The following is a 115,343-nucleotide window of genomic DNA, read 5'->3' as shown; positions in this document are numbered from 1 at the left end:
GCTGGCCCGGCTGCGGCTGGTGCTCCCGGCCGACGAGACCCGGGAGCGGCTGCGCGCCCTGGCCTCGCGGGTGGGGGACGCGCCCCGGCCCGGCGAGGCCGTCCGCAGCCGCTGCGCGGCTCACGCGGAGCTGGTGTCCGCCGCGCTGGACCGCTGTGCGGCGGCCCGCGTCCCCGTACCCCGTGCCGAACTGCTGCTGCACCACGTCCATATGACCTACAACCGGCTGGGCTTCCCGCCCGCCGAGGAGGCGGCACTGGTGCTGGCCGCCCGCGTGCTGACGGCCGGGCGCTGACAGCGGCGCCGATGCTGACAGCGGTGCCGGTGCTCACAGCAGCGCCGGTGCGCACAGGGGGCGCCGGCGCCGGGAGCGCGCGCCGGGGCGAGCGCGCTGCGGCGCCCGCCCCGGATCTGATCCGACCCGCCGTCAGATGCGACGCTGTCCGCCCCCTTGCGGGCCTGCGGCGCCTCCGCTCCGGGTCCGGCGGCCCGCGGTCAGGCGGCGCGCGGTGCGGGAGCGGGCTGCGCGGGGGCGGGGCGGGTGAGTTCGGCACGGCCGAAGAGCAGCGCGTACCCGGCGGGGAGCTGGTCCAGGATCCGGGCGACCAGGTCCTCACCGGCGAGCTTGGCCACCAGTTCGAGCACCGTGCCGGTGTCCCAGCGCGCTGTGGCAGGGGTGCCGCCGGTGCGGGAGGCGAGGTCGGCGACGAACTCCCAGCCGGTGAACTGCTCCGGCTCGCGGGCCGAGGAGGTCAGGAAGCGCGCGGCCTCCTCCGGGAGCACGGCGGCGAGCGCGGTGCGCTCCTCCTCGGGCAGGCGCCGTCCGAGGGAGGTGAGGACGGCGTGGATCACGGCGTCGGCGCGTTCGCGGGTGGGGTAGGCGCCGTCGTAGCGCACCCGCTCCACCAGTCGGTGGTACGTCAGGGCCTCCGCGGCGGCAGCGGCCTGGGGCTTGATCTGCGTCAGTGACACGTCTCGGTCTCCGATTGTGGTTGAGGCAGCGCGCATCCCCCGGCCCGGTCCCGGTCCCGTTTCCGGGAGCGGCTCGACGGACCTCTCGTGCGCCGGACGGGCGGACCGGCCCGCGGACCGGGAACGGGCGCTTCCCGGTCCGCGGCCGGCTGCCGCGCTCGGCGCCGCGCTGCTGCGAGGACTCAGTGGACTCGGTTGCTGATCGGCGTGCGTCCGGCTCCGTCGCCGGCGGTGCTGTGAACGGCCCCGGCACGTGCGAGCGGCCGGAGGCCCGGTGCGTCCGCTGCCTGCGCGGCGCGGTCGCGTCGGGTGGCGGTCGGCCCGAAGCGGAGGAAGAACGCGTCCGGTGGCCGCCCGCTGCGCTGCGCGCACAGGGTGGCGGCCGCGGGGCGGGGCTCCGCAGGGCTGACGGGTGTGCTGCGTCCGGCTTCGACGGCGGACGCGTCCGGGGCGTTCCCAGGAGAGTGGAGCGCGGGAAGGTGGCCGACGCCGTTCCGGCGGGCGTCCGACGGGCTCGCGGACGGCCGGGGCCGGGTGCCGCCCGCACCCGGGGACTGCTGCGTGCGGCGGTCGGGCTCGCGGAAGGGATCGGTGCGCATCACTGTTACGAACACCTCCGATGAGCCTGGGCAGTTGCTCCGTGTCTTCTCCGCGTTCCGCCTATGTGCTGCACCTCGTCTTCCTTGTATCATGTCGTCAGAATGATGACAAGCGCGGTTGTCGTCCTGTGGACGACGGGGGATTGCGTCGTCCTGGGGACGACGGAGGACTGCGTCGTCCTGGGGACGACTGGGGATTGCGTCGTCCTGGGGACGACGGGGGATTGCGTCGTCCTGGGGACGACGGGGGACCGCGTCGTCCTGTGGACGACGGACGGCCGCGTCGCCTTTCGGGCGAGGTGCGGGCACGTCGCCCGCTCGACGACGTGCGGCGGCGCCGCCGCACGGCCGACACGTGAGGGTCGCCCTGTGGGCGATGTGCGAGGGGGAGGATCCCCGTGCCCACACCTGAAGAGCAGCCGGTGCCGACTGCCGAGAGCGGTCCCGCCCCCGCCCCCGTCTCCTTCCTCGCCGCCGCGGCAGCGCTGACCCGGATCCAGGACGCGGTGCGCACCGCGCAGACGGCCGCCTCCGGCCACCGGGCGCCGCCCGATCCGGGCACCGGCTTCCCGCAGGCCGACTGCGAGCAGGCGCTGGCCGCGCTGCTCACGCTCCGGCGGGTGCGCGACCAGCTCGCCGGATGGGAGACCGCGCTGATCGAGACCGCCCGTACGGCAGGGGCGAGTTGGGCGGCGCTGGCCGCGCCGCTCGGCGTCGCCAGCAGGCAGGCGGCCGAGCGCCGCTATCTGCGGGGCCGTCCCGGAGTCCCGGGCGCCACCGGCGAGCAGCGGGTGCGTGCCACCCGCGAACGCCGCGCGGCCGACCGCACGGTGGCCTCCTGGGCCCGGGACCGTGCCTTCGACCTGCGCCAGCTCGCCGGCCGGATCACCGCGCTGCCCGACCTCCCCGCCGCGTCCCGTGCCCTGCTCGCCGGGGCGCTCGCCGACAGTGACGCGGCGCGGCTGGTCGGCCCGCTGCTGGACACCCGGCCGCACCTGGCCGGACGGCACCCCGAACTCGCGGAGAGCGTCGAGACGCTCGCCCGCAACGCCGGGCGGCTCCGCCGGGACGCCGACGCGCGGCGGGCGGACGACCCCGCGGACGACCCCGCGGACGACCCCGCGGCCGGGCCCGGGGGCGGCGGGGCCGACGCGCAGGCGCCCGGCCGGGGTGGTGCGCGCCCGGACCGGTTCCTGGAGGAGGCGTCCGACCACCCGGCCTGACGACACGTCGGCCGGTCGGCCGGTCGGCCCCTCGGCCCCTCGGCCCGGCGGCCACTCCGGACGCCCGGACGGTCCGGGGCGCAGAGATCCCTTCCGGCACCACAGTCCACTGCTTCACCACCTGCAAGCCAGTTTCACCGTATTGGCCCTGTCGGGTCAGTCCAATCGGCGCCACAATCCTCTGTGCAGCGACTGTTGGACGTGCTGCGACGGCGAAGAGAACGGACGGGACGACACGCAGGAGGGGTGAGTGATGAGTGGCGGATACGGCGCCGCCGGGCGGAGGGGAGCGACGGCCGGGACGAGCGGCGGCGGCGCGGTGGGACCGGGCCGGCTGGTCGTCGGTGTGAGCGGCTCGCTCGCGAGTCTGGCCGCGCTGCGCGCCGCCGCGCGGGAGGCGGCCGGAACCGGCCGCCCGCTGCTGGCGGTGCTGGCCTGGGAGCCTCCGGAGGGTGAGGCCGGGTACATGCTGCGGCCGGCCCGGATCTGGGCCGAGAACTGGCGCCGGGAGGCCCGTGCCCGACTGGACCGCGCCTTCGACGAGGCGTTCGGCGGCGACCCTCCGGGGGTGGCCGATGTCGAGCGGCGGCTGGTGCGCGACCGGTCCTGGCGTGCTCTGTGCGCGACGGCCGACCGTCCCGACGACCGCCTGGTCATCGGGGTGCGCGGCGCCCGCTGGGGGCTGTTCGGCCGCGGGGGTACGGCCCGCCGCGTCCTCACCCGCGCACGCTGCCCCGTGCTCACGGTTCCGGCGCCGCGCTTTCCGGTCCTCCTCCGCACCCGGCTGCGGCACGCCAGAGCAGTCCACTTCCTGCCCGGGGGATCCGGTCGGGCGGCGGTCTGACGCCGCGCTCGCGAGTCCCGGGGGCGGTGGGTCCGCGCGCCCGGATGGTCTCCCGCTGCCCGGACGGTGGCCGGCCCGTGCGGACGGTCAGGCGAACTGGGGAGTTCTGGCCCTGGCCACCTGTGCGACGAGGGCGGCGCAGAAGGCCGGCAGGTCGTCGGGGCCGCGGGTGGTGACGAGGTTCCCGTCGATCACGACCTCCTCCTCGACCACCTCGGCACCCGCATTGCGCAGATCCGTGCGGATACTGGGCCAGGAGGTCAGCCGCCGGCCGCGCACCACCTCCGCCTCCACCAGCGTCAGCGGGCCGTGGCAGATGGCCGCGACGGGCTTGCCGGCGCGCATGAACTCCCGGGCGAAGCCGACCGCGTCGGGATCGGTGCGGAGCTGGTCGGGGTTCATCGCGCCGCCGGGCAGCAGCAGCGCGTCGTAGTCGTCGGCGGACGCGTCGGCAACCGTCCGGTCCACCGTGAAGGTGCCCGCCGGGTCGATGTCCATCTGGCGGGCGTTGATCTCCCCGGTGTGCAGCGCGATCACCTCGGTCCGCGCCCCGGCCCCGTGCAGTGCGCCGCGCGGCTGCTCCAGTTCGATCCGCTCCACGCCGTCGGTGGCGAGCAGGGCCACCCGTGTGCCGTGCAGTTCGGCAGTCATGATGCGGCTCCCTTCGAAGTCCCGGGCACTCCCGCTGCCGGTGTGCGGCGAACCGGCCGCGTCGGCCCCGACACGCCTTCCGTTGCAAGCCTCTCACGCTCACAAAAGCTCTCAAAACGGTCAGATGTCTGTGGTCGCCCGGCGCCCGCCGTACCGGGCGCCGAGCCAGGTGTCCGACGCCGGACCTCAGTGTCCCGCCGGGGTGCCGACCAGGGCCCGGACCGCGGCCCCCAGATGCGCCGCCGTGCGGGGCGGCGCCCCGGACCGGCCGAGGCGCCCGGACCGGACGAGTACCCCGGTGGCACCGGCCCGATGCGCGGCACCCAGATCGGCGGTACGCCCTCCGACCACCGCGGTCTCCGACGGGCGCACGCCCAGCACCCGGCACGCGGCGAACACCAGACCGGGTTCCGGTTTCCGGCACGCGCAGTCGTCCTGCGGCCGGTGCGGGCACACGGCGGTCACCGCGACCGGCCCCAGCAGCGCCTCCATCCGCGCGTGCAGTGCGTCGAGCTGCTCCAGCCGCAGGGCCCCGCAGCCGATGCCCGGCTGATTGCTCACCACCCCCGCGTGCACCCCCGCGGTGCGCAGTGCCTCCAGTGCCTCGCGCGCCGAGGGCAGCGGGCGGATCCGGCCGGGATCGGTGTTGTGCGGCACCTCCTCGACGAGGGTGCCGTCCCGGCCGAAGAGCACGGCCCGGGGCTGCCCGCACCCCGGAACGGCCCGGCAGCGGGCCGAACCCGTGTGGGGGAGCCGCACCAGCGGCCCCTCGGGTCCGTCCTGGTACCAGGACGCGGTCACCGTGCGCAGGACGACCGCCGCCGGACGGGCGCCGCCGCCCCCCGCGGGTGCCGCCCTCCGCGCGGATGCCGGGCCGCTCATGCGGGGCCGCACCGGCCCGGGGTCCCGCACGCGCGCGGTGCCGGGCGCCTCCGCGGGCTCGGGCGGCCCGGCGCGTCCGGGAGGGCGGGATGCCGCAAGCGGGGTGCCGCCGCAGGGGGCGCGTTCATGGACACTCCTACGGTCACGGATGCTGCGCTGTCGCGCGGGCATCGCGGGCGGTGGAATGCGGAGAAGGAGTCAGGGGCGATCAGGCTGATGGAAGGAAGAAGGGAAGAAGGGAAGAAAGGAAGAGGGGGAGAAGGGAGAACGAGGGGCGCCGCTGTCCTCAGCCTGCGGGTGCCCGCCGGGTGCCGCAACCGCCGACGGCCCCGCCACCCCGTCACCGTCTCTTCAGGCGGAGCCCCGGGCGACCCGGAAGCCCACGTCGTCCACCCGGAAGGTCGGATGGCTGCGGCGCCGCACCGAGGCCCGACAGCTCCAGTGCTCGTCGAACCAGCCGCCGCCCCGCAGCACCCGGTAGTCGCCGTACACCTCGGGGTCGTACAGGTCCCAGCACCAGTCCCAGACGTTGCCGAGCATGTCGTACAGGCCCCACGCGTTGGGAAGCCTGCCTCCCACCTCGTGGAGGCGCTCCTGCGAGGTGCCGCGGTACCAGGCGATCTCGTCCAGCGGCCCGTAGCGCGGTCCGGATGTCCCGGCACGGCAGGCGTGCTCCCATTCGGCCTCGGTCGGCAGCCGGTACCCGTCGGCGTCGCGGTCCCACACGACGCCTGAGCCGCCGTCGCCCGCGCAGTCCCCGGCGGTGCCGTCCGGGGCGCCCCGCAGCCGGTAGGCGGGCGTGCGGCCCTCGTGCCGCGAGAGGGCGTTGCAGAACCGTACGGCGTCCCACCAGGAGACGCCCTCGACGGGCAACCGGTCCCCGCGGGCCGTGCTGGGCTGTTCGCCGGTGATCCGTGCGTACAGCTCCTGGGTGACCGGGTGCGCGGCCAGTCGGTACGGCGCGAGGTCGACCGACCAGCTCCGCCGCGTCCGCCGGTCGGACACGGCGATTCTCCCCGGAGGTATCGCGACCAGCTCCACCTGCGCCTCCGCCTCCATGATCAGGTGAGCCTACCGGTCGGCCGGGTCTGGCGCCGCCTGGATGGAACGTCTAAATTTAGAAGGACTGTCCAGCAGTGGACGTCCCGTCCCCTCTCGGAACCTCCGGCAAGGGAGTGACCTCTCGTGTCCACCTCCTCCCAGGACGCCCCCCAGCCAGCCCCGGCAGACCCGGCGCGTCGGCTGTGCGATCCGCGCTCCGGCCGCCACTATCCGCTGGACCCGCTGCGCTGGCGGGGCGACGACGGCACGCCGCTGCTGGTCTCACCGGCGCACGCGCCGGAACCGGCCGACATCGTGACCGCCGACCGGTCGCTGTGGCGCTACCGTGCCGCGCTGCCCCCGCTGCCTCCCGTCAGCCTCGGCGAAGGGTGCACTCCGCTGCTGGCCCGCACCTGGAGCGGGGTCGAGGTCGGCTTCAAGCTGGAGTGGTTCAACCCGAGCGGCAGCTTCAAGGACCGCGGCAGCAGCGTGATGATCTCGGCGCTGGCCGCCCAGGGAGTCGACGAGGTTCTGGAGGACAGCTCCGGCAACGGCGGCTCGTCCGTCGCCGCGTACTGCGCCGCCGCCGGTGTCGGCGCCACCGTCCTCGTCCCCGCGCACACCTCGCCCGCCAAGACGCTGCAGACCACCGCCTACGGGGCACGGGTGACCCCGGTGGACGGCGACCGGGACGCGACGGCCGCGGCGGCACTGCGCCGTGCCGAGCGGACCGTCTACGCGAGCCACAACTGGCATCCGTACTTCCTGGAGGGCACCAAGACGCTGGCCTACGAGATCTGGGAGGACCTCGGCTTCCGCGCCCCGGACGCGGTGGTCACCGTCGCCGGCGCGGGCAGCATCGTGCTGGGCTGCGATCTGGGCTTCACCGAACTCCTCGCCGCCGGCCGGATCGCCGCCCTGCCCCGGCTGCTGGTGGCCCAGCCCGCCAACTGCGCACCGGTGCACGCAGCGTTCCACGCCGGGTCCGGCTCGGGGTCCGGCTCCGGGTCCGGCTTCGGCTCCCGGTCCGCTTCCGGGGCCCCCGCCGAGCAGGGTGCCCCCGCCGCTCGCGCGTCCGGGCCGTGGCGGCCGACGCTGGCCGAAGGGACGGCCATCAAGGAGCCCGTACGGCTCCCCGAGGTGCTGGCCGCCATCCGCCGCTCGGGCGGGACCACGGTCGCCGTCCCGGAGGAGGACATCGCCTCGGCGCTGCGCCGCCTCGCGGCCACCGGGCTCTACGCGGAGCCCACCAGCGCCACCGCCGCGGCCGCCGTCGACCACTTCGCGGCGCGCGGCGAACTGCCGCCGGGCGGCACCACGGTCGTCGTCCTGACCGGTTCGGCCCTCAAGGCGCCGACGGCGACGGCGCAGATCATCGAGGGGACACCGTGAGCGCCGCAGAGGACGAACTGCTGCTGCGCGAGGCGGAGAAGATCGTCACCGCCGTCGGGCGGATGTTCCCGGGCCTGTGCGAAGCCGTGCTGCACGACCTGCGCGACCCCGAGCACGCGGTGCGCGCCGTGGAGAACAACCTGTCCGGCCGGCGGATCGGCGACCCGGCCACCGAACTGGGCCTGGCCCGCATCGCGGACCCCGACCACCCCGAGGTCCTGCAGAACTACCCCAACCGGTTCCCCGACGGCCGCCCCGCCAAGAGCACCTCGGTCGGCATCCGGAACAGCGAGGGTGTCTACGTGGCCGCCGTCTGCCTCAACCTGGACGTCTCGCTGCTCTCCACCCTCACCCGGGGCCTGGAGCAGTTGCTGCGCACGGAGGAGCACCAGCCGCCTGTCGCCGAGACGCTGCGTGCGCGCACCCTGGACGAACTGCGCGGTGCCGCGGAGTCCTTCGCCGCCGCCCGCGGCACCACCCCGCGTGCCCTGGCCACGTCCGACCGCGTCGCCCTCGTGAAGGCCGTGCAGGAGCAGGGCTACCTCGAACTCAAGGGCGCGGTGGCGGCCCTGACGGGCCTCCTCGGGGTCTCCAGGGCCACGGTCTACAACGACCTGCGCCGCTGACGCCGCGCCGCACGCAGCGACCGCACCGCACCGGTCGTCGTCCTCGGATCGGATGAGGCGACCCGCTCCACCCCGCACTGCCCGCCGAACACACCGGCGGCTCCGGCGGCTCCGGCGGCCCCGTCGGTGGCGTCCTCGCCACCCGCGTGCGGGGGCGGTGCCCGGCCGCCAGGTGCGGGGCGCTGCCCGGCGGCGCGGCCGGCCGTGCGCAGTTCTCGCCCTCCGCCTCTTTGCGTATGCGTGCGGCTCGCCCCGATCCCGTGCGCTCTCGGCCGCGTCCGCAGTGCTCCGACCTCTTCGGCCCCGCGCCTCCGGCTGCCGGTGACCAGAGTTCCCGCCACCGCATCCGGGGGGGTCAACACCGCTCCCTCACAGGGCAGTTACTCACATGATCACGAATCTGCAACAGAAGAGTCCAGGGGATGCGGTGCTTGATCGGGAGTGCCACCATCAACGCTCAACGCGGCCGGGGCGATCATTGGCGAACGCACATCTTCTCGCAGCAGCCCGGCCCGGCGCGCTTCAGTGCACTCCCTCCCCGTCTGTTGGGACAACTCCATGCTGGACAAGCTGCAACGCAGGCTGGGTCTGCGGACCGACGCGGTCATCTTCTTCACCTCGGCTGCCCTGACGGTCCTGTTCGTCGCCACCACCATCACGCTGACCGACCAGGTCGACAGCGTCTTCACCGCGGCCTCGGACTGGATCCTCACGAACCTGGGATGGTTCTACATCCTCGGCGTCACCACGTTCGTGCTCTTCCTGATCTGGATCGCGCTCAGCCGCTACGGGCACGTGCGACTGGGCGGGCAGCACACGCGCCCCGAGTACAGCAACGGCGCCTGGTTCGCGATGCTCTTCGCGGCAGGAATCGGCACCATCCTGATGTTCTGGGGGGTCGCCGAACCGATCAGCCACTACGCCGACCCGCCCGAACAGGGCGTCAAGCCGGAGACGGACCGGGCGGCCGAACGGGCCATGGCGTTCGCCCTCTACCACTTCGGCCTGCACACCTGGGCCATCTTCTGCCTCCCGGCGCTGGCCTTCGCCTACTTCGTCTACCAGCGCGGCCTGCCCTTCCGGGTGAGCTCGATCCTGCACCCGCTGCTCGGCGACCGGATCAGCGGCCCGATCGGCAAGACCGTCGACGTCACGGCCGTCGTGGGCACCCTCTTCGGGGTCTCGGTCTCCATCGGCCTGGGCACCCTGCAGATCAACAGCGGTCTGAACGAACTCTTCGGCGTCCCGGAGAACAAGCTGGTCCAGGTCCTGCTGATCGCGGGCGTGACGGCGATCGCGACGGCCTCCGTGGTCAGCGGCCTGGACAAGGGCATCAAGATGCTGTCCAACGTCAACATCCTGATGGCCGTCGGCCTGCTGGTCTTCGTCCTGGTCGCGGGGCCGACGCTCTTCATGGCCAAGGGCGTCGTCGAGTCGACCGGCACCTACCTCAGCTCGGTGGTGCCGCTGTCGTTCTGGAACGACACCTTCGCCGACACCGGCTGGCAGGGGAGCTGGACGGTCTTCTACTGGGCCTGGACCATCACCTGGTCGCCGTTCGTCGGCATCTTCGTCGCCCGCATCTCCAAGGGGCGCACGATCCGGGAGTTCGTCCTGGGCGTGCTGGGGCTGCCCACCGCCTTCACGGTGATCTGGTTCAGCATCTTCGGCATGGGCGCGTTCGACATCGAGAGGAACGGCCCGGGCGGGCTGGTCAAGGCGGTCGTGGACGACGGGGACGTGCCCGGCGCGCTCTTCACGTTCCTGGAAAACTACCCGGCGGCCACCCTCGTCTCGGCGCTGTCGGTGCTGATCGTGGTCATCTTCTTCACCACCTCCGCCGACTCGGCCTCCATGGTGGTCGACATGCTGTGCGAGCGGGCCGACGAGAAGAAGCGCACCCCCACCCGGCAGCGCGTCTTCTGGGCCGTCATGCAGGGCGTGGTCGGCGGCACCCTGCTGGCGGCCACCGGCAAGAGCGGGCTGGACGCCCTCCAGCAGGTCATCACCGTCATCGGGCTGCCGTTCTTCGTGATCGCCTTCCTGGTCATGTTCTGCCTGCTCCGGGCGCTGAAGGCGGACTTCCCCGAACTGGACCGCAGCCCCTACGCCGGGAAGCCGAGGGCCGCGGACCCGGACCCGGAGCCCGCGGGGGCACCGGCGGCCGCCGCGGCCGCGGAGCAGTCCGCGGGACCTGCCAAGGACCCGGTCGGCTGAACTCCCGCGCGGCGCCGCCGCGCAGCGCACCTGAAGGACCGGGGGCGGGGCCGCGGCCGGTGCCGACGGGAGCGCCACCGGCCGACGGCGGCCGGCGGGAGCGGCGCTGCGGTGTCAGCCCACGCCGACCGGATTGACGAAGGTGCCGGGACGGGTGGCGCCGGACTGGTCGAGCAGGGCGCCGCCGTAGGGCCACTTGAGCGTGACGTGGGTGGTCTCGTCGGGCGGGGTCAGCAGGACCTTGCTCACCCGGAAGGGCTTGGGGCCCTTCATGTCGTGCGGGAGCGGCAGCACGTTCATGGAGACCATGGCGGTGTCGTCCCCCGGGTGCAGGGTGAGGGTGCTCGGCTTGTCCGAGGAGCGGCGCAGGTCCCAGGCGTCGCCGGAGTCGCTGATCAGACGGACACCCGGGAAGCCGTACACGGTGCAGGTGCGTCCGCCGCTGTTGGTGAGCCGGATCGAGGCGATCTGCTGGGAGTCCGCCTCCATGTCCGGGGCGCCGCCGTGCGGACCGCCCCAGGAGTAGCGCAGTTCGCCGGTGTGGCAGCGCTTGCTCTCCCGGGTCCGGGCGGAGGCGGGGTTCACCGCGTCGGTCCGCGAGCCCTTGACGGCCGTCTTCTTCACCCCGTCCCCGGCGTCCTGCGAGTCCTTCTGCGAGTCCTTCTGCGAGCCGCCGTCCTGCGTGCCGGAGGAGGAGTCCGCGGCCGAACCCGAGTGCGAAGCGGCCTTGTCCGACGATCCGGACGACGCGTCGCACGCGGTCGCTCCGGCGCCGACCGCGAGGGCGGCCAGCACGGCAGCGGTGCAGCGGACGGCGCGGTTGAGCTTGGCGGTCATGGTTCCTCATTTCCGGCGCCGGGCTTTCCCGGCGCACCCGTGGCGAGTGCGGCGTACGGGAGGTGTGATGGCCGCCGCGCGGCGCGAGTTCACGGGACTGTGTCCGGAACGTGTAACAGCCCCTCGCGGTCCCGCGCTCCTGCTGCCGGAGACTCCGCAGCTCCTGATCCGGTGACCGTCGCCTGGGTCCGCCGTCGTCCGCGCCCTTGATCTTCCCGCGCCCGTGTTCGTCCCGCGCCTGTGCCGCCCACCCGCGCGAAGTCCGCACGCCGTCCACATCGCCGCCCGGCCGGGAGGCGCGAAGACCCGCGCACCGGACGGGAACCCGAGCGGCACCCGGTCCGACTGTTGGACCGGGTGGCGAGGGTTCACCCGCGGACGAGTGGATCCAGGAGAGAGTGATGCGTTCTCACGTATGGGGCGGCACCGCGGCAGCGGTACTGGGCGCCCTGCTCGTGGCGGGCTGCGGCGGCGGTGACGGCGGCGGCGACGGCGACGGCGACGGCACCGCGAACCGGGCCGCAGGAGGAGCGGACGCGACCGGCCACCCGGTCACGGTGACCGACTGCCAGGGCGCCGGGACCACGTTCCGCAAGCCGCCGGAGAAGATCGTCACCAGCAACGCCGCCGCCCTGGAACTGCTGCTGCGCCTCGGCGTGGGGGACAAGGTGATCGGCACCGGCTTCCCGCCCGGCAAGGGCACCCTCCCGGACGGCCTCGACGCGCAGGCCCGGCAGGTGAAGGTGCTCAGCAGGACGGTCATCCCCAAGGAGAAGCTGCTCGGCTCCGGCGCCGACCTCTACATCGACACCTTCGCCGCCATGAAGATGGGCGGCGGCATGGGCGACGCGCCGACGGAGAAGGAATTCCAGGCCGCCGGTATCGCGCACATGCACCTCAAGTCGACCGCGTGCGCGGCCCGGCGCTCCTCCCCGATGACCGACCTGTCCGCCGTCGAGGACGACATCACCGCACTCGGCAAGGTCACCGGAACCGCTCCCGAGGCGGAGAAGCTCGTCCGCGGGATGCGGAAGAAGGTGGACGCCGTACAGAAAGCGGTCGGCTCCACCCCCGAGCGCAAGCGGCCGACGTACTTCTTCTTCGACTACGACGCGGGCACCAAGCAGCCCACCGCCGTCTGCAACAGGCAGGTCGCCCACGCGGTGATCACCCGGGCCGGAGCCCGCAACATCTTCGCCGACTGCGACGGCGCCTTCAAGAAGGTCGGCTGGGAGGACGTCATCTCCCGGAACCCGGACTGGATCCAGCTCGCCGTACGCAACCGGGGCAGCGCGGCGGCCGACGAGAAGGCGTTCGACGCGGCCCGGAAGTGGCTGGAGACGAACTCCGCGACCAAGGGCCTGACCGCCGTCAAGAAGGGCCGCTTCCTGCGGATCCACTCCGAGCGGACCACCATCGCCGGGGTCACCGACGCCGACACCGTCGAGGAGATCGCCGAGACCCTCTACCCGGGGAAGGTCGGCTGACGTTGCTCGACACACCGGCACACACCCCGCGCACGGACGCCGCGCCCGCCCGGTCCCGGCGTACCGTGCCCGCCTGGCCACTGGCGCTGCTCCTCACGGGGGCGCTGTCGGCCGCCCTCACGGCCGCGGTCGCCTGGGGCTCCACGTCGATCCCGCCAGGAGAGGTGTGGAGCGTGGTGTGGCGCCGGGCCACCGGCGAGCCCCCGGGCCCCGGCACCGACGACCTGATCGTCTGGCAACTGCGGCTGCCCCGCGCCCTGCTGGCGGCCCTGGTCGGGGCCGGGCTCGGCCTGGTCGGCACGGCGATGCAGGCCCTGGTGCGCAACCCGCTGGCCGACCCCTACTTCCTGGGGGTCTCCAACGGCGCCTCGCTCGGCGCGGTCGCCGCCCTCGTCCTCGGCCTCGGCGGCGGCGGGGCACTCGGGCTCGGGCTCTCGGGCGCGGCCTTCGCAGGTGCGCTGGCGACCTTCGCGCTCGTGTGGGCCGTGGCGCGGCGCGGCGGCGGATTCGCCCCGCTGCGCCTGGTGCTGGCGGGCGTGGCGATCGGTCAGTTCCTGTCCGGCTTCACCAGCTACCTGGTGCTGCAGGCGGGGGACGAACAGCAGACGCACAGCGTGCTGTTCTGGCTGATGGGCAGCCTCAGCGGCGCGAGCTGGCCGCTGCTCGCCGTCCCCGCCCTCGCCGTCCCGGCGGGCATGCTGCTGCTCCAGGCCCGCGCCCGGGGGCTGAACGCGCTGCTGATGGGCGACGAGACAGCCGCCGGGCTCGGTGTCGACGTGGTGCGGCTGCGCCGGGAGATGTTCGCGCTCACGAGTCTGCTCACCGGCGTCCTGGTGGCGGTCTCCGGGGCCATCGCATTCGTCGCGCTGATGGTGCCGCACGCCTGCCGGCTGGTCGTCGGCGGCGACCACCGCCGGCTGCTGCCGGTCTCGGCGCTCTTCGGCGCACTGCTCCTGGTCGTGGTCGACATCGTGTGCCGCACCGCGATGGACACCCAGGAACTGCCGGTCGGGGTCGTCACCTCGCTGATCGGCGCCCCGACGCTGCTGTATCTGCTGGACCGGCGGCTGGGGAGCGGAAGGTGAGCGCCGTGCCCGGAGCACAGGGGAGCGGAAGTCGCGCACAGGGCGCGGGCGAACCGGGGAGCGCCCGTTGAAGGGACGGGCGGAGCGACCGACGAAGGACCGGGGGAGCGACCGATGAAGATCGACATCGAGGACCTGAGCGTCGCCTACCAGGGGCACACGGTCGTCGCCGGGGCCTGCCTGCTGGCCGCGTCCGGCGAGATCACCGGCCTGGTCGGCCCGAACGGCAGTGGCAAGTCCACCCTGCTGCGCACCGTCTACCGGCATCTGAAGCCCGTCGCCGGGCGGGTGCTGCTCGACGGCACCGACGTGCGCGCGCTGAGCCCAGCCCGCGCCGCGCGGCACGTCGCGGCCCTGCCGCAGGAGCGGAGCGGCGACTTCGAACTGACCGTGCGCGAGGTCGTCGCCATGGGCCGCACGCCCTACAAACGCGCCTTCGCCGGGGAGGACGCCGCCGACCGGGAACTGGTCTCCCGCGCCCTCGCGGACGTGGAGATGGCCGACCACGCCGAGCGGCGGTTCACCGAACTGTCCGGCGGCGAGCGGCAACGGGTCCTGCTGGCCCGCGCCTTCGCCCAGCAGCCGGACGTCCTGGTGCTGGACGAGCCGACGAACCACCTCGACGTCCGGCACCAGGTCGAACTCCTCGGCCTGCTGCGTGCGCGGCGCCGCAGCACGCTGATCTCCCTGCACGATCTCAACGCCGCCGCTGCCGTCTGCGACCGGCTGCACGTCCTGCACGACGGCCACGTGGTGGCCTCCGGCCCGCCCCGCACGGTCCTCACCCCGGCACTGCTGGCGGAGGTGTTCGGGGTGCGTGCGGCGGTCGCGGAGCACCCGCTGACCGGGGACCCGCTGATCGCCTTCGACCACCGCCGCCCCCTCGCGGCGGCGCCGCAGGCCGGCTCGGAACGGTCGGAGCAGCAGGCTCCGCCGGGCCGGCCGCACCGGCCCGACGGCGCCCGGGACGGGGCGGCGGCCGTGCGCGCCGCCCCGGGCACGGCCCCGAGACAGACGCCGTGACGCGGGCCTCCCGCCCGCGGAGGCGGGCTCCGACCCCTGCGGGCCGCCGCGGAACTCATCCGCCCCGTCCGCCGACTTCTGGAACGACGCCGCCCGACCGGGCGGCCGCGAACGGGGAGGGTTCAGGTGACGTTCCGTGCAGCGCGCTGGGGGCGGACCGGTGGCAGTGCCGCGCACCAGCCGGCGGGCCGGTCCGCGCACCAGCCGGCGGACCGGTTCGCGGGCCGGTCCGCCGACCGGGACCACTGGCTGCTGGTGGCGGTGGCGGGCGTGCTGTCGTTCGTGGCGATGCTCGACATGAACATCGTGAACGTGGCCCTCGCGGACATCTCCGCGGGACTGGAGGTGTCCGACCGCACAGCGCAGTGGGCGGTCCTCGGCTACCAGCTTCCGGTCGTCGCGCTCCTGCTCCCGGCCGGCCGCTGGCTCGACCAAGTGGGCATCCGTGCGGCGCTGCCCGCCGCGACCGCCGGATTCGCCCTGTGCAGCGCGCTGGCCGCCGCCGCACCCTCGGCGGGCTGGCTGATCGCCGCCCGGTTCGCCCAGGGCGGCTGCGCCGCGGTGCTGTTCGTGCTGATGCCGGTGCTGGCGCTGCGGTCGGTGCGGCCCGCGCTGCGCGGCCGGGCGATGAGCGTGCCCGCTACCTTGGGCCCCCTCGGCGCCGTGACCGGTCCGGCGGTCGGCGGGCTGCTGCTCGACCAGGTGGGCTGGCGGTGGATCTTCCTGGTCAAGATTCCGTTCTGCCTGCTCGCGCTGCTGGTGGTGCGGGGGCTGCCGCTGCTGCGCGGACGTCCGCCCGCCTGGGAGAGCGTGCTGCCCCGGGAGGGCCGGCTGCGGGCCCCGGACCGGTACGCACTCGGCGACGCGGCGCTCGTCGCGGCCGGAGTGACGATCCTGCTGCTCGCCCTGACGCTCGCCTCGGCCAGCTCCGCATGGCTCGCGCTCACCCTCGCCGCCGCACCCCCGCTGTGGTGGTGGCTGCGCGGACCCGGCGGCCGCCCCGTGCGCGAGGTACTGCGGACGGTGCCGATGGCGCACACGCTCGGAGCGGTCCTGACGCTGGCGCTCGGCTTCGCCGCCGCGCGCTATGTGCTGGCCCTGCACCTGCAACGGGACGCGGGGGCGAGTGCCACCACGACCGGGCTGACGGTGCTCGCCTTCCCGCTCGGCATGGCACTGGCCGGGCCGCTCGGCGGGCGCCTCGCCGACCGGTTCCGCACCCGGGCCGTCGCCGTCGCCGGAGCCGCCCTCACCGCCTGCGGCCTGCTGCTGCTCGTCCCGCTGGACGACGGCTGGTCGCCGGCCGGCATCGCGTGGCGGCTCGGAGTGGCGGGTGCCGGGATGGGCCTGAACGGTGGGCCCACCCAGGCCCTGGCCATGGGAGCCGCACCGCCGGACCGCGCGGCCACGGTCGGATCGACCGTCCAGCTCTCGCGGATGCTCGGCTTCACCCTCGGCCCCGCCCTGGCCACCGCCGCCGGGGGGCTCGGCGGAGCGGGCTCCGGCGTCCGGGCCGGGATCGTGCTCGCCGGCTGCGCCGCCTGCCTCGCCGTGCCGCTGCTCGGCCGCGGCGCCCGCGCGCCCACCGACCAGGTGCCCTCCCCGGCCGGCGCGGCGGATCCGGCCCCCGCCGCGCGCCGCTGAACCGTCTCCCTTCCCCGTCTCCCTTCCCCGTCTCCCTTCCCCGCCGGCCTTCCCCGCCGGCCGGGGAACCCGCGCGCGGAACCACATCCCGGGCCCCGGGCGCCTGCTGCGCACTCTGTGCCTCCGAGGCGCAGCGACCGGCTTGTCCCCGAGGTGCAGCCACCGGCTGCGAAACCCCGCTCCGGTGGGTCACCGAATCCGGCCGGAGCGCAGGCCCGATTCCCCGCTCGATTGCACCAGTCCGACCTCGTCCCCCGAGGAGCAGTGTCCATGTCCTTCCCCGACCCGCCGACCCCCGCGGACGACGACTCCCGCGAGCCGCTGCCCGACCCCGTCCCGCTGCTGGGCTGCCCCTACAAGGCCGACCCCTACCCCCTCTACACCCGGATGCGCGAGGCGGGTCCGGTGCACCGCGTCCTCTTCCCCAGCGGCGTGCGGGCCTGGCTCGTCACCGGCTACGAGGCCGCGCACTCCGCGCTCCATGACGACCGCCTCGGCAAGAACCACGCCCGCGGCAACGACCGCTGGCGGGCCAGGGCCTCGATCATGCCCGAGCCGCAGCACTCCCAGCTCCAAGTGCATCTGCTGCACCAGGACCCGCCCGAGCACACCCGGATGCGGCGCGTCGTCACGGACGCCTTCTCGCCGCGGCGCCTCGCACAGTTCCGGCCGCACATCCAGGAGCTGGCCGACGCGCTCGTCGACCGCCTCCCGGCAACCGGACCGGCCGACCTCGTGACCGGATTCGCGGCCCACTTCCCCTTCCAGGTGCTCGCCGAGGTCATCGGGCTCCCGGCGGAACTGGCCGCGGCCTTCGACCGGGACTGGGGCAAGGTCGTCCAGCCCGTCGGACCGGCAGACCCCGGACGCCCGCTGTACGAGGCCCGGCTGCACGGCCTGCAGCGCTACATCGCCGAGGTCGTGGCCCACAAGCGTGCGCACAGGGAGGACGACCTGCTCAGCCGCCTCGTCGCGGCCCGCGACCGACAGGAGCTGTCGCAGGAGGAACTGGACTCGATGCTCTTCCAGCTCCTGGTGGCCGGTCAGGAACCGGTCACCAACCAGATCACCACCGCACTGATCAGCCTCTTCCGGCACCCGGACGCGCTGGCGCGGCTGCGCGACGACCCCGCGCTGCTGCCCCGGGCCGTGGAGGAACTGCTGCGCTACGACAGCGCCTTCGAGCTGACCACCTGGCGCTTCTTCGACCAGGACAGCGATCTGTACGGCACCGAGGTCCCGGCCGGGGACTCGGTGATCGTCTCGCTCTGCGCCGCCAACCGCGACCCGCGCCGCTTCCCCGACCCCGACACCCTCGACCTCGAACGCACCCCCAACCCCCACCTCGCCTTCGGACACGGCATCCACTTCTGCCCCGGCGCGGCACTCGCCCGCACCGAGCTCCGGATCGCCCTGGGCACCCTGCTGGCACGGCTGCCCGGTCTGCGCCTGGCCGTCGACGACACGGAACTCGACTGGACCCCGGCCGTCCTCGGCCGCGGCACCCTCCGCCTGCCCGTCACCTACGACCACCGCCGGGACCGACCCGGCCCCGTACCGCCCGCGGCCTCCGGTCACACGTCGCAGACCGCCCGCGGCCTCCGGCCGCCACGCCGGAGCGCCTCGGCGCACCGCGACCCGGACTGATCGCCCGTCACCCGTTCCGACACCGCCGGTGCCCGACGCCCGGCGCCCGGCACGCCCCAGCGCCGAGGCGCCATGCGGCCGTGCCCGCACTCCCGCCCCCTCCGACCGCAGGAGAACCCGCACCCATGCCTTCGACGACCCGAATCGGCGCCCCCGCTCCCGTCACCCGCACCCGCGGCGTCAGCGCGCCCGGCACCACCGGCACCACCGGCACCACCGGCCCCGCCGCAACCGGTGCCGAAGGAATCGGCGCGACCGGCACCAGCGCGGAGATCCTCGGACTGCTGCTGCCGTACTGCCGCACGACCGACAGCGCGCCCGCCCGTGCCGCGGCGTTCCCGTACCAGCTCCGGCGGATCGACAGCTTCGTCCGCGCCGGGGAACCCGTCGTCTTCACCCTGCCGGGCTTCCCCTGCAAGTCGCCCAACCCCGCCAAGGTCCTCGGCCCGCTCCCGGACCAGGGCGAGCGCCTCTCCCTCGGCTTCCTCGACGCGCTGTGTGCGGACATCGCCCGGATCCACCCACCCGGTGCCCGCGTGGTCATCTGCTCCGACGGCCATGTCTTCGGAGACCTGATCCGCGTGCCGGACGCGCACATAGACGCCTACGCGGACGAACTCCGCCGCCTGATCGGCGCCCTGTCCCTCGGGCACCTCTCCGTCTTCGACCTGCGCGACGTCCTCGGCGCCATGCCGCACGAGGCCAAGCGGGCCCATGTGCACCGGCGCTACGCCCCGTCGCTGGACGCGCTGCGCACCCAGGTGCGCTCCGCGGACCACACCCTCCCGCTCTACCGGGGCATCACCCGGTTCCTCGTCGAGGACACCGCCGACTTCACCGGCACCCGCTCGGCCCTCCAGCGCGAGTGCCGCCGACGGGCCTACGGCGTCATCCAGCGCAGCCGTGCCTGGGGCGAGCTGATCGCCGCATGCCACCCCCGTGCCGTACGCCTGTCCATCCACCCCCAGCCGTACGGCACGCCCAAGTTCGGCATCCGGCTCCTCGACACGCCCGACGCCTGGACCACCCCCTGGCACTCGGCCGCCCTGCGCCGCACCGACGGCACCTGGACTCTCCTGCCCCGCGCCTGCGCCGAACGCCTCGGCCGACTCGTACACCACGAGGGCAGACCGAGCCACTTCGAGGAGGTCCCCCGGGCCGGAGGGCGGGCTGCGGGAACCCCGCAAGCCGCCTGATCACAGCAGCACGGACGCTGCGGCAGCCGGAACAGCCACTGGGCGCGGGCTGTTTCCGTGCGCCGAGTCCCCGAGGGCGCGCCCTGCCGGTTCACACACAGGCACCGGCACCGGCACCGGCACAGGCACAGGCACAGGCACAGGCACCGGTACAGGGAAGAGTGACCGGCACAGGGACAGGGAAGCGGGACCGGGGCAGGGGGCAGGGACGGGGACGGAGCGGGGGCCGGTCAGCCGGCCGGGCGGTTCTCGGGCGTCGTCACCCGCAACTGCCGCAGCAGACCCCCGTAGTCCTCGTCGTCGTCACTGATGAAGATCGGGAACGAGCCGTCCACCAGCGCCACTCCCTCCACCTTGAGCCCCGAGCTGCGCGCGAGCAGTTGCGGCCGCATCGGGACCAGCTCCGCGCCGAGGGGACCGCCGGGACGGATCCTGGCCGCACGGTAGACGGCGCTGTCGAAGGGGCCGAGGTCACCGGGGTCGTAGGCGGCGGAGATGTACAGGTTGCCCTCGTCGTCGATGTCCATACCGGAGGCGGGGCGCGCCCCGGGCGGCTGGGCCGCGGTGAAGGGGACCGACACCCATTCGGTGCCGAAGGTGATCCGGCCGCTGCGGCTGATCCTGAGCCGGGTCATGTTGACGAGGGTGGTGTCGCTGCCTTCGGCGCGCTCGGCGTACACGAAGTAGTCGTGCCCGCCGATGGTGGCGACGGCGGTCGCCTCGACGTTGACCAGCGGCTGGGGCGTGCTGGGCCAGGGCGCCGAACCGGCGATGCGGATGTTCAGCTTCCGGTCCCATCGGGCCAGATAGATGGTGGGGTCGGGGTCGTCGCCGTCGGCGTTGCTCTCCACCAGCAGTGCCTCGTCGCGGCCGGGCACCCGGGCGATGCTCTCCAGGTCGTTCGGGACGCTGGGGAAGTCGACATCGAGTTCCTGCACGTCGATCCCCCGGGGGTCGACGGGGGTCCGCACGAGTGACAGGCGCGGCAGGTCCCGCTCCGCGTCGTTGTCCCGGGTGTCGTGGCACACGAGGAAGACCTCGCGCGGCTCCTCGTCCCCGCCCGGCACAGTGGCCCTCTTCCGGGTCGCGAGCCAGGCGATGCCGCTGAACTCGCGCGGCGCCCTGATCTCGCCGCGGCCCGACGCGGACACCTGTCCGTGCGCCCCGGCCGCGGAGGCACCCGTGCCGCCGTCGAGCGCGCTGACCGGCAGCGCGAGCAGGGTGAGTCCGGTGGCGGCAGGAAGCAGACGGCGGGTCAGGAACCGACGTGGCATGACTTCTTCGTCCTCCCGTGCGCAGGCAGAACCGTCCTGGCGGGGCCCTGTCCGGTCGGGACGAAACGTACGACATGGCGCGGCGGGTCGTCCGGACGTGCTGTCGGCGTTTCGGAGTACAGGCCGCGAATGCCACGGGCTCAGCGGCGGTGGGCACTGTCCAGGCACTGTCCCCTGCCGCCCGTCCCGGGCCTGCCGGTGCGGCCACGCTGCACGCCGGGGCGACGCAGTACGTCCGGGGAACGTCCGTCCGGAGAGCGGGGAGGCCGGGCTCGGCGCACGCCACGCTGCGCGACGGCCGTGAGCACACACGAGTCCGACACCTTCACCCTCGGCCTCCAGGTGCGTGCGGACGACGGCCACGAGACCTGCCTCGCCATCCGGAGCACCGGTTCCGTACCGCCGAACCTGACTGTGCTGATCCTGCGCAACGTCCGCGGCTGCGAGGCTGAGGGGCGTCGTCCGGAGTACGCCCTGCCTGAGCGGGACCTGCTCCCGGCCGAACAGGCATGGTCCAGCCTCATGGACCCCCGTGCGGCTGCTCAAGTGCTGGGCGAGGAGCGGTGGCCAGGTATCTGTCAGCTCGAACCGCAACCCGATATCGGGGGATGTATCCACGATCGCGCACAGTCAAGGCGCTTGGCCTATGAGTGATGTGCTTCCGGACGTGAAAGAGCCCCTCACGCGTTATCGCAGGTGAGAGGCTATTCGTGCCCCCGGTAGGACTCGAACCTACGGCCAAGCGCTTAGAAGGCGCCTGCTCTATCCACTGAGCTACGGGGGCCGTCCTCCGTCGCGGTGGGCGGGCTCGCCGCCCCCCGTGACCGGCGGTGTCAAGGATAGGGGGCCTGGCGGCTCGTCCTGTTCGCTTCACGGCCGCGACGCGATGTGGAGGTTCCGTGAAGCGGTCCCGATAATCGCAGGCGGGTGCGATTCACGCAGCGGTTTTGGCCGTGTGGGTTGCGGGTGTTGCGCAGTCGTTATGGGGGCGGCGGGGTGGCAGGTGGGTCATGCGGGGGTGAACGGGTTCAAAGGTGTTGTTCAGTGAGGAAACTGCGCATTTTCCTCGCTCGCAACCGTGGATAAGCTTCAAAACTGCCGCAAAATTGGGCATTCTGCCCCATGTGGCGATCTTGGACGTACGGCTTGAACTGCTCGACGCGCTCACCGCACTGCGTGAGCGCGTCGCAGCCGCGCGCTTTCCTCTCCCGCTGCCGGGTGCCGAGCGCGCCCGGCAGTCCCGGGACGAGCTGCTGGCCCAACTCGACGACTACCTCGTCCCGCGTGTGCGTACTCCCGAGGCACCGCTCCTCGCGGTGATCGGCGGGTCGACGGGCGCGGGCAAGTCGACGCTGGTCAACTCCCTGGTGGGGCGCAAGGTCAGCGAGTCGGGAGTGCTGCGGCCCACGACCCGCACACCTGTGCTGATCTGCCACCCGGACGACCGGGGCTGGTTCGTCGGACAGCGGGTGCTGCCCCGCCTCGAGCGGGCCTGGACGCCCCGGCAGGACCCGCCCGGGACGCCCGCCGCACCCGGTATGGGCGCCGCGCCCGGCACCTTCGGCGGGCCGGGCGTCCCGGACCCGCACGACACGCCCGGCCGCCACGGCGATCCGGCCGGTGCCGCGGACGGCGGCGACCGGTTCGCCGACGGGCCGATGGACCGCGCCGCCGACTGGGACAGCGCCTGGGCCACCGACTGGGACCCCCGCCGCAGCCGGGGCAGGGACGCCGCAGCCGAAGCGGAGTGGGAGCACGAGTGGGACGCCGACCCGGAGGAGCCCCGACGCGTCCTCCGGGTCGAGACCGACAGCGGACTGCCCCCCGGCCTCGCCCTGCTCGACGCGCCCGACATCGACTCCCTCGTCGCCCACAACCGGGACCTGGCCGCCGAACTGGTCTGCGCCGCCGACATCTGGGTGCTCGTCACCACCGCCGCACGCTACGGGGACGCCATCCCCTGGCACCTGCTGCGCACCGCCAGGGAGTACGACGTCACCCTCGCCACCGTCCTCGACCGGGTCCCGCACCAGATGGCCGCCGAGGTCACCGCGCAGTACGGGCTGCTGCTCGACCGGGCGGGGCTGGGGAAGATCCCCTGCTTCACCATCCCGGAACTGCCCGAGTCGGCGGGCGGATCCGGACTGCTGCCCGTCTCCGCCGTCAGTGGACTGCGGGACTGGCTGGAGGAGTGCGCACAGGACGCCGACGCCCGGTACGCAGCCGCCAGCCGCACCGCCGACGGGACGCTCGCCTCGCTGCGCCCGCGCATCACGGCCCTGGCCGGCTCGGTCGCCGCGCAGCACGCGGCGGCCGAGCGGCTCACCCGGTACATCGAGAACGCCTACGGGACCGCCGGGCAGCGGCTGCGCACCCGCATCGCCGACGGCGAACTGCTGGCGGGCGACGTCGCCGAGCACTGGCGCAGCTTCCCCACCGACAGCGACGGCGAAGAACTGTTCGACGCCTTCGCCGAGGGCCTGACCGCACTGCTGTCCGGCGCGGTCGCCGCCGCCGACGAACGGATCGCCGAACTGCGCCGGGGCGTCCCCGGCCTGGAGGGCTGCGGCCGGCTCCTCCCCGGCGGCCAGAGCGAACGCGACGAGGCCGTCGGCCGGATCGGCGTGATGGTGCGCAGATGGCGCCGCTGCGTCGAGGAACTGGCCGAGGAGGAGACCCGCGCGGCGGGCCGCGCCTCGTGCGGCGAGGAGGACGCCGAGCACGTATCCGGCCTGCTGGCCGCCTCCCTGCTCGGCGGTGTGCGGGTCGCGGGCGCCGAGGACGCACTCGAGGACCTGCTCGGTGAGGAAGGCGCACACGAACTGCGCGGGCAGTGCGCGGAGCTGCTGGAGCACTGCGTGGGGCGGGTCCTGGACGGGGAGCGCGACCTGCGCCTCGTCCCCCTGGCGGAACTCGACGCCGGTCCCGGACCGCAGATGGAACTGATCGCCGCGTTCTCGGTGCTGAACAGACTCACCAGAACGCACGGGCTCCACGAGCCGCACCAGTTGCGGGAACTCCACCGGCCGCAGCAGCCGGAGGACGCGCCGGGCGGCCCCAAGGAGCAGAGCAGGACGGACGTGACCGCCCGCGAATTCCCGCCGACGCGCACACCGCTCGGTACGGAGAACGGCGCGCGCGGTCTGCAGAGCGCGCACATGGAGAGGTGACAGCAGTGACATCCACCGATGCCACCAACCCCGGAGCGGGCGAGCCGCCCGAGCGCTGGTCCGGCAGTTGGCCCGACGGCTGGAGCAGCCCGCACAGCGAGCCCGTCGAAGGGCAACTGGAGCTGAGCCTGGACGAGCAGCCGCTGCCTCAGGAGCCCGCCGCGCGCAGCGGCCCGGACGGACCCGAGAGCCACGGTCACGTCGCGGCGGCGGATCTGCCGCGTCAGCAGTCGGAGGCTTCGGTCGACGGCCTGCCCGAAGGCGGACGCGTACCGGGCCGGGCGGAAGGACCGGCCGGGCAGGGCCGACCGGGCGGGCCGGATGCGCCGGGCCGGACGGACGGCCGGACGGACGAAGCGGATGGGGCCGGTGGGTCCTCCGCGTCCTCCGCGTCCTCCGCGTCCTTTGCGTCCTTTGCGACCGGCGGGCCTGGGGGGCCGGTGGAACGGGGAGACCAAGCGGCTCCTGATCCCCGGGAAGCGGTGGCTGTCCCGGTGGCGCAGGCGCAACCGGTCCCGGTCCCGGAGGCAGCGGCCGCGGAGCACCGTCCGGGCGGCCGCGGCTGCCGCGACCTGCCCGGCGACAGCAGCGTCCACCGCGAGCACGAGCCGCAGGACGCGCACGCCTGTGCCGCCGGACCGGAGTACGGATGGGACGACGGCGTCATCGCGCGCAGGGCACGCGCGGAACGCGCCGCCCCACCAGCCGCGCAGACCGAGGCCCCGACTCCCGCCCCGTCCGCCCTACCCGCCCCGCCGGCCGCACCCGCGCCCCCGGCCCAGCAGCCCCAGCAGATTCAGCAGGCCCAGCAGGTTCAGCCGGCTGAGCCGAGCCGCCCTGCCGGAGGCACCGAGCCCACCGGGGTGGCCGAGCCCACCGGGGCAACCGAGTCGGGCGGGCATGCGGCGTCGGCCGTGCGCGCGGCGTCGGCCCCGACCGCCGAACCGGTCCGGACCGCCGAACCGGCCCGGGCCGCCGGGCCGGCCGACACCACCGAGCGACCGGCGCCGTCCGCGCCGTCCGCGCCGTCCGCGCCGTCCGCGCCGCCCGCGCCGCCCGCGCAGTCCTCGCCCTCCGCGCCGTCCGGTCGTCCCGACCGCACCGAGCGTGCCGTCGAACCGGAGAGCGGTCCGCGGGCTCCCAGTCCCCGCAGCCACGCCTCCGCGACAGAGGCTCCGGCGCGCGGAGCGGAGCACCCCCGGCCGGGAATCGCCGCGACCCCGCCCTGGCACAGCACGTCCTGGCCGGAGCCGACGAGCGCCACCGTCCCGGACCACGCTGTCCCCGAAACCCACCCCGCAGACCCCGAGCGGGCTCCCGCAGCGGCTGCACCGGAGCCTGCTCCGGCAGTGCGGGAGACGCCCTCCTCCCCGGCTGCGCCTCGCACGCAGGCGCCCCGCGGGACCGCGGAGGACGTCTCCGCACCCCCGCACGTGCGGCCGGAACCCCCCGGCCCGGCACCCGAGGAGCACCCGCACCGGCACTCGCTCCGGCCGCACCCGGAGCCGGACGGTGTCGCGGCGGCTGCCGCACCCCGAGGCGGCCCCGGGGACTCCACCCGGCGTGGCGAAGGGAGCTGTGCCCAGGGCCGCGCGGGAAGCGCTCTCCACGACGTCGGAGTCGCAGGAGGTGCTGCGCGACGGGACACGGACACGGCTCCCCTCGCGCCCACCCGGAACGGGCAGCGCGACCGGAGCGACCGCAAGGACGTCGGCCGGGACCTCCGCAGAGACATCCGCCGGGATCCGCGGTGCGACGCGGGGGAGAGCGTCCTGCGCCAGCGGCTCGGCGCCCTGCGCGAGCTCGTCGGGCTGTCGCGCACCCGGCTGGACGCCGACGTGCTCGCCGAGGCGGGCACCGTGCTGGACGAGGCGGCGACCCGCAGGTCGCTGCCCCGCTCCTACACAACCGTCGCCCTGGCGGGCGCGACAGGCAGCGGAAAGTCCTCCCTGTTCAACGCACTCACCGGTGGGCGGCTCTCCGAAGTGGGGATGCGCCGCCCCACCACTGCCGCTCCGGTGGCCTGCACCTGGGAAGCGGGACGCTACAGCGACGGCAGTCCCGACGGGCTCCTCGACAGGCTCGGCATCCCGCAGCACGCGCGTCACCGCACCCACGACGGCACGCTGAGCGGCCTCGTCCTCGTCGACCTGCCTGACCACGACTCCGCCGCACCGGGGCACCGCGAGCAGGTGGACCGGATGCTGGAGCTGGTCGACGCGGTGGTGTGGGTGGTGGACCCGGAGAAGTACGCGGACGCGCTGCTGCACGAGGACTATCTGCGCCGCCTCGCCGGGCACGCCGAGGTCACGTTCGTCGTCCTCAACCAGACCGACCGGCTGACCCGCGACTCGGTGGACGCCGTGCTGGACGATCTGCGGCGGCTGCTGGACGAGGACGGCATGGCACTGGGCGAACACGGCGAACCCGGTGCGGTCGTCCTGTCCGCCTCGGCACTGACGCACGAGGGCATCGACGTGCTGCGGGAGGAACTGGGCGAGTTCGTCGCGCAGCAGCGCGCGGCGGTCCTGCGGTTGACCGCCGATCTGGACGGTGCCATGGACCGGCTGCGGCCCGTCTACACCGAGTCGGGACCGGGCGCCGAGGGCGGGCCCGTCGGGTTGAGCGAGCGCGCCCGCGAGGACTTCGAGGACCGGCTCGCCGTCGCCGTGGGCGCGGCGGCAGCGGGCCAGGCCGCGGAGCGGGCGTGGCTGCGGCAGGCCGAGCACTCCTCGGGCATCCCCTGGCTGCGCGCGCTGCGCTGGTACGCCTCCAGGCCGACTTCGGAGCGGGACGAGTGGTCCCGTGCGGCAGCCGTGGAGGAGCCGGATGCTCCGGACGCCGGTGTCCGGGCCCGCCGCGACACCCTCCAGCAGTCGCTGGCCGCCCGGCCGGTGGTCGCCCAGGCCGTGCGGGAGCTGGCGGACGCGGCGGCGAGCGGTCTGCCCGACGCCTGGGGACACACCGTCCGCGAGTCGGCCCGTCGCGGGGCCGCCGGGCTGCCCGAGGCGCTGGACGAGGTCATGGAAGTCTGCTCCGCCGGGCCGGACGCGGAGCGGACAGCCGCCGTCACGGCATCGCTGACGGACTTCGCCTTCGGGGCGGAGGCTCCTCAGGCGGCGAAGCCGGCCTCCGCCACCGCAGCGGCCGTGCCCGGTCAGCAGTCCGTCTCCGGTGCTCCCGCCCCCCGCGGCGCGAGCGACCCCGGCCGCTTCCGCGGCCCGGAGCGCCGCGGCGACGCCGCGGCGGACGGGCCGGACGGCGACTCCGGGCTGCCGGGAGCACCGGGCTCCCCGGTGCTCGACGGGGCACCCGAGAGGACGGCCGCGGCGTCCGACAGCCCCGCGCGGGGCACGGGCGGATCCGCGCGGGACACAGCCGGGCCGTCACGGGACACGGCCACGGCCGGGCCGTCACCGGATGCGGGCGCGCCGTCGCCGGACGCGGACCGGGCCGCGGGATCCGGGGCACGGGTACCGCGTCCGACTTGGCACACCGCCGCCTTCGCCGGACAGTGGCTGCTGTTCGCCCTGCAGGTGACCGGGGCCGCGTGGCTGGCTGTCGCCGCCGTCGTGACCCGCGGGCTCGACCACACCGCACTGCTGCCCGGCGCTCTCCTCGCGGCGGCCACGCTCGCGGGCCCGGGGCTCGCCTGGGCGTGTCGCCGCGCCGCGCGGGGACCGGCCCGGACCTACGGACTGGAGGAGGAGCGGCGCCTGCGCCAGTTGGCGGCGTGCTGCGGGGGGACGCGGGTGCTGGAGCCCGTGGCCGCCGAGCTGCTCCGGTACCGCCAGGTGCGGGAGCAGTACGCCATCGCCGCCGGCGTGGTCGACTCGGCCGCGGAGGAGCGGTCGGTGGACGCCCGGATCGGGCCGCAGGGCACTGCGGTCGTCGGAGCCCAGGGCGGTGCCGCCGTCGGCGGTCCGGGCGGCGGTCCGGGCGGCGGCGTGGCCGGCGGCGTGGTCGGAGGCGCGGACGGCCGCGGCGCGGGAGCGCTCGCGGGAGGCCCGCGAGGCTCGTTCGAAACCGGCGGTCCGGGCGGTCCGGGCGGTCCGGGCAGTTCCGGTGACCCGGCTGCGTCCGATGCCGCGGGGCGGAACACCGGAGCCGGTGCCGACACTGCCGGGTCACCCACCGGTGTGACCGAGTTGTGCACAACCACCGAGTAATCCACAGCTGAGAGCCTCTTTCCCCGCACCCGCCGTTCTCCCCCCACTCTGGAACCCGCACGACGGCACCGAGGACGACCAACCTGCGGCGGCCCCGACGGGACCGCGGTACGCCGGTCGCGTCGGGGCCGCCGCGCTCGGGCACCCGCCGGTGCTCCGCCGGGCCGCCGCCGTCCTCGTACGGCGGCCCCGGCGGTGTTCACCGGCAATCGGCAGCGACCAGGGGGAGACGCACATGAACGAGACCTATGTGACGGTGACCGGCAACGTGGCGACGAAGGTCGACCACTGGACCTCGCCGTCCGGACTTCCGGTCGCCAGGTTCCGGCTGGCCAGTACGGCCCGGCGGTTCGACAAGCAGAACCAGCGCTGGGCGGATGCCTCCACCAGCTTCTACACGGTCTGGGCCTGGCGAGGGCTGGCCGGTCATCTCGCCTCGTCCGTCGCCCGGGGTGAACCGGTCATCGTCCGCGGCCAATTGCGCGTCGTGGAGGACGAGCGGGACGGACGGCGGTATCTGTCGGCCGAGTTGCTCGCGACGACGGTGGGGCACGATCTGACGCGCGGTACCTCGGCGTTCGTGCGGACGCCCCGCGCGAACCCGGAGTCCACCCGTAACCCCGCACCGGCCTGGCCCCCGGTGGCCCCGGCAGGACCACCGCCCTTCGGGGCGCCGGGCGACGGGGCGTCCGGCGAACGGGCGTCGGGAGACGGGGCGGAGACGCCGGGCTCCGAGCCCGCGCCAGAAGAGGTCGTGCCGGATGGTCAACTCCTGCCCGGAGCGCTGACGGAGGGAAGCGTTCCAGGTTCGCGCGGCGCGTCGTGATCGTCCCGGTCCGCCGGATTCGACGATAACGATTGCGAGTCGGAATGTGTGGCCACCGTGAATCGTGGGGATCGCGTGGCGTTTTGCTCCTTACCATCCCACGCGTACTGACCAGGGGGTTCAGAGCTTTGCGGTGGACCGGCGGCTCGCGGACGACGCGGCCGGGGGAGAGTCCGCCAAGAGGGGAAGACCATGACTTCTGTCCGGGCGCGGACGGCCCGTCGGCTCACCGTCGGCGCGGCGGTCACCGTGCTGTGCGCGATCGGCACGGCGGGTGCCGCCGGACCGGCGGCCGCCGCTCCGGCGAGAGCCGGGGGCACCGCCGGAGCCGGCGCGGGAGGGGCGTTCGCCGACGGGGGGCCCGAGCAGCGCAGTGGAGCGGTGGCCACGCTCGACGGCCTCCGCACGCACGGCCGAGCGGTGATCGCCACGGAAGGCGAGAAGCAGACCGTCGGCGCCGGGCTCTTCGAGATGTCCGTCGACGGGGGCGGCACGCTGCAGACGTACGGACTCGACGTGCTCAACCCGACGCAGGAGCAGTCGCGTTACGCCGAGGGGGAGTGGAAGACCTCGTCGCTGTCCGGCAACCGCAACGCGGGGAAGATCCGCTGGATAGTCGAGCACTCCTACCCGCGACGCAACGACCTCCAGGCGCTGGCGAAGTCCGCGGGCGCCAAGCGGCTCACCCCGCAGACCGCGGCGGCGGGCACCCAGGTCGCGATCTGGCGGCTCGCCGAAAACGGCGCGAGCGGGGCTTCCGGGGGCGGGGGGAGGGGGGAGGGGCCCCCGAAGCCGCCCGACATCACCGCCACCGACCCCGCCGCCCAGAAGCTCGCCGACCACCTCGTGAAGAAGGCCCGGTCGATGTCCGAGCCGGGCGCCTCCCTCACCTTCGACAAGGCGGAGGTCTCCGGCCGCACCGATGAGCGTCCCGGCCCGGTGACCGTGCGCACGAACGCCGCAGCCGTGAGCGTGGCGCCTGGACCGCACGCGGCCTCCCAGGGGATGCGGATCGTCGACCGGAAAGGGAAGCGGGTCCGTACCGCGCGCAATGGGACGAAGCTCTACTTCGAGCTGCCCGAGGGCGTGGAGGCCGGCAAGGGGTCGCTGACGGCGCAGGTCGCCACCAAGGTGCCGGTGGGCAGGGTCTTCACCGGCTCCGGTGAGCGCGGCCGGGGGCAGGCGCAGATCCTGGCCGGGTCGAGCCAGTCCACCGTCTCCGCCACCGCCACCGTCAACTGGGCCGAGAGCGGGCCTGCTCCCGCCACCACGGCGAGGGAGAACTGCGCCGACTCCGGTGTGGACATCACCGTCTCCAACGGCGGCGACTCCTCCTTCCCACTGCGGGTCGGCAAGCAGCGCGAGGACATCGCGGGAGGCGAGCACGGCACCGTGACGGTTCCGGTGGCGGAGGACCAGCCGTACCGGATCCCGGTGCGCGGGCCGCACGGGTACCGGAAGACGTTCAGCGGCGTTCTCGACTGCACGACCTCGGCCGCCGGTGGCGGTGTGACCCGGCAGAACGCGCCTGCGACGGTCGAGCGGCCCGCGACCGTGGGCGGTGGCAGCGTCCCGGCGGCGGACGGTGACCTGGCCGAGACCGGCGGCGGTGGCGGCACCAGGCTGTTCGCCGCCGTGGCCATCGCGCTGCTGGCCGTGGGAGTGACCACGCTCCGGATCGTGCGTCGCCGCGGCTGAGGCGGCCGACCGGCTGCCCGCCTGCCCGACCGCCTGCCGGTCGGTCGCCTGCCGGCCGGTCGGCTGTCCGGCCGCCTGGTTGCGGCCTCGGCGCGTCCCGGCCGCCTCGGGCTTCGCCGTCAGCCGCCTCCCCGGTGGCCCGGGAACGACCAGATGCCCCTTGGGGACCCGGGCGGGCCCCGGCCCCCGGAAGCGGCCGTGCGGGAGACGGCCCGGCCCCGGACGCGGCACCGCCCGGACGCGGCGTCGCCCCGGCACCAGGCACCATCCTGGCGTCGCCCCGCTCCCGCCACCCCGTGTCGGGGGTGTGCGGGTCCGGCCGGATCCGGTGTGCTGTGCGGTGCCGGGCGCAGGTGCGGTTTCCGGCCCGGGGCCCGGGTGCGGCAAGATGGGGAGCGTATGCCTTAGCTGGAGCGGCCGCACCTCAACCTGCGGCCCGCTGCCGCATGACGACCCGCGCGGCTCGGCCGCGTACGACTACCTACAGATTGCCGGACGGTTCCTCTTGGCTGAGTACATCTACACCATGCGCAAGGCGCGCAAGGCGCACGGCGACAAGGTGATCCTCGACGACGTCACCTTGAGTTTCCTGCCCGGCGCGAAGATCGGTGTCGTGGGCCCCAACGGTGCGGGCAAGTCCACCGTGCTCAAGATCATGGCGGGTCTGGAGCAGCCCTCCAACGGTGACGCGATGCTGTCGCCGGGCTACACCGTGGGCATCCTGTTGCAGGAGCCGCCGCTGGACGAGTCCAAGACGGTGCTGGAGAACGTCCAGGACGGCGTCGCGGAGACCAAGCAGCAACTCGACCGGTTCAACCAGATCGCCGAGCAGATGGCGACCGAGTACACCGACGAGCTGATGGAGGAGATGGGCAAGCTCCAGGAGAAGCTCGACCACGCGAACGCCTGGGATCTGGACGCCCAGCTCGAGCAGGCCATGGACGCGCTGGGCTGCCCGCCCGGCGACTGGCCGGTCACCAACCTCTCCGGTGGCGAGAAGCGCCGCGTCGCGCTCTGCAAGCTGCTGCTGGAGCAGCCCGACCTGCTGCTGCTGGACGAGCCGACCAACCACCTGGACGCCGAGTCGGTGCAGTGGCTGGAGCAGCACCTGGCCAAGTACCCGGGCACCGTCGTGGCCATCACCCACGACCGGTACTTCCTGGACAACGTGGCCGGCTGGATCATGGAGCTGGACCGCGGCCGTGCCATCGGCTACGAGGGCAACTACTCCACGTACCTGGAGAAGAAGCAGTCCCGCCTCAAGGTGGAGGGTCAGAAGGACGCCAAGCGGCAGAAGCGCCTCAAGGAGGAGCTGGAGTGGGTCCGCTCCAACGCCAAGGGGCGGCAGGCCAAGTCGCGGGCGCGGCTGACCCGGTACGAGGAGATGGCCGCCGAGGCGGAGAAGACCCGGAAGCTGGACTTCGAGGAGATCCAGATCCCGCCGGGGCCGCGCCTGGGCAACGTGGTCGTCGAGGTGGAGAACCTCAGCAAGGCGTTCGGTGAGAAGGTGCTCATCGACGACCTGTCCTTCACGCTGCCGCGGAACGGGATCGTGGGTGTGATCGGCCCGAACGGTGCGGGCAAGACCACGCTGTTCAAGATGATCCAGGGGCTGGAGGAGGCCGACTCCGGCTCGATCAAGGTCGGTGACACGGTCAAGATCTCCTACGTCGACCAGAGCCGCGCGAACATCGACGCGAAGAAGACGCTGTGGGCCGTGGTCTCCGACGAGCTGGACTACATCAACGTCGGCCAGGTCGAGATGCCGTCGCGCGCCTATGTGAGCGCGTTCGGGTTCAAGGGTCCGGACCAGCAGAAGCCCGCGGGTGTGCTCTCCGGTGGTGAGCGCAACCGGCTGAACCTGGCGCTCACCCTCAAGCAGGGCGGCAACCTGCTGCTGCTGGACGAGCCGACCAACGACCTGGACGTGGAGACGCTCTCGTCGCTGGAGAACGCGCTGCTGGACTTCCCGGGCTGTGCGGTGGTCGTCTCCCACGACCGCTGGTTCCTGGACCGGGTGGCCACCCACATCCTCGCCTACGAGGGCGAGAGCAAGTGGTTCTGGTTCGAGGGCAACTTCGAGTCCTACGAGAAGAACAAGATCGAGCGGCTGGGGCCGGACGCGGCGCGTCCGCACCGGGCGACCTACAAGAAGCTCACCCGGAGCTGAGCGCGTGCGGCACAGCTACCGGTGTCCGCTGCGCTGGTCGGACATGGACGCCTTCGGGCACGTCAACAACGCCGTGTACCTCCGCTATCTGGAGGAGGCCCGGATCGACTTCCTGACCCGGGCGGCGCGGGAGACGGACCCGGAGGCGTTCACGGGCGGCACCGTCGTGGCGCGGCACGAGGTCGACTATCTGCGGCAGTTGGTCCACCAGGCCGATCCGGTCACGGTGGAGACGTGGGTGGTGAAGCTGACCGCCGCGTCGGTGACGTTCGGCTACGAGATCAAGGACCCCGCGTCCGAGGGCGGCCCGTTCGTGCGGGCGCGGACGGTCGTGGTGCCGTACAACCTGAAGGAGGGCTATCCGCGGCGGCTGTCGGCCGCCGAGCGCTCCTTCCTGGAGGGTTACATCGATGACAGCCACAGCGGCTGACCGGCTGGTCTTCGCCGACCCCGGGGAGGCGGCGGGGCTCGCCGCCTTCCTGGAGCGGCTGGTGCGCTGGGAGAAGAACGCCGCGGTGCGCATCCAGGCGGGCAGCGGGGTGGCCGGAGTGTTCGCCAGGCCCGCCCGCTTCGAGGTGCTGGCCGTGCGTACCGGGCGGCTGCTGGAGCCGGTGGAGCTCGATGTCACCGTGGCCGCCGGTGAGCTGCTGGAACTCGTCGAGGAGGACCGGGAGGCCGTCACTGTCCCGAAGGCCGTGACCGGTCCGTCCTGGGCGGGGGTGCTGCCGCCGCGCGGTGGCTGGCAGGAGTTCGCCCGGGTGCCGGTGGACGCGGTGGGATCGGTGGCGGCCGCCGCGGTCGGTGAGTTCCGGGAGCGGGCGGAGAAGCTGCCGCCCGAGCGCCGGGGCAGGCAGACCCTGGACGCGCTGGCGGAGGAGATCTGGTCCCGGCCACTGGGGCGTACGCAGTTGCCGCTGCGCGCCGCGCACGCGGCGCACGCGCTCGGTTTTCTGCGCGGGTCGGATCCGGCGGCGCTGCTGGAGTCGGGAGCGTGGTTGCGGCTGCGGACGGTCTACGGGTCGGTGGCCGTGCGCCGCCGGGAGCGTCCGGGCGCGGGCGGCGGGCTGAGCGTCACGCCTGTCTGAGCTGTCGGGCCGGTACGGGGCGACCGTGGGCCCGGCTGCCGGGGGAAGTCCGCCGCGGAGGCGTGCCGGGCGTCCGGAAGATCCTGGCGGTTCGGGACGTTCCAGAGGTCCGGGATGTCCCGAATGGGGGAGGTGTCCCGTGTCGGGTCGGCCCCGCACACACGAACGCCTTCGGACGCGCACCGGGACGGGAGCGCCCCCGGACAGGGCGTTCATCGGGAGCATCGGGACAGGGCGTGCACCGCCGGACACCGGGAGTCCGCCGAGCGGGACGGCCGCGCCGACGCGCACCGCACACGTGCCGACCGGCCGGCGTGGGCCGCGGCTGGGCGGTGCCCTGCGGTGCCGTCCGGCCGGCCGGTCCCGGTCAGTCCGCGGCGGTGCCCTGCGGTGCCTGTGGCGCCTGTGGCGCCGTCCGGCCGGCCGGTCCCGGTCAGTCCGCGGCGTTGATCAGTGAGCCGGCGGCGTAGACGAGATAGTCCCAGAGCTTGGTCTCCAGCGGGGCCGGCAGCTCCAGACTGTCGACGGCGTCCCGCATGTGCCGCAGCCAGGCGTCGTGCGCGGCCCGGTTCACCGTGAAGGGCGCGTGCCGCATCCGCAGCCGGGGGTGGCCCCGGGCGTCGCTGTAGGTGCGGGGGCCGCCCCAGTACTGCATCAGGAAGAGCGCCAGCCGCTCCTCGGCCGGCCCCAGGTCCTCCTCCGGATACATGGGCCGCAGCAGGGGGTCCTCGGCGACTCCCTGGTAGAAGCGGTGCACCAGCCGTCGAAATGTCTCCTCGCCGCCGACCTGTTCGTAGAAGGTCTGCGTTTCCAGACTGCCGCGCGGAATCTCCATCACCCGTCCATGGTCGCAGACGCCCCGGAGGAGGGCCGCGGACCTAGGACCGGCCCTCCTGGCGCCCTCCCCCGGCTCCCGCCCCGCACGGCCCCGGAACCGGGCACCGGCCCCGGTACGGGGCGCCGGTCCCGGTACGGGGCGCCGGTCCCGGTGCCGGGCACCGGTCCCGGAACCGGACGTCCCAGCCGATCAGGCGGCGTCCCACCGGAAGACCCGGGCGGCGATCGCCGTCAGCACCGCGGCGAACAGCAGCAGTCCGCCCATGACGGGCAGCGCCGTGCCCCAGCTCTCCCCGCGGGTGAGGACGTCCTGCATGGCCGAGGCCAGGTGCTTGAGCGGCAGGAACTCGCTGACCGTGCGGATCCATCCCGGTGCGTTGTCCAGCGGGAAGAAGGTGCCGGAGAGGAACGCCATGGGCAGGATGACGAGCTGGGCCATCCCGTTGGCCGCCTCCTCGGTCTTGGCGAACGAGCCGACCAGCAGCCCGATGGACATGAAGGCCAGCGTGCCGCAGACCACCAGCGGCAGGCACAGCCACCAGTCGCCGGTGAGTGTCAGCCCGTAGTAGGGGAGCGAGGCGACCGCCAGGAAGATCGCCGTCTGTGCGAAGGCGGTGATCAGGTTGACGCCGATCCGGGCGCCGACCACGCTGCGCGCACTGATCGGGGCGAGCCACAGGCGGCGCAGGATGCGCTTCCGGCGCCAGCTCACCAGGTTGAAGGCGGAGCCGAAGACGCCGCCCATCGCCACCGCCCAGCCCAGCAGCCCCGGTGTGAGGTACTGGATCGGTTTGGTGGTCTCGTCCTCCACGGCGCCGGTCTGCAGCGCGAAGGCGGGCGGCTGCCCCGTCGCCCGCTGGTTGGCCTGCTGGACGATGCTGTTGAGCACCCCCCGGACGGTGCCCGAGCGCACCTGGTCGGCCGCCGAGTAGCGGAGTTCCACCTTGCCGTCCCGCTGGAAGACGGCGGCGTCGGCGTCGCCCTTGCGGACCTTCTCCAGGGCCTCGCGGCGGGCCGCGGCCGAACCGTCGGTCTTCTCGATCTCCAGGATGTCCCGCAGTCCGGCGCGCTCCTTGTCGGGCATGCCGTCGAGCACCTTGACGCTGCCGACCTGCACGATGTCGGACTTGCCGACCCCCTGGTCCTTGAAGAGCGCGCCGAAGAGCATCAGGAACATCAGCGGGAAGATCAGGGTGAAGAAGACCGCCGCACGGTCGCGGGCCAGCCCGCGTGCCATCGCCAGCGACAGATTGAGGAACGCTCTCACTCCCGGTACTCCCGCCCCGTCAACTGGAGGAAGACGTCCTCCAGGGTGTCGACTTCCAGTTCCTGCACGAGCGAGCGCGGCGGACCCACCCGCAGCACCTTCCCGTGGTCCATGACGGCGACCCGGTCGCACAGCGTCTCGGCCTCGTCCATGTAGTGCGTGGTGAGCACCACCGTGCGGCCGGAGGAGTTGATGGTGCGCAGCAGGTCCCACAGGTTGCGCCGGGCCTGCGGGTCCAGGCCGGTGGTGGGCTCGTCCAGGAAGACCAGCTCCGGGTCGTGCACCAGGGCGCAGGCGATGGACAGCCGCTGCGCCTGGCCGCCGGAGAGTTTGTCCTCCCGGGTGTCCGCCTTCTCGGCGAGTCCGACCGTCTCCAGCATCCCGTCGGCGTGCGACTCCTCGATGCCGTAGAGCGCGGCGAAGGTGCGTATCTGCTCCCGTGCGGTCAGCCGCTCGAAGAACGCGGACGCCTGGAGCTGCACGCCTATTCGGCGCAGCAGTGCCGGGTCGCGGGGCCAGGAGGGCGTACCCAGCAGGTGCGCGGTTCCCTCGTCGGGTTCGCGGAGCCCCTCCAGGAGCTCCATGGTGGTCGTCTTGCCGGCTCCGTTCGGCCCGAGGATGCCGTAGAACTCGCCGCGCTGCACCTCTAGGGAGACCCCGTCGACGGCCTGTGTCTCCCCGTAGCGTTTGCGCAGCCCGTCGGCTGTGATCGCGTTGGACATGCGCGGAGGCTAATGGCTGAATCCGGTATTCCGGTCTCGCGTGGCCATCTGTTCCGTCTCACCTGTCCATCGGTCGGATCGCGTTGCGGAATCGTCTCGGGGACGGCCCGGGCGACCCGCGCCCCGCACGTCCCGGTAGGTCCCCGGACGCCTCCGTCCCCGGAAGCCGGGAACCGGGCGGCCCGCGGGGCGCGTGAGAGAGGGCAGCGGCGGGCTGTGGCGGCAGCGCTCGGCCGGCGGAGGCGCCGCGCCGGGGAACGCGCCCCGGGAGGCAGCCGGGGACGTGCCTGGTTCGGGCATTCGGTCGCGATCCGAACAAGATCCCGGCCAACTCCCTGCCACCGCTGCCCGTGGCGGCCATACTGCTGGCCTGGGCACCACGACCCGGGCGTCCCGACGCTCGCGGTCCCGGGCAGGGGAGCCGGGGGCTGCGCGGAACGGAGCGGAGGGCACGCGCGGGGCAGGGTGTCGGCCAGCGATCGAGGGGGAGGGCTCCAGCCGTGACTCAGCAGCCGACCGTGCCACCGGCCCCGCCGCCGCAGTCCGCGGCGCCGCCGGACAGGCCCGGCGCGGCACCGGACCGGGCCGCCGCCGCGGGCAGCGGGCCGCAGTCCGCAGCGCCGCCGGCTCCGCGCCGTACGGCCTGGTCGGAGGGAGTGCGGCGGCTGCGCACGGCTGCGACCACCGAGCCGGGCAGGCTGCGGGCGATCGGTGCGGCCCTGGTCGCGCTCGTGCTGCTGTTCGGGGCCGTGTCGGCGTGGCAGGTCTCCGACCGGGTGGCGGCAGCGGACGCCGTCGTCGACCACAGCCAGCCGCTGAGCGCGGACGCCGCGCACATCTACCGCTCGCTCGCCGACGCCGACACCTCGGCCTCCAGCGGCTTCCTCGCGGGCGGCGACGAACCCCGCTCGGAGCGCCGGCGCTACGAGAAGGACATCCGTGAGGCGTCCGAACTGCTCGCCGAGGCGGCGGCCGCCTCCGAGGGGTCGCCGACCGCGGAGCGGCAGATCGCCGTGCTCAACCGCGGACTGCCCGTCTACACGGGGCTGGTGGAGTCCGCGCGTGCCGACAACCGGCAGGGCCTGCCGCTGGGCGGCGCCTACCTCCGGTACGCCAACGAGAAGATGCGCGGCGAACTGCTGCCCGCCGCCCGCAAGCTGTACACGGCCGAGACCGGGCAGTTGGGCGGCGACTACGCGGACGCCGAGAGCTGGCCGCTGCTCGGTCTCGGCACCGGCGTGCTGGCGCTCGCCGCACTGGGCTGGGCGCAGCGCCGCAACTACCGCCGCACCAACCGGGTCTTCGACCGCGGTCTGCTCGGCGCGACCGCCGCCGTGCTCGCGCTGCTGGTGTGGCTCGGGGCGGGGCACATGCTGGCGCGCTCGGGTCTGAACGAGTCCGACACCAAGGGTGCGCGTTCGCTGCAGGCTCTCAACGAGGCGTGGATAGGCACCCTGCAGGCGCGGGGTGACGAGAACATGACGCTGGTCGCGCGCGGTGGCGGCGCGGCGTACGAGAAGAGCTACCGCAAGCAGATGGCCGCAGTCGCGGGCACGGGTGAACGGCGCACCGAGGGCGGGCTGCTGGGGGAGGCCCGCCGGGTCGCGGACGACCGCAGTGGCGGTGACGCGGTGCGGGACGCGCAACGGGCCGTGCAGACCTGGCAGCAGCGGCACCGGCAGGCGCGGGCCGAGGACGACGGCGGCAACTACGAGGACGCGGTCGCCCGGGTGATCGGTGCCGAGGACAGCACACGGGAGAGCTTCGACGCGGCGGATGCGAGCCTGGGCCGGGCCGCGGCGCACGAGCAGCGCCAGTTCGAGGAGGCCGCCGCTGCGGGCCGTGGCCGGTTCGGCGGGCTGCTGGTGGGAGCGCTGCTGCTGGCCGTGCTCGGAGCAGCGGGCACGGTGTTGGGCATCGGGCGGCGGCTCGCGGAGTACAGGTGAGGAGGGGGGACGCCATGTCGGCATCGGGAGCGGAGACACCGGACACATCGGGCGCACCGGGCGCACGAGGCGTACCGGGTGCACCGGGCGCACGAGGCGTACCGGGTGCACCGGGCGCACCAGGCGCACGGGGTGCGGCGGATGCGGCGGGCGCGGCGGGCGCGGCAGGCGCAGGCGCTGCGGACGCGACACGCACTGCGGACGCGACACGCACCGCGGACGCCACTGCTGGCGCACGCGCCACGGCCACCGGGGCTGTGACGGGCCGGGACTCCGGCGCCGCGACCGGCCGGGACTCCGGCACCACGACCGGCCGGGATCCCGGCGACAGGCCGGAGCCAGGCTGCGGGGCCGGGCCGGAGCCAGGCCGCCGGAGCCGGCGGGAACCCGCACGGGGGCGGCCGGGCGGCGCCTCCCGCAGGCCGTGGGCCGTGGCCGCGGGCGGTCTGGCGGTCGCGGCGGCGGTACTGGTCTCCGCGGTCGTGGGCACCGGAGCCCCGGGCGGCACCCCGGCGGACCGCGAAGCGGCGCGCTCGGGTCCGGGTGCCGCGGCGGGGCGGCCCGCTTCCGCCACCGAGCCCGGGGCCGAGCCGCGGCCGGAGAAGTGCGCGGACGGCAGCAATCCCGCGGAGAGCCTCAAGCCGTCCGGCGCCTCGGGGAAGGCGGTCGAGCGGATCAAGAAGAAGGACAAGTTGGTTGTCGGTGTCGACCAGAACAGCTATCTGTGGGGCTACCGGGACCCGTCCACCGGCACCATCGAGGGCTTCGACATCGACCTGGTCAAGGCCATCGCGCGCGATCTGCTGGGGAAGGGCGGAGCCGACCGGGTCGTCTACCGCACCATCCCCACCGATCAGCGTGTCCCTGCCATCCAGAGCGGTGATGTGGACATGGTCGTGCGGACGATGACCGTCAACTGCTCCCGGCGCGCGCAGGTCGCCTTCTCCACCGCGTACTTCCAGGCGGGCCAGCAGTTGGTCGTGCCCAAGAAGCACGCGCGCGTCAAGGGCTTCGACAGCAGCATGCGCGGCAAACACGTGTGCTACGCCTCGGGTTCCACGGCGGAGAAGATGATGAAGACGCCCGCGTACGCGGCACTGGGTGCCCGCCCGGTCGTCGTGCCCAACCAGCTCGACTGCCTGGTGCGCATGCAGCTCGGCGAGGCGGACGCGACGGTCACCGACAGCGCCCTGGGCGCGGGACAGGCCGCGCAGGACCCCTCGGTCGAACTCGTGGGGGAGCCGGAGACGCTGGAGCCGTACGGCGTCGCGATGAACCTGGAGGACGAGGATCTGGTCCGCAGGGTCAACAAGGTGCTGGAGGACTACCGCGAGCACAAGTGGAAGTCTTCCTACGACCGCTGGCTGGCCGACGACATGATGGGTACGGAAGGGAAGAAGCCCGCACCGCCCGAGCCGCTCTACCGCGACTGAACCGGACGCGGCGGTCGCACTGCCGACGTGGCCGCCGACGGGGCGGCCGAAGAGGCGGCCGCGTCCCGGTTCGTGGGGACGGGTCCGTGAGTACGAGTCGAACAGCGAGGTGATCGATGGGGTCCGCGGGAGCCGCCGGAGAGGTGATGAGCCGCGAGGAGACCGACCGGGTGCTGGAGCGGCTCGACGCTGAGCACGAGGCGGTGGAGTCCTCCCTGCTGGCACTCCAGGACCACGCCGGGCGCAGGCTCCTGGAGGGTGCCGAACTCGCAGGGACGACCGCGCACCGCTGGGCGCAGGCCGAGGCCGCCGTCACCGCGCTGTGGAACGGGTTCGAGTTCTACGCGCGCACCCTGCGCCAGGCCCGCGGGCTGCGGGAGCGCCGCCGCTGGCCCAGCCGCGACGACCTGGTCGAGCTGACCCGGCTGCTGCGCGGCCCCCTCACCGTCCCAGGGCTGCCCGGTGCCGCGGGCGCGAGCCTGTCCGGAGCGCCGAAGCTGGCCGAGGAGGTGACCCTCGGGCAGCTCGTCGAGCGGATGAACGGGTGGTACGCGCAGGCACTCGACGTGGTGGCGGCGGCCGACTCCGTGTGGTCCGCGCTACCGGCGCGGATCGACATGCTCGCCGCCGAACTGGGCCGCGTGCGCTCCCTGGCGCACTCGGTGGGCGTACGCCCCGGTGAGCACCCGTCCGCCGATGACCTGGAGCGCATCACGGCCGAACTCTCCGCGCTGCGCGAGGAGGTCGTCCGGGACCCGCTCGCCTTCTGGACACCCACCGGAGGCAGCGGTGCGCCGGGCGGCGGCAGACCGGACACCACGCGCTACGACAGTGCCGCCCGCGCGCTGGAGGAGGTACGGCGCGAGATCGACGCCGTGCTCGCCGTGCGGCAGGACGCCGAACAGCGGCTGATGAAGCTGCGCGACCTGCTCACCCGCGCCGACCGCACACTCGCCGAGGCCCGCGCGGCGCGCGGCGAGGTGCTGGCCAAGATCGCCGCCTCCGAGGTGCCCGCCGTCAGCGGCCCGCCCGCGGCGCTGCACGGCCGGCTCGCCGAAGCCGTCGAGCACCGCAGGTACGCGCAGTGGCACCGGCTCTCACCGCTGCTGGAGGAACTGGAGGTGAGTGCCGAGGACGAGCTGGAGCGGGCCCGCTCCCAACTCTCCGCCGTCACCGCGCCACTGGCCGTGCGGGCGGAACTGCGCGGCCGTCTGGATGCGTACAAGGCAAAGGTGGCCCAGCACGGTCTGGCCGAGGACAGCCTGCTCATCGAGCGCTACGACACGGCGCGCCGGATGCTGTGGAGCGCCCCCTGCGACCTGCGGGCCGCGGAGGACGCCGTACTGCGCTACCAGCGGGCCGCACAGGAGGCACTGCAGCACCGACGGCAGACCCGGGACGCCGCGGGCGGAGCGATGAACATGGGGGCAGAGTGAGCGAGCAGACCAGCGCACCGGAGCGGCCGTGCCAGCGGCCGCAGTGCGACGGCGTGTACGAGGACATGGGAGGGGGCGAGCTGTACTGCGGCACCTGCGGGCTCGCCCCTGTGGTGGCACCCGGCGGGGTGCTGGGCGCGGCGCCCACCGGGATGACCGGCCCGGCACGGCACAGCCGCTCCTCCGGCTCGGCGCGTTCGGGCTCCGCGCGGACCTCCTCCCGCGGCTCGGCGCGCTCGCGCTCCTCGCGCCGTTCGGTCTCCGGGCGGCTCTCCCGCTCGCTGTCCGGGCGCGGCACCGAGCGTTCGGTCTCCGTCCGCAGCTCCAGCACCTCGGCCAAGAGCTCCGGGCGGAGCAGGCTGGGCGCCGGACTGGTGCAGATCCCGCAGGTGCCGCGGCCGGATCCGGCCGGGGTCGTCCTGGCGGACCCGGAGGTGCCCGAGCGCAAGCGCTTCTGCAGCAACGGGGAGTGCGGCGCGGCGGTGGGGCGGGCGCGCGGCGACCGGCCGGGCCGCACGGAGGGGTTCTGCACCAAGTGCGGCCACCCCTACTCGTTCGTGCCCAAGCTGCGTCCCGGCGACATCGTGCACGGCCAGTACGAGGTCGCGGGCTGCCTGGCGCACGGCGGACTCGGCTGGGTCTACCTGGCCGTCGACCGTGCCGTCTCGGACCGCTGGGTGGTCCTCAAGGGACTGCTGGACACCGGTGACCAGGACGCGATGGCGGCGGCGATCGCCGAGCGCCGCTTCCTGGCGGAGATCGAGCACTCCAACATCGTCCGCATCTACAACTTCGTCGAACACCTCGACCAGCGCACCGGCAGCCTCGACGGCTACATCGTGATGGAGTACGTCGGCGGCAGCTCTCTCAAGCAGATCGCCAACGACCGGCGCACCCCGGCGGGGAAGCGCGACCCGCTGCCGGTGGAGCAGGCGTGCGCCTACGGCATCGAGGCGCTGGAGGCCCTGGGGCACCTGCACAGCCGCAACCTGCTCTACTGCGACTTCAAGGTCGACAACGCGATACAGCAGGGCGACCAGCTCAAACTGATCGACCTGGGCGCGGTGCGCCGCATGGACGACGACGAGAGCGCCATCTACGGCACCGTCGGGTACCAGGCGCCCGAGGTCGCCGAGGAGGGCCCCTCGGTCGCCTCCGACCTGTACACCGTGGCGCGCACTCTCGCCGTCCTGACCTTTGACTTCCAGGGCTACACCAACGTCTACGTCGACAGCCTGCCCAACCCGGAGAACATCGGGGTCTTCCAGCGGTACGAGTCCTTCTACCGGTTCCTGGTGCGGGCGACCGACCCCGACCCGCGCCGCAGGTTCGCCTCCGCGCAGGAGATGGCCGACCAGCTTCTGGGGGTGCTCCGGGAGGTCGTGGCGCTGCAGACCGGAAAGCCGTGCCCCGCCCTCTCCACGCTCTTCGGGCCGGAACCGCGGGTCGTGGACACCGAACTGTTCGCACCGCAGTCCGGCGACGCCTCTCTGCTGGGGGCGCGTGATCCGGCGGCGGGGAAGCGCCGCGCCCGGCGGGCCGCGCTCGCGGGCGCCGGCCGTTCCGCGGCGTCCGGGGGTGCGGCCGCCGCTCCGGAGGTGCCGCAGGCGGCGGGCGGCGTCGCCGCGCCGCCCGCCCCCGCCGGTGCGCCGGGAGTGCCGGCCGCCCGTACCGCGCCGCCCGCGCCGCTCGCCTCGTTCCCGCCGCCCGGAGGTGACGGGAGCCCGGCCGCCGCCCCCGCGCGCGTGATCGAGCTGGCCCCGTTCCGCACCCGGCTGACGGCGCTGGCGCTGCCCGTCCCGCGCGTCGACGCCGCCGACCCCAACGCGGGCTTCCTCGCCGGACTGTCGGCCTCCTCACCCGCCGAGCTGCTCACCGCGCTGGACGGCGCACCGGCCGACTCGCCCGAGCTGCGGCTGCGCACCCTGCGCGCCCTCCTGGAGAGCGACGCGGGGCAGGAGGGTGCCGGGGCCGCACACGACGCGCTGGACGCCCTGGAGGCCCGGCACGCCGATGACTGGCGGGTCGTGTGGTATCGCGGCCTGGCGGCGCTGGCGACCGGCGACCGGGAGACCGCGGCGCTCTCCTTCGACGCGGTCTACGACGCGTTCCCCGGCGAGCCCGCGCCCAAGCTGGCCCTGGGCTGCTGCGCGGAGGTGCTCGGCCAGTCGGACAACGCGGCGGAGTACTACCGGCTGGTCTGGACGACCGATCCGTCGTACGTGAGCGCCGCGTTCGGGCTGGCCCGGGTGCGGCTCGCGACCGGCGACCGGCCCGGCGCCGTCCAGGTGCTGGAGTCGGTGCCGGAGTCCTCCATCCACTACACCGCCGCGCGCATCGCGGCGGTCCGCGCCCGGCTGCGGCAGCGCTCGCCGCACGAGCCGCTGCTGGAGGAACTGCGCGCGGCCGCCCAGCAGGTGGCCGATCTCCAGCACGTCGGGCTGGACGAGGTGCGCCGCCACGAGCTGACCTGCGAGGTACTCGGGTGCGCACTCGACTGGCTGCTGTGCCAGGCTGTTCCCGCCCGGGGGGCCGCTTCCTCCGGGCCCGCACCTGCGGGTGCACCGGGAGCACCGCCGGGTGCCGGGGTACGGCTGTTGGACAGCCCGCTCACCGAAGAGGGGCTGCGTTTCGGCCTGGAGCGCTCCTACCGGCTGCTCGCCCGGCACGCGCAGAGCGGAACCGCGAGGATCGAACTGGTGGAGCGGGCCAACCGTTTCCGCCCCAGGACGTGGGTGTGACCATGCCTCAGTTGGACCGACTCTCCGCCTGCCCGAGCTGTGCGGAACCGCTCGAGGAGGGCGACCGCTTCTGCGGCGCCTGCGGTGCGGACCTGGCAGCCGCCGTGCAGGGCCTCGCAGCCGGCCGCGGCACCCCTCCGGCGCCGCGGCGGGAACCCACGCTCCCGGACGGCTTCCCGGCGGCAGCGCCGCCCGGCCAGGACGTCCCGCCGCGGCCTCCGGTGCCGCCGCCCCCCGCGGCGCCGCCGCAGGCCGGGAACGGGCAGGCGCCTCCCGCGGCGCCGGGTGCACCCGCCGGCGGCCCGGCCGGATCGGCCCCGGTGCCCCCGGTCCCGAGCGTGCCGCCGCCTCCGCCGCCGCCTCCGCCGGCGCCGACCGGGCCCGACGCGGCGCAGCCGCCCGCCGCCGGAACCGGCGGGGCGGCCCCCGCACCGCCAGGGAGCACCCCGCCCGGCGCACCGCCGGCCTCCGCCGCTCCGGGCCCGCGCGGCGAGCCGGACGCGGCGCGGTCCGGTGCGGCGGCCTCCGATCCGCGTGCGGCCGGGGCCGGGCAGCAGTCCTCCGGGCCGGTCTGCGTGGCCTGCGGCACCGGGACGATCGACAGCGACGGCTACTGCGAGCACTGCGGCCACAAGCAGCCCCGGGAACGCGACCACATGGAGTCCGCGCTGGACACCGTCGCGGCCGCCAGTGACCGGGGGCTGCGGCACCACCGCAACGAGGACTACTTCGCCCTCGCCGAGGCCGCCACTCCGGAGGGCGCGCCCGCGACGCTCGCCGTCGTCTGCGACGGAGTCTCCTCGGCCACCCGCCCCGACGAGGCGTCATCGGCGGCGGCCGAGGCCGCGGGCGCCTCGCTGCGGCGGGCGCTGCCGGCCGGCCGCCACCCGCAGCAGGCCATGCACGACGCGCTGGTGGCCGCCTCGGACGCGGTCAACGCGCTGGCCGCCGACACCCCGGTCGAGCCCTCCAAGAACGCTCCGGCCTGCACCGTCGTCGGTGCGGTCAGCGTGGAGGGCGTCGTGACCGTCGGCTGGATCGGCGACAGCCGCGCCTACTGGGTGCCCGACGACCGCTCCTCGGCCCCCGCGCGGCTGACCGAGGACGACTCCTGGGCGGCCCAGATGGTCGCCGCGGGGCTGATGGACGAGGCCGAGGCGTACGCCGACCCGCGGGCGCACGCGATCACCGGCTGGCTGGGCGCGGACGCCTACGAGATCGACCCGCACTCCTGCTCGTTCAAACCCGAACAGCCCGGTGTCGTGGTGGTGTGCACGGACGGGCTGTGGAACTACGCGGAGTCGGCGGGGGAGATGGCCGCGGCCGTACCGGCCGACGCCTCGGCGCGCCCCCTCCAGGCTGCGCAGCACCTGGTCGGCTATGCGCTGGACGGCGGTGGGCACGACAACGTGACGGTGGCCGTGCTGCCGTTCCCCGCGCCGTCGGGAGGGGCGGGCCCGGCCTGAACCGAGCGTGCCCGGGGGGGGGGGCTTCGGACAGCGCTGTGCGGTGCCGGGGGCGACGGGAGCGCTGTCCGGGGGAGAGAGGCCGCACGTACCACCGCACTTCCACCCCGCCCCGTTGTCCACTTGTCGCTGGAGAGCAAACAGGAGCGGAACAGATGGCCAACTTCGCGAAGTCCAACGCGCCGCGCTTCTCGGTGGACGTCTACCAGAACGCGTACCTGCCCGAAGGCGCCCGAGAGGTCAACGCCGTCGTCACCGTCACCTCCACGGGAGGCGGTACGACCGGCGGCATGCCGCTGCCGGTGACCGAGCCGGGCCGGGACGCGGCGGCGGAGGGGACGGATGCGGCGGTCGTCATCATGCTCGACTGCTCCGGCTCGATGGACTACCCGCCCACCAAGATGCGCAACGCGCGCGAAGCCACCGCCGCCGCGATCGACACGCTCCGGGACGGCGTCTCCTTCGCCGTCGTGGCGGGCACCCACAAGGCGAAGCAGGCGTTCCCCGGCGGCGGCGCCCTCGCCGTCGCCGACGCCACCACCCGGGCCCAGGCCAAGGACGCGCTGCGCGGCCTGACGGCGGGCGGCGGCACCGCGATCGGCACCTGGCTGCGGCTGGCCGACCGGCTGCTGAGCGCCGCCGACGTCACCATCCGGCACGGCATCCTGCTCACCGACGGGCGCAACGAGCACGAGGAACCCGCCGCGCTGCGCGAGGCGCTGGAGGCGTGCGCGGGCCACTTCACCTGTGACGCACGGGGGGTGGGCACCGACTGGGAGGTCCAGGAGGTCACCGGGATCGCCTCGGCACTGCTCGGCACCGCCGACATCGTGGCCGATCCGGACGGGCTGGCGGCGGACTTCACCAGGATGATGGAGAGCGCCATGGGCAAGGAGGTCGCCGACGTGGCGCTCCGGCTGTGGACACCGCAGGGCTCCCGGATCGCGTTCGTCAAGCAGGTGGCCCCCACGGTCGAGGAGCTGACCGGCCGCCGCACGGAGGCCGGTCCGCGCGCCGGTGACTACCCGACCGGGTCCTGGGGGGACGAGTCGCGCGACTACCACGTCTGTGTGGAGGTGCCGGCCGCCGGGATCGGCCAGGAGATGCTCGCCGCGCGGGTCTCGCTGGTGCTGCCCGCGCCGGACGGCGGCACCGCGCAGACGCTCGGGCAGGGGCTGGTGCGGGCGGTGTGGACGGACGACCTGGTGGCCACCACCTCCATCAACCCGCAGGTGGCGCACTACACGGGGCAGGCCGAGCTGGCCCAGGTGATCCGTACGGGTCTCGATCTCCGGAAGGCGGGGGACGAAGCGGGCGCAACGGCCAAACTGGGGCGAGCGGTGCAGTTGGCGAACGCGTCGGGGAACACGGATACTGCGAAACTGCTTTCGAAGGTGGTCGACGTGGTGGATGCCGCGACGGGTACTGTTCGACTGAAGACGAAGGTCGCCGAGGCCGACGAGATGACGCTGGAGACGCGGTCCACCAAGACGGTCCGCGTGAAGCGCTAGCGTCCAGGCCGCGGCGCCTCCGCACGACCGGCGCGACCCGCACCAGCAGGTACCGACGAGCAGGAGCACGGAGGGGGAGGCACCACCATGCCGACTTGCCCGAACGGCCACCAGTCAGCGGCCGACGACTGGTGCGAGGTCTGCGGCCACCGCATGGCCGAGGCGCCTGGGTCGCCCGCCGGTGCCGCACCGCAGCCCCCTCAGCCGCCCGCTCCGGGCGGCTACGGCTACCCGGGCCCGCCCGGTCCGCCGCCCGCGCCCGGTCCGCCCCCGCCCGGACAGGGCTACGGCTACCCGGGACCCGGTTCGGGCCCGTCCGAGCCGTGCCCCCAGTGCGGGACGCCGCGCGAGTCCCAGGCGCCCTTCTGCGAGGAGTGCCGCTACAACTTCCTGACCCACTCGCCGACCACCTACGTCCCGCCGGGCCAGCAGCCCCAGGCCGCCCGTCCCGGCTTCCCGCCCCCCGCCGGGCCGGGCACCCCGGGGCCCGGAGCACCCGGCCCCGGCATGGGCGGCCCCGGTGCACCCCCGCCCTCCGGCCCCGCCTTCGGCGGTCCGGGCGGCCCCGGTGGTCCCGAGGCCCCCGGCCCGCCCGGTCCGCCCGGATTCGACGGCCCGGGTCACCCGGGTGAGCCCGGCCCGCCGGGCATGCCCGGCGCACCCGGCCAGGGCCCCGGACACGGCTACGGGACGGACGGCCGCGGCGAGCAGCAGGCCCCCGCCGGGCCCGGAGCACCCGCGCCCGGCCCGGTCGGCCCCGGCGGCTTTCCCGGCCCGGGTCAGCAGCATTACCCGGGCCAGCAGCAGCCCTACCCCTCCGGCCCTCCCGGCCCCTCCGCGGACCCGTACGGCGCTCCGCACGGTCAGCCGACGGGCGGCGACTGGGAGCTGTCCCCGCCCGGCCCCGCCGAGCAGCAGACGGGCGCGCCCCCGGCGCCGCCGCAGGCACCCGGCGGACATCCAGGGCCGCCTCCGGCTCCGCCCGGCCCGCCCGCGCCTCCGGCACCCGACGTACCGGCCCAGCACGGCCCCGGCCCGGGCTCCCCGCAGCAGGGCGGGCCCGCGGAGTACGGCGGTCAGCCCGCACCGGAGCACGGCATGCCGGAGCACGGCGCCCCGGACCACGGCCGGCCGGAACACGGTGCGCAGGGCGGCGGAGTGCCGCAGGGCGGCGGTGCGTGGACGGCGATGATCGCCCCGGACCGCGCGTACTTCATGGCGATGATGCAGCGCAGCGGTCCCGAGGCGGCAGCGCTCAACCTTCCCGCCTACTCGCCGGAGCAGCAGCTTCCGCTCACCGGCCCGCAGGTCACCATCGGCCGCCGCCGCGCCTCCACGGGGGAGGCCCCGGACATCGATCTGGGCCGCTCCCCGGAGGACCCCGGTGTCTCGCACCAGCACGCGGTGCTGGTGCAGCAGCCCGACGGGAGCTGGTCCGTCGTCGACCAGGACTCCACCAACGGCACCACCATCAACGGCGCCGAGGATCCGGTCCAGCCCTTCGTGCCCGTCCCCCTCAAGGAGGGCGACCGGGTGCACGTGGGCGCGTGGACGACGATCACGCTGGTGCGCCGGTAGCTCCACGCGACAGCCCAGACCGCCGGGGGCGTGGGGGCGTGCCCCCACGCCCCCGGCGGTGGTCCGCCCTTCATGCGCGCTCGGCCCGCCCCGCGGCCGCAGCCGCCGCCCGCCGGTGCTGCTGCTCCCGGGTGAGGGCCCCGGGGGGCCGGGTGTCCGGGGCGGCCCCCGTGGCTACTTCTCCAGGGAGGGCGACGGCAGGGACTGCAGGGCGAGCGAGGGCTCGTCCACGATCCGGATGCCGCGCTCGTCCAGTGCCTTCTTCACCCGCCAGCGCAGCTCCCGCTCCGCCGCCAGGTTCTTCTCGGGCATGGTCTTGACCGAGACGCGCAGCACCATGGAGTCGAGCGTCACCTCGTCCAGGCCGAGCACCTGCACCGGCTCCCACAGGATCTCGTCCCAGGGGCGCTCCTTGCTCATCTCCTCGCCGACCGCGAGGACCACGGCCCGGACCTCCTCCAGGTCCTCCTCGGCGCGTACCCGGACGTCCAGGGCCGCCATGGACCAGCCCTGGCTGAGGTTGCCGATGCGCTTGATCTCGCCGTTGCGGATGTACCAGATCTCGCCCGCGTCCCCGCGCAACTGCGTCACCCGCAGTCCGATCTCCAGGACGACCCCGGACGCCTCTCCCGCGTCCACCCGGTCGCCGACCCCGTACTGGTCCTCCAGCAGCATGAACATCCCCGCCAGGACGTCCGTCACCAGGTTGCGGGCGCCGAAGCCCAGTGCTACGCCCGCGACACCGGCGCTGGCCAGCAGCGGCGCGGGGTTGATGCCCAGCCCGGAGAGCACCGTCAGAGCGGCGGTGCCCATGATCACGAAGGAGGCGACGCTGCGCAGGATGGAGCCGATCGCCTGGGACCGCTGTTTGCGCCGCTCGCCGCTCACCAGCAGCCCGCGCAGCGCCTTGCCGCTGTCGCTGATCTCGGACCTGCGGTTCATCCGGGATATCAGCTGGGTGATCGCGCGCCGCACGAGGTAGCGCAGCACCACGGCGACGACGCAGACGAAGACGATGCGCAGCCCCGAGGTGAGCCAGTCCGACCAGTGCTCCTGGACCCATCCGGCCGCCTCTCCCGCACTGTCCTGGGCGTCCTCCAGGGACTTCGGCGTCCGGGGGCCGTCCGACGGGGGAGATGCGCTGAGCAGCCAGTACACAGGTCGACCTTCCGTGCGTGTCACCTCGGCAAGGCACCCGTACGAATGCCGGCACCACACTAACGGCGCAGGGGCTTCACATCCGGTGCCACCGAGCAGTATGGGGCCAGGCGTTCGGGCGAGGAGGCCGTTCCGGCCGGGAGGCGGCCGGTGTGGTCCAAAACACGCACATCTCCTTTCCCGGTCGTGGTGGCGGAGTGACCAGGGCACGGGACACACTGAGGGGAGATCGTCCCGGCGCGAGCCACGCGCCGCCGACGTACAAGGAGGCACCGTGCCGCATGTCCTGGTCCTCAACGCGTCGTACGAGCCGCTCGGCGTCGTACCGCTCCGCCGCGCGCTCGTACTCGTCCTCAACGGCAAGGCGATCAGCCTGGAGGACTCCGGCGCCCTGATGCACAGCGCAACCCACGTCATACCCGCCCCCAGCGTCGTCCGTCTCAAGCGGTTCGTGAGGGTGCCCTTTCGCGGCAGCGTCCCCCTCACCCGCCGTGCGCTGTTCGCCAGGGACGGCGGCCGCTGCGCCTACTGCGGTGGCATCGCAACCAGCGTCGACCACGTCATCCCCCGCAGCAGGGGAGGGGCGCACGCCTGGGAGAACGTCGTGGCGGCCTGCCGCCGCTGCAACCATGTGAAGGCCGACCGCCAGGTCGCCGAGCTGGGCTGGCGGTTGCGCCATCAACCCGCCCCGCCCTCCGGCCTCGCCTGGCGCATCATCGGCACGGGGCACAGGGACCCACGGTGGCTCCCCTACCTCCAGCCGTACGGCGCGGATGACGATCTCGCCCGGATCGACGGCAGATCCACTGCCTGAGACCCGGGCTTTGTTGTGCCGCCCCCGCCCCGCGGGTGCGGCCTTCGTACGTCCCGGAGACGTCCCGGAGGGGGTGCCGCACCGCGGCGCCCCCTGACTCCCGGGGCTACCCGCCGCCCTTGCCGCCGTCCCGCCGGGCGTGCTTGGCCCGGCCCGCGGAGTCCACGGCGTAGACCTCCATCGACCACAGCGAGATCCCGAAGCGCGTCGCCCGCTTGTCGCCCACCACCCGGACGAAGCGGGTGTCCTTGGGCGAGTCCATCCGGACCGACTCCTTGCCGCCTTCGCCGTCCCGCACCGTGGCCGCGGTGCGCCAGTGCTTGCCGTCGGGGGAGACCTGGATCCGGTAGCGCGCCGCGTAGGCGTCCTGCCAGCGCAGGACGACCTGTCCCACGCGGGCGCGTTCGGCCAGTTCCACCTGCACCCATGCGCCGTCCTCGGCGGGCGAGGACCAGCGGGTGCCGCGCTTGCCGTCCGCGACCGCGGCGGCCGGGAAGTCCTTCGTCTCGTCCCCGGACGACGCCGCGCGGGCCCCGCGGGCCAGATCCGGCCCGGAGGTGCGCGGGTAGGCCCGGACGGTGAGCGTGCGGCGCTCCCCGCCGAAGGAGACCGGGATGCGGTAACTGCCCGTCCCGACCGAGCTGTCGGCGCTGATCCGCAGCGGCACGTCCACGGTGCCGCCCCGCCGCACGGTGGTGCGCGACGGGGTGCGCACGGTGAAGCCCTCGGGGGCGTGCACGGTGACCTTGTCCCGCACGTCGGTGGGTCGGTTACCGGTCAGCCGCGCCGTGACGCGGGTGGTGCCGCCGCCGATCGCGGCGTCCACGGTGGTGCGCGGCAGCGACAGGGAGGCTTCGGGGGTGTCGGCGTACCAGGGGGTGATCTCGTGGACGACCGGGGGTTTCGCGTCCTGGCTCCACACCAGCCGTACCGCGTCGGCCCGTCCGTCGTGCCCCCCGGTGGCCAGGTGGGTCCAGCCGGTCCGGGAGAGCGCCCCCAGCCGCTGCCAGCCCTTGCCGGGGACGTGCGCCTCGACCGTGCCCCGGGTGCCGGAGTCCGGGCCGGTCAGCACCGTGACGGCGCGCAGCGGACGGGGCTCGGGCAGCCGCATCGTCAGCGCGTCCCGCGCCGGGCGGCTGCCGCCGTCGCCCTCGTCGGCGTCGGGTTCGGCCGCGGTGGCCGGGGGCACGAGCATGGGCGGCTGCTCGGGTGTGAAGGTGGCCGCTGCCGGGGGCACCGCAGCGCGGTAGGACGTGCTCGGATCGCCGTCGGCGGCGGCCGAGAGCGGGTGGCCGGGAGCGCCCTCCGGGCTGCCGCTCACCGCGGGCCGCGGGCCGTCGGCGCCCGTGCCGCTGTCGCCGCCCTTGCCGGTCCCTCCGGAGCCGGACTTCCCCTTCGCCCCGGGCCGGCCGCCGCTCCAGCTCTCGGACAGCTTCAGCGCCTTGTCGGTGAAGTCCGCGAGCACCCCCTTGCCGACCGTGACCTTGCTCCCGCGGCTCTCGGCGCGCAGCCGCCGCACCTCCAACTGCGCCTTCCAGGCCGCGGATCCGTCGCCGCCGAGCTGTGCGACCAGCATGTCGACCGCCCGCTCGCCGGCCGCGCCGAGCCGCGAGAGCTGCGTGAGCCACGGCTTCACCTCCCGGCCGAGCCCCTCGGGCACCTTCGAGGGCGCCGTGCGCATGGTCGTGAAGGCGTCGCGCAGCTCTTCGGCGGCCCGGTCCAGCCCGGAGCCCGGCCCGTTCCCGTACTCCCGCCAGAAGTTCTCCAGCAGCGGGCGCACATAGGCGGACTCGTCGCTGCCGAGCATCGAGGAGGCGTCGTTGCCCGCCAGCGCGTGCACGGCGGCGCGGGCGTCGGCGGAGCTGCCGCGGCCGCCCGCCAGGTCGTCCACCGCGGCCCGCCAGGACTCCTTGGGCCGGTAGCCGCGCGGGTTCCAGGCGTAGTCGGCGGCCGTGAACAGCGGGATGCGGGAGGCGCGCGGCTGCTTCATGGCGTTGGTCAGCAGCGCCGCCGAACCGGAGGCGACGGCCGGTTCGCGGCCCCGGTAGGGCCCCAGGAAGATCCGGTCCGAGGCGAAGTCGTTGACCGGGTAGTTGTCCATCGTCACCAGGCGGTGCCGCGGGAAGGCGCTGCGTGCGCGGGCGAGTTCGGCGCCGCTGATGGTGCGCGGCACCACCCCCACCCCGCTCCAGCCGATCTCCACACGGTCGTCGAGCTTCCCGGCGAGCGCGGCCCGGTAGGCGGTGCGGCCCTTCTGGTAGAACTCCGTCGGCACCACGGACAGCGGTGCGGCGTCCGGGTGGCGGGTGGCCAGGTGGTCGGCCACGGCGTTGGCCAGCTCGGCCTGGGCGCGGGCCGCGGCTGCGGGGCCGGAGCCGTAGGTGTCGGCGTCCTGGTCGCAGTGCCACTCGGTGTAGCTCACGTCCTCGAAGCGCAGTTGGAAGGCGCCCACGCCCAGTGCGCGCATGGCGTCCAGCTTGCGCAGCAGCGCCTTGCGGTCCTCGGGCGAGGAGAAGCACAGCCCCTGGCCGGGCGAGACCGCCCAGCCGAGGGTGACGTGGTTGCGCTCGGCGCGGTCGGCCAGCTCGCGGAAGTCGGCGCGCTGCGCCGCCGGATACGGGTCGCGCCAGCGCGGCGCCTGGCGGAAGGGGTCGTCCCCCGGCGCGTACAGGTAGCGGTTCTGTTTGGTGCGGCCCATGAAGTCCAGTTGCGACAGCCGCTCCTGCTGCGTCCAGGGCTGGCCGTAGAAGCCCTCTGTCGTGCCGCGCACCGAGGCGGTCGGCCAGTCGCGTACGGAGACGCCGGGAAAGCCGTGCCGGCCGCCCTGCTCGGTGGCGAGCTGCCGGAGCGTCTGCGCGGCGTGGAAGAGCCCCGCGCCGTCCGTTCCCTCCAGCGCCACGGTGTCGTGCCCGTCGGCGCGCCCCGCGGCCAGCCGGTAGCCGCCCGCGGGCAGGTCGTCGCGGGCGGGGGCGCGCAGCGCGCGCAGCGCGGCGCCGGCCGACTCGGTGCCCATCCGTACGACGAGGCCGTCGGAGGCGGCGGAGCGGTCGCCGCTGCCCGCCTGCCGCTCGTGCAGTGTGCGCACCCCGGCCGCGTGCAGTGTTGCGCGGACGGTGCGCAGGGCGTGCGGGTCCGCGTCCTCGTCGGCGATCAGCGTGGCCGCTGCGGAGACGGGGACGAATCCGCCCTGGGCGCGGATCTTCTGCGGGCGCGGCCAGACCGGGGGCAGGCCGTCCCGGGTGCTCTCGTCGTCCCGGCTCCCGGCGGCCGGGCCGTCCGGTGCGGCCGGGGCGGCCGCCTGTGCGGCGGGTGCGCCGGTGAGCAGGCCGGAGACGACCGCCGCGGCGAGCGCGGCGGCGCTCATCCTGGCCCTGCCGCCCGGTGCCCCCTGGCGCGGGACGGTGCCCGCGCCGGCCCCGGAGACCCTCGGGCCGCCCTGGCCGCGCGCTGTCCCCACCGCTTCCTCCCGATGTCCGACCGGAACCCCTCCGCCGAGCGGGCACGGGCCCGGCGCACGCGCGCGCCTGCCCTGGGTACCGCTGCAGCCTCCGCCAGCACCATAGAGGCGAGCGCCGCACCGCGCGTACCTCGGGAGGCCACAGATGTGCCACAAACCGTGTGCCGACGGATTCTACGGCCCGCCGGCCTGCCCGGCACCGGCTGCGTCCCCGGTCACCGCACCGGGCGGGCCGGGCACCGCTGCCGCGGTCAGGGCCGCAAATCCTCGCAGGGGTGCCCGGTTTGTCCGTCGAATCTTCTTTCTCGGCGGGGCGTTGTCGCCGATTCGCCGCGGGAACGCGCGTGAGCTGGGACACGTTTCCTCTTCGGACACGTCTGCGCGCCCGTCTACTGGGTAGGGCGAGTCCTGACCATCCATTCGTCAACGAACGGAGGCCCCCGGTGGCCGCGTCCGCTGAACTCCTGATCTCCGCCCTGACTCCGCTGCCCCAACAGCGCGCACTCTCCAAACGAGGGCACGAGCCGGTAGACCTGTCCGGTGTGTCCGACCCCGACTCCGGACTCGACGGCTCGTGCATCTGCGGCTGCGCGGACGCTCCGCTCACCAGTGAGCCCCCGCTCGCCGACGTCGCCCCGCTGACCAGCGAGCCCCCGCTCGCGGAGGCGCCGCTGACCAGCGAACCCGCAGGGGTCGGATTCGGCACGGAGCCCGCGGAGATCTGATCGCGCGGCCCGCCGCGGCGCACGGAGTCCCGCTCTCCTGCCGGAGCGCGCCGGACCGCCGGGTCCGGCTGCCCGGGAGGCGGTCGTCTCCGTGCTCGCGGCCCTGGGCGCCGCCGCCCGCTGCCGCTCCGCCGTGCACCGGCCGTGCCGCGCTGGAGCGCTGTGCGTCGGACAGCCGTCGCCCCCACGACCGCCGCGCGCCGAGCGCTGTGCCGCGCTCCGGCGTGCGCCCGGAGATGCGTGCGCCGCAAACGGGGTGCCCGCGCCGCGAACGTGCCCTCTTCGAACGCCTCCGCAACATGGCCCCGAACAGGATGGCTGCCCGCAGAGGCACCCCGGCGCGCGACCCGTTCACCCGTCCGATATCTTGACTGTGTGAGCGACAAGGTCAAGAAGAACGCACTGCGCGCAGGCACGGTCACCGTCGGCGCGGCACTGCTGCCGCTGCTGTCGTCCCCCGCCTTCGCGCTCACCCGCGACGACGGCGACCAGCCGGGCTCCGGCCTGAGCGTCCTCGACACCCTGGGCCTGTACGTCGCGGCGCCCCTCGTGCTCTTCCTGGTGATCGCCGGTCTGGTGACGCTGGGCGACAAGCGCGGGAAGAAGAGCTGACTCCGTAGGGCCCCGGTCCGGCGCGCTGCGCCGCGCCCTATCGGCACTCGAACTGCCGTGCTTTAGTACGAGGTTGTCCGGGTTCGGTGACAGCTCTGTCACACACGTTGGCACTCCGTCGGCTGTGGGGAATTGCCCACACCATGACGCACGACGTACCACTCCCGCCCCGTACCGGACTGCCCACCAGTGAAGAGCGGCTGCGCGCCGCGCTCCGGTACGCGCAGGGCGGCGCCGAGCCGTCCGTGGCGCCCGGGGCACCGTTCGGAGCGCCCGGCCGCGCGATGATCACCGGTCTGGCCGCGCTCGCCCTGCACTGCTTCGCCGCCGCCCCCTCCCTGTTGGATCTCGACCGGATCGACGTGCTGGTCCCGGAGCTGGGCGAATCTCCCGGACCGGGCACCAGGGTGCCGCTCCTGTCGGGCTGCGCGTACACCTCGGCACATCTGGTGCGGACCCGGATCGTGCCCGAGCCGGAGGAGATCACCGGACTGCCCGTGGCTCCCGTGCCGCGGGCGCTGGCCGACGCGGTGGCCCAGTTGGCCGACGCCGACGAGGTGCGGGGCCTGCTGACCGAGGCGGTGCGCGGCGGGCACTGCGAGCCGCAGCCGGTGGTGCGCGAACTCACCAGGGCGCGGCTGCTCGGCCTGCCGCACGTCGCCGACGCCGTGGAGAGCCTGCTGGCCGAAGGGCGGGCGCTGACCGAGGGCCTGCTGTACGGGATGGTCTTCGGGCAGGGGCTGCCCGACCCCTGCTGGAACGTCGAACTGCGGGTGCCCGGCGGTCCGCACCTCGGTGCCGTCGACGCCTACTGGCCGGACCAGGCCGTCGCCGTGGAGATCGATGCACGTACCCCCCGGGCCGGTGCGGAGGCGGCCTGGGATGCCTGCACCCACAAGCGGGAGTCCCTGGAGCAGTTCGGGGTCACCGTCATCCACGTCACCCCGGAGAAGCTGCGCGAGACCCCGGCCCAGCAGGCCGCCGTGGTCCGGACGGCGCTGATGGCCGCGGCGGAGCAGCCCCCTGCCGAGTACGTGGCGGTCCTGCCGCGCTGAACCGCCGGGATCAGTCGCAGTACTCGGCCTCGACCAGGTCGCGGGCGCCGTCCGACCAGTCGCCGTTGAGGTTGACGGCGATCGTGTGGCCGCCGTCCGGCGTGGTGTAGGCCGCCGTGCTGGAGCCGTGGATGGTGCCGTCGTGGCCCCAGACCGTGACCCCGCAGGAGAGGGTGCGCTCGGTCAGTCCCAGCCCGTAGCGGTCGGTCGCGTCCGCGCGGCGGGTCGTCCGCATCCGGGCCGCCTCCCGCGGCGGCAGCAGCCGGCCGGTGGCCAGGGCGCGGACGAAGCGCACCAGGTCGCCGGCCGAGGAGATCATCTCGCCGGACGCCCCGGCCAGCGAGGGGTTGAGCGCGGTGACGTCCCGCACCGGCGGGTCGGCGCCCGGTGCGAACAGCGTGGAGTACTCCTTGCCGTGCTGCCCCGGGATGCGCGGCGAGGTGCCGGGCAGCGAGGTGTCGCGCAGCTTCAGCGGGCGCAGCACCCGGCGTTCGATCTCCGTCGCGTAGGAGTGCCCGGTGGCGCGCTCGATGACCATGCCGGCCAGCAGATAGTTGGTGTTGGAGTAGCTCCAGCCGGTTCCGGGACGGAACAGCGGCGGTCGGGACAGCGCGCGCCGCACCAGTTCCGCGGCGCTGTGCGTGCGCATCCGCACCTTCGGGAAGCGCGGGCTGAAGTAGGCGGCGCGCAGCGCCGGATCCGCGGTGTAGTCGGGGATGCCGCTGGTGTGGCCGAGGAGTTGCCGCACGGTGACGGCGCCCTCCGGGCGGCCCGCCGCCGCGCCGTACCGGCCCAGCCGCACCTCCGGGAGCCAGCGGCTCACCGGGTCGTCGAGCCCGAGCGTGCCCTCCGCCTCCAGTTGCAGCACCACCGTCGCCACGAAGGGCTTGGTCAGGCTGCCGATCCGGAACCGGTCGCCGGCCTCCCGCGGGCGGCCGGTGGCGTAGTCGGCGGTGCCGGTGCTGCCGTTCCACACCCCGGCCCCGTCCGCCACCTGCGCCAGCACTCCCGGAGCGTCGTCCCGTGCCACCAGCGCCTCCATCGCCGCGCGGGTGCGGGTGTGCCCCATGTCGGCCGCGGTGGAGGAACTCACCATCAGTCCGAAGGCGGTCGCGGTGGAGATCAGCCCGCTCAGAAGGCGCCGCGGCAGGTGCATGGACGGGGACTCTAGTGACCCGGGCGACTGGTGTGCCAGACGGCGAGGACGACCAGGACGCACCCGGCGAACTGGGTCGCGGTGGGTCGTTCCCCGAGGAAGGCGACACCGAGGACGAGGGCCAGCACCGGTTGCAGCAGCAGCAGCGCGGCGCTGGTCACCGGAGCCAGCCGGGCCAGCGCGGGTCCCATCAGCACGAGCGCCAGCACCTGCCCGAACAGCGACATCACCGTCAGCCAGCCCAGCGGACCCCAGCCGGGCGCCGGGTCGATCCCCGTCCACACCGCTCCCAGCACCCCGGAGGTGACACCGGCGGCCAGCGTGGAGACGCACACCGGGTGGAGGGTGTGCGCCCCGCCGCCGCCCAGCCGGGTCAGGAACAGGTATCCGGCGAACGCCACTCCGGCGCCGGCCCCGTAGAACACCCCGGAGACCGGGCTGCTGCCGGGCTCGGGATGCCCGATGGCGCCGCTGGCCAGCGCGACGCCGAGCAGCAGCACGGGCAGCGTGCGCCAGTAGCGTGCGCCGGGACGGGTGCGGGTGACGGCGAGGGCCAGCAGCGGGAAGACGGCGATCTGGATGTTGAGCAGCACGGTGGCGATGGACGAGCCCACGTCGTGGATGCTCTGCGCCCAGAAGACGAAGTCGACGCCCAGCAGTGCGCCCGCCACCAGGTCGAACCGCTGGGCGCGGACCGGTCGGGGGCCCAGCCGCCGCCGTTCCAGCAGGGCGAGGGGCACCAGCGCGACCAGGGCCAGTCCACAGCGCAGGAATGCGGCGGTGCCCGCGTTGACCCCGGACAGCTTCACGAACATCGCGGAGGCCGAGATGCACGCCGACGCCGCCACCGCCAGCGGCACCGGTGCGGCGTCGGCCAGTCGGCCGCGCGGTGCGGTCTGCTGCGTCCTCTCTCCGGTCCCGGTCATGGCCGTCACTCTGCCTGCCGCGACTGCCAAGGAAAAGCGACGATTCGTTGGCAGTATTGGTGAGCGCTGCTGATGAATCCCGCCCGCTCCCCTCTCCGTGCGCCCGTCTGTCAGCCCGTGCGCCCGCCTGTTCGCCCTGACCGCCCCGCCCCGATGAGGTTCCCCCAGCCCCGCCCCGATGAGGTTCCCCCATGTTCAGCTCCGACCGGCTCCGCGCACTCGACGCCGTCGCCGTGCACGGCTCGCTGGCACGCGCCGCGACCGCCCTGCACATCACCCCCTCCGGCGTCTCCCAGCAACTGGCCAAGCTGGAGCGCGAGGCGGGCCACACCCTGCTGGAGCCGCAGGGCCGCGGCGTCCGGCTCACCCACGCGGGCCGGGTGCTGGCCGATCACGCGGCCCGCGTCGTCGCCCAGCTCTCCGCCGCGGAGAGCGATCTGGCCGACCTGGGGGACGAGATCCTCGGCCCCCTCCGGCTCGGCGGCGTCGGCAGTTGTCTGCGCGCCCTGCTGCCGGGCGTGCTGGCCGCGCTCACCGAGGCGCACCCCCGGCTGCGGCCCACAGTGGTCGACGGCGAGGCCGTCGACATGGTGCCGCTGCTGCTCGCCGGTGAACTGGACCTGCTGCTGATCGAGAGCTGGCACAGCCGCCCCATGCCGCTGCCCGAGGGCGTGCGGGTCAAGCCGCTCGCCGTGGAGGAGGTCCAGGTGGCGCTCCCGGCGCGGCATCCGCTCGCGGACCGGGAGGTGGTCGACCTGGCCGAGCTGGACGGCGTCGACTGGTCGAGCTGCCCGGTCGGCACCGAGCCCTACGAGGCACTGGTCCAGGCGCTGCGGGCACGCGGTGTCGAACCCCGGGTGCGCTACGCGGTCGGCGAGTACGCCACCCAGCTCGCCTTCGTGGCCCGCGGGCTGACCGCGGCGCTGGTGCCCGGCATGGGGCGGTGGCCCTGCCCGCCCGGGGTGCGGTTCGTGTCCGTCGAACCGGCGCTCCACCGCGAGGTGCGGGCGGCCTGGCGGGCGGGCGGCGACAGTCCCTCGGTCCGCGCCTGCCTGGCGGCGCTCACCGCCGAGGAGTGGGACGGGGAGGTGGCCGGCGCTGTCCCGGACTGAGCCGCACGCCGCGGCTTGTCCGCGGTCGGCGCGGTGCCCCGCGGGTCACGGTGTTCTGCTCCTCGGGCCACGGTGCTCGCCCCGCGGGTCACGGTCCTGTGCTCCGCGGGTCACGGCTTGCGGAGCAGCAGTTCGGTGTTGCGGTCGCCCTCGGCCCCCGCCAGCCCGTGGCGGGCTCCGGGTGCGTTGAAGGCGAGTTCCCGGTAGAGGGAGGCCAGCCCGGTCTGCGACAGGTCGGTGAAGTCCGTACGGTGCGGGGCCGCCGATTCGATCAGGGTGGTGAACAGCGAGAGTGTGCCGTCCCGGTTGTCCACCAGCTCCAGGGTGCGCGCCAGTTGCGGGAAGTCGGTGTGGGAGGCCGTACTGACCTCCCAGAAGGTGCCGTGCGGGGTGATCCGGTTGCGGTGGCTGTGTCCGTTGATCCAGGCCAGCGCCTGCGGGGTGTCCCGCAGCAGGGCCAGCAGTTCCGTGCCGCCCTCCGGCGTCGTGGTGCTGGTGTGGTGGCTGAAGACGAGCGCGTACATGTCGCGGTGCGCCGCCAGTTGCCGTCGCAGCCAGCTCAGCTGCGTCGGGCCGACCCGGCCCGTGTAGTGCCCGTCCCGGCGGGTGGTGTCCAGGCTGTAGCCCATCACGTCCGGGGCTATCCGGAAGGCGTAGTACAGGGAGCCTTCTTCCGCGTTCTCCTCGGTGTATCCGTGCCCGGCCGGGCCGGGACCCAGCGCCTGCGGCCGGGCGAGGGCCCGGACGTAGTCCCGCGGGGTGACCGGGGCACGCGCGGGGTCCGGGGTGACCTTGCGCATGCGGCGCCGTTCGGCGCGCAGCATCTCCGTGAACAGCCGGCCCCCGGGGTCGCGGCCGCGTTCCACGGCGCGCCACAGCCGCGCGCCCTGCTCCTCGGGCAGCCGCATCAGCTTCCGGTCGCCGGTGGCGAAGTCGGCGAAGAAGCCGCGTGCGTCGGCGGCGGCGAAGCAGCCGCCCGGCAGCGCGTCGTGATTGCCGACCGTGGCGTACCAGGGCAGCGTCAGGCCGGGGCTGGCCACCTGCCGCCCGGCGGCGCGCAGGAAGCCCCGCATCCGCGGGAAGCCGACGGCCTTGTCGCGGTCGCGCATGTCCGAGTCCGGCTGCCAGAAGTCCGGCAGCCCGCAGTCCTGCACCCCCTCGTGGATCCGCGGGTCGCCGGTGTCGGGCGTGATCCGGCCGCCGCTCAGCACGGTCGTGAACCACTCCAGTTCGGCACGCGAGTTGTTGTCGGTGTTGTCGCCCGTGGTCACCACGCAGGAGAGGGCGGCACCGGTGGCCGGGCCGCCGGCCAGCGCGTTGACCCGCTCGACGAGCGAGACGGCACCGGCCACCGACAGCGACTCCTGCGGCCGCCAGGCGCTCGCGGTCTGCGCGCGCAGGTACTCGTAGCGCAGCGGGTGCTGCACGTCCACCAGATGCAGGTCGGTGAACTGGACGAAGGACGCCAGCGGGACGGCCCGGGCGGCGCGCCGCGCACCGGCCCGCGCCAACTCGGAGCGGACGACCCGGGCCCAGCCGGGCCCGGTCACCAGGCGCCGGAACGGGCCGTCCCCGGAGGGCACCGCGACCCCGGTGAGGGTGGTGCCGGTGTGCGGCGCGTCCGCGGCGGCCCGGCGGGTGGGGACGCGGCGGCGCGCGGGTGTGCCTGAGGCGGGCGCGGCGGCGGGGGACGAACCGGTCGCGGGGCCCAGCGCGGCGGCGGCTCCCGCCGAACCGGCGAGCACCAGCACCCGGCGCCTCCCGGGGCCGCGCGCGGGCGGCGGCCGGCGGGGTGCGTCGTCGGGGCGTGCTCCGTCGGGGCCACCCGGCCCGGACCCGGCGGTGTCCGCGGGGGGACCGGTGGGCGGGGCGGCGGGAGAGGCGGGAGAGCCGGGGGCGGCGGGAGAGGCGGGAGAGGTGGGGGAGTCGGGGGAGTCGGCGGGCGCGGTGCGGCTGCGAGAGGACATGCGGTCTCCCGGTGCGGAGGTTCGGCAGGGGCGGGGAAGCCCCTCCTCCGGTGCATTGGCAGCCCGGATGACCCCCGTTTGAACAGCGCGGGAACGCCCGCCGCCGGGTGTCGCAACCGCGTGCAAGTATGGCTCCAGCACGACTGCGACGAGATCCGCGAGAGTGGGGAGACCAAACAAGTGCCTGGCACGAATCTGACGCGCGAGGAGGCCCAGGAGCGGGCCCGGCTGCTCACCGTGGACTCCTACGAGATCGACCTGGATCTGAGCGGAGCGCAGGAGGGCGGCACCTTCCGCTCGGTGACGACGGTCCGCTTCGAGACGGCCGCTGCGGGGGACACCTTCGCCGATCTGATCGCGCCCAGCGTGCACGAGGTCACCCTCAACGGCGAGGCCCTCGACCCGGCGGCCGTCTTCGCCGACTCGCGCATCGCCCTGCGCGGACTGCCCCAGGGGCCGCAGGAGCTCCGGGTCGTCGCCGACTGCGCCTACACCAACACCGGCGAGGGCCTGCACCGCTTCGTGGACCCGGTCGACGGCCAGGCGTACCTCTACACCCAGTTCGAGGTGCCGGACGCGCGCCGGGTCTTCACCACCTTCGAGCAGCCGGACCTCAAGGCCACCTTCCAGTTCACCGTCCGCGCCCCCGAGGGCTGGACGGTGATCTCCAACTCGCCCACCCCCGAGCCGCGGGACAACGTCTGGAGCTTCGCGCCCACCCCGCGGATCTCCACCTACATCACGGCACTGATCACCGGCCCGTACCACTCGGTGCACAGCAGCTGGGAGGGGAAGGGCGCGGACGGCCGCAGCGTGCCGCTGGGCATCTACTGCCGCCCCTCGCTGGCCGAGTACCTGGACGCCGACGCGATCTTCGAGGTCACCCGGCAGGGCTTCGACTGGTTCCAGGAGAAGTTCGACTACCCCTACCCGTTCGAGAAGTACGACCAGCTCTTCGTGCCCGAGTTCAACGCGGGCGCCATGGAGAACGCCGGTGCCGTCACCATCCGGGACCAGTACGTCTTCCGCTCCAAGGTCACCGACGCCGCCTACGAGGGCCGCGCCGAGACCATCCTGCACGAGCTGGCCCACATGTGGTTCGGCGACCTGGTCACCATGGAGTGGTGGAACGACCTGTGGCTGAACGAATCGTTCGCCACCTACACCTCCATCGCCTGCCAGGCGCACGCCCCCGGCAGCCGCTGGCCGGACGCCTGGACCAGCTTCGCCAACCAGATGAAGACCTGGGCCTACCGCCAGGACCAGCTCCCCTCCACCCACCCGATCATGGCCCCGATCCGGGACCTGGACGACGTCCTGGTCAACTTCGACGGCATCACCTACGCCAAGGGCGCCTCCGTCCTCAAGCAGCTCGTCGCCTATGTCGGGATGGAGGAGTTCTTCCGCGGCGTCCGCGCCTACTTCCAGCGCCACCAGTGGGGCAACACCCGGCTGAGCGATCTGCTCGGAGCCCTGGAGGAGACCTCCGGGCGCGATCTGAAGACCTGGTCCCGGGCCTGGCTGGAGACCGCCGGCATCAACATCCTGCGGCCCGAGCCGACCTGCGCGTCGGACGGCACCCTCACCGCGCTGGCCATCCGCCAGGAGGCCCCCGCGCTGCCCGCCGGTGCCGAGGGCGAGCCGACGCTGCGCCCGCACCGCCTCGGTGTCGGCTTCTACGACCTGGTGGACGGCAAGCTGGTCCGCACCGACAGCGTCGAACTCGACGTCGACGGCGAGCTGACCCAGGTGCCGCTGCCCCGCAGCCGCAAGCGCCCCGACGTGCTGCTGCTCAACGACGGCGACCACACCTACGCCAAGGTCCGGCTGGACGAGGAGTCGCTGGCCAACGTCACCCGCCACCTGGGCGACTTCTCCGACCCGCTGCCGCGCGCCCTGTGCTGGGCCTCCGCCTGGGACATGGCCCGCGACGCCGAGCTGTCCGCGAGCGCCTTCCTGGAGCTGGTGCTCTCCGGCATCGGCAAGGAGTCCGACATCGGCCTCGTGCAGTCCCTGCAGCGCCAGGTCAAGCTCGCCCTGGACCTGTACGCGGCGCCCGAGCACCGGGAGCCCGGGCTCACCCGCTGGGCCGAGGCCGCCGACGAGCAGCTCCGCGGTGCCGCTCCGGGCAGCGACCACCAGTTGGCCTGGGCCCGTGCGTTCGCCGCCGCGGCCCGCACCGACGCCCAGCTCGACCTGCTGGCCGGGCTGCTGGACGGCAGCCGCACCGTCGAGGGCCTGGTCGTCGACACGGAGCTGCGCTGGGCGTTCCTGGAGCGGCTGGCCGCCACCGGCCGGGCCGACGAGGCGGAGATCGCAGCCGAGCTGGAGCGCGACGCCACCTCGGCGGGGGAGCGGCACGCCGCCGCCGCACGCGCGGCGCGTCCCACCCCGGAGGCCAAGGCGGAGGCGTGGCGGGCCGTGGTGGAGGGCGACGAGCTGCCCAACGCGGTGCAGGAGGCCGTCATCTCCGGCTTCGTCCAGACCGACCAGCGCACCCTGCTGGAGCCCTGGACCGAGCGCTACTTCGCCGCCGTCAAGGACGTGTGGGAGCAGCGCAGCCACGAGATGGCCCAGCAGGTCGCCATCGGCCTCTACCCTGCGCTGCAGGTCTCGCAGGAGACCCTGGACGCCACCGACGCCTGGCTCGCCTCGGCGGAGCCGGGCGCTGCGCTGCGCCGCCTGGTGACCGAGTCCCGTTCCGGGGTCGAGCGGGCGCTGCGCGCCCAGGCCGCGGACGCGGCGGCGGGCGCCGCGGGCTGACGGCCCGGCGGCGCTCCCCGCTGCCGCCGCACGCGCATCGGCCCCCGGTGGTGACCGGGGGCCGACGTGCGGGGGGTGGATCAGGTGCGGGTGCGGATCACTTGAAGCCGACGTTCTCGAACGCGACGGACGCCACGCCGTTCGCCCACAGTTGCTCGACGCGCGCACGCTCGGCGGCGTTGGGCCGGTCGTTGGTGCAGGACGTGCCGGGGCCGCCGCCCGACATCAGCTCGCTGCAGGGCCCGGAGTAGTGGTCCGGCAGACCGAGCACGTGACCGGTCTCGTGCGCGACGACGCGGTCGGAGTCGTACCGCTGGTTCTGGGCGTAGTCCAGGAAGATGTATCCCCTGCCGTGCCCGTCGGTGTAGGCGTAGCTGCCGCGCGAGTCGTTGCCCTCGCGGTAGTCGAAGCTGGCGCCGCCGCCCTCGGCCAGCTTCACGTTCGAGACGGCCGAGTTCCACACCGCCGTGCTGTTGGCGATCTCGCTGCGGAAGGAGGGCGCGCGGCTGGTGCTGTAGTTGATGGTGACCCGCTGGATGCCCGGCTTCTCGGCCTGCTTCTTGAAGGCTTCCTTGACGATGAACTTGAAGAACTTCTCGTTGCGCTGCTCGTTCTCGCCGGTGAAGCCCTGAGTGGTGGGGGAGGCTGCCGTCGAGGACGCCGCGGGGGAGGCGGCTGCGTCGTCCGCTGCGGAGGCGGGCACGGCACCCAGGCCGAGTGCGACGGTCACGCCCAGGCCGAGCGCCGCCGAAAGAGTCGATCTGCGGTATTCCATGGGGGGTCTCTCCTCGGTTTCGGAGAAACCGGCGCCGCTCTGGGATGTTGGCGTGGGGGGCGCCGCCGGTCCCTCCGGACGGATTGCTGCTCCGGGAGAGTCTGTTCGAACGGACGGCGTTCCGGAATGATGCCAACTCCCGATAGGACCGGTGAATCCCCCTGCGCCGCACGGGCGTTCGCGCACCGTTCACCGGTCCGGCGCTCTCTGGTGGGACCCGCGACCCGCCGATATGCTCCGCGGTGTGGAGCTCGAAGTGAGGCATCTTCGCGCAGTGTGTGCGATCGCCGACACCGGCAGCGTGCACAAGGCCGCCCGTCAGCTCGGTATGACGCAGCCTTCGCTGACGACCCAGCTCAGGCGGATCGAACAGGCCGTCGGCGGACCGCTCTTCAACCGGGAGCGGACCGGCAGCAGGCCCACGCCGCTGGGCCGCACCGTCCTCACCCGCGCCCGGCCGATCGTCGCGCAGATGACGGAGCTGATCCGGGAGGCCAAGGACGCCGCCGGGCTCGGCCACGCGGACCCCGGGACGCGGCTGCGGCTCGCCAGCACCGGCAGCAGGGCCGTCCCGGGCTGGCTGCGCCGCCTGCACCGCCGGCTCCCGGACACCGACATCACCTTCCAGACCGATGTCTCGGCGAACACACTGCTGCAGATGGTCGCGGACAACCAGCTCGACGCCGCCTTCGTGCACGAGGTCGAGGGAGCCCCGCTGCGGGTCCCCGACGGCATCCGGCTGCGGGTCCTGGTGCGGCGCGAGCCCCAGTTCGTCGCCGTGCCCGCCACCCATCCGGCGGCGCGGGCCGGGCGGGCCGTGGCCGTCGCGGAGCTCGCCGGGGAGAAGTGGATGGTCGACCCGTCGGTCGACGGCGACTGGGACGGGCTGCGCAGGGTGTTCGCGGCGGCGCGGATCGATCCGCGGGTGGTGTACGGCGATTATCTGTCCGCGGGCGATCTGGTCGCCGCGGGGGAGGTCGTCACCCCGTGCCAGCCCACCTCGCAGCCGCGGCCGGGCATGTCCATCGTTCCGTTGGCGGGGGATCCGCTCGGGGTGCGGCTTTTGGTGGCGCTGCGGGCCGGACGGCGCGCGGGCATCGAGGGGGACGGCGTGGTCGAGGACCTCCGCGCCTCCTACGAGGAGGTGGCTCTGGGCAGCCCGGCCTACGCGCGCTGGCTGGCCGCCCGGCGCGATCCCGGACTCACCGTCGTGGCCTGAGGATTCCCGCCGGGCCGGTCCCGCCGCGGGCCGGCGTCGGGACCGGCCCGCGGAGCGGGACTACGCGGCGGCGTCGGCGCGTTGGGCGCGCAGCGCCCGGGCCAGGTCGTCCCGGGCCTCGGAGACCAGCCGCCGCAGCGCGGGCGCGGCGTCCGGATGCCCGGTCAGCCAGGCGTCGGCGGCGTCGAGCGTGGCCTGGTCGCCCTGTGCCGCGGGGAACAGGCCCCGCACGACGGCCATGCCGATCTCGATCGAGCGCGTGGCCCAGACCGTCTCCAGCATCTCGAAGTAGCGCGCGGTGTACGGCGCGGTCAGCTCGGTCTGGCCGGGCTGCGCGAAGCCGGAGATCGTCGCTTCGACCAGGGAGTTGGACAGTGTGTCCGACTCCACCACGGAGGCCCACGCCTGCGCCTTGACCGCGGCCGAGGGGCGCGCGGCCAGGCAGCGGACCTGGTGCCGCTTGCCGGAGGCGGTGTCGTCCCGCGCCAGTTCGGCGTCGACGGCCTGCTCGTCGGCCAGTCCGGCGGCGGTCAGGGCGCCCAGGACGGTCCAGCGCAGCTCCTGGTCCACCGCCAGTCCGTCGATCCGGGCGGTGCCGGCCAGCAGGCCCTGCAGCAGTCGCAGTTCCTCCTCGCGGGAGGCGACGGCGGCGAGGAAGCGGGCCCAGGCCAACTGGTGTCCGCTGCCCGGCTCGGCCTGCCGCAGCCGGGTGACCGCGCACTCCGACAGCAGCCGCCCGGCCTCGGGGCGCCGCTCGCGGGCCGTGTAGTGGTCCAGGGCCAGCTTCGCCTGGCCGTGCAGCATCTGCAGCACGCCGATCTCGGTCTCCTGCCCGGCGAACCGCAGCACGAGGTCGAGGAAGTCCCGCGCCGGCATCAGTCCGTCCCGGGTGAGGTTCCACACGGCGGACCAGCACAGCGCGCGGGCCAGCGAGTGTCCGGCGCCGGAGGGGCCGGGCGCGGGGTCGGTCAGCTCGCCGAGGTGTGCGCGCAGGGTCGCCAGGGACGCCTCGTCGAACCGGACCTTGCAGTAGGTCAGGTCGTCGTCGTTCACCAGCACCAGATCCGGCCGCTCCGCACCGGCCAGTTCGGCGACCGGGGTGCGCGGGCCCGCGACGTCGACCTCGGCGCGGGCGTAGCGCTCCAGGACGCCCCGCGCCGGGTCGCGCCGGTAGAGGCCCACCGCGACGCGGTGCGGGCGCAGCACGGGGTGCTCCGCGGAGGCGGCTTCCTGCAGCACGGCGAGCTCGGTGACCCGGCCGGCCGCGTCGTAGGTGAGCTGCGGCGTGAGGGTGTTGACCCCGGCGGTCTGCAGCCACGCCTTGGACCACTCGGCCATGTCCCGGCCCGAGGTCTCCTCCAGCACGGACAGCAGGTCCTCCAGGCGGGTGTTGCCCCACTGGTGCCGCTTGAAGTAACGCCGGGCGCCCTCCAGGAAGGCGTCCTTGCCGACGTAGGCGACGAGCTGCTTGAGGACGGAGGCGCCCTTGGCGTAGGTGATGCCGTCGAAGTTGAGCTTGGCGTCCTCCAGGTCCCGGATGTCGGCGGTGACCGGGTGGGTGGAGGGGAGCTGGTCGGCCCGGTAGGCCCAGGACTTGCGGCGGTTGGCGAAGGTGATCCAGCCGTCCCGGAAGCGGGTGGACTCCACCAGCGCGAAGGCGCCCATGAAGTCCGCGAAGGACTCCTTGAGCCACAGGTCGTCCCACCACTCCATGGTGACCAGGTCGCCGAACCACATGTGCGCCATCTCGTGCAGGATGACGTTGGCGCGGCCCTCGTAGGAGGCTTCGGTGACCCTGCCGCGGAAGACGAACTCCTCGCGGAAGGTCACGCAGCCCGGGTTCTCCATGGCGCCGATGTTGTACTCCGGCACGAACGCCTGGTCGTACTTGCCGAACGGGTACGGGTAGTCGAAGTGGTCGTGGAAGAAGTCCAGGCCCTGCTTGGTGACGGTGAAGATGTCCTGCGGGTCGAAGTAGCGGGCCAGCCCCTTGCGGCACAGGGCGCCCAGCGGGATCTCCAGCTCGCTGCCGTCCTCCAGGGTGCGCCGGTAGGTGTCGGCGACGTAGTGGTACGGGCCCGCGACGACGGCGGTGATGTACGTCGAGATGGACTCGGTGCGGGCGAACCGCCACAGGGCCGCGGCTCCGTCGTCCACCGGGCGCGGCTCGCCCTCCTGGGCGCCGTTGCTGAGCACCGTCCAGTCGGCGGGGGCGGTGACGGTGAAGTCGAAGGGCGCCTTGAGGTCGGGCTGTTCGAAGGTCGCGAAGACGCGGCGCGCGTCGGCCGGCTCGTACTGGGTGTAGAGGTAGACCTGCCCGTCCTCGGGGTCGAGGAAGTGGTGCAGGCCCTCGCCGGTGCGGCTGTAGGCGCACTGCGCGTCGATCGTCACCTCGTTCGCGGCCCGCAGCCCGGACAGTGTGACCCGGACGCCGTCGAAGACCTCCTCGACCCGGAGTGTCTCGCCGTTCAGGGTGACCGAGTGGACGTGCGGGGCCACCAGGTCCACGAAGGTGGTGGCGCCCTCCTCGGTGCAGGCGAACCGGATGGTGGTGGTCGAGCGGAAGGTGCGGGGCCCGGTGGCGGGCGGCGGTTCGATGGCGGAGCGCAGGTCCAGCGCCACGTCGTACCCGCTCACGGTCAGCAGCGCCGCGCGCTCCCGGGCCTCCGTGCGGGTCAGGTTCTCTCCGGGCACGCCGCGCTTCCTCTCCGATCGGTCGCGGCCCCGCCGCGTGGCACGGACCGCATGGTCGACAGCCTGTTCAGGATCGCATGCGGCGCCGGGCGGGCACACCCGGGAATGCCGTCGCCCGCCCGGTGCGTTGTCGGCGTCGGAGACCATCGTCACACCGGTCACACCGCGGCAGCGGCCGCGGTGCAGCAGACCGTCGTCGCCGAGGAGAGGCCCATGCCCGAGAAGACGCCCGCCGATTTCTGGTTCGACCCGCTGTGCCCCTGGGCGTGGATGACCTCCCGCTGGATGCTGGAGGTGGAGAAGCTGCGGCCGATCGAGGTCCGCTGGCACGTCATGAGCCTGTCGGTGCTCAACGAGAAGCGGCTGGAGGAGCTGCCGGAGAAGTACCGGGAGCTGATGGCCCGCGGCTGGGGTCCGGTGCGGGTGTGCGTGGCCGCCGAGCAGGAGCACGGCTCCGCGGTGCTGGGTCCGCTGTACACCGCCCTGGGCAACCGCGCCCACCCGGGCGGGCGGGAGCTGGACCGGGAGGTGATCCTGGAGTCGCTCGCCGAGGTCGGGCTGCCGGCCTCGCTGGCCGACGCCTCCGACTCGGACGCCTACGACGCGGCCCTGCGCACCTCGCACGAGGAGGGCATCGGGCTGGTGGGCCAGGAGGTCGGCACCCCGGTCATCGCCGTGCCGGGTGCGGACGGCGGGCGGATCGCCTTCTTCGGCCCGGTGGTCACCCCGGCGCCCAAGGGCGAGGCCGCGGCCCGGCTGTGGGACGGCACCCTGATGGTGGCCTCGACCCCCGGCTTCTTCGAGATCAAGCGCACCCGCGACGTGGGCCCGCTCTTCGACTGACGGGCCCGCGTGCCCGGCCCGCAGGGTCCGTCCGGTGTGCGGGGCCCGTTCGGCGCCGCCGGCGTCCGCCGGTGTGCCGGAGAGCGGCTCCCGCAGTACGCGGGGCCCCTGCGTGTCACGTCCACACAGGGGCCCCGCCATCCTCCGCCCCCGGGAAAGGTGAGAAGACGATCACGAGGGTGGAAGGCTTGCCGCAGGCGAGGGGTGTGCTCCTCGGCTACGGGGCGAGCAGCAGGCTGGTGGCGCGCTCCTTCGCCGCGGTGTACCGGGCGGCGACGTCCTGCCAGTTGACGACGCGCCACATGGCCTCGACGAAGTCCACCTTCTGGTTGCGGTACTGCAGGTAGAAGGCGTGCTCCCAGGCGTCGAACACGAGCAGCGGCACCGAGCCCTGGCCGACGTTGCCCTGGTGATCGTAGACCTGTTCGACGATGAGCCGCCCGGTGACCGGCTCGTAGGCCAGTACGCCCCAGCCCGAGCCCTGGGTGGTGGCCGCCGCCTTGGAGAGGTGGGCCTTGAACTTGGCGAAGCCGCCGAACGACTCGGCGATGGCGTCGGCCAGTTCGCCGGTGCCGTCCTTCTCCAGCGGCTCGCCGCCGCCGTCGCCGGTCATGTTCTGCCAGTAGATGCTGTGCAGGATGTGCCCGGACAGGTGGAAGGCGAGGTTCTTCTCCAGCCCGTTGACGGAACCCCACTGGTCCTTGTCCCGGGCCTCCGCGAGCTGCTCCAGGGTGTCGTTGGCCCCCTTCACGTACCCGGCGTGGTGCTTGTCGTGGTGCAGTTCGATGATCTCGCCGCTGATGACCGGCTCCAGCGCGGAGTAGTCGTACGGCAGCTCCGGCAAGGTGTAGGTCGTGATCGACATGCTCTCGCCCCTCACTCGCTATTGCATATTACTTGCAAAAAGAAGCTAGCAGCAACGGATGCCGAAAGAGCGGAGCGCCCCCCGCGCACGGGGGGCGCTCCGCTCTTTCGGATCGGCCGGAAGTCGTGGGTCCGGCCGCGCGCTGAGGAGCCGTCAGGACCTGCGGGCGGGTCAGCCGTCCGCAGGCGCCGGGGTCTGCGGACGGCGCCGCTGCCGGAGGTACCCGGCCGCGGCCAGCACCACCGTCAGACCCGCGGTGAACGCCAACTGGGTGCGGGTGTCGCCCTCGCGGAGCATCAGCAGCAGAATCGCGGCGATACCGGCGAGCGCCACGATGGTCAGCCCGGGGAACAGCCACATCCGCACCACCAGCTTCTCGGGTGCCTCACGCTCCAGCCGGCGCCGGGTGCGGAACTGCGAGACCGCGATGAACCCCCAGACCACCAGCGTCGCCGCACCGACCATGTTCAGCAGCCACTGGAAGACCGTCTTCTCCCAGAAGAAGTTCAGCAGCACCGCCACGAAGCCGAAGAGGGACGAGGCGACTACCGCGTAGCGCGGCACCCCCTGGGCGCTCACCCGGTTCAGGAACGCCGGGCCCTCGCCCCGTTCCACCAGCGAGTACGACATCCGCGAGGCGCCGTAGATGTTGGCGTTCATCGCCGACAGCAGCGCGATGAGCACCACCACGTTCATGATCTGCGCGGCGGCCGGGATGCCGAGGTGGTCCAGCACCGCCGCGTAGGGACCGGAGAGCACCGACTCGTCCTGCCACGGGATCAGCGTGACGATCACCAGCATCGAGCCGACGTAGAACAGCGCGATCCGCCACACCGCGGTGCGGACCGCCTTGGCGACACCCGAGACCGGCTTCTCCGACTCGGCTGCCGCGATCGTCACCGTCTCCAGACCGCCGAACGCGAACACCGAGGCGAGCAGCCCCACGATCAGCCCCTCGGTGCCGGTCGGGAAGAAGCCCCCGTCCCCGGTCAGGTTGCCGGCGCCCGGCGAGTCGGTGCCCGGCAGCAGGCCGGCTATCGCGAGCCCGCCCAGCACCAGGAAGGCGCTGATGGCCAGGACCTTCACCGCCGCGAACCAGAACTCGTACTCGCCGAAGTTGCGCACCTGGGCCAGGTTGGTGGCGCAGAAGACGAGCATGAAGAGCGCGACCCACATCCACTGCTCGGTCCCGGGCAGCCAGCCGGTCATGATCTTCGCGGCCGCGGTCGCCTCCGTGGCGATGGCCACGCACAGCAGCGTCCAGTAGATCCAGCCCGCGGTGAAACCCGCCCACGGTCCCAGGGCCCGCTCCGCGTGGACCGAGAAGGAGCCGGAGGCCGGGCGGGCCGCCGACATCTCGCCCAGCATCCGCATGACGAGCATCACCAGCGCGCCGGAGGCGGCGTACGCGAGGACGATCGCGGGGCCCGCGGCGGCGATGCCCGCGCCGGAGCCGACGAAGAGCCCCGCGCCGATGACGCCGCCCAGGGCGATCATCGAGAGGTGGCGCTGCTTGAGGCCGTGCGCGAGGGCACCGCCGGAGGGGCCGGTGCCCTCCGGCGGGCCGGAGCGCGCGGCGGGTTCGCCGGGAGGGTGTGGCGCGTCGGAGGTCTCGGTGCGCGTCATCAGTGGCCGTTCCTGGAGTGTGTGAGGGTGAGCGGGGGACGGGGCGCTGCGCGTGGTCCCGCAGCCATCGGGGAGACTGGCGTTTCCACAGTGTTCGGGAGCCTGCCCCGGCACGGCAATAATCGTGCAGTGCTTTCCGCAATGCGGACAGCCCCTTCGGCGGTGAACCGGGGCGAACCGGCCCTTCCGCGCCGCGCACTGTCAGCAAGCTCACGCCGCCGCGCACTGTCAGCAAGCTCACGCCCCGCTCACGCTCGGCGCACGAGCGGATTCGGCTAGCGTCGACGCGCACGAGGCCGACGTTCTGCGCGCCCGTGCCTGCTTCTACCAGCTCGCACCAGACGGAGATGCCAGATGAGTGCCCTCACTTCCGCAGCCACACCGCGTCCGGGAGCCGTGCTCGCGGATCTGCTGCCCGCCTCCAGCTCAGCGCGCGCCCGGGTCCGGGACGTCGCACTCGTCCTCGGCGGCGCCGCACTGACCGGCGCCGCCGCCCAGCTCGCGGTGCCGATCCCGGGCTCGCCCGTGCCGGTCACCGGCCAGACCTTCGCCGCGCTGCTGGTCGGCGCCGGACTGGGCGCCGGGCGCGGTTTCCTGGCCTTGGCGCTGTACGCGGTGGCGGGCATGGCCGGGGTGCCGTGGTTCGCGCAGGCGTCCGCGGGGGTCGGGATCCCCTCGCTCGGCTATGTGTTCGGCATGGTGCTGGCCTCGCTCGCCGTGGGCGCCCTCGCCCGCCGCGGCGGTGACCGCGGCGTGCTGCGCACGGCCGGGACCATGGCGGTCGGTACGGCGATCATCTACGCGCTCGGCGTCCCCTACCTGGCGCTGTCCACCGGTATGTCGGCCGGTGAGGCGCTCGCCGCCGGGCTGGTGCCCTTCCTGCTCGGCGACGCCGTCAAGGCCGCACTGGCGATGGGCGCGCTGCCCGCGGCCTGGAAGCTGGCGGGCCGCCAGGACTGACATCCGCGCCCGGCCGGATACGGGCCGGGACCTGCTGTGCCCGAGGGGGCCCGGCGCCGTCGCGGCGCCGGGCCCCCTCGGCTTGCTCTGCGGCCCCGCCCGGGGCGGGGCCGCCTGCCGGGTAGCGCTCAGTGGCGGGTCGGCTGCGGGTCTGCCTCCCCGGCGGGCTCCGGCACCCGGCCGGTCGCGGCGCCGTCCGGCCCGCTGCCGTCCTCGCCGGAGGGCCCGCCGGTGCCGGGAGCGCCGGGCAGCGGTTCGCCCCGCTGCCGGACGATCCGGTCCTTGACCAGCGAGGCCGCCAGCACCACGGCGGCGACGGCGAGCGACAGGATCATCTGGATCCGGCCGTCCTCGTCGGTGAACATGTAGCCGATCACGAAGACGATCAGGCCGATGGTCGCCCAGGTCAGATACGGGTACAGCCACATCCGCACGGTCAGCTTCTCCGGTGCCTCCCGCTCGATCCGGCGCCGCATCCGCAGTTGCGAGGCGCAGATGACCAGCCAGACGAAGAGGGCGACGGCGCCGGAGGAGTTCAGCAGGAACTCGAAGACCGTGTCCTTGGCGATGTAGTTGAAGAAGACCGCGACGAACCCGAACGCCACCGAGGCCAGGATCGCGGTGGTGGGCACACCGCGGCCGTTGGTGCGGCCGAAGGAGGCCGGCGCGTCCTTGCGCTCACCCAGCGAGAAGGCCATCCGCGACGCGGTGTACAGGCCCGAGTTCAGGCAGGAGAGCACGGCGGTCAGCACCACGACGTCCATGACGGTGCCCGCGTACGGGATGTCCAGCGAGTTCAGCACGGCCACGTACGGGCCCTCGGAGGCGATCGCCTTCGAGTCCCAGGGCAGCAGCGAGACGATCACGAAGATCGAGCCGATGTAGAACAGCCCGATCCGCCAGATCACGCTGTTGACGGCCTTGCGTACGGCGTCGACCGGGTTCGGCGACTCGGCGGCGGCCAGGGTCACGATCTCGCTGCCCATGAACGAGAAGACCACCAGCAGCATGCCGGAGAGGATCGCTCCGGGCCCGTGGGGCAGGAATCCGCCGTGCCCGGTCAGGTTCTCCGTCCCCGCGAAGTGGTCGGCGGGCGGCAGGCCCGCGAAGGCGATCACGCCGATGACGATGAACGCGATGATCGCGACGACCTTGATCCCCGCGAACCAGAACTCGAACTCGCCGTAGGAGCCGACGGAGATCAGGTTGGTGCCGGTCAGTACCAGCATCACCAGCAGGGCCCAGCCCCACTGCGGTACCGCGGGCGCCCAGCCTTCCAGGATCTCGGCGGCCGCGGTCGCCTCGACGGCGAGCACGACGGACCAGAAGAACCAGTACAGCCAGCCGATGGTGAACCCGGCCCAGCGGCCCAGCGCACGGTCGGCGTAGGTGGAGAACGACCCGGAGGTCGGCTGGGCGGCGGCCATCTCGCCCAGCATCCGCATCACCAGGACGACGAGCAGCCCGGCGAGTGCGTAGGACAGCAGGATGCCGGGACCGGCGTCCGCGATACCGGCCTTGGAGCCGATGAAGAGTCCGGCGCCGATGACGCCGCCGATGGCGATCATGGACAGATGGCGGTTCTTGAGACCCGCCTGGAGGCCGTCGCCGTCCCCGGTACCGGGTGCGGACGGGCTCTGTGGCGGCTCCCCCGACGTGCGCGGGGTGTGCTGGGAACTCATGGGGCAGCCGGCTCCTAATGAGGGTGGTGTGCAAACGAGCGCTCACATGTAACGGCCCGTACCGCCCCCTATGGAAGAGGTGAATCACGATTGTTGCCTACGGAACATCGGAAAAACATCCCGTACGGCTGAGAAACACGTCCTGCTCCGCCGTCTGACCGGGCCTCGCGCCGCCTGACCGCGCCCTGGGCGGCCGGTCGCCCGGCGAAGATGGCACACTCTCCGTCATGCGCGTCTACCTCGGCTCCGATCACGCCGGTTTCGAACTGAAGAACCACCTCGTCGAGTGGCTCCGCACGGCCGGCCACGAGCCCGTCGACTGCGGCCCCCACATCTATGACGCCGAGGACGACTACCCGCCCTTCTGCCTGCGCGCCGCGCAGCGCACCGCCGCGGACGGCGAGGCGCTCGGCATCGTCATCGGCGGCTCCGGCAACGGCGAGCAGATGGCCGCCAACAAGGTCCCCGGCGCCCGCTGCGCCCTGGCCTGGAGCACCGAGACGGCCGCCCTGGCCCGCGAGCACAACGACGCCAACCTGGTCAGCGTGGGCGCCCGGATGCACACCACCGAGGAGGCCGTCTCCTTCGTGGAGACCTTCCTGAACACCCCCTTCTCCGAGGGCGAGCGGCACCGGCGCCGTATCGCGATGCTCGCCGACTTCGAGCGCAGCGGCGAGCTGCCGCCCGTGCCCGCGCACCACCCCCAGCCCTGAGCCGTGCCCGAGGGCCACACCATCCACCGGCTCGCCCGCGAGGTCGCGGACCGGTTCGCCGGACACCCGCTGGACGTCTCCAGCCCCCAGGGCAAGTTCGCCGACGGCGCCGCGCTGCTGGACGGCGCGGCGCCGTCGGCCACCGAGGCGCACGGCAAGCACCTGTTCCTGGGCTTCGGGCCGGTCGGCTGGGTCCACATCCACCTGGGCCTCTACGGCACCTTCCGGTTCGGCGAGGGCCCGCCCCCGGCACCCGTCGGGCAGGTCAGGCTGCGGCTGGTCACCCGCCCCGGCGAGCGCCCCGCGGGCCCGCTGCACTACGCCGACCTGCGCGGGCCCACCCGCTGCGAACTGCTGACCGAACCGGAGAAGCAGGCGGTCGGCGACCGGCTCGGCCCCGACCCGCTGCGCCCTGCCTCCGACCCGGCAGCCGCCTGGGCGCGGATCTCCCGCAGCCGCACCACCGTCGCCGCGCTGCTGATGGACCAGAAGATCGTCGCCGGGGTCGGCAACGTCTACCGCGCCGAGGTGCTCTTCCGGCACGGCATCGACCCCTACCGCGCCGGTCGGGACCTCACCCGCACCGCATGGGAAGCGCTCTGGGACGACCTCGTCGCGCTGATGACCGACGGCGTCCGCAAGAACCGCATCGACACCGTGCGCCACGAGCACACCCCCGAGGCCATGGGACGCCCGCCGCGCGTGGACGACCACGGCGGCGAGGTCTACGTCTACCGCCGGGCCGGACAGCCCTGCCTGGTGTGCGGCGGCCCGGTCGCCACCGCGGAACTCGCGGCCCGGAACCTCTTCTGGTGCCCCTCCTGCCAGCGCCGGTGACCGGTCAGAACCCGTGCGGCAGCCACGGCTGGACATCGCTGCCGAAGGCCGCGGAGGCTGCCGCGAGCGCGCCCGAGCCCGGCCGCTGCTCCCGCACCAGCCCGGCCCCGGCCAGCGCGGACAGCGAGGTCCCGCCCAGATACGCGCGCCCCAGCTCCCGCACGGACAGCGACAGGTCGGCCGCGTCCCGGGTCGGCTCGCACACCGCCCCCTTCACGTCGCCCGACAGCCGCCAGCGGCCCGTGTTCCAGGGGCAGAACGCGTCCTCGACCTCCAGCACCACCTCCACCGGGGCGGCGTAGCCGCGCGCTGCCAGCGCGGCGCCGACCTCCACCGGCCGCAGATACAGCGCGTCCCGGAACGCCGTCGCGCACCGGCGCGGATCGTCCACCAGGTGCAGCAAGGGGTCGTCCAGCGGCCGGTCGTCGGCGACCACGGTGGCCGTCAGGTCGATGCCCCACAAGAAGCGCCACAGCGCGGCGTGCCCGGCCGGATCCAGCGCCTCCAGCTCCCGCAGCCGCACCTCGCCCTCGGCGGCGCCGGTCTGCGTCCAGTGCAGCCGGACCGCGTAGCGCGCGTACCCCACCGGTTCGCCGTCCCGCAGCACCACCACGCAGCGCAGCGGCGAGGCCCCGTCGCGCTTGCGCTCCGGGTCGACCAGCGGCACCCGCTCCCACCCCGGGCGCCGCTCCAGCATTCCCGGACGGCGGGGCACCGCGCGGGCGTAGACGGACTCGCACTCCGCGAGCAGCGAAGCGGCCTCGTCCGACTGGCGCAGCCGCAGCCCCGCCGCCTCGTCCGCCGTCCCGGCGGGCAGCTCCAACGCGACCCGCGCGGTGTCGATCCGCGCCGAGAGCGAGCGCGCCGCCAGGCCGTAGCCGAACCGGCCGTAGATCCCCGCCTCGGACGCCGTCAGCACCGCCAGCGACTCCTCGCCGGCCTCCCGTACGTCGTCGAGCTGCCGCCGCATCATCGAGCGCAGCAGCCCCCGCCTGCGGTGGGTGGGCGCCACGCTCACCATCGTCACGCCGGCCGCCGGGACGACGGCGCCACCGGGCACCGCCATCCGGAACGACAGCAGTCCCGCCGTGGCCACCGGGCGCCCCTCGTCCCACACCCCGATCGAGCGCTCCGACTCGGTCAGCGCACGGTTCAGTTCCTGTTCCTCGGACGTCTCGTCCGCGGCGAACGCACTCTGCAGGGACGCGTACCAGGCGTCCCACTCGGACGGCTGGAGAACCTGCGGCTCATTTGTCATACCTTCATCACTAGCAGGCAGTTCGAACGCGAGCGAACGTATTTGCCCGCTGGCGCGCCGCCCCCCTGGGCGCGCGGACCCCGCGCACACCTCCCGGCCGCTGCCGGGAATCGACGGCTCGCCGACGGGGTGGCTAGGCTCCGTGAGCATGGCGGACCGCCGCGTGGGACTCTCAGCAGCCACGGCCCGGTTGCACCAGGCGCAGAAGACCTGGCACCGGGCCCGCACCACCCTGCGCAGGTCCGCTGTCGACTACTTCCGCGGCGGCGCCTCCGACTGGGTCGCACTGGTCGGCCTGCTGCTCACCGTCCCGGCCCTGGCCTGCGCCACCGTCCTCACCCCGCTGTGGTGCGCCCCCGAGGCGCTGGTGCTCCCGCTCATCGCGGGCGGCCTGCTGCTGCGGCCCGCCAGTCTGCTGGCGCTGTACGCGGCCGCCGCGGTCGCGCTCATGGTCGAGTCGCTGCTGCTGCCGCCCTGGGAGTCGGCCGACGGCGGGCGCGTGACGCCGGGCACCATCCTGGTGGTGGCGGCGGCCGGACTCTCCGCACTGCTCGTCGCGCAGTTCCGCAGCCGGGTGGGTGTGCCCTGGCGGCGCGGCGGCACCATGCTCTTCGACCTGCGCGAACGCATCCGGGTGCAGAGCAAGTTGCCCAAGCTGCCGGCCGGCTGGCACCACGAGATGGCCCTGCGCCCGGCGGGCGGGCAGTCCTTCTCCGGGGACTTCGTCGTCGCCGCGCGCACCGGTCCGGGGCGCCGGACCCTGGAACTGGTCCTCACCGACGTCTCCGGCAAGGGCATGGACGCCGCCTCCCGCGCCCTGCTGCTCTCCGGCGCCTTCGGCGGGCTGCTGGGCTCGCTTCCGCCGCACGCCTTCCTGCCCGCGGCCAACGGCTATCTGCTCCGCCAGTCCTGGGAGGAGGGCTTCGCCACCTCCGTCCATCTCGTCCTGGACCTGGACAGCGGCGACTACGAGTTGCTCTCGGCGGGGCACGTGCCGGCGATGCAGTTGAACGCCGGTTCGGGAAAATGGGAGGAGAAGGCCGCCGAGGGGCCGCTGCTGGGCGTGTACGACGGTGCGGAGTTCGACCCGGTCAAGGGGACGCTGCGGCGCGGGGACGTGCTGATGCTCTTCACCGACGGGCTGGTGGAGACCGCGGAGCGGGACCTCACCGAGGGCATGGACCGGCTCACCGGGGAGGCCGACCGCTATGTCGCCACGAGCTTCCACGGCGCGGCCTGGCATCTGATCGAGTCGGTGGCGCGCGACGTCAACGACGACCGGGCGCTGCTGCTGATCTGCCGCGACTGACGGCTCCCCGGTCCGCCGAAGGGGCCGACGCGGTCAACCGGCGTGGCGTCCGCTCACCCGCTGTCCGTATGTTCGACCTCCGTGCGGGGCTCCTCGCCCAGCAGCGGGCCCCCTCGCGCGGGTTGCGGGAGGGGGCCGGGGAACGTGCCTGGGCGGAGGGTTACTTCTTGCGGTGCGAGGCGGGCGTGGTGCCGGCCTCCCGCTTGCGGGCCATGGCCCCGGGGTCGCGCTTGAAGAACCAGTCCATCTTCGGCTCGATCACGAACTTGAACAGCCGGGTCACCCACGGGGTGCACAGCACCGTCATCATCACGGCGGCCAGCAGGGTGATGACGACCCGGCTGAGCGGGTGGTCGACCCAGGCCATCTCGTACCAGTCGAACTGCCGCGAGCTCTGGATGAAGAAGATGTGCAGCAGGTAGGCGTAGAGCGTGCCGGCGCCCAGCGCGGTGAACCACATCAGCCGCCGCGGCACCCAGGAGAGGAAGCAGGCCGTCATCACCAGGCCGCAGCCGAAGAGCGCCAGGTACATCACCGCACCCGCCCAGGACGGGACGCCCATGTCCTCGGCCGCCTTGTCGTGCAGGAACCATGCCTTGGACATCCGGGGGACCGCCCAGTAGGCGAACACCATCGCGCACAGCGTCACCGGTACCGCGAGGTAGCGCGCCTCCTTGCGCTTGACCAGCTTGAAGTGCTCGGGGCGCAACTGGAGGCCGAGGACGAAGAACGGCAGGAACTGCGCCACCCGCATGAGGTTCAGATCGCCGCTGATGCTCGGTGTCACGCTGGCCGCCGCTCCGATGGCCAGTGCCACCGGCATCGGCCAGCGCAGGCTCTTCCACAGCGGCGTCGTCAGCCGCCAGAGGAACAGCGCGCACAGGAACCACAGTGCGAACCCCGGCTCCTGGAAGTGGAACTCGCGGTCCGGGTCGTCGTTGGCCCAGCGCATGAAGAACGTGTAGCCGAACTGGATCGCCAGGTAGGGCACGACCACCCCGGTGACCAGCCGCTGGACCTGCTTCGGCTTGCCCTCGAAGCTCCTGGAGAGGTAGCCCGAGATGATGATGAACGCCGGCATGTGGAATGTGTAGAGGACGAAGTAGAGCGCCTCGGCCGTTCGGCTGTCGCTGCGCAGCGGGTCCCAGGCGTGCCCGATCCCGACCAGGACGATCGTCAGGTACTTCGCGTTGTCGAAGAACGGGTCCCGCTGCTTGGCTGCTGGCTTCTTCTGCGCCTGCGAGGGCTGCGACTTCGCAGCCTGCTCCGCGGACGCGGGTGGCGTCTCGGAGGGGGACTCCTGGCGGACGGGGGGGAGCGGCGCCCGCTCATAACCAGCGTGCAACATCTGCCGCACCATAGCGGGTCACCGTGTGAGCCGTAAATTCTCGCCCCGCGCCGCCTTCCCGCCTCACCGTGCGCTATTCGCCGACTTCCGGAACGGGGCTGACGGGGTGTGACGTGAATGTTCGATCTGCCGGACGATGTCCCGTCCAACCGGGGTGTATGAGGTCACTGTGACGCCGGAGACAAGGGGGACGGCGCTCTCGGTACGCACTGTGAGCGAGGACACAATTCGCAGATCACCTCGGAGAATTCCGGCCGCCGGAGGGATGCGGCACCGCGTGCCGGTCTTTCTGCACAAAGTGCACCTGCCGTGCGATGTGCCACGCGACGCATTCCCGGCATTCGTCAAGTCGTCGTGCGGTGATCACGTCGAATTGATGGGGGGAATGACGAGCCTCCCGCACCCTGCCGACTGCGTCACCTACGTCCCAAGTGTCCCATGCTGTCCCCCTGGTCGATGATCGGTATTTACCCGATGATGGGCCCGGTGGCGCTCCGGTCGGCTCCTCGCGCAAGGGAGTTGGTGGCACGATGGGTGCGCGCTGTGCGCGGGGGTACGGCCACAGTGGCGGCCCCCCGAGGCCGGGTGAGGCGTTCCGACCATGAGGGTGTGAGCAGTTGTGGCCATCTCGCTGTCCGTTGTCGTGCTGTTGGCGGTCATCCTGGTCGTGATGATCCGGAGCAAGTCCATCAAGCCGGGGCCCGCCATCGTCGCCGTGCTCTTCGGCTTCTTCCTCGCCTCCAGCGGCATGGCCCCGTCCATCAACCGGTTCCTGAACTCGGTCGCCGACACGATCAACCAGATCAGCTTCTAGCGGGGCCGCCGACCGGATCCGCTCCCGGCAGATGCGGCCTCCCCGCGGGGAGGCCCGCCCGCAAGCGGCCGCGTGTTCTTCCCGGCCCGCCTCCGCGCCACCCGCCGTACCCCGCCGCCACGCGTCGCCGGGCCGCGTCCGGGCGGCTCCCCCGGGGGCGGCCGGACGCGTGCGGTGCCCTCGCGCCCGCCCTCCCCGGGGATGCCCGCGCCCGGCCCCGGCATGCCCGCACCGCAGCCGGGCAGAGACGCTCTGCGACACGGGCCGACGCCACGACAGGGCGGCGGGCCGATGCCGCGACCGAGTGGCGGGGCGACACCGCGGGGGCCCGCGTGGGACGACGATGCCCTCGCGAGACGACGAAAGGCCCGGCCCCCTCGGGGGCCGGGCCTTTCGCACTCCTGAGCGGGCGACGGGAATCGAACCCGCGTAGCTGGTTTGGAAGACCAGGGCTCTACCATTGAGCTACGCCCGCGTGAGCCGGATCGGCGGACCGGATCGGCACGCACCGCATCCTACGACATGTACTCTACGTGTCGCACCGACGGGGTGTGGCGCAGCTTGGTAGCGCGTCCGCTTTGGGAGCGGAAGGTCGTCGGTTCGAATCCGGCCACCCCGACCACGTACTATGAAAGACGCGCGTGCCTGTGTCGTGTCTGCATGCATACGGGGCGCAGCCAAGAAGTCAGCAGAACCCCCAATGCCAGCCCCAAGGAGACCGACCGTGAAGAGCGCCGTGGAGACCTTGAACCCGACCCGGGTTCGGCTCACTGTCGAGGTGCCCTTCGAGGAGCTCAAGGACAGCCTCGACGCGGCGTACAGCAAGATCAACCAGCAGGTCACCGTGCCCGGGTTCCGCAAGGGCAAGATCCCTGCGCGCCTGATCGACCAGCGCTTCGGCCGCGGTGCCGTCCTCGAGGAGGCCGTCAACGACGCGCTTCCGAAGCTCTACCAGTCCGCCGTCGAGGAGGGCGAGCTCAACGTGCTCGGCCAGCCCGAGGTCGACATCACCGAGCTGAAGGACAACGAGCTGCTGGCCTTCACCGCCGAGGTGGACGTCCGCCCCGAGATCGAGATCCCGGACTACTCCGGCATCGAGGTCGAGGTCGAGGCGGCCGAGGTCTCCGACGCGGACGTCGACGAGGCCGTCGAGCAGCTCCGCGAGCGCTTCGCCTCGACCACCGCGGTCGAGCGGGCCGCCGCCGAGGGCGACGTCGTCAAGGTCGACCTCGAGGCCCGGATCGACGGCGAGGTGCTGGAGGACGGCGTCGCCCAGGGCGTCGACTACACCATCGGCTCCGGCGAGCTGCTCGACGGGATCGACGAGGCCGTCACCGGCCTGGAGGCGGGCGGCAGCGCCACCTTCACCTCCGAGCTGAAGGGCGGCTCCGGCGCGGGCCGCGAGGCCGAGGTCGCCGTCACCGTCCAGACCGTCTCCGCACGGGAACTGCCCGAGCTGGACGACGAGTTCGCCCAGCTCGCCAGCGAGTTCGACACGCTGGAGGAGCTGCGCGAGGACAGCCGCAAGCGGCTGGCCGACCAGAAGAAGCAGGAGCAGGCGACCCAGGCCCAGGAGAAGGTGCTCGACGCCCTCCTGGAGCTGATCGAGGTCCCGGTTCCGGAGAAGCTGCTGGCGGACGAGATCGAGAGCCGCAAGCACAACCTGGTCAACCACCAACTCGGCCAGCTCGGCCTGGACCTCGAGTCCTACCTGAAGATGCAGGACAAGAGCGAGGAAGAGTTCGACGCCGAGCTCAAGGAGCAGGCGGAGAAGGGCATCCGGACCCAGTTCGTGCTCGACGAGCTGGTCAGCAAGGAGAAGCTCAACGTCAGCCAGGAAGAGCTGACCGAGCACCTGATGCGCCGTGCCCAGTCCTCCGGCATGAGCCCCGACCAGTTCGCGCAGGCCGTCGTCGAGGGCGGCCAGGTGCCGGTCCTCGTCGGTGAGGTCGCCCGCGGCAAGGCACTGGCCACCGTGGTGGAGGCCGTGACCGTCAAGGACACCGCCGGCGAGGTCGTCGACCTGAGCGACGAGGACGCAGAGGAGGCCGAGGAAGGCGCCGAGGCCGAGCAGGCCCCGGCCGCCGAGGCCGCGGACGAGGCCGGCAAGACCGAGAGCTGATCCGGCTCGCCTGACCCGCGAACGGGGGGCGCCGGGGCGCGCGAGTGCACGCCCGGGCGCCCCCCGTTCGGCTGTCGGCCGCGGCGGACGCACCCGCCCGGGGCACCTGCGCTCACAGCGAAATGCGCTCGGCCCGGGATGGCGGCCGACGACCGGCGCGTTAGGGTCCCCAGTAGACGAAGACCCCAGTGGCGGCCAGCTCCGCGTGGCCGTCCGGACACGAGCAGGTGGACACGTGACGCTTCCGATGCCTTCCGCCGCCGGCGAGCCCAACTTCGGTGGTGGCCTCGGCGATCAGGTCTACAACCGGCTGCTCGACGAGCGCATCATTTTCCTCGGCCAGCCGGTGGACGACGATATCGCCAACAAGATCACCGCCCAGCTTCTGCTCCTTGCCGCCGACCCGGACAAGGACATCTTCCTGTACATCAACAGCCCGGGTGGTTCGGTCCAGGCGGGCATGGCGATCTACGACACCATGCAGTACATCAAGAACGATGTCGTCACCATCGCCATGGGCCTGGCCGCCTCCATGGGACAGTTCCTGCTGACCGCGGGCACCCCCGGCAAGCGCTTCGCGCTGCCCAACGCCGACATCCTCATCCACCAGCCCTCCGCGGGCCTGGCGGGCTCGGCCACCGACATCAAGATCCACGCCGAGCAGCTGCTGCGCACCAAGAAGCGGCTGGCCGAGCTGTCGGCCGCGCACAGCGGTCAGACCGTCGAGCAGTGGACCCGCGACGCGGACCGCGACCGCTGGTTCACCGCCGAGGAGGCGCGCGAGTACGGCCTCATCGACGAGGTGTACGGCAGTGCCGCGCAGCTTCCCGGCGGTGGCGGCACGGGTGCGTGAGCCCCGCCACAGCGCCGCAGGGCACCCGCTCCTCCCGCAGCCACCAGCTCATCTCCAGGAGAACCTCCCGATGACCTCATTTCCCACGGACGCCCGGGCCGAGTTCACCGGCATCGCGCCCGAGTCCCGCTACGTCGTGCCGCGCTTCGTCGAGCGCACCTCGCAGGGCGTGCGGGAGTACGACCCGTACGCGAAGCTCTTCGAAGAGCGCGTGATCTTCCTCGGTGTGCAGATCGACGACGCCTCGGCCAACGACGTCATGGCGCAGCTCCTGTGCCTGGAGTCGATGGACCCCGACCGCGACATCTCGGTCTACATCAACTCGCCGGGCGGCTCCTTCACCGCGCTGACCGCCATCTACGACACGATGCAGTTCGTCAAGCCGGACATCCAGACGGTCTGCATGGGGCAGGCCGCCTCCGCGGCCGCCGTGCTGCTGGCCGCCGGCACCCCCGGCAAGCGGATGGCGCTGCCCAACGCCCGCATCCTGATCCACCAGCCCTACAGCGAGACGGGGCGCGGTCAGGTCTCGGACCTGGAGATCGCGGCCAACGAGATCCAGCGGATGCGCGAGCAGCTGGAGGACATGCTGACGAAGCACTCCACCAAGGAGCGCGAGATCATCTCGCAGGACATCGAGCGCGACAAGATCCTCACCGCTGAGGAGTGCCTGGAGTACGGCCTGATCGACCAGATCGTCTCCACCCGGAAGACCTCGGTGGGGGTCTGAGGGTTCGCGCGCACGACCCTGCCCCCTTGGGGCGGCGCCGGATGTGTCCGTCCGGTCGCTCCAAGGGGGGCCCATTCCGGCGGTCCGGCAAGGTACCGTCGAAGAGCACGTACCTCGGTCCGTATCCCTGACGGATCCCAGGCGAAGGGGAAGCTCCTCGTGGCACGCATCGGTGATGGCGGCGATCTGCTCAAGTGCTCGTTCTGCGGCAAGAGCCAGAAGCAGGTGAAGAAGCTCATCGCGGGTCCAGGTGTGTACATCTGCGACGAGTGCATCGATCTCTGCAACGAGATCATTGAGGAGGAACTCGCCGAATCCTCCGAAGTCCGGTGGGACGAGCTGCCCAAGCCCCGGGAGATCTACGAGTTCCTGGAGGGCTACGTCGTCGGCCAGGAGGCCGCCAAGAAGGCCCTCTCGGTGGCCGTCTACAACCACTACAAGCGGGTGCAGGCCGGCGAGAACGGCCAGGGCCGGGACGACGGCATCGAGCTGTCGAAGTCCAACATCCTGCTGCTGGGCCCCACCGGTTCCGGCAAGACGCTGCTGGCCCAGACCCTCGCGCGGATGCTGAACGTCCCCTTCGCCATCGCCGACGCCACGGCGCTCACGGAGGCGGGCTACGTCGGCGAGGACGTCGAGAACATCCTGCTGAAGCTCATTCAGGCGGCCGACTACGACGTCAAGAAGGCCGAGACCGGGATCATCTACATCGACGAGATCGACAAGGTGGCCCGCAAGAGCGAGAACCCCTCGATCACCCGCGACGTCTCGGGCGAGGGCGTGCAGCAGGCGCTGCTGAAGATCCTGGAGGGCACCACCGCCTCGGTGCCTCCGCAGGGCGGCCGCAAGCACCCGCACCAGGAGTTCATCCAGATCGACACGACGAACGTGCTGTTCATCGTGGGCGGCGCGTTCGCCGGCCTGGAGAAGATCATCGAGTCCCGGGCGGGTGCCAAGGGCATCGGCTTCGGCGCCGACATCCGCTCCAAGCGGGAGATCGAGGCGACCAACCAGTTCGAGGAGGTCATGCCGGAGGACCTGGTGAAGTTCGGGATGATCCCGGAGTTCATCGGCCGGCTGCCGGTCATCACCTCGGTGCACAACCTGGACCGCGAGGCCCTGCTGCAGATCCTCATGGAGCCCAGGAACGCGCTCGTCAAGCAGTACCAGCGGCTCTTCGAACTCGACGGCGTCGAGCTGGACTTCGACCGCCCGGCCCTGGAGGCCATCGCCGACCAGGCCATCCTGCGCGGCACCGGGGCCCGCGGGCTGCGCGCCATCATGGAGGAGGTCCTCCAGTCGGTGATGTACGAGGTGCCCTCGCGCAAGGACGTCGAGCGCGTCGTGATCACCGAGGAGGTCGTGCACTCCAACGTGAACCCGACCCTGGTGCCGCGCGCCCGCGGCAACGGCGACCAGCAGCGCCACGAGAAGAGCGCCTGACCGCCCCGGTTCCGGCGGCGGTCCGGGGCCCCGGCAGCCGGTTCCCCCTCCGTACCGTCACGAAGGCCCGCCCCGATCCGGGGCGGGCCTTCGTGACGGAGGGGCTGCCGGTCGTCGCCGGGGCCGGTCGGCCTGACCGGCCGCGCGGCTGCCTCGGCACCCTCACCTGTTCCTCGATGCGCACGGTGACCCGCGCGGACTCCGCCAGGTCGACACTGTCCGGACTCGGGTGGGCGATGAGGTGGCGGCCGGTCGCCCAGGGTCCGGGAGCACGGAAACCGGGCCCCGGCGGCGGTCCGAGGGGACCGGCGCCGGGGCCCGGAGGCTGCCCGTGACCGCCCGACCGGCAGGGGGCCGGAGGCGGTGCGCTCAAGCTCGGCTCACTTCTCGACCCGTGCCGCGTCGTAGACCTTCGCGGTCAGTTCGGCGGTCTCGTCGGAGGAGGCGGGGCCGCTGCCGTTGGTGGCGGTCACGATGGCGATGGTGCTGTCGTCCGCCCAGGCGCACACCGGCATGGTGGTGCCCATGATCTTGTAGTCCTGGCACTTCATGAGGTCGCCGTCGAACCCGGAGGGGCTCACCTTCTTCGGCTCGCCCGCGGCCTTGGCCGAGCCGCCGGTGGTCTTCTCGAGCTGGCCCAGCAGCCAGTCCACACCCTTCTCGGGGTCGTCCAGGGTGCCGTAGGCGCCGCTGAAGTTCAGCCTCTTCTCGCCGGCGGTGTACACCGCGCTGATGTGGCCCTCGGGATCCATCCCGGGGATGTCCTGCTTCTTGTCCTCGCCGGTGCCGACCTTGACCTGGCCGCCCTTGCCGGTGTCGGGCTCGCCCTTGCGCTGGTACTCGCCTATGGACTGCGGTGCGTCCAGCTTGTAGTCGCCGCCGCCGACGACTCCGAACAGGAACAGGCCGCCGACGAGGGCGCCCACGACGACCAGCGCGCCGACCACGATGCCGATGGTCTTGCCCTTGCCCCCGCCGCCCTGCGGCGGCATCGGCATGCCCGGGTGCGGCTGTCCGGGCATCCCCGGCTGCCCCGGCTGCCCGTACGGAGCGCCGCCCTGCGGCTGGCCCGGCTGCCCGTACGGAGCGCCGCCCTGGGGCTGGCCCGGCTGGCCGTACGGAGCGCCGCCCTGGGGCTGGCCCTGCTGCGGGTAGCCGTAGCCGGGCTGCTGCTGGGGCTGGCCCTGCTGGGGGTAGCCGTAGCCGGGCTGCTGCTGGGGCGGCTGCTGCGGGTACCCGTAACCGGGCTGCTGCTGCGGCTGCTGCCCGTAGGGGTCTTGCCCGTAGGGACCCGGCTGGTTCTGGCTCATGGCGGCGCTTCCCCTCCGTTGATGTGCTTGAACGCGCTCGCACATCCTGACGGATCCACGACGGGAGTGCCGCACCGGGCGCCGAATCGGGGCCGCCCGGGAACGCAATCGTGAAGAACGACCGGCGAATCATCCGGACATGTCACGGAAGGCCCCAGCGCACAGCGGCGGCGTCGGGAAGTCTCCCGGACGCCGCCGCGCGCTCTCCGCCGAGGGGCGGGGCGTCAGGTGATCGGCACGCGGACGTCCTTGCGGACCTTGGCGGTCGTCTCGCCGGCCTCGGTGACCGAGGTGCCCTTTCCGCTGAGCGCGTCGGCCGCGGAGGCGGTCACCACGAAGCCGATGGTGCTGTGGTCGCCCCACATGCAGAACGGCATGGTGAAGCTGTCGACCCCCGAAGTGTTTCCGGGCGGTGCGCTGTACTTCACCTTCTGGCACTTCATCACCGCGTCGTCGCCCAGGCCGCTGGGGTGGACCTCCTCCGGTTCGCCCTCGAGCTGGGCCTTGCCGCCCCCGCTGGTGTCCGGGTCCTCCTTGGCCTCCTTGGCGACCATCAGCAGCGCCGCGTTGACGACGGCATCCGGGTTCTCGATCTCGCCGTAGACACCGCCGAAGCTGAGCTTCTTCGCGTCGATGCCGGTGCCGCTCTCATAGCTGGCGGAGACGGTCTTGGGGTCCTTGACGCCGAACTGCTCGAACTTGTCCTTGTCCGAGTCGCTGAACCCGTTCGAGGAGCTGTTCTCCGAGCCGGGCGTCTTGTCGAATTCGCCGGCCACCGTCGCCGGGGTGATGAGCTTGTACTTCTTGCCGTCGTCGGCCACCACGGAGCCGCCGCCCTTGTCGCCGCCGCCCTTGTCGTCGTCCGTGCCGGTGAACAGGACGACGCCGCCTATGACGGCCGCCACCAGCACCAGCGCGCCGGCCACGATGCCGATCGTCTTGCCCTTGCCGCCACCGCCCTGCGGCGGCATCGGCGGCCCGGGCTGACCGTAGGGCCCCTGCTGGTAGGGCCCCTGCGGGCCGTAAGGGTCGGGCTGGCCGTAGGGCCCCTGCTGGCCGTAGGGGTCGGCCTGGCCGGGCCGGCCCGGCGCGCCCTGCTGCTGCGGGAATCCGTAGCCCTGCGGCGGCGGTCCGGGTGGCTGCTGTGGCGGCTGCTGCGGGTAGCCGTAACCGGGCTGCCCGGGGGCGCCGCCGTACGGGTTGGGGCCGCCCTGCTGCGGCGGCTGCCCGTACGGACCCGGCTGCTGGCCGTACGGCCCGGGCTGCCCTGGCTGTTGGCCGTAAGGGCCGGGTTGCTGGTTGCTCATGAGCGGCGCTTCCCCTCCGTGAACAAGTAGTCGAATGCGCTCCGCACATAGTGACGGATGGCGCGATGGTGTGCGCCACCGGTCCGCGAACCGGTTCGAGGGCGGCGCATGGACGCCCGTACACTGGCCGTCGTGACCGACAACACTCAGCAGAGCCCGGCAGCCGACGGGCCGAACAGCGCCGCCCCCGCAGATCTGCCGACCCAGTACGCGCCGGCCGAGGTAGAGGGGAAGCTGTACGAGCGCTGGGTGGAGCGGGGCTACTTCGAGGCCGACGCCAAGAGCGGCAAGCCGCCCTACACGATCGTCATCCCGCCCCCGAACGTCACCGGATCCCTGCACCTGGGGCACGCCTTCCAGCACACCCTCATGGACGCGCTCACCCGCCGCAAGCGGATGCAGGGCTACGAGGCGCTGTGGCTGCCCGGTATGGACCACGCGGGCATCGCCACCCAGAACAAGGTCGAGCAGCAGCTCGGCGAGGAGGGCAAGTCACGCCAGGACCTCGGCCGGGAGGCGTTCGTCGAGCGCGTGTGGCGGTGGAAGGAGGAGTACGGCGGCAGGATCCTCGGCCAGATGCGGCGCCTCGGCGACGGCGTCGACTGGTCCCGCGAGCGCTTCACCATGGACGAGGGGCTCTCGCGTGCCGTGCAGACCGTCTTCAAGAAGATGCACGACGACGGGCTGATCTACCGCGCCGAGCGGATCATCAACTGGTGCCCGCGCTGCCTGACGGCCATCTCCGACATCGAGGTGGAGTACCAGGAGGACGACGGGGAGCTGGTCCAGCTCCGGTACGGCGAGGGCGAGGAGACCGTCGTCGTCGCCACCACCCGCGCCGAGACGATGCTCGGTGACACCGCGATCGCCGTCCACCCCGACGACGAGCGGTACCAGCACCTGATCGGCAAGCAGATCAAGCTGCCGCTGACCGACCGCACCATCCCGGTCGTCGCCGACAGCCACGTCGACCCGGAGTTCGGCACCGGGCAGGTCAAGGTGACGCCGGCGCACGACCCGAACGACTTCGAGATCGGCCGCCGGCACGGGCTGCCGATGCTCACGGTGATGGACGAGCGCGGTGTCATCACCGCGCACGGCCCCTTCCAGGGCCTGGACCGCTTCGAGGCGCGCTCGGCGATCGTGGCCGCGCTGCGCGAGCAGGGCCGGGTGCTGGAGGAGAAGCGCCCCTATGTGCACAGCGTCGGACACTGCTCCCGCTGCAAGACGACGATCGAGCCGCGGCTGTCCATGCAGTGGTGGGTCAAGGTCGCCCCGCTCGCACAGGCCGCCGGCGACGCCGTCCGCGACGGCCGGGTGAGGATCCACCCCGCCGACATGTCCTCCCGGTACTTCGACTGGGTCGACAACATGCACGACTGGACGATTTCGCGCCAGCTCTGGTGGGGGCACCGCATCCCGGTCTGGTACGGCCCCGACGGCGAGGTCGTCTGCGTCGGCCCGGACGAGGAGCCGCCCGCCGGCGAGGGCTGGCACCAGGACCCGGACGTGCTGGACACCTGGTTCTCCTCCGGGCTGTGGCCGTTCTCCACGCTCGGCTGGCCGGACCGGACGCCCGACCTGGAGACGTTCTACGCCACCGACGTCCTGGTGACCGGCTACGACATCATCTTCTTCTGGGTCGCCCGGATGATGATGTTCGGCACGTATGTGATGGAGGAGCCGCCCTTCCACACCATCGCGCTGACCGGCCTCGTGCGCGACGAGCACGGCAAGAAGATGTCGAAGTCCTTCGGCAACGTCGTCGACCCGCTGGACTGGATGGACGCCTACGGCTCCGACGCGCTGCGCTTCACCCTCGCCTCGGGCGCCAACCCCGGTACGGACGTGCCGATCGGCGAGGACTGGGTCAAGGCGTCCCGCAACTTCGCCAACAAGATCTGGAACGCCACCCGCTTCGCGCTGATGAACGGTGCCACCGTCGAGGGCCCGTTGCCGGAGGCCGGTGAGCTGGCGGCCACCGACCGCTGGATCCTCTCCCGGCTGAACGAGGTGCTGGCCGAGGTCGACGGTTACTACGACGACTACCAGTTCGCCAAGCTCTCCGACGCGCTGCGGCACTTCGCGTGGGACGAGGTCTTCGACTGGTACGTCGAGCTGTCCAAGACCACCTTCGCCAAGGGCGGCCGGCCCGCCGAGGTCTCGCGCCGCGTGCTGGGCGAGGTCCTGGACGTGACCCTGCGGCTGCTGCACCCCGTCGTCCCGTTCGTCACCGAGACCCTGTGGACGACGCTGACGGGCGGCGAGTCCGTGGTCGTCGCGCCCTGGCCGCAGGACTCCGGGTTCCGCGACGCGGAGGCGGAGCGGGAGATCGCCACCGTCCAGCAGGCCGTGACCGAGGTCCGGCGCTTCCGCGCCGACCAAGGTCTCCAGCCGGGCCAGAAGGTGCCCGCCCAACTGGCGGTGGAGGGCACCCCGCTGGTCGCCCACGAGGACGCCGTCCGCCAGCTCCTGCGGCTCCAGCCCGCGGGGGAGGGCTTCCAGGCCACGGCCTCGCTGCCGGTCGCGGGTGCGACGGTCAGCCTCGACCTCTCCGGCGCGATCGACGTGGCGGCCGAACGCAAGCGGCTGGCCAAGGACCTGGCAGCCGCCGAGAAGGAGCTGGCGCAGACCGGCGCGAAGCTCGGCAACGAGGCGTTCCTGGCCAAGGCGCCCGACCAGGTGGTGGAGAAGATCCGGGGCCGCAAGGCCGCCGCCGAGGCCGACATCGACCGGCTGCGGCAGCAGTTGGACCGGCTCGGCTGACCAGCCGCGGCGCCGCAGGACCGCAGCGCCGCGAGACCGCAGCGCTGCAAGACCGCAGCGCCGCGAGACCGCGCCCGCGCCCCGACCGGCCGGGCGCGGTGCGCGGTCCTGCGGCGCCCCTTCACCGGCGCGTCCGGCCCACCGGGAGGGCCGGACGGGGCGCCGATGACCAGCGTGGCGGCAGATTGTGCCTGTGTGGCGCGATGTGCCATCCGATGATCGACCCGGTGGTCGACCGGTCGACGGCGGGGCGGGCGCCGCACCGGCGCCGCACCGGCACCGCTGCCTCGTCGGCACCTCCTCCACGGCGCGGGCGGCCACCGCGTCCGGTGCGTCACGGTCCCCGGATCCCTCCGTCGGGTGAAGCCCGTCCACACCCGCGTGGCAGACTCCGCCGGCCCGGCGGTCCGGCCCCGGGTGCGGTGCCGAGCGTGCTCCAGCGCGTCCCGCATGCGGCGCAGGGCCTGGTCCGGGGCAATCCGGCTGCCGAGTGCCGCCGAGTGCCGCCGCTGCCGAGGCGCCCGTCCGGTCTGTCCGAACGCACCCCCGTCCGCCGCCGGACCCTTACGTAGACTGGTCGCGTGAGCGACGAGCCCCAGCCCGACGAGCCCCGGCCGCACGAACCCGAGCCCCACGAGTCCGAGCCGCACGAGCCGCGGCCCTCCTCCTTCGAGGAGATCGTCGGGGAAGAGACCGACCGCGATCCCGATCTGGCGGTGATCGAGGCGGGCAGCCGCACCCTGCGCGCCCAGGCCGGACCACCGCAGCCGGAGCCGGTGCCGGCCCGGCCCGAGGACCCCGAGGTGGACCGGGCCCTGCGGGCGGTGGAGGAGGAGCTGGCCACCCGCTGGGGCGAGACCAAGCTGGACCCCTCGGTGCAGCGCATCGCCGCGCTGGTCGACGTGCTGGGCGAGCCGCAGCGCTCCTACCCCTCCATCCACATCACCGGCACCAACGGCAAGACCACCACGGCGCGGATGATCGAGGCGCTGCTGGGCACCTTCGAGCTGCGGACGGGGCGCTACAGCTCCCCGCACGTGCAGTCGGTCACCGAGCGCATCAGCGTCGACGGCGCACCGCTGTCGGCCGAGCGCTTCATCGAGACGTACGAGGACGTCAAGCCGTACGTCGAGATGGTGGACGCGCAGCAGGACTACCGGCTGTCCTTCTTCGAGGTCCTCACCGCGATGGCCTACGCCGCGTTCGCCGACGCGCCGGTGGACGTGGCCGTCGTCGAGGTCGGCATGGGCGGCACCTGGGACGCGACCAACGTGATCGACGCGGGCGTCGCCGTCATCACCCCCATCTCCCTCGACCACACCGACCGGCTCGGCGACACGCCCGAGCGGATAGCTCAGGAGAAGTCCGGGATCGTCAAGCCCGACGCCACCGTGGTGCTCGCCCAGCAGCCGGTGGAGGCGGCCTCCGTGGTGCTGAAGAAGGCCGTGGAGGTGGACGCCACCGTCGCCCGCGAGGGCATGGAGTTCGGCGTGGTCTCGCGGCAGCTCGCCGTCGGCGGCCAGCAGCTCACGCTGCGCGGCCTGGGCGGGGAGTACCCGGACATCTTCCTCCCGCTGCACGGTGCGCACATGGCGCACAACGCGTGCGTGGCGCTGGCCGCCGTGGAGGCGTTCTTCGGCATCGGCCAGCAGCAGGCCCGCACCCTCGACATCGACGTGGTCCGCGAAGCGTTCGCCGCGGTCTCCTCGCCCGGCCGGCTGGAGCTGGTGCGCAACAGCCCTCCGGTGCTGCTGGACGCGGCGCACAATCCGGGCGGTGCCCTGGCCACGGCCGAGGCCGTCAGCGAGGCGTTCGACTTCAGCCGGCTCGTCGGGGTCGTGGCCCCCAGCGCCGACAAGGACGTGCGCGGACTGCTGGAGGCGTTCGAACCGATCTTCGCGGAGATCGTCGTCACCCGGAACTCCAGCCACCGTTCGATGGACGTGGACGAACTCGCCGCGCTCGCCGTGGAGGTCTTCGGCGACGAGCGGGTCCAGGTGGAGCCGCGGCTGGACGCGGCGCTGGAGGAGGCGGTCACCCTTGCGGAGGAGGAGGGCGAGTACGCCGGGGCCGGGGTGCTGGTCACCGGCTCGGTGATCACTGTCGGCGAGGCCCGGCTGCTGCTCGGCGGGGGGCGCTAGATGCGAACACTGTGTGCGTCCACGCTGATCGGCGAGTTCTTCGTCATCGGTTTCGCCGGATTGGTCGCCATGCAGACGAGTGACCTTTCGGCGGCCACCGTCTGGACGGTCAGCGGGGTCGCCATGGTTGTGTGCCTGCTGCTGTGCGGCGTCCTCACCCGTCCGGGCGGCGTCCACCTCGGCTGGGCGCTCCAGGTCGCCCTGGTGGCCAGTGGGTTCGTGGTTCCCGCGATGTTCTTCCTGGGTGCCTGCTTCGCCGGTCTCTGGTGGGCTTCGGTGCACTTCGGCCGGAAGGTCGACGAGGCGAAGGCGCGCTTCGCGGCCGCAGCGGCGCAGCCGGACGGGGCCGAGCCCGCCGGCTGAGGCGCGGACGGCACCCGCCGAGGCGGCGGGTGCCACCCGGGCGGCGGAAAAGTGCTCCCCGGCGTCGGCGCGGCTGCGGCCCGCAGGTAGCCTCTGCTCACCGTACGACCGCAGCCAAGGAGCCGCACGCATGACCCAGCGCACCCTCGTCATCCTCAAGCCCGATGCCGTCGCACGCGGTCTGGTGGGGGAGATCATCGGCCGTATCGAGCGCAAGGCGGGGTGGACGATCGCGGCCATGGAGCTGCGTACGCTGGAGCGGGCCGCGCTGGAGCAGCACTACGCGGAGCACGAGGGCCGCCCGTTCTACCAGCCGCTGATGGAGTTCATGGCCTCCGGCCCGTCCGTCGTCGCGGTCGTCGAGGGCGAACGGGTGATCGAGGGAGTACGGGCGCTGGCCGGGCCGACCGACCCGATCGCCGCCCCCGCCGGGTCGGTGCGCGGAGACTTCGGCACCATTGTGCGGGAGAACCTGATCCACGCCTCGGACTCGGAGGAGTCGGCCGCACGGGAGATGAAGATCTTCTTTCCCCGATTCTCCTGAGCCGGGCCTCGCCCGCCGCCGCATGGACCGCCTGAGGCGGAACGGACCGGGGCTCGGCTCCGACACGACGTCACCATTACGGTGGCCGTTCGGACTTCCGCCGACAATGGCGGAGGAACCGTCTCCACGTGTTCGAGCAAGCGCGTCTACGATGGAAGCCTCGTGCTTCGAGCGTACCGGCGAGGTACTCCGCATCCTTCCGTAGCCGCACACCACATCGCCCCACTTGGAAGGCCAGACGCATCCATGGGAACCAACATGTCGTTCATCGGCCGTGATATGGCTGTCGACCTCGGGACCGCCAACACGCTGGTGTACGTCAGGGGTCGCGGGATCGTCCTCAACGAGCCGTCCGTCGTCGCGATCAACACCAACACGGGCGGGATTCTCGCGGTCGGCGCCGAGGCGAAGAAGATGATCGGCCGCACCCCTGGCAACATCGTGGCCGTCAGGCCCCTGAAGGACGGCGTGATCGCCGACTTCGAGATCACCGAGCGGATGCTCCGCTACTTCATTCTGAAGATCCACAAGCGGCGCTATCTCGCCCGGCCCCGCGTGGTGGTGTGCGTGCCGTCCGGCATCACCGGGGTCGAGCGCCGTGCCGTCATCGAGGCGTCCACCCAGGCGGGTGCCCGCCAGGTGCACATCATCGAGGAGCCGATGGCCGCGGCGATCGGTTCCGGGCTGCCCGTCCACGAGGCGACCGGCAACATGGTGGTGGACATCGGCGGCGGCACCACCGAGGTCGCCGTGATCTCGCTCGGCGGCATCGTCACCGCGCAGTCCATCCGGGTGGCGGGTGACGAGCTCGACAACGCGATCATCCAGCACATCAAGAAGGAGTACAGTCTCCTCCTCGGCGAACGCACCGCCGAGAGCATCAAGATCACCATCGGCTCGGCGCACGACCTCGACAAGGACGAGCACACCGAGATCCGCGGCCGCGACCTGGTCAGCGGGCTCCCCAAGACCGTGGTGATCTCTGCTGCCGAGGTTCGCAGGGCCATCGAGGAGCCGGTCAACGCGATCGTCGACGCGGTCAAGACCACCCTCGACAAGTGCCCGCCGGAGCTGTCCGGCGACGTGATGGACCGCGGCATCGTGCTCACCGGCGGTGGCGCGCTGCTGCGCGGTCTGGACGAGCGGCTCCGCCGGGAGACGGGGATGCCGATCCACATCGCCGAGGACCCGCTGGACTCGGTCGCGCTCGGCTCCGGCAAGTGTGTCGAGGAGTTCGAGGCGCTCCAGCAGGTGCTCGACGCGCAGCCGCGCCGCTGAGCCCCGGACGCGCGCCGGTGCGCAACAACTGACCGTTCACGCGGCGGGTCGTTCGAACGCAGTGGCGGCCCCCGCCATGCACCCCGCCCACGCGGGGCTGCCCCACAGAAAGGCACGGCCGCCGCACGTGAGGGACACACGAGAAAGCCGGCTGCTGCTCGTCCTGCTGATCGCCATCGCGTTCGCTTTGATCACGGTGGACCTCAGAGGGGGCGAGCAGTCTCCGCTCGACGGAGCGCGGCAGTCCGCCGCCTCCGTTCTTGGCCCGGTAGAGAACGGCATGGCCTCGGCCGTCGACCCTGTCGGCAACGCCGTCGCCGCCGTCCGCGACTCGGGTGCCCGCCACGACAGACTCAGCCGACTGGAGCAGGAGAACGCGGCGCTGCGGCAGAAGCTCGGCTCCAGCGACCGCAACCGGGCGCGGGCCAAGGAGCTGGACAAGCTCCTCAAGACCGCCGGTGCGGGTGGCTACGGGGTCAAGGGCGCCCAGGTCGTCGCGATCGGCGCGGCCCAGGGATTCTCCTGGACCGTCACCATCGACGCGGGCCGGGAGGACGGGCTGCGCCGCGACATGACGGTGCTGAACGGTGACGGACTGGTCGGGCGACTGACCACCGTGGGGCCGTCCAGCTCCACGGTGCTGCTGGCCAACGACCCCGACTTCACCGTCGGCACCCGCATGGAGAAGAGCAACGAGCTGGGCTTCGCCACCGGGCGCGGCGGCGACGCGCTCTCCGTCCAGCTCCTGAACGGCAAGGCCAAGGTGAAGAAGGGCGACCGGCTGGTCACCTTCGGCTCCAGCGACGACAAGCCATTCGTCCCCGGCGTCCCGGTCGGCGAGGTGACCAAGGTCAACCGGCACCAGGGCGACCTCACCCGGACGGTACGGGTGCGCCCCTACGTGGGATTCACCCGACTGGACGTGGTCGGCATCGTCGTCAAGCCGCCGCGCAAGGACCCGCGCGACGAGGTCCTCAAGTCCAAGAAGCCCGCGAAGCCCAAGCCCGCCCCCACGGTGACCGTCACCAAGACGCCCGGCGCCACCTCCTCGCCCAGGAGCTGATCCCACAGTGCACCTCCTCAACCGGATGCTGCTCTCGGCCGCTCTCGTGGTCGTCGCCCTGATGCTGCAGGTCACCGTGCTGGCCAGACTCCAGCTTCCCGGCGCCGTGCCCGATCTGCTGCTGCTCGTCGTCCTGGGCCTCGCACTGGTGTACGGCCACACCGCCGGCGCCCTGGTGGGCTTCGCCGCCGGCCTGCTGGCCGACATCGCCCCACCCGCCGACCACGCCGTGGGCCGCTACGCGCTGGTGCTCTGCCTGATCGGCTACGCCGCCGGGCTGACCAAGCCGGAGGGCGGGCAGCACCGCTCGGCCACCGTGCCGATGCTCGTGGTCGCCTCCGCCGCCATCGGCTCCACCCTGCTGTACGCGGGAGTCGGTGCCCTGGTCGGGGACACCGTGGCCCGCCCCGACGGACTCGGCGGACTGCTGCTCACCGCGACCCTCTACGACCTGCTGCTGGCGCCGTTCGTGGTTCCGCTGATCATGTCCCTGGCCCGGCGCGGCGAGAAGGACCCGATCGGGGCCGAACCCGGCGGCGGCAGCGCGGACGGCGGGATGCGCGCCTACGGCTGGCTCACCTCCGGCGGGAGCCTGGACGCCCGGCTCGGCGGCGGCGTGTTCGGCAAGAGCGGCAGCGGCAGCGTGTTCGGCAAGGGCGGCAAGGGGCTCAAGACCGGCAAGCGGACCCCGCGCAACAAGGCCGTGAACCTCAGCGGACGCGGCAAGACCGGGAAGATCAAGGGGGTCAAGCGGCTGTGAGGCGCGCTCCTTCTCTCCCGGCTCTCCGGCCGGTTCTCCTCCCGGCGTTCCCTCCGGCGTTCTCTCCGGCGTTCTCTCCGGCGTTTCCCCCGGATTTCCCTCCGGCTTCCCGCCCGGCGCCCGCCGGCCACGACCACCGGCCCGACCACCGCCCTTCGAGGAGGCGTTGCGCGCCGTGACCAACATTCCCGAGACCGGCCGCTCCTCCCGCGTCACCATCCGGCTGGTCGCCATCCAGATCCTGGTGCTGTCGCTGCTGCTGACGCTGGGCGGCCGACTGTGGTATCTCCAGGTCCGCAACGGCGACGAATACCAGAAGGAGGCCAAGGGCAACCACGTCCAGCAGGTCGTCGAACCCGCCACCCGCGGCTCGATCCTGGACGCGCGGGGCGTGCCCATCGCCGACAACGAGACCCGCCTGGTCGTCTCGGCCTCGCGCACCGAGTTGATGAAGCAGGACGACGACGGCAAGGCCGTCCTGGAACGGCTCGCCAAGGTCCTGGGCATGTCGCCCAAGACGGTCAAGGAGAAGGTGCGGCTCTGCAACGCGGAGACCCCGCAGCCGTGCTGGAACGGCTCCCCCTACCAGCCGATCCCGGTCACCGACGACGCCGAGCCCCAGCAGGCCCTGCAGATCCGGGAGCGCTCCGAGGACTTTCCCGGGATCACCGCCGAGCCGGAGGCCGTCCGGCGCTACCCGGCCCCGCACGGCGCCAACACCTCGCAGGTGCTCGGCTACCTCTCGCCCGTCACCGACGACGAGATCGAGAAGGCCAAGGACACCGATTCGCCGTTCCTGGCCTCCGACGAGGTCGGCCGCAACGGCCTGGAGCGGTCCTACGACAGCGAACTGCGCGGCTCCTCGGGCGTCACCCGCTACGAGGTGGACAACCTCGGACGTGTGATGGGCGAGGCCGAGCGGGACAAGGCCCGCCCCGGCTCGAACCTGATCACCTCGATCGACTCGCGGCTCCAGGCTGTCGCCGAGAAGCAGCTCGACAAGGCGATGAAGGACGCCCGCAAGAAGTTCGACAAGAACACCGGCCGCAACTACAAGGCCGACGCGGGCGCCGTCGTGGTGATGGAGAACAAGACGGGGCGGGTCGTCTCCATGGCCTCCAACCCCGAGTACGACCCCAACGCCTGGGTCGGCGGCATCTCCGGCAAGGAGTACGCGAAGCTCACCGGGAAGAAGTCCAACTACCCGCTGCTCAACCGCGGGATCCAGGGCCTGGCGGCGCCGGGCTCCATCTTCAAGGTCGTCTCCACCTCCGCGGCCGTCAAGGCCGGCTACCCCTTCGACGGCCGCTACAACTGCTCCTCGGACTTCGAGGTGGGCGGCCAGGTCTTCAAGAACTTCGAGTCGGAGAGCTTCGGCGGCATCAACCTCGGCCGGGCGCTGGAGGTCTCCTGCGACACCGTCTTCTACCGCCTCGCCTACAAGGAGTGGAAGAAGGACGGCGGGAACCTGCCCAAGAAGGGCGCCAAGGACTGGTTCTACAAGACCGCTCACCAGTTCGGCCTCGGCGAGAAGACCGGTATCGACATCCCCAACGAGGTCGAGGGCCGCGTCCCGGACCGCCAGTGGAAGAAGGACTACTGGAAGGCCAACAAGGACGCCTGGTGCAAGCAGGCCGACAACGCCGGGGACGACCCCAGCTACGCCGAGAAGATCGCCAAGGAGAACTGCGTCTCCGGAATGAAGATGCGGGCCGGTGACAGCGTCAACTACTCCATCGGCCAGGGCGACACCCTGGTCACCCCGGTCCAGATGGCCACGATCTACGCGGCGCTCGGCAACGGCGGCACCCTGCACGACCCCACGATCGGCAAGGCCGTCGTCAGCCCCGACGGCAAGTCCGTCAAGGAGATCGAGCCGCACGCGCACGGCAAGCTGCCGGTGAGCGGCGCGACCCTCCGCAAGATCGACAAGGGCCTGCAGGGCGTGGCCACCCACGGCACGGCTGCCTGGCGGTTCGGGGAGGCCGGCTGGCCGCAGAACAAGATCAAGATTCGGGCCAAGACCGGTACCGCCGAGGTCGCGGGCAAGCAGACCACCTCCTGGCTGGCCACCTACACCGACGACTTCACCGTCGTCATGACCATCTCCCAGGGCGGCACCGGCTCGGGCGCCTCCGGCCCCGCCGTCCGCGAGATCTACAACGCCATGTACGGCGTCGGCTCCGACGGCGGCATCGACAAGAAGAGGGCCCTGTTGCCCAAGCCGCAGACCAAGCTGCCGAAGATCGACAAGGACGGCGCCATCGTCGCCCAGCGCGACAAGCGGCCCGACCCCTCCAAGAGCCCCTCCGCCTCGCCGTCCGGCCAGGGCCCCTCGACCGCACCGCCGGGCGAGACGCCCGAGACCCGCCGCGAGGGCGAGGCGGCACGCAACGAGGGCGAGCAGCAGCAGCGCCGCCGGGACGGTGCCCAGCAGGTCGGTGCCACCCGCGAGTCCGCCGGAGGTGACCGCCCATGACCAGCCGGACGTTCGCACTCGGCGGCTACGGGCCGCGCCGCCGCTCGGCCTGGGACCGGCTGACCGCGCGGGACTCGATCGTGTGGCGGATGGACTGGGTCATCCTGCTCTCCGGTGTCGCCCTCGCGATCATCGGTTCGCTGCTGGTCTACTCCGCCACCCGCAACCGCACCGAGCTCAACCAGGGCGACCCGCGGTACTTCCTGGTCCGGCACGTCATCAGTCTGGGCATCGGCATCGCGCTGATGGTCGGCACGGTCTGGCTCGGCCACCGCAGGCTGCGCAGCGCCGTCCCGGTGCTCTACGGCCTCACCGTGCTGCTCGCCCTCTGCGTCCTCACCCCGCTCGGCGCCACCATCAACGGATCGCGCGCCTGGCTGAACCTCGGCGGCGGCTTCACCGTCCAGCCCGCCGAGTTCATCAAGATCACGGTGATCCTGGGGATGGCCATGCTGCTGGCCGCCAAGGTCGACGCGGGCGACCAGGACCACCCCGACCACCGCACCGTGCTGCACGCGCTCGGCATGGCGGCCCTGCCCATCGCGGTCATCCTGGCCATGCCGGACCTCGGCTCGGTGATGGTGCTCGTCGTCATCGTGCTCGCCGTCCTGCTCGCCTCCGGCGCCTCCAACCGCTGGGTCATCGGACTGTGCCTGGCCGGGGCCGGGGGAGCGGTGCTGGTGTGGGCGCTCGGCCTGCTGGACGAGTACCAGATCAACCGGTTCGCCGCGTTCGCCAACCCGGCGCTCGACCCGGCGGGCGTCGGCTACAACACCAACCAGGCCCGCATCGCCATCGGCTCCGGCGGCCTCACCGGCAAGGGTCTCTTCGAGGGCACCCAGACCACCGGCCAGTTCGTCCCCGAGCAGCAGACGGACTTCGTCTTCACCGTCGCGGGCGAGGAACTCGGCTTCGTGGGCGGCGGGCTGATCCTCGTGCTGCTGGGCGTGCTGATCTGGCGCGCCTGCCGGATCGCCCGGGAGTCCACGGAGCTCTACAGCACCATCGTCGCGGCGGGCGTGATCGCCTGGTTCGCCTTCCAGGCGTTCGAGAACATCGGTATGACGCTCGGCATCATGCCGGTGGCCGGCCTGCCGCTGCCGTTCGTCTCCTACGGCGGTACCTCCATGTTCGCGGTCTGGATCGCGGTCGGACTGCTGCAGTCGATCCGCACCCAACGCCCGATAGCGGCCTAGCCGCGGCCCCGCCGCGCGCCGCAACCCCGCCCGCACCGCTGTGCTCCGCCCCTCCCGGCGGCCGCGCACAGCGGTGCGGGCGCACGGCCATCCGGACGGCCCGCGCCAACCGTTACTCTGGACGACTGGCCCTGTCCTCCGTACGAAAGCGCGCCCCAGATGCCCGTCGAGTCGGTCTTCCCCCAGCTAGAGGCCCTCCTCCCGCACGTCCAGAAGCCGATCCAGTACGTGGGCGGTGAGCTGAACTCCACCGTCAAGGACTGGGACGCGACGGACGTCCGCTGGGCGCTGATGTACCCGGACGCCTACGAGGTCGGCCTCCCCAACCAGGGCGTCATGATCCTCTACGAGGTGCTCAACGAGCGCGAGGGCGTGCTGGCCGAGCGCACCTACAGCGTCTGGCCGGACCTGGAGAAGCTGATGCGGGAGCACGACGTCCCGCAGTTCACCGTCGACGCGCACCGCCCGGTGGGCGCCTTCGACGTGCTCGGCGTCTCCTTCTCCACCGAGCTGGGCTACACCAACCTGCTCACCGCCCTCGACCTCTCCGGCGTCCCGCTGCACGCCCGGGACCGCACCGAGGACCACCCGATCGTGATGGCGGGCGGCCACGCCGCGTTCAACCCGGAGCCCGTCGCCGACTTCCTGGACGTCGCGGTGATCGGTGACGGCGAGCAGGCCGTGCTGGAGGTCACCGAGATCATCCGGGCCTGGAAGGCCGAGGGGCGCCCCGGCGGCCGGGACGAGCTGCTGCTGCGGCTCGCGAAGACCGGCGGCGTCTACGTGCCGCGCTTCTACGACGTCGAGTACCTGGCCGACGGCCGGATCTCCCGCGTCGTGCCGAACCGCTCCGGCGTCCCGTGGCGGGTGAGCAAGCACACCGTGATGGACCTGGACGAGTGGCCCTACCCCAAGCAGCCGCTGGTCCCGCTCGCCGAGACCGTCCACGAGCGGATGTCGGTCGAGATCTTCCGCGGCTGCACCCGCGGCTGCCGCTTCTGCCAGGCGGGCATGATCACCCGGCCGGTCCGGGAGCGCTCCATCACCGGCATCGGCGAGATGGTCGACAAGGGGCTCAAGAACACCGGATTCGAGGAGGTGGGACTGCTCTCCCTCTCCTCCGCCGACCACAGCGAGATCGGCGACGTGGCCAAGGGCCTGGCCGACCGCTACGAGGAGGACAAGGTCGGGTTGTCCCTGCCCTCCACCCGGGTGGACGCCTTCAACATCGACCTGGCCAACGAGCTGACCCGCAACGGCCGCCGCTCCGGCCTCACCTTCGCCCCCGAGGGCGGCAGCGAGCGCATCCGCAAGGTCATCAACAAGATGGTCTCCGAGGAGGACCTGATCCGCACCGTCGCCACCGCCTACGGCAACGGCTGGCGCCAGGTGAAGCTCTACTTCATGTGCGGGCTGCCCACCGAGACCGACGAGGACGTCCTGCAGATCGCCGACATGGCCACCCGCGTCATCGCCAAGGGCCGCGAGGTCGCCGGCTCCAACGACATCCGCTGCACCGTCTCCATCGGCGGCTTCGTCCCCAAGCCGCACACTCCCTTCCAGTGGGCACCGCAGCTCTCGCCCGAGGAGACCGACGCGCGGCTGGCCAAGCTGCGCGACGCGATCCGCGGGGACAAGAAGTACGGCCGCTCCATCGGCTTCCGCTACCACGACGGCAAGCCGGGCATCGTCGAGGGCCTGCTCTCCCGCGGCGACCGCCGCCTCGGTGCGGTGATCCGCGAGGTCTACGAGCGCGGCGGCCGGTTCGACGGCTGGCGCGAGTACTTCTCCTACGACCTGTGGATGGAGTCGGCAGCCGAGGCGCTGCGCGGCGCGGACGTCGACGTCGACTGGTACACCACCCGCGAGCGCTCCTACGAGGAGGTGCTCCCCTGGGACCACCTCGACTCGGGTCTGGACAAGGACTGGCTCTGGGAGGACTGGCAGGACGCCCTCGACGAGACCGAGGTCCCGGACTGCCGCTGGGACCCCTGCTTCGACTGCGGGGTGTGCCCGCAGATGGACACGGAGATCCAGATCGGCCCGACGGGCAAGAAGCTGCTGCCGCTGACCGTGGTGCAGTAGCCCGGCTCCGCGCGGCCCGCCCCGGGCGGGCCGGGGACTCGGTGCCGGCCCGCCGTCCGGACCGGGCAGGGCCCGCTGCACCCGTCCGGGAGGCGCCGTCCGGCGGAGCGGCGGCCGCCGCCGCGGGGCGGCCGCGTACCCTGGGCAGCAGGATCATCCGCACGGACCCGGGCCTCCGGAGTCGGCGGCCCGGGGCGAAGCGCCGGGCCCGGCCCGCCGGACGCGCCCGGCGGACGCAGGTGACGGCCCCGCCATCCGGGGGCGCCATCGCGCCGGTGCGTGCGGACTTCCGCCTCCGTATACGACGCACAGGACACATCCGTCAGACGAGGGCGGCCGCGCCTCGCGCGACGCCCGGCACCGAGGAGAGAACCACTGGGCAAGCGACAGCCCGAAGGCCCGCCGCCCGCACCTGCTGTGCAGCGCCTCCGCCTGCGCTACACGAAGCGGGGCCGCCTTCGGTTCACCAGCCACCGCGACTTCCAGCGCGCCTTCGAGCGGGCCCTGCGCCGCGCCGAGGTGCCCATGGCGTACTCCGCCGGTTTCACCCCGCACCCCAAGGTCAGCTACGCGAACGCCGCCCCCACCGGTACCGGCAGCGAGGCGGAGTACCTGGAGATCGGCCTCGTCCGGCACCGGGACCCCGAGGAGCTGCGCGCCCAGCTCGACGCGTGCATGCCCGACGGCCTCGACCTCGTCGACGTGGTCGAGGCGCACGGCTCCGACTTCAGCGACCGGCTCCAGGCATCCGTGTGGGAGATCCGGCTCGACGGCGTCTCCCCGGCGCAGGCGCAGCAGGCGGTCGCGGCGTTCCTGGCGGCGGAGACCGTCGAGGTGCAGCGGCAGACCAAGAAGGGCGTCCGGTCCTTCGACGCCCGGGCCGCCGTCCGTTCGCTGGCCGCCACCGCCACCGCGCAGCCCGCCGGCGCTGACACCGCCACCGGCACCGATAGGCCGGGCGAGGGGGCCTGTGCGATACTGCGCCTGGTAGTACGACACGTGACACCTGCCGTACGACCCGACGACGTCCTGTCCGGTCTCCGCGCTACGGCCGACCTGGCGCCGCCGGTCCCCGCAGCGGTGACCAGGCTGGCGCAGGGGCCGCTCGATGAGGAGACCGGCACGGTGACCGACCCGTTCGCACCTGACCGCGACGCGCTTCCGGAGCCCATCGGCTCAGGGGTTTCCAGCGCCGCGACGGTGCCGGGCGGCACCGCGTAGGGCAGCCGCCGAAGCCGCGCCGCCGCCGACGACGCACGCCAGGGAGCCACCCGGGCAGCCGTACGGCAGGCGAACGCACAGACCAGCAGACTTTCGCCGTAGCCGGGCCGGACAAAGGCCGGAACCGGCGAGTGACACGACAGCTCCCGTGCGGCGCCCGCGCCCCCGGCGAGCGGCCCACCCCAGGGTGAGCCGCCCCGGACCCCACGAGCGCGGCGCCCGGGAGCGTGACGGGAGAACCGCCCGCATGCTTGAACCAACTGAATCCAACGAATCCGCGGCGCCCGCAGCCGGGGCCGCCACCTCCGCGGAAGCCTCCGGAGCCACCGTTCCCGGTGCCGCCGGCCCCTCCGGCGGATCGGTCGCCGACCGCGGCAGCACCGTCGGCGGCGGAACCGCCGGGGCGCCCGAGACCGCCGGTGGCGCCCTCAGCACCCCGAGCGACACCCTGCCGCCGCGCCGCCGCCGCGCCGCCAGCCGCCCCGCCGGGCCGCCCGTGTCGGACACCGGGGACGCCGGTGGCCGGCCGTCGCCCGTGCGGGACAGCGCCGCGGACGGCTCGCAGGACGCCGGGTCGCCGGACGAGTCCGGCGACGCCCCGGCTCCGGCCGCCCGGCCGCGCCGCCGCGCCACCCGCAAGGCCACCGCGCCCGCCGGTTCACCTGCCCCGGCGGAGCCTGCCGCGCAGCCGGAGACCGCCGAGCAGACCGCACCCGCCGCGCAGCCGGAGGCCGCGGGCGGCACTGTCGAGGTCGGTACCGAGCCGCCGAAGGCCGCGGGCCGCCGCCGCGCCACCCGCAAGGCCACCGCGCCCGCCGGTTCGCCCGCCCCGGCAGCCGGGGCCGAAGCCGAGCCCCCGGACGCCGGGGAGACTGCTGACGCCGAGGAGCCGAAGCCCCGCACCCGCCGCCGCGCCACCGGCCGCCGGACGGCCGAGACCGAGTCGGCCGAGCAGGAGAAGCCCGCGGCCGCCCGCCGCCGGAGCAGCCGGGAGACGACGGCAGCGGCCGAGTCGGCGGAGAGCGCCGGGACCGCGGAGTCCGCAGCGCCCGCACGGAGTGCCGGAGCGGACGACTCCGGTGCGGCCGGGCCGGAAGCCGCCGAGGCCAAGCCGCGCAGCCGCCGCCGCGCGAGCACCCGCAAGACCGCGGCCGCCGAGGCCGAGCCGCAGACCGGGAGCCCGGCGGAGGCCGCTGCCGAGACCGCCGCCGAGACCCCGGCCGAGTCCGCGCCCACCGGGCGTACCCGGCGCCGGGCGACGCGTGCGGGTTCCGCGCCCGCCGCCGAGGCCGAGCAGAGCGCCGCCGGGGCGGCCGAGTCGGACGGCACCGCCTCCGACCGGTCCGCCGAGGGCGGCAAGCCCGCCAGGGCGAGCCGGAAGGGCAAGGCGGCCAAGGCCGCCGAGGCGCCGCAGCAGGAGTCCGCCACGTCCGAGGCCGCCGGGAAGTCCCAGGCTGCCGGGAAGTCCGAGGCTGCCGGGAAGTCCGAGACCGCGGAGAAGCCCGAGGCCCGCGCAGGGCGCCGGAAGCGGGCCGCGCCGCCGATGGCGATGTTCCAGCCCCCCGTCTTCACCGAGCCCGCCTTCCAGACCCCGCAGTCCGCCGCCGCGGCGGCGGAGGCGGAGCGCCGTGCTGAGGTCCGGTCGCAGGAGGAGCCGGAGGCCGAGGGCGCGGACCGGGAGGAGCCGCAGCCCACCCGGCGCCGTCGTCGCCGCGCGGAGTCCGGTGAGCAGCCGGCCGCGGCCCGGGACGAGCAGGACCGCGAGGCCGCCGACCAGCAGTCCGAGGGTGCCGAGAGCCCCGAGGGCGAGGAGCAGGAGGGCGCCCAGGGCGAGGAGCGTCCCGCGCGCCGCCGCCGCAGGGGCGGCCGCCGCCGGCGCCGTGGCGAGGGCGCGGAGCAGGCCGAGGGCAGCGAGGGCGAGGAGCGGGAGGACCGCTCCGGGCCGGCTGAGGAGCCCGCGGCTGCCGAGTCCGCCGGGGCGGAAGCCGCCGAGGGCGAAGGCGACGAGGGCGAGGCCGCCTCCTCGGGCGGCTCCAGCAGCAGCTCGCGCCGCCGTCGCCGGCGCCGCCGCCGGACCGGCGACGCGGACGGCTCCGGGAACGAGCCCGCGACCCAGGACGACCCCGAGCGCACCGTCGTCAAGGTCCGCGAGCCGCGCAAGAAGAAGGACGAGCCGACCGACGAGGTGCAGGCCATCAAGGGCTCCACCCGGCTGGAGGCCAAGAAGCAGCGCCGCCGTGAGGGCCGTGAGCAGGGCCGCCGTCGGGTGCCGATCATCACCGAGGCGGAGTTCCTCGCCCGCCGCGAGGCCGTCAAGCGGGAGATGGTCGTCCGGCAGAGCGGTGAGCGTACCCAGATCGCGGTCCTCGAGGACGACGTGCTGGTCGAGCACTTCGTCAACAAGGAGCAGTCGACCTCGTACGTCGGCAACGTCTACCTCGGCAAGGTGCAGAACGTGCTGCCGTCGATGGAGGCCGCGTTCGTCGACATCGGCAAGGGCCGCAATGCCGTGCTGTACGCGGGCGAGGTCAACTTCGAGGCGCTGGGCATGGCGAACGGCCCGCGCCGGATCGAGACCGCGCTCAAGTCGGGCCAGTCGGTGCTGGTGCAGGTCACCAAGGACCCGATCGGCCACAAGGGCGCCCGGCTGACCAGCCAGGTCTCGCTGCCGGGCCGCTACCTCGTCTACGTGCCCGAGGGCTCCATGACGGGCATCAGCCGCAAGCTCCCCGACACCGAGCGCTCGCGGCTCAAGCAGATCCTCAAGCGGGTCGTCCCCGAGGGTGCCGGTGTGATCGTGCGCACGGCGGCCGAGGGCGCCAGCGAGGACGAGCTGCGCCGCGACGTCGAGCGGCTGCAGGCCCAGTGGGAGGAGATCCGGAAGAAGTCCCAGAAGGGCAACGCGCCCACGCTGCTCTACGGCGAGCCGGACATGACCGTCCGCGTGGTGCGCGACATCTTCAACGAGGACTTCTCCAAGGTCATCGTCAGCGGCGCCGAAGCGTGGGAGACCGTCCACGGCTACGTCTCCCACGTGGCCCCCGATCTGAGCGACCGGCTGCAGAAGTGGACCTCGGACGTGGACGTCTTCGCCACGTACCGCATCGACGAGCAGCTCGCCAAGGCGCTGGACCGCAAGGTGTGGCTGCCCAGCGGCGGCTCGCTGGTGATCGACCGGACCGAGGCGATGATCGTCGTCGACGTCAACACCGGGAAGTTCACCGGCCAGGGCGGGAACCTGGAGGAGACGGTCACCAGGAACAACCTGGAGGCGGCCGAGGAGATCGTGCGCCAGCTCCGGCTGCGCGACCTCGGCGGCATCATCGTGATCGACTTCATCGACATGGTCCTGGAGTCCAACCGGGACCTGGTGCTGCGCCGCCTGCTGGAGTGCCTGGGCCGGGACCGCACCAAGCACCAGGTGGCGGAGGTCACCTCGCTGGGTCTGGTGCAGATGACCCGCAAGCGGGTCGGCCAGGGGCTGCTGGAGTCGTTCTCCGAGCAGTGCGTGCACTGCAACGGGCGCGGCGTCATCGTCCACCTGGACCAGGCCGCCGCCACCGGTGGCGGCGGCAAGAAGGGCAAGAAGGGCAAGAAGGGCGACAGCAAGGGCGAGGCCAAGGCGGAAGGCAAGGCAGAGGCCAAGGCGGAGCCGAAGACCGGCGACCGGCAGGCCGCGGAGGCGCAGCCCGAGCCCTCGCCCGCCACTGCTCCGGCCGCCGCGGCGGTTGAGCCCTCCGAGGCGGCTGCCGAGGCGGCCGATGTCACCGCGCCGGTACCGGTCGAGTTCGTGCCGGACGAGGAGCTCTTCAGCAGCGCCGCCGAGGCGGAGGCCGCCGCGGCCGCGGCACGCGGAGGACGTACGCGGCGGCGTGGCAGCCGGAAGGCGAGTGCCCCCGCGGGTGCGCCCCGGACCGGCGGCGAGCCCGCGCAGACCGCCGAGGTGGTCGAGCCCTCGGCCCCGGAGCCCGCGGCCCGGCCCACCGCGGCCGAGCCCGCTCCGGCTCCGGCCGAGTCCGCGGCCCCGGCCGGGGCCGCCGCGGCAGCGGCGACCGCTCCGGAAGCGGAGCCGGAGCCCGCGGCCCGGCCCCGCCGCCGGGCGACTCGCAAGGCGAGCGCGCCCGCCGGTGCGCCCCGCACGGGTGACGACACGGCCGCCGTGCTGGTCGTCGCTGCGGACGAGGCGGCTGTTCCGGCCGCTGCCGCCGAGCCCGAGTCCGGGACGGCGGCCGGCGAGGTCGTCACGGATGCGGCTCCGCTCCGCCCGCGGCGCCGGGTGACCCGCACGGTCACCGCCACCGCCCCGGAGGAGGAGGCCGCTGCTCCGGCGAAGAAGACCGCCGCGAAGAAGGCGGCCAAGACGGCCAAGAAGGCCCCGGCGAAGAAGGCGGCCGCCAAGAAGACCGCCGCGAAGAAGACGGCGGCCAAGACGGCGGCCAAGGCGGAGGCCGAGCCGGCTGAGAAGCCCGCCAAGGCGGCGGAGAAGGCGGCCGGCAAGGCGGCGGCGAAGAAGACCGCCAAGAAGACCGCCAAGAAGACGGCCACCAAGAGGACGGCCGCGGCCGAGCAGGAAGGCGGGACCTCGGTCTCCGCCTCCGCCTCCGAGGAGTGACCGGTACCGGGCGGGGAGGGCCAGGGCCCTCCCCGCCCGGTACGGCCCGGGTTGCCGTCGGACCCCCAGGTCCGTATGGGGTACCCTTGACCATCGGCGTGTCCTGACCAGGGCGCGCTGCTCCTGAGCACATCCCTCCCGGTTCCGTTCCGGTTCCCGGGAGAGGCCGCTCAATCCTTCCGGATCAGTTCCGCGCTCTCGCGCGGACGGGCGGCTGGCGTCAGGAGTTCCGACACGAGCGAGAGAGAGTTCCGCGTGTACGCGATCGTGCGCACCGGCGGGCGCCAGCAGAAGGTCTCTGTGGGCGACGTCATCGAGGTTGACCGTATTTCCGAGAGCAAGGTCGGCGACAGCGTCGAGCTCTCGACCCTGCTCGTCGTCGACGGTGACGCGGTCACCAGCGACCCCTGGGTCCTGGCGGGCGTGAAGGTCCAGGCCGAGGTGGTGGACCACCACAAGGGCGACAAGATCCGGATCCAGAAGTACAAGAACAAGACCGGGTACAAGAAGCGCATCGGTCACCGCCAGCTCCACACCGCGCTGAAGGTCACCGACATCCCCGCCCCGGCCAAGAAGTAAGGACTGAGGAGAGATGGCACACAAGAAGGGCGCATCGTCCACTCGGAACGGTCGCGACTCCAACCCGCAGTACCTCGGCGTGAAGCGCTTCGGCGGTCAGGTCGTCAACGCGGGTGAGATCCTGGTCCGCCAGCGCGGCACCCACTTCCACCCGGGCTCGGGCGTCGGCCGCGGCGGCGACGACACCCTGTTCGCGCTGGACGCGGGTGCGGTGCAGTTCGGCACCCACCGCGGCCGCAAGGTCGTGAACGTCGTCCCGGCCGCTCAGTAAGCAGCCGGACGGCACACTCTCCACACCGAGGGCGGACTCCTTCTCCCGTGCGCGCGGTCTGCGCACGGGAAGCGGGTCCGCCCTCGGCGCGTTCGGACCGGGACCGTTCGGCGGCAGACCCCCGGACCGGGACGGCGTCGGGACGCGGACAGCGTTCCCACGCGACGGGGCTCGCACGGAGCCGCGGCACCACCACCCCCAGAGCACGCCTTGGAGGCACCCCCTATGACCACCTTCGTGGACCGCGTCGAGCTGCATGTCGCCGCGGGCAGCGGTGGGCACGGCTGCGCCTCCGTGCACCGGGAGAAGTTCAAGCCGCTGGGCGGCCCCGACGGCGGCAACGGCGGCCGCGGCGGTGACGTGGTGTTCGTCGTGGACCCGGATGTGACCACCCTGCTGGACTACCACCACAGCCCGCACCGCAAGGCCACCAACGGCCGGCCCGGTGAGGGCGGGCACCGCTCGGGACAGGACGGCAAGGACCTGGTGCTGCCGGTACCGGACGGCACCGTCGTCCTCGACCGGCACGGCGAGGTGCTGGCCGACATGGTCGGCCCCGGCACCACCTTCGTCGCGGGCCGGGCGGGCCGCGGCGGACTCGGCAACGCGGCGCTGGCCTCCGCCCGGCGCAAGGCGCCCGGGTTCGCGCTGCTGGGCGAGCCCGGCGAGACCCGGGACGTCGTCCTGGAGCTGAAGACGGTCGCGGACGTCGCGCTGGTCGGCTACCCGAGTGCGGGCAAGTCCTCGCTGATCTCGGTGCTCTCCGCGGCCAAGCCGAAGATCGCCGACTATCCCTTCACGACGCTGGTGCCCAACCTCGGTGTGGTCACCGCCGGAGGATCGGTCTTCACCATCGCGGACGTGCCGGGGCTGATCCCCGGCGCCAGCGAGGGCAAGGGCCTCGGGCTGGAGTTCCTGCGGCACGTCGAGCGCTGCTCCGTGCTGGTCCATGTGCTGGACTGCGCCACGCTGGAGACCGACCGCGACCCCGTCTCCGACCTGGACGTGATCGAGGCGGAGCTGGCCCGCTACGGCGGTCTGGAGGACCGGCCGCGGGTCGTCGTCCTCAACAAGACCGACATCCCCGAGGGCAAGGACCTGGCCGACATCATCCGGCCCGATCTGGAGGAGCGCGGCTTCCCCGTCCTGGAGGTCTCCGCCGTCTCGCGGCAGGGGCTCAAGGAGCTGTCGTACGCGCTGGCCGGTCTGGTGGACCAGGCGCGTGCGGCACGTCCGGTGCAGGAGTCCACCCGGGTCGTCATCCGCCCCAAGGCCGTCGACGACGCGGGCTTCACGGTGACCCGGATCGAGGACGGCTTCTTCCGGGTGCGCGGGGAGAAGCCCGAACGCTGGGTGCGGCAGACCGACTTCAGCAACGACGAGGCGGTCGGCTACCTCGCCGACCGGCTCGCCCGCCTCGGCGTCGAGGACGAGCTGTGGAAGGCGGGGGCCCGCGAGGGCGACGGCGTCGCGATCGGCGACGAGGAGAACGCCGTGGTCTTCGACTGGGAACCCACCATGGTCACCGGCGCCGAGATGCTCGGCCGCCGGGGCGAGGACCAGCGCATGGACGCGCCCCGCCCGGCCGCGCAGCGCCGCCGGGACCGCGAAGCGGAGCGGGACGAAGCCCTGGGCGCCTACGAGGACTTCGACCCCTTCGAGTGAGGGAACCGAGGGCGGCCGGTCGCGGGCCGGTCACCGGCCGGCCCGCGGTCGTCCCCGCAGCCGCCCCTCGGCCTTCGGCGCACCGGCCGCGGCACCGGCGCACTCCAGGGGCGGTCCGGCTCCCCGCAGCCGGGTTCTCCCGCCCCGCCGTCCCCCGCGGGTGCGCCGTCAGTCCTCCGGTTGCGGGCTCACGCCCTTGCAGCGGGGCGTGTCGTCGGCGAGCCCGGGGCGGGCCGCGGCCCGCAGCCGCAGGAACCGGCGCAGATAGGCGTCGTGCACCACGGGATCGTCGACCTTCAGCAGTGTCTCGTCGTTCTTGGTGAGGGCCGGGCCCGAGTAGTTGTGGCTGCCGGTCCACACCAGGGCGCCGGTGGCCCCCGCGTAGCGGCCGGAGATCAGCAGGGTCTTGGAGTGCACGACCTCCCGCGAGGTCGCGGGGTCGCCGTCGTCGTCGTAGTGCAGGCAGCGCACGGCCGGGCCGCCGGGTGCGTGCAGCGCCTCCCAGGTGCCGGGGGCGCCGGTGCTGTCCTCGCTGTCGCTCTCGGCGTAGACGATGTCCACGGCGCAGCCCTGCCGCTGCAGCTCGGCGAGCTTGTCGGCGACGCCCTGCCGGGTGAGTTTGAACATGGCCAGCCGGACGCTGGTGCGATGGCTGCCGCGGGCGTCGCTCCAGCGGCAGGTGACGTTGTCCAGGAGGGCGCGCACCGTGTCCCCGCCGTTCGGCCGGGGGAAGAAGTAGCCGGTGTACGGGGCGGCACCGGTGCGGGTGTAGCGCCAGCCGCGCCAGTCGGCCGCCGCGGCTTTGTCGAAGTACCTGCTGTAGGCCGCGTGGAGGCGGGCCTGTGACACGACCAGTTCGTCGTTCCAGAACTTGGTGTAGCTGCCGGTGGACAGGTTCGAGGAGGTCTGCACGACGACGTTCCGTAAGCCCCCGGTGTGCGAGAAGAGCCAGAACTTGTTGTGCGCGATGGACGGGCCCGCGCCGGGCTTCCCCAGGCAGGACTTCCCCTCGGGACAGAGCGCGACGAAGGAGCGCTTCGAGCGGTCGGTGCCCAGCGCCTTGCGGAGAATGCCGTAGGAGGTGCTGGAGGGCATCGCGCTCACGCTGGACGCGTCCAGCAGCACCCGGACCCGGACCCGCCGCCCGGCCGCGGTGTGGGCCGCGGCCAGCGCGCGCGCCACCTCGGCGTCCCAGAAGTGGTACAGGGCCACTTTGATCGTGGAGCGGGGGGCCGCGGCCTTGATCCGGGCCAGCAGGTCGCTGCGGATGGCGCGCTGCTGGGCGGCCGTGCCGTCGGGCTGGTTGAAAACCGGCCCGGTGCCCGGTCCGGTGCCCGGCGGGGCGGCCGCGGCGGGGGAGGGAGCGGCCAGGTGCAGTCCTGTGCAGAGCAGCAGGGCGAGTGGTGCTGCGGCGGTTCTCGAGTGTGTCACGTGCGTCCCCTCCTGGCTGGTGGTGCGGGGCCCGGCGGGATGGTGCCGGGTGTGCGAGGCCGGGCCGCCAGCGAGCGTAGGGACGTGCGGTCGCCGCTTTCAGGGCATTGAGCCACCTTCTGGTGCTGGTGTGACGGATGGGATACCAACAAACGGAAGGGCCCCGAGAGGTGAACTCCTCTCGGGGCCCCGCACCGTTCCGCGCTTCTGTGCGCCGGTGTCCTGTGCCTGCGCCACCCGTAGGAGTGGCAGCGCCGGATGCCCGGTTGCCGGTCGCGGGTCAGCCCCGTGCGACGGCTCGGTGCGCCACCGGCGGCCGGCGGCTCAGGTCGACACCGCGTCCTCCGGATCCGCCGTGCCCGGCGCCTCCAGTTCGGCCTCCTCGGCGGCCTCCTGCAGCTCGCGCTGACCGGGGATCTCGGCTGTGCGCCGCGCGACGCGCACGTTGCGGGCCTCGGCCTCGGCCGCCAGCTCCTGCGCGGCGGCGTTGAAGCGGACCAGCGAGGGCGGGTCCGAGGGGCCCAGCAGGTGGACCTTCAGCTCCCGGCGGGCCCGCGTCATGCTGTCCTGCTCCGGGGCGCGCACCGACTCCAGCAGCGCCGGGAGCTGCTGCGCGTCCGGGGTGAGCACCGTGCCGGCCCGTACGGTCGGGAAGGTGCCCCGGAACTGGTCCTCGGTCATCCCGCTGGTGTTGGCGACCGCGTACGGCTTCTCGCTGGTGAGGTAGTCCGAGACCACCGAGGAGACGTCCGAGACCAGCAGGTCCGCCTGGTTGAAGCAGGTGAAGATGCCCGGCCGCGGACCGTCGATGATCTGGTGCTCCCAGTCGGGGAAGGACGCCCAGTAGGCCGCCTCCCACGCCTCGGTCGCCGCGCGCACCCGCTCGGCGTTGCCGTCCTCGGGCGTGCCCTGGATCTTCATCCGCTCCATCTCGTCCGCGCTGGCGCGGAACGCGGTGGTGGAGAGCCGGTCCAGCTCCGCGGTGCGCCGCTCCAGCTCGGCCGCGGCCTCCGCACCGCGCCGGGGGCCGTTGCGGGCCGTGTTCGCCTGGGTGATCAGGTCGCGGATGCGCTGGTCGGCTGCGCCGGCGCGCGGGTCGACCGAGCCGGTCATCGGGTGCGGTTTGTACAGCAGCCGCACCCTCGGGTCGGCCAGCAGCGCCTTGACGATGTTCTCGCCGGCAAGCCGCACCGAGGTGTTGCCCGGGTTGCCGTCCCAGCCCTCCCAGGTGGGTGCGTAGAGCACCGTGGTGTACCCGTCCCGGGGCGCGGTGGCGCGCTCGTCGGCGTGCTGGATGGGGGCGAGTTGGGGGCGGCCGACTTCGACGACGTCTTTGTCGTCCACGCCGACCTCGGCGAGCCGGTAGCGCTCGCGGGCGGCCTCTCCGGCGACCCACACCTGGTCGTATGCCTTGGCGTAGGGGTTGCAGGAGGAGAGCTTGTCGGACTCGCCGTGGTTGATGAAGGCGTGCTTGAGGGTGGGGATCCGCAGGACCTGGGAGGTCTTGCCGGAGTTGGCCGGGTGCAGCAGCACCTTGAGCGTGGAGTGCTCCAGGTGCATCAGATGGGAGACCTTGGGGATGCAGACGATCGGGACGTCGGTGGCGTCGATCTTCTGCACCATGAACCGCTCACGCAGCACGATCAGCGGCCGCCCCTCCAGCTCCGCCAGCGTCGAGAGCCACATGTTCGCCTGGTACGCCGACGTCGTCCCGCCCGAGAAGTACATCCCCGTGGTCGGC

The 115,343-nt window shown here is 73.3% G+C and carries 84 protein-coding genes, 3 tRNA genes and 1 pseudogene (1 of these 88 running past the window's edge); 60 read left to right on the top strand and 28 right to left on the bottom strand.

All coding sequences use genetic code 11. The features are described 5' to 3' along the window. Nucleotides 1–295, top strand: partial view of a lantibiotic dehydratase C-terminal domain-containing protein gene (locus BMX65_RS18260; RefSeq protein WP_075001396.1) — the final stretch only. Its footprint begins 629 nt before the window's first position; the window shows 295 of its 924 coding nt (coding positions 630–924); its start codon lies off the left edge, out of view; the stop codon is at nt 293–295. Between the two features lie 200 nt (nt 296–495). Here BMX65_RS18260 and BMX65_RS18255 read toward each other — a convergent pair whose 3' ends face one another. Further along, entirely contained in the window at nt 496–972 is a 477-nt protein-coding gene (locus BMX65_RS18255) for a DUF2267 domain-containing protein (RefSeq protein WP_079171958.1), read from the bottom strand. A 997-nt stretch (nt 973–1,969) separates the two neighbouring features. On the opposite strand from BMX65_RS18255, the gene BMX65_RS18245 reads away from it, so the two are divergent. Both BMX65_RS18245 and BMX65_RS18240 read left to right on the top strand, forming a co-directional pair. Next, entirely contained in the window at nt 1,970–2,794 is an 825-nt protein-coding gene (locus BMX65_RS18245) for a type III effector protein (protein ID WP_420856792.1), read from the top strand. A 253-nt stretch (nt 2,795–3,047) separates the two neighbouring features. Next, nucleotides 3,048–3,638, top strand: a complete 591-nt coding sequence (locus tag BMX65_RS18240) for a universal stress protein (protein WP_075001394.1) — start codon at nt 3,048–3,050, stop codon at nt 3,636–3,638. Between the two features lie 87 nt (nt 3,639–3,725). On the opposite strand, the gene BMX65_RS18235 is transcribed toward BMX65_RS18240, so the two are convergent. From BMX65_RS18235 to BMX65_RS18225, 3 genes are all read right to left on the bottom strand, one after another. Beyond that, nucleotides 3,726–4,289 carry a type 1 glutamine amidotransferase domain-containing protein gene (locus tag BMX65_RS18235; RefSeq protein ID WP_075001393.1) on the bottom strand — a complete coding sequence of 188 codons (564 nt, stop codon included), beginning with the start codon at nt 4,287–4,289 and terminating at the stop codon, nt 3,726–3,728. Nucleotides 4,290–4,475: 186 nt separating this feature from the next. Next, nucleotides 4,476–5,171, bottom strand: coding sequence for a D-glycero-alpha-D-manno-heptose-1,7-bisphosphate 7-phosphatase (locus BMX65_RS18230; RefSeq protein ID WP_079171980.1), 696 nt, complete (start codon nt 5,169–5,171; stop codon nt 4,476–4,478). A gap of 351 nt (nt 5,172–5,522) precedes the next feature. Next, nucleotides 5,523–6,230, bottom strand: coding sequence for a formylglycine-generating enzyme family protein (locus BMX65_RS18225; protein WP_075001392.1), 708 nt, complete (start codon nt 6,228–6,230; stop codon nt 5,523–5,525). A 126-nt stretch (nt 6,231–6,356) separates the two neighbouring features. On the opposite strand from BMX65_RS18225, the gene BMX65_RS18220 reads away from it, so the two are divergent. The 3 genes from BMX65_RS18220 (at nt 6,357) to BMX65_RS18210 (ending at nt 10,447) form a co-directional block, all read left to right on the top strand. Then, nucleotides 6,357–7,604 (top strand): threonine synthase, encoded by a 1,248-nt coding sequence (locus tag BMX65_RS18220; RefSeq protein ID WP_420856791.1) that lies wholly within the window; start codon nt 6,357–6,359, stop codon nt 7,602–7,604. Continuing rightward, on the top strand, nt 7,601–8,230 hold the full coding sequence (locus BMX65_RS18215; RefSeq protein WP_075001391.1) for a helix-turn-helix transcriptional regulator: 630 nt from the start codon (nt 7,601–7,603) through the stop codon (nt 8,228–8,230). Before BMX65_RS18220 ends, BMX65_RS18215 begins: the two co-directional genes overlap by 4 nt. Before the next feature lie 558 nt (nt 8,231–8,788). Then, nucleotides 8,789–10,447 (top strand): BCCT family transporter, encoded by a 1,659-nt coding sequence (locus BMX65_RS18210; protein WP_075001390.1) that lies wholly within the window; start codon nt 8,789–8,791, stop codon nt 10,445–10,447. 114 nt (nt 10,448–10,561) lie between these two features. Here the strand turns inward: BMX65_RS18210 and BMX65_RS18205 are convergent, their stop codons facing one another. Further along, nucleotides 10,562–11,284 carry a DUF4232 domain-containing protein gene (locus BMX65_RS18205; RefSeq protein ID WP_075001389.1) on the bottom strand — a complete coding sequence of 241 codons (723 nt, stop codon included), beginning with the start codon at nt 11,282–11,284 and terminating at the stop codon, nt 10,562–10,564. 401 nt (nt 11,285–11,685) lie between these two features. On the opposite strand from BMX65_RS18205, the gene BMX65_RS18200 reads away from it, so the two are divergent. From BMX65_RS18200 to BMX65_RS18175, 6 genes are all read left to right on the top strand, one after another. Next, nucleotides 11,686–12,771, top strand: coding sequence for an ABC transporter substrate-binding protein (locus BMX65_RS18200; RefSeq protein ID WP_075001388.1), 1,086 nt, complete (start codon nt 11,686–11,688; stop codon nt 12,769–12,771). 2 nt (nt 12,772–12,773) lie between these two features. Further along, nucleotides 12,774–13,856, top strand: a complete 1,083-nt coding sequence (locus tag BMX65_RS18195) for a FecCD family ABC transporter permease (RefSeq protein ID WP_075001387.1) — start codon at nt 12,774–12,776, stop codon at nt 13,854–13,856. Between the two features lie 114 nt (nt 13,857–13,970). Next, nucleotides 13,971–14,879, top strand: a complete 909-nt coding sequence (locus BMX65_RS18190) for an ABC transporter ATP-binding protein (protein ID WP_079171957.1) — start codon at nt 13,971–13,973, stop codon at nt 14,877–14,879. 126 nt (nt 14,880–15,005) lie between these two features. Continuing rightward, complete coding sequence (locus BMX65_RS18185; RefSeq protein ID WP_239501822.1) at nt 15,006–16,523, top strand: MFS transporter; 1,518 nt, start codon at nt 15,006–15,008, stop codon at nt 16,521–16,523. Between the two features lie 270 nt (nt 16,524–16,793). Beyond that, nucleotides 16,794–18,170, top strand: coding sequence for a cytochrome P450 family protein (locus tag BMX65_RS18180; protein WP_079171956.1), 1,377 nt, complete (start codon nt 16,794–16,796; stop codon nt 18,168–18,170). Between the two features lie 125 nt (nt 18,171–18,295). Beyond that, the gene (locus BMX65_RS18175) at nt 18,296–19,366 is read left to right on the top strand and encodes an L-tyrosine/L-tryptophan isonitrile synthase family protein (protein ID WP_079171955.1); all 1,071 of its coding nucleotides are present in this window, start codon (nt 18,296–18,298) and stop codon (nt 19,364–19,366) included. A gap of 230 nt (nt 19,367–19,596) precedes the next feature. Here BMX65_RS18175 and BMX65_RS18170 read toward each other — a convergent pair whose 3' ends face one another. Next, nucleotides 19,597–20,640, bottom strand: a complete 1,044-nt coding sequence (locus BMX65_RS18170) for a hypothetical protein (protein ID WP_075001386.1) — start codon at nt 20,638–20,640, stop codon at nt 19,597–19,599. A gap of 300 nt (nt 20,641–20,940) precedes the next feature. Between BMX65_RS18170 and BMX65_RS18165 the strand changes: the two genes are divergently transcribed. Beyond that, on the top strand, nt 20,941–21,294 hold the full coding sequence (locus BMX65_RS18165; protein ID WP_075001385.1) for a hypothetical protein: 354 nt from the start codon (nt 20,941–20,943) through the stop codon (nt 21,292–21,294). Nucleotides 21,295–21,351: 57 nt separating this feature from the next. Here the strand turns inward: BMX65_RS18165 and BMX65_RS18160 are convergent. Then, nucleotides 21,352–21,424, bottom strand: a tRNA-Arg gene (locus tag BMX65_RS18160). A gap of 349 nt (nt 21,425–21,773) precedes the next feature. On the opposite strand from BMX65_RS18160, the gene BMX65_RS18155 reads away from it, so the two are divergent. Next, entirely contained in the window at nt 21,774–23,810 is a 2,037-nt protein-coding gene (locus BMX65_RS18155) for a dynamin family protein (RefSeq protein ID WP_239501855.1), read from the top strand. A gap of 814 nt (nt 23,811–24,624) precedes the next feature. Here BMX65_RS18155 and BMX65_RS32965 read toward each other — a convergent pair. Further along, the gene (locus BMX65_RS32965; protein WP_075001383.1) at nt 24,625–25,074 is read right to left on the bottom strand and encodes a hypothetical protein; all 450 of its coding nucleotides are present in this window, start codon (nt 25,072–25,074) and stop codon (nt 24,625–24,627) included. Nucleotides 25,075–25,582: 508 nt separating this feature from the next. Between BMX65_RS32965 and BMX65_RS34325 the strand changes: the two are divergent. The 6 genes and pseudogenes from BMX65_RS34325 to BMX65_RS18120 all read left to right on the top strand — a co-directional run. Further along, nucleotides 25,583–26,827, top strand: a pseudogene (locus BMX65_RS34325) (GTPase); the annotation flags it as partial. A gap of 1,387 nt (nt 26,828–28,214) precedes the next feature. Beyond that, nucleotides 28,215–28,805 (top strand): single-stranded DNA-binding protein, encoded by a 591-nt coding sequence (locus BMX65_RS18140; RefSeq protein WP_075001381.1) that lies wholly within the window; start codon nt 28,215–28,217, stop codon nt 28,803–28,805. Between the two features lie 192 nt (nt 28,806–28,997). Next, the gene (locus BMX65_RS18135) at nt 28,998–30,503 is read left to right on the top strand and encodes a thioester domain-containing protein (RefSeq protein ID WP_079171954.1); all 1,506 of its coding nucleotides are present in this window, start codon (nt 28,998–29,000) and stop codon (nt 30,501–30,503) included. A gap of 505 nt (nt 30,504–31,008) precedes the next feature. Continuing rightward, complete coding sequence (gene ettA, locus BMX65_RS18130; RefSeq protein WP_075001380.1) at nt 31,009–32,673, top strand: energy-dependent translational throttle protein EttA; 1,665 nt, start codon at nt 31,009–31,011, stop codon at nt 32,671–32,673. 4 nt (nt 32,674–32,677) lie between these two features. Next, nucleotides 32,678–33,103 carry an acyl-CoA thioesterase gene (locus BMX65_RS18125; RefSeq protein ID WP_075001379.1) on the top strand — a complete coding sequence of 142 codons (426 nt, stop codon included), beginning with the start codon at nt 32,678–32,680 and terminating at the stop codon, nt 33,101–33,103. Beyond that, nucleotides 33,084–33,758 (top strand): DUF8185 domain-containing protein, encoded by a 675-nt coding sequence (locus BMX65_RS18120; RefSeq protein WP_075001378.1) that lies wholly within the window; start codon nt 33,084–33,086, stop codon nt 33,756–33,758. The genes BMX65_RS18125 and BMX65_RS18120 overlap by 20 nt, the downstream gene beginning before the upstream one ends. Before the next feature lie 433 nt (nt 33,759–34,191). Here the strand turns inward: BMX65_RS18120 and BMX65_RS18115 are convergent, their stop codons facing one another. From BMX65_RS18115 to BMX65_RS18105, 3 genes are all read right to left on the bottom strand, one after another. Continuing rightward, on the bottom strand, nt 34,192–34,593 hold the full coding sequence (locus tag BMX65_RS18115) for a globin (RefSeq protein ID WP_075001377.1): 402 nt from the start codon (nt 34,591–34,593) through the stop codon (nt 34,192–34,194). 192 nt (nt 34,594–34,785) lie between these two features. After that, nucleotides 34,786–35,862 (bottom strand): ABC transporter permease, encoded by a 1,077-nt coding sequence (locus tag BMX65_RS18110; protein ID WP_075001376.1) that lies wholly within the window; start codon nt 35,860–35,862, stop codon nt 34,786–34,788. Continuing rightward, the gene (locus BMX65_RS18105) at nt 35,859–36,584 is read right to left on the bottom strand and encodes an ABC transporter ATP-binding protein (protein WP_075001375.1); all 726 of its coding nucleotides are present in this window, start codon (nt 36,582–36,584) and stop codon (nt 35,859–35,861) included. The genes BMX65_RS18110 and BMX65_RS18105 overlap by 4 nt, the downstream gene beginning before the upstream one ends. Before the next feature lie 500 nt (nt 36,585–37,084). Between BMX65_RS18105 and BMX65_RS18100 the strand changes: the two genes are divergently transcribed. The 7 genes from BMX65_RS18100 to BMX65_RS18070 all read left to right on the top strand — a co-directional run bounded on the left by BMX65_RS18100 (nt 37,085) and on the right by BMX65_RS18070 (nt 48,695). Continuing rightward, complete coding sequence (locus BMX65_RS18100) at nt 37,085–38,530, top strand: hypothetical protein (RefSeq protein WP_239501821.1); 1,446 nt, start codon at nt 37,085–37,087, stop codon at nt 38,528–38,530. Between the two features lie 431 nt (nt 38,531–38,961). Then, on the top strand, nt 38,962–39,963 hold the full coding sequence (locus tag BMX65_RS18095; protein WP_075001373.1) for a glutamate ABC transporter substrate-binding protein: 1,002 nt from the start codon (nt 38,962–38,964) through the stop codon (nt 39,961–39,963). 146 nt (nt 39,964–40,109) lie between these two features. Beyond that, entirely contained in the window at nt 40,110–41,399 is a 1,290-nt protein-coding gene (locus BMX65_RS18090) for a coiled-coil domain-containing protein (protein WP_079171978.1), read from the top strand. A 65-nt stretch (nt 41,400–41,464) separates the two neighbouring features. Continuing rightward, a complete protein-coding gene (locus BMX65_RS18085) occupies nt 41,465–44,140 on the top strand; it encodes a serine/threonine-protein kinase (protein ID WP_079171977.1) in 2,676 nt (891 codons plus the stop codon). 2 nt (nt 44,141–44,142) lie between these two features. Then, nucleotides 44,143–45,606, top strand: coding sequence for a PP2C family protein-serine/threonine phosphatase (locus tag BMX65_RS18080; RefSeq protein ID WP_075001370.1), 1,464 nt, complete (start codon nt 44,143–44,145; stop codon nt 45,604–45,606). Between the two features lie 155 nt (nt 45,607–45,761). Then, entirely contained in the window at nt 45,762–47,117 is a 1,356-nt protein-coding gene (locus tag BMX65_RS18075) for a vWA domain-containing protein (RefSeq protein ID WP_075001369.1), read from the top strand. A gap of 87 nt (nt 47,118–47,204) precedes the next feature. Further along, nucleotides 47,205–48,695, top strand: a complete 1,491-nt coding sequence (locus BMX65_RS18070) for an FHA domain-containing protein (RefSeq protein ID WP_075001368.1) — start codon at nt 47,205–47,207, stop codon at nt 48,693–48,695. A 174-nt stretch (nt 48,696–48,869) separates the two neighbouring features. On the opposite strand, the gene BMX65_RS18065 is transcribed toward BMX65_RS18070, so the two are convergent. Further along, the gene (locus BMX65_RS18065) at nt 48,870–49,853 is read right to left on the bottom strand and encodes a mechanosensitive ion channel family protein (protein ID WP_075001367.1); all 984 of its coding nucleotides are present in this window, start codon (nt 49,851–49,853) and stop codon (nt 48,870–48,872) included. Between the two features lie 274 nt (nt 49,854–50,127). Between BMX65_RS18065 and BMX65_RS18060 the strand changes: the two genes are divergently transcribed. Next, nucleotides 50,128–50,667: an HNH endonuclease gene (locus tag BMX65_RS18060; protein ID WP_019358101.1), complete on the top strand. Its 540-nt coding sequence runs from the start codon at nt 50,128–50,130 to the stop codon at nt 50,665–50,667. Nucleotides 50,668–50,773: 106 nt separating this feature from the next. Here BMX65_RS18060 and BMX65_RS18055 read toward each other — a convergent pair whose 3' ends face one another. Beyond that, complete coding sequence (locus BMX65_RS18055) at nt 50,774–54,031, bottom strand: glycoside hydrolase family 84 protein (protein WP_075001566.1); 3,258 nt, start codon at nt 54,029–54,031, stop codon at nt 50,774–50,776. A gap of 536 nt (nt 54,032–54,567) precedes the next feature. On the opposite strand from BMX65_RS18055, the gene BMX65_RS18050 reads away from it, so the two are divergent. The 3 genes from BMX65_RS18050 (at nt 54,568) to BMX65_RS18040 (ending at nt 56,516) form a co-directional block, all read left to right on the top strand. Next, nucleotides 54,568–54,849 (top strand): hypothetical protein, encoded by a 282-nt coding sequence (locus BMX65_RS18050; protein ID WP_075001366.1) that lies wholly within the window; start codon nt 54,568–54,570, stop codon nt 54,847–54,849. Between the two features lie 375 nt (nt 54,850–55,224). After that, nucleotides 55,225–55,461, top strand: coding sequence for a hypothetical protein (locus tag BMX65_RS18045; RefSeq protein ID WP_075001365.1), 237 nt, complete (start codon nt 55,225–55,227; stop codon nt 55,459–55,461). Nucleotides 55,462–55,604: 143 nt separating this feature from the next. After that, nucleotides 55,605–56,516 carry a hypothetical protein gene (locus BMX65_RS18040; protein ID WP_075001364.1) on the top strand — a complete coding sequence of 304 codons (912 nt, stop codon included), beginning with the start codon at nt 55,605–55,607 and terminating at the stop codon, nt 56,514–56,516. 10 nt (nt 56,517–56,526) lie between these two features. On the opposite strand, the gene BMX65_RS18035 is transcribed toward BMX65_RS18040, so the two are convergent. Both BMX65_RS18035 and BMX65_RS18030 read right to left on the bottom strand, forming a co-directional pair. Beyond that, nucleotides 56,527–57,672 carry a serine hydrolase domain-containing protein gene (locus BMX65_RS18035; protein ID WP_079171952.1) on the bottom strand — a complete coding sequence of 382 codons (1,146 nt, stop codon included), beginning with the start codon at nt 57,670–57,672 and terminating at the stop codon, nt 56,527–56,529. A gap of 11 nt (nt 57,673–57,683) precedes the next feature. After that, nucleotides 57,684–58,598 (bottom strand): DMT family transporter, encoded by a 915-nt coding sequence (locus BMX65_RS18030; RefSeq protein ID WP_075001363.1) that lies wholly within the window; start codon nt 58,596–58,598, stop codon nt 57,684–57,686. Nucleotides 58,599–58,789: 191 nt separating this feature from the next. Between BMX65_RS18030 and BMX65_RS18025 the strand changes: the two genes are divergently transcribed. Beyond that, nucleotides 58,790–59,710, top strand: a complete 921-nt coding sequence (locus BMX65_RS18025; protein ID WP_075001362.1) for a LysR family transcriptional regulator — start codon at nt 58,790–58,792, stop codon at nt 59,708–59,710. A 110-nt stretch (nt 59,711–59,820) separates the two neighbouring features. On the opposite strand, the gene BMX65_RS18020 is transcribed toward BMX65_RS18025, so the two are convergent. Further along, on the bottom strand, nt 59,821–61,677 hold the full coding sequence (locus BMX65_RS18020) for a TIGR03767 family metallophosphoesterase (protein WP_239501819.1): 1,857 nt from the start codon (nt 61,675–61,677) through the stop codon (nt 59,821–59,823). A gap of 180 nt (nt 61,678–61,857) precedes the next feature. Between BMX65_RS18020 and pepN (BMX65_RS18015) the strand changes: the two genes are divergently transcribed. Beyond that, nucleotides 61,858–64,440 (top strand): aminopeptidase N, encoded by a 2,583-nt coding sequence (gene pepN / locus BMX65_RS18015; protein WP_075001360.1) that lies wholly within the window; start codon nt 61,858–61,860, stop codon nt 64,438–64,440. A 97-nt stretch (nt 64,441–64,537) separates the two neighbouring features. Here pepN (BMX65_RS18015) and snpA read toward each other — a convergent pair whose 3' ends face one another. Continuing rightward, nucleotides 64,538–65,215 carry a snapalysin gene (snpA, locus tag BMX65_RS18010; protein WP_075001359.1) on the bottom strand — a complete coding sequence of 226 codons (678 nt, stop codon included), beginning with the start codon at nt 65,213–65,215 and terminating at the stop codon, nt 64,538–64,540. Nucleotides 65,216–65,447: 232 nt separating this feature from the next. Between snpA and BMX65_RS18005 the strand changes: the two genes are divergently transcribed. Further along, complete coding sequence (locus BMX65_RS18005) at nt 65,448–66,434, top strand: LysR family transcriptional regulator (RefSeq protein ID WP_075001358.1); 987 nt, start codon at nt 65,448–65,450, stop codon at nt 66,432–66,434. Between the two features lie 60 nt (nt 66,435–66,494). Here BMX65_RS18005 and pepN (BMX65_RS18000) read toward each other — a convergent pair whose 3' ends face one another. After that, nucleotides 66,495–69,128 carry an aminopeptidase N gene (gene pepN / locus BMX65_RS18000; protein ID WP_075001357.1) on the bottom strand — a complete coding sequence of 878 codons (2,634 nt, stop codon included), beginning with the start codon at nt 69,126–69,128 and terminating at the stop codon, nt 66,495–66,497. A gap of 213 nt (nt 69,129–69,341) precedes the next feature. On the opposite strand from pepN (BMX65_RS18000), the gene BMX65_RS17995 reads away from it, so the two are divergent. Then, nucleotides 69,342–69,971 carry a mycothiol-dependent nitroreductase Rv2466c family protein gene (locus BMX65_RS17995; RefSeq protein ID WP_075001356.1) on the top strand — a complete coding sequence of 210 codons (630 nt, stop codon included), beginning with the start codon at nt 69,342–69,344 and terminating at the stop codon, nt 69,969–69,971. Nucleotides 69,972–70,188: 217 nt separating this feature from the next. On the opposite strand, the gene BMX65_RS17990 is transcribed toward BMX65_RS17995, so the two are convergent. After that, nucleotides 70,189–70,830: a superoxide dismutase gene (locus BMX65_RS17990; protein ID WP_075001564.1), complete on the bottom strand. Its 642-nt coding sequence runs from the start codon at nt 70,828–70,830 to the stop codon at nt 70,189–70,191. 177 nt (nt 70,831–71,007) lie between these two features. Further along, nucleotides 71,008–72,462 carry an amino acid permease gene (locus BMX65_RS17985; RefSeq protein WP_075001355.1) on the bottom strand — a complete coding sequence of 485 codons (1,455 nt, stop codon included), beginning with the start codon at nt 72,460–72,462 and terminating at the stop codon, nt 71,008–71,010. Between the two features lie 354 nt (nt 72,463–72,816). Here BMX65_RS17985 and BMX65_RS17980 point away from each other — a divergent pair, with 354 nt between their 5' ends. Next, the gene (locus BMX65_RS17980) at nt 72,817–73,422 is read left to right on the top strand and encodes a biotin transporter BioY (protein ID WP_075001354.1); all 606 of its coding nucleotides are present in this window, start codon (nt 72,817–72,819) and stop codon (nt 73,420–73,422) included. 128 nt (nt 73,423–73,550) lie between these two features. On the opposite strand, the gene BMX65_RS17975 is transcribed toward BMX65_RS17980, so the two are convergent. Next, nucleotides 73,551–75,104, bottom strand: a complete 1,554-nt coding sequence (locus BMX65_RS17975; RefSeq protein WP_075001353.1) for an amino acid permease — start codon at nt 75,102–75,104, stop codon at nt 73,551–73,553. 227 nt (nt 75,105–75,331) lie between these two features. Between BMX65_RS17975 and BMX65_RS17970 the strand changes: the two genes are divergently transcribed. After that, the gene (locus tag BMX65_RS17970) at nt 75,332–75,817 is read left to right on the top strand and encodes a ribose-5-phosphate isomerase (RefSeq protein ID WP_075001352.1); all 486 of its coding nucleotides are present in this window, start codon (nt 75,332–75,334) and stop codon (nt 75,815–75,817) included. A 3-nt stretch (nt 75,818–75,820) separates the two neighbouring features. Next, nucleotides 75,821–76,654, top strand: coding sequence for an Fpg/Nei family DNA glycosylase (locus tag BMX65_RS17965; RefSeq protein WP_075001351.1), 834 nt, complete (start codon nt 75,821–75,823; stop codon nt 76,652–76,654). A 4-nt stretch (nt 76,655–76,658) separates the two neighbouring features. On the opposite strand, the gene BMX65_RS17960 is transcribed toward BMX65_RS17965, so the two are convergent. Continuing rightward, the gene (locus BMX65_RS17960; protein WP_075001350.1) at nt 76,659–77,912 is read right to left on the bottom strand and encodes a GNAT family N-acetyltransferase; all 1,254 of its coding nucleotides are present in this window, start codon (nt 77,910–77,912) and stop codon (nt 76,659–76,661) included. A gap of 148 nt (nt 77,913–78,060) precedes the next feature. On the opposite strand from BMX65_RS17960, the gene BMX65_RS17955 reads away from it, so the two are divergent. Continuing rightward, entirely contained in the window at nt 78,061–79,221 is a 1,161-nt protein-coding gene (locus BMX65_RS17955; protein ID WP_075001563.1) for a PP2C family protein-serine/threonine phosphatase, read from the top strand. Between the two features lie 160 nt (nt 79,222–79,381). Here the strand turns inward: BMX65_RS17955 and BMX65_RS17950 are convergent, their stop codons facing one another. Further along, the gene (locus BMX65_RS17950) at nt 79,382–80,581 is read right to left on the bottom strand and encodes an acyltransferase family protein (RefSeq protein ID WP_075001349.1); all 1,200 of its coding nucleotides are present in this window, start codon (nt 80,579–80,581) and stop codon (nt 79,382–79,384) included. 607 nt (nt 80,582–81,188) lie between these two features. Between BMX65_RS17950 and BMX65_RS17945 the strand changes: the two genes are divergently transcribed. Beyond that, nucleotides 81,189–81,383, top strand: coding sequence for a hypothetical protein (locus BMX65_RS17945; protein WP_075001348.1), 195 nt, complete (start codon nt 81,189–81,191; stop codon nt 81,381–81,383). Nucleotides 81,384–81,787: 404 nt separating this feature from the next. Here the strand turns inward: BMX65_RS17945 and BMX65_RS17940 are convergent. Next, nucleotides 81,788–81,858: transfer RNA gene (locus BMX65_RS17940), tRNA-Gly, on the bottom strand. 70 nt (nt 81,859–81,928) lie between these two features. On the opposite strand from BMX65_RS17940, the gene BMX65_RS17935 reads away from it, so the two are divergent. The 5 genes from BMX65_RS17935 (at nt 81,929) to clpX (ending at nt 86,531) form a co-directional block, all read left to right on the top strand. Continuing rightward, a tRNA-Pro gene (locus BMX65_RS17935) sits at nt 81,929–82,005 on the top strand. A gap of 102 nt (nt 82,006–82,107) precedes the next feature. Next, entirely contained in the window at nt 82,108–83,505 is a 1,398-nt protein-coding gene (gene tig, locus BMX65_RS17930) for a trigger factor (protein ID WP_075001347.1), read from the top strand. A gap of 247 nt (nt 83,506–83,752) precedes the next feature. Further along, nucleotides 83,753–84,358 (top strand): ATP-dependent Clp protease proteolytic subunit, encoded by a 606-nt coding sequence (locus BMX65_RS17925; RefSeq protein ID WP_019358126.1) that lies wholly within the window; start codon nt 83,753–83,755, stop codon nt 84,356–84,358. A 70-nt stretch (nt 84,359–84,428) separates the two neighbouring features. Continuing rightward, nucleotides 84,429–85,088, top strand: coding sequence for an ATP-dependent Clp protease proteolytic subunit (locus tag BMX65_RS17920; protein WP_019358127.1), 660 nt, complete (start codon nt 84,429–84,431; stop codon nt 85,086–85,088). A 159-nt stretch (nt 85,089–85,247) separates the two neighbouring features. After that, on the top strand, nt 85,248–86,531 hold the full coding sequence (gene clpX / locus BMX65_RS17915; protein ID WP_019358128.1) for an ATP-dependent Clp protease ATP-binding subunit ClpX: 1,284 nt from the start codon (nt 85,248–85,250) through the stop codon (nt 86,529–86,531). 380 nt (nt 86,532–86,911) lie between these two features. Here clpX and BMX65_RS17910 read toward each other — a convergent pair whose 3' ends face one another. Then, nucleotides 86,912–87,841 carry a hypothetical protein gene (locus tag BMX65_RS17910; RefSeq protein ID WP_075001346.1) on the bottom strand — a complete coding sequence of 310 codons (930 nt, stop codon included), beginning with the start codon at nt 87,839–87,841 and terminating at the stop codon, nt 86,912–86,914. Nucleotides 87,842–88,065: 224 nt separating this feature from the next. Continuing rightward, nucleotides 88,066–89,148, bottom strand: a complete 1,083-nt coding sequence (locus tag BMX65_RS17905; RefSeq protein ID WP_075001345.1) for a hypothetical protein — start codon at nt 89,146–89,148, stop codon at nt 88,066–88,068. A gap of 132 nt (nt 89,149–89,280) precedes the next feature. Between BMX65_RS17905 and BMX65_RS17900 the strand changes: the two genes are divergently transcribed. From BMX65_RS17900 to obgE, 15 genes are all read left to right on the top strand, one after another. Then, nucleotides 89,281–91,914, top strand: coding sequence for a valine--tRNA ligase (locus tag BMX65_RS17900; RefSeq protein ID WP_075001562.1), 2,634 nt, complete (start codon nt 89,281–89,283; stop codon nt 91,912–91,914). 581 nt (nt 91,915–92,495) lie between these two features. Then, on the top strand, nt 92,496–94,055 hold the full coding sequence (folC, locus tag BMX65_RS17895; RefSeq protein ID WP_075001344.1) for a bifunctional tetrahydrofolate synthase/dihydrofolate synthase: 1,560 nt from the start codon (nt 92,496–92,498) through the stop codon (nt 94,053–94,055). Further along, nucleotides 94,056–94,418: a DUF4233 domain-containing protein gene (locus tag BMX65_RS17890; RefSeq protein ID WP_075001343.1), complete on the top strand. Its 363-nt coding sequence runs from the start codon at nt 94,056–94,058 to the stop codon at nt 94,416–94,418. Nucleotides 94,419–94,548: 130 nt separating this feature from the next. Then, nucleotides 94,549–94,962, top strand: a complete 414-nt coding sequence (ndk, locus tag BMX65_RS17885) for a nucleoside-diphosphate kinase (protein ID WP_019358134.1) — start codon at nt 94,549–94,551, stop codon at nt 94,960–94,962. A gap of 258 nt (nt 94,963–95,220) precedes the next feature. Then, nucleotides 95,221–96,240 carry a rod shape-determining protein gene (locus tag BMX65_RS17880; RefSeq protein WP_026004902.1) on the top strand — a complete coding sequence of 340 codons (1,020 nt, stop codon included), beginning with the start codon at nt 95,221–95,223 and terminating at the stop codon, nt 96,238–96,240. Between the two features lie 127 nt (nt 96,241–96,367). Further along, a complete protein-coding gene (gene mreC, locus BMX65_RS17875; protein WP_075001342.1) occupies nt 96,368–97,303 on the top strand; it encodes a rod shape-determining protein MreC in 936 nt (311 codons plus the stop codon). A gap of 25 nt (nt 97,304–97,328) precedes the next feature. Beyond that, complete coding sequence (mreD, locus tag BMX65_RS17870; protein WP_075001561.1) at nt 97,329–98,063, top strand: rod shape-determining protein MreD; 735 nt, start codon at nt 97,329–97,331, stop codon at nt 98,061–98,063. 175 nt (nt 98,064–98,238) lie between these two features. After that, complete coding sequence (gene mrdA, locus BMX65_RS17865; RefSeq protein WP_075001341.1) at nt 98,239–100,542, top strand: penicillin-binding protein 2; 2,304 nt, start codon at nt 98,239–98,241, stop codon at nt 100,540–100,542. Beyond that, entirely contained in the window at nt 100,539–101,738 is a 1,200-nt protein-coding gene (gene rodA / locus BMX65_RS17860; protein ID WP_075001340.1) for a rod shape-determining protein RodA, read from the top strand. Before mrdA ends, rodA begins: the two co-directional genes overlap by 4 nt. 159 nt (nt 101,739–101,897) lie before the next feature. Further along, entirely contained in the window at nt 101,898–103,823 is a 1,926-nt protein-coding gene (locus tag BMX65_RS17855) for a TIGR03960 family B12-binding radical SAM protein (RefSeq protein ID WP_075001339.1), read from the top strand. Between the two features lie 417 nt (nt 103,824–104,240). Beyond that, complete coding sequence (locus tag BMX65_RS17850; RefSeq protein ID WP_075001338.1) at nt 104,241–105,044, top strand: TIGR03936 family radical SAM-associated protein; 804 nt, start codon at nt 104,241–104,243, stop codon at nt 105,042–105,044. A 247-nt stretch (nt 105,045–105,291) separates the two neighbouring features. Beyond that, complete coding sequence (locus BMX65_RS17845; protein ID WP_075001337.1) at nt 105,292–109,656, top strand: Rne/Rng family ribonuclease; 4,365 nt, start codon at nt 105,292–105,294, stop codon at nt 109,654–109,656. A gap of 255 nt (nt 109,657–109,911) precedes the next feature. Further along, nucleotides 109,912–110,235, top strand: a complete 324-nt coding sequence (gene rplU, locus BMX65_RS17840) for a 50S ribosomal protein L21 (protein WP_019358143.1) — start codon at nt 109,912–109,914, stop codon at nt 110,233–110,235. A 13-nt stretch (nt 110,236–110,248) separates the two neighbouring features. Continuing rightward, nucleotides 110,249–110,506, top strand: coding sequence for a 50S ribosomal protein L27 (gene rpmA, locus BMX65_RS17835; protein ID WP_019358144.1), 258 nt, complete (start codon nt 110,249–110,251; stop codon nt 110,504–110,506). A 225-nt stretch (nt 110,507–110,731) separates the two neighbouring features. After that, entirely contained in the window at nt 110,732–112,171 is a 1,440-nt protein-coding gene (gene obgE / locus BMX65_RS17830; RefSeq protein WP_075001336.1) for a GTPase ObgE, read from the top strand. Between the two features lie 168 nt (nt 112,172–112,339). Here the strand turns inward: obgE and BMX65_RS17825 are convergent, their stop codons facing one another. Together BMX65_RS17825 and BMX65_RS17820 are read right to left on the bottom strand one after the other, a co-directional pair. Next, nucleotides 112,340–113,602, bottom strand: a complete 1,263-nt coding sequence (locus BMX65_RS17825; RefSeq protein WP_075001335.1) for a phospholipase D-like domain-containing protein — start codon at nt 113,600–113,602, stop codon at nt 112,340–112,342. 324 nt (nt 113,603–113,926) lie between these two features. Then, a partial coding sequence (locus BMX65_RS17820; RefSeq protein ID WP_075001560.1) for a hypothetical protein occupies nt 113,927–115,343 on the bottom strand: 1,417 nt, incomplete at its 5' end.

Origin of the sequence: Streptomyces qinglanensis (assembly GCF_900111245.1) — a bacterium.
Taxonomy (GTDB): domain Bacteria; phylum Actinomycetota; class Actinomycetes; order Streptomycetales; family Streptomycetaceae; genus Streptomyces; species Streptomyces qinglanensis.
Note: the sequence above shows the minus strand (reverse complement) of the source record. Positions and strands in the feature narration are given on the sequence as shown.

Bases quoted from the DNA above. Each gene is read 5' to 3' on its own strand.
- BMX65_RS18025 (WP_075001362.1), top strand. From the start codon at position 58,790: ATGTTCAGCTCCGACCGGCTCCGCGCACTCGACGCCGTCGCCGTGCAC.
- BMX65_RS18120 (WP_075001378.1), top strand. From the start codon at position 33,084: ATGACAGCCACAGCGGCTGACCGGCTGGTCTTCGCCGACCCCGGGGAG.
- BMX65_RS18005 (WP_075001358.1), top strand. From the start codon at position 65,448: ATGCTCCGCGGTGTGGAGCTCGAAGTGAGGCATCTTCGCGCAGTGTGT.
- BMX65_RS17960 (WP_075001350.1), bottom strand. From the start codon at position 77,912: ATGACAAATGAGCCGCAGGTTCTCCAGCCGTCCGAGTGGGACGCCTGG.
- rpmA (WP_019358144.1), top strand. From the start codon at position 110,249: ATGGCACACAAGAAGGGCGCATCGTCCACTCGGAACGGTCGCGACTCC.
- BMX65_RS18190 (WP_079171957.1), top strand. From the start codon at position 13,971: ATGAAGATCGACATCGAGGACCTGAGCGTCGCCTACCAGGGGCACACG.
- BMX65_RS18200 (WP_075001388.1), top strand. From the start codon at position 11,686: ATGCGTTCTCACGTATGGGGCGGCACCGCGGCAGCGGTACTGGGCGCC.
- BMX65_RS17855 (WP_075001339.1), top strand. From the start codon at position 101,898: ATGCCCGTCGAGTCGGTCTTCCCCCAGCTAGAGGCCCTCCTCCCGCAC.
- BMX65_RS18070 (WP_075001368.1), top strand. From the start codon at position 47,205: ATGCCGACTTGCCCGAACGGCCACCAGTCAGCGGCCGACGACTGGTGC.
- BMX65_RS18055 (WP_075001566.1), bottom strand. From the start codon at position 54,031: ATGAGCGCCGCCGCGCTCGCCGCGGCGGTCGTCTCCGGCCTGCTCACC.
- BMX65_RS18210 (WP_075001390.1), top strand. From the start codon at position 8,789: ATGCTGGACAAGCTGCAACGCAGGCTGGGTCTGCGGACCGACGCGGTC.
- rodA (WP_075001340.1), top strand. From the start codon at position 100,539: ATGACCAGCCGGACGTTCGCACTCGGCGGCTACGGGCCGCGCCGCCGC.
- BMX65_RS18140 (WP_075001381.1), top strand. From the start codon at position 28,215: ATGAACGAGACCTATGTGACGGTGACCGGCAACGTGGCGACGAAGGTC.
- BMX65_RS18020 (WP_239501819.1), bottom strand. From the start codon at position 61,677: ATGTCCTCTCGCAGCCGCACCGCGCCCGCCGACTCCCCCGACTCCCCC.
- BMX65_RS18115 (WP_075001377.1), bottom strand. From the start codon at position 34,593: ATGGAGATTCCGCGCGGCAGTCTGGAAACGCAGACCTTCTACGAACAG.
- BMX65_RS18075 (WP_075001369.1), top strand. From the start codon at position 45,762: ATGGCCAACTTCGCGAAGTCCAACGCGCCGCGCTTCTCGGTGGACGTC.
- BMX65_RS18030 (WP_075001363.1), bottom strand. From the start codon at position 58,598: ATGACCGGGACCGGAGAGAGGACGCAGCAGACCGCACCGCGCGGCCGA.
- BMX65_RS18035 (WP_079171952.1), bottom strand. From the start codon at position 57,672: ATGCACCTGCCGCGGCGCCTTCTGAGCGGGCTGATCTCCACCGCGACC.
- BMX65_RS17880 (WP_026004902.1), top strand. From the start codon at position 95,221: ATGTCGTTCATCGGCCGTGATATGGCTGTCGACCTCGGGACCGCCAAC.
- snpA (WP_075001359.1), bottom strand. From the start codon at position 65,215: ATGGAATACCGCAGATCGACTCTTTCGGCGGCGCTCGGCCTGGGCGTG.
- BMX65_RS18175 (WP_079171955.1), top strand. From the start codon at position 18,296: ATGCCTTCGACGACCCGAATCGGCGCCCCCGCTCCCGTCACCCGCACC.
- BMX65_RS17980 (WP_075001354.1), top strand. From the start codon at position 72,817: ATGAGTGCCCTCACTTCCGCAGCCACACCGCGTCCGGGAGCCGTGCTC.
- BMX65_RS18230 (WP_079171980.1), bottom strand. From the start codon at position 5,171: ATGAGCGGCCCGGCATCCGCGCGGAGGGCGGCACCCGCGGGGGGCGGC.
- BMX65_RS17910 (WP_075001346.1), bottom strand. From the start codon at position 87,841: ATGAGCCAGAACCAGCCGGGTCCCTACGGGCAAGACCCCTACGGGCAG.
- mreD (WP_075001561.1), top strand. From the start codon at position 97,329: ATGCTGCTCTCGGCCGCTCTCGTGGTCGTCGCCCTGATGCTGCAGGTC.
- BMX65_RS17845 (WP_075001337.1), top strand. From the start codon at position 105,292: ATGCTTGAACCAACTGAATCCAACGAATCCGCGGCGCCCGCAGCCGGG.
- BMX65_RS18240 (WP_075001394.1), top strand. From the start codon at position 3,048: ATGAGTGGCGGATACGGCGCCGCCGGGCGGAGGGGAGCGACGGCCGGG.
- BMX65_RS17890 (WP_075001343.1), top strand. From the start codon at position 94,056: ATGCGAACACTGTGTGCGTCCACGCTGATCGGCGAGTTCTTCGTCATC.
- BMX65_RS17920 (WP_019358127.1), top strand. From the start codon at position 84,429: ATGACCTCATTTCCCACGGACGCCCGGGCCGAGTTCACCGGCATCGCG.
- BMX65_RS17975 (WP_075001353.1), bottom strand. From the start codon at position 75,104: ATGAGTTCCCAGCACACCCCGCGCACGTCGGGGGAGCCGCCACAGAGC.
- ndk (WP_019358134.1), top strand. From the start codon at position 94,549: ATGACCCAGCGCACCCTCGTCATCCTCAAGCCCGATGCCGTCGCACGC.
- BMX65_RS18090 (WP_079171978.1), top strand. From the start codon at position 40,110: ATGAGCCGCGAGGAGACCGACCGGGTGCTGGAGCGGCTCGACGCTGAG.
- BMX65_RS18085 (WP_079171977.1), top strand. From the start codon at position 41,465: ATGGGAGGGGGCGAGCTGTACTGCGGCACCTGCGGGCTCGCCCCTGTG.
- obgE (WP_075001336.1), top strand. From the start codon at position 110,732: ATGACCACCTTCGTGGACCGCGTCGAGCTGCATGTCGCCGCGGGCAGC.
- BMX65_RS17925 (WP_019358126.1), top strand. From the start codon at position 83,753: ATGCCTTCCGCCGCCGGCGAGCCCAACTTCGGTGGTGGCCTCGGCGAT.
- BMX65_RS18225 (WP_075001392.1), bottom strand. From the start codon at position 6,230: ATGGAGGCGGAGGCGCAGGTGGAGCTGGTCGCGATACCTCCGGGGAGA.
- BMX65_RS18080 (WP_075001370.1), top strand. From the start codon at position 44,143: ATGCCTCAGTTGGACCGACTCTCCGCCTGCCCGAGCTGTGCGGAACCG.
- BMX65_RS17995 (WP_075001356.1), top strand. From the start codon at position 69,342: ATGCCCGAGAAGACGCCCGCCGATTTCTGGTTCGACCCGCTGTGCCCC.
- BMX65_RS18235 (WP_075001393.1), bottom strand. From the start codon at position 4,289: ATGACTGCCGAACTGCACGGCACACGGGTGGCCCTGCTCGCCACCGAC.
- BMX65_RS17955 (WP_075001563.1), top strand. From the start codon at position 78,061: ATGGCGGACCGCCGCGTGGGACTCTCAGCAGCCACGGCCCGGTTGCAC.
- BMX65_RS17905 (WP_075001345.1), bottom strand. From the start codon at position 89,148: ATGAGCAACCAGCAACCCGGCCCTTACGGCCAACAGCCAGGGCAGCCC.
- BMX65_RS18105 (WP_075001375.1), bottom strand. From the start codon at position 36,584: ATGTCCAACGCGATCACAGCCGACGGGCTGCGCAAACGCTACGGGGAG.
- BMX65_RS18180 (WP_079171956.1), top strand. From the start codon at position 16,794: ATGTCCTTCCCCGACCCGCCGACCCCCGCGGACGACGACTCCCGCGAG.
- BMX65_RS17985 (WP_075001355.1), bottom strand. From the start codon at position 72,462: ATGACGCGCACCGAGACCTCCGACGCGCCACACCCTCCCGGCGAACCC.
- BMX65_RS17970 (WP_075001352.1), top strand. From the start codon at position 75,332: ATGCGCGTCTACCTCGGCTCCGATCACGCCGGTTTCGAACTGAAGAAC.
- BMX65_RS18135 (WP_079171954.1), top strand. From the start codon at position 28,998: ATGACTTCTGTCCGGGCGCGGACGGCCCGTCGGCTCACCGTCGGCGCG.
- BMX65_RS18040 (WP_075001364.1), top strand. From the start codon at position 55,605: ATGACGCACGACGTACCACTCCCGCCCCGTACCGGACTGCCCACCAGT.
- BMX65_RS17950 (WP_075001349.1), bottom strand. From the start codon at position 80,581: ATGGTGCGGCAGATGTTGCACGCTGGTTATGAGCGGGCGCCGCTCCCC.
- BMX65_RS18170 (WP_075001386.1), bottom strand. From the start codon at position 20,640: ATGCCACGTCGGTTCCTGACCCGCCGTCTGCTTCCTGCCGCCACCGGA.
- BMX65_RS18205 (WP_075001389.1), bottom strand. From the start codon at position 11,284: ATGACCGCCAAGCTCAACCGCGCCGTCCGCTGCACCGCTGCCGTGCTG.